Origin of the sequence: Xenorhabdus bakwenae, from assembly GCF_030272115.1 — a bacterium.
In the GTDB taxonomy this organism is placed as follows: Bacteria; Pseudomonadota; Gammaproteobacteria; order Enterobacterales; family Enterobacteriaceae; genus Xenorhabdus; species Xenorhabdus bakwenae.
On sequence record NZ_CP119194.1, the window covers coordinates 3,861,019 to 3,976,361 of the forward strand.

The 115,343-nt window shown below is 47.1% G+C and carries 97 protein-coding genes and 12 pseudogenes (1 of these 109 running past the window's edge); 42 read left to right on the forward strand and 67 right to left on the reverse strand.

Annotated elements, in window-relative coordinates:
- Positions 1–92 carry the final stretch of a PAAR domain-containing protein gene (locus PXH59_RS19110; RefSeq protein WP_285809744.1) on the forward strand. Its footprint begins 172 nt before the window's first position, so 92 of the gene's 264 nt are visible here — the last part of the coding sequence; its start codon lies beyond the left edge, outside the window; the stop codon is at positions 90–92.
- Between the two features lie 333 nt (positions 93–425).
- Here PXH59_RS19110 and PXH59_RS19115 read toward each other — a convergent pair whose 3' ends face one another.
- From PXH59_RS19115 to PXH59_RS19125, 3 genes are all read right to left on the reverse strand, one after another.
- Positions 426–2,534, reverse strand: coding sequence for an AAA family ATPase (locus PXH59_RS19115; RefSeq protein ID WP_285809746.1), 2,109 nt, complete (start codon positions 2,532–2,534; stop codon positions 426–428).
- A 110-nt stretch (positions 2,535–2,644) separates the two neighbouring features.
- A complete protein-coding gene (locus PXH59_RS19120) occupies positions 2,645–2,851 on the reverse strand; it encodes a helix-turn-helix transcriptional regulator (protein ID WP_285809747.1) in 207 nt (68 codons plus the stop codon).
- A 138-nt stretch (positions 2,852–2,989) separates the two neighbouring features.
- Complete coding sequence (locus PXH59_RS19125; RefSeq protein ID WP_285809749.1) at positions 2,990–4,261, reverse strand: tyrosine-type recombinase/integrase; 1,272 nt, start codon at positions 4,259–4,261, stop codon at positions 2,990–2,992.
- A gap of 223 nt (positions 4,262–4,484) precedes the next feature.
- Between PXH59_RS19125 and tssI the strand changes: the two genes are divergently transcribed.
- The 6 genes from tssI (at position 4,485) to PXH59_RS19155 (ending at position 10,296) form a co-directional block, all read left to right on the forward strand.
- Complete coding sequence (gene tssI / locus PXH59_RS19130; RefSeq protein WP_352232144.1) at positions 4,485–6,077, forward strand: type VI secretion system tip protein TssI/VgrG; 1,593 nt, start codon at positions 4,485–4,487, stop codon at positions 6,075–6,077.
- A gap of 11 nt (positions 6,078–6,088) precedes the next feature.
- The gene (locus tag PXH59_RS19135; protein ID WP_285809751.1) at positions 6,089–7,324 is read left to right on the forward strand and encodes a DUF2169 family type VI secretion system accessory protein; all 1,236 of its coding nucleotides are present in this window, start codon (positions 6,089–6,091) and stop codon (positions 7,322–7,324) included.
- Complete coding sequence (locus PXH59_RS19140) at positions 7,317–7,679, forward strand: DUF4150 domain-containing protein (RefSeq protein ID WP_285809752.1); 363 nt, start codon at positions 7,317–7,319, stop codon at positions 7,677–7,679. Before PXH59_RS19135 ends, PXH59_RS19140 begins: the two co-directional genes overlap by 8 nt.
- Before the next feature lie 4 nt (positions 7,680–7,683).
- Positions 7,684–8,970, forward strand: coding sequence for a polymorphic toxin type 15 domain-containing protein (locus PXH59_RS19145; protein WP_285809753.1), 1,287 nt, complete (start codon positions 7,684–7,686; stop codon positions 8,968–8,970).
- Complete coding sequence (locus tag PXH59_RS19150; protein WP_285809754.1) at positions 8,960–9,595, forward strand: GAD-like domain-containing protein; 636 nt, start codon at positions 8,960–8,962, stop codon at positions 9,593–9,595. Before PXH59_RS19145 ends, PXH59_RS19150 begins: the two co-directional genes overlap by 11 nt.
- Before the next feature lie 65 nt (positions 9,596–9,660).
- Complete coding sequence (locus PXH59_RS19155; protein ID WP_285809755.1) at positions 9,661–10,296, forward strand: GAD-like domain-containing protein; 636 nt, start codon at positions 9,661–9,663, stop codon at positions 10,294–10,296.
- Positions 10,297–10,538: 242 nt separating this feature from the next.
- On the opposite strand, the gene PXH59_RS19160 is transcribed toward PXH59_RS19155, so the two are convergent.
- A complete protein-coding gene (locus PXH59_RS19160; RefSeq protein ID WP_285809757.1) occupies positions 10,539–13,784 on the reverse strand; it encodes an Ig-like domain-containing protein in 3,246 nt (1,081 codons plus the stop codon).
- 146 nt (positions 13,785–13,930) lie between these two features.
- Here PXH59_RS19160 and PXH59_RS19165 point away from each other — a divergent pair, with 146 nt between their 5' ends.
- Positions 13,931–14,296, forward strand: coding sequence for a hypothetical protein (locus tag PXH59_RS19165; protein WP_285809758.1), 366 nt, complete (start codon positions 13,931–13,933; stop codon positions 14,294–14,296).
- A 72-nt stretch (positions 14,297–14,368) separates the two neighbouring features.
- Here the strand turns inward: PXH59_RS19165 and PXH59_RS19170 are convergent.
- The 5 genes and pseudogenes from PXH59_RS19170 to PXH59_RS19190 all read right to left on the reverse strand — a co-directional run.
- Positions 14,369–17,114, reverse strand: a pseudogene (locus PXH59_RS19170) (conjugative transfer ATPase).
- Positions 17,114–17,515: a TIGR03751 family conjugal transfer lipoprotein gene (locus PXH59_RS19175; protein WP_285809759.1), complete on the reverse strand. Its 402-nt coding sequence runs from the start codon at positions 17,513–17,515 to the stop codon at positions 17,114–17,116. Before PXH59_RS19175 ends, PXH59_RS19170 begins: the two are co-directional and overlap by 1 nt.
- Positions 17,503–17,859 (reverse strand): hypothetical protein, encoded by a 357-nt coding sequence (locus PXH59_RS19180; RefSeq protein WP_285809760.1) that lies wholly within the window; start codon positions 17,857–17,859, stop codon positions 17,503–17,505. Before PXH59_RS19180 ends, PXH59_RS19175 begins: the two co-directional genes overlap by 13 nt.
- Positions 17,859–19,257: pseudogene (locus PXH59_RS19185) on the reverse strand (TIGR03752 family integrating conjugative element protein). The gene PXH59_RS19180 and the pseudogene PXH59_RS19185 overlap by 1 nt, the downstream one beginning before the upstream one ends.
- A pseudogene (locus PXH59_RS19190) lies at positions 19,247–19,810 on the reverse strand (TIGR03749 family integrating conjugative element protein); the annotation flags it as partial. The pseudogenes PXH59_RS19185 and PXH59_RS19190, both read right to left, overlap by 11 nt.
- Before the next feature lie 187 nt (positions 19,811–19,997).
- Here PXH59_RS19190 and PXH59_RS19195 point away from each other — a divergent pair.
- The 6 genes from PXH59_RS19195 (at position 19,998) to PXH59_RS19220 (ending at position 25,054) form a co-directional block, all read left to right on the forward strand.
- On the forward strand, positions 19,998–21,269 hold the full coding sequence (locus PXH59_RS19195) for a tyrosine-type recombinase/integrase (protein WP_285809762.1): 1,272 nt from the start codon (positions 19,998–20,000) through the stop codon (positions 21,267–21,269).
- Positions 21,270–21,407: 138 nt separating this feature from the next.
- Positions 21,408–21,614 carry a helix-turn-helix transcriptional regulator gene (locus tag PXH59_RS19200; RefSeq protein WP_047770844.1) on the forward strand — a complete coding sequence of 69 codons (207 nt, stop codon included), beginning with the start codon at positions 21,408–21,410 and terminating at the stop codon, positions 21,612–21,614.
- 109 nt (positions 21,615–21,723) lie between these two features.
- Entirely contained in the window at positions 21,724–21,909 is a 186-nt protein-coding gene (locus tag PXH59_RS19205) for a hypothetical protein (RefSeq protein WP_047770843.1), read from the forward strand.
- Entirely contained in the window at positions 21,902–22,312 is a 411-nt protein-coding gene (locus tag PXH59_RS19210) for a hypothetical protein (RefSeq protein WP_083446759.1), read from the forward strand. The genes PXH59_RS19205 and PXH59_RS19210 overlap by 8 nt, the downstream gene beginning before the upstream one ends.
- Positions 22,313–22,314: 2 nt before the next feature.
- The gene (locus PXH59_RS19215) at positions 22,315–24,330 is read left to right on the forward strand and encodes a DUF927 domain-containing protein (protein ID WP_285809765.1); all 2,016 of its coding nucleotides are present in this window, start codon (positions 22,315–22,317) and stop codon (positions 24,328–24,330) included.
- On the forward strand, positions 24,221–25,054 hold the full coding sequence (locus PXH59_RS19220) for a hypothetical protein (RefSeq protein ID WP_285809766.1): 834 nt from the start codon (positions 24,221–24,223) through the stop codon (positions 25,052–25,054). The genes PXH59_RS19215 and PXH59_RS19220 overlap by 110 nt, the downstream gene beginning before the upstream one ends.
- 543 nt (positions 25,055–25,597) lie before the next feature.
- Here the strand turns inward: PXH59_RS19220 and PXH59_RS19225 are convergent.
- The 6 genes from PXH59_RS19225 to PXH59_RS19250 all read right to left on the reverse strand — a co-directional run bounded on the left by PXH59_RS19225 (position 25,598) and on the right by PXH59_RS19250 (position 33,248).
- Positions 25,598–25,984, reverse strand: coding sequence for a hypothetical protein (locus PXH59_RS19225; protein WP_285809768.1), 387 nt, complete (start codon positions 25,982–25,984; stop codon positions 25,598–25,600).
- Positions 25,985–26,000: 16 nt separating this feature from the next.
- Complete coding sequence (locus PXH59_RS19230) at positions 26,001–27,824, reverse strand: S-type pyocin domain-containing protein (protein ID WP_285809769.1); 1,824 nt, start codon at positions 27,822–27,824, stop codon at positions 26,001–26,003.
- A 20-nt stretch (positions 27,825–27,844) separates the two neighbouring features.
- Complete coding sequence (locus PXH59_RS19235; protein WP_285809772.1) at positions 27,845–28,615, reverse strand: DUF4123 domain-containing protein; 771 nt, start codon at positions 28,613–28,615, stop codon at positions 27,845–27,847.
- Complete coding sequence (locus PXH59_RS19240; protein ID WP_285809774.1) at positions 28,612–30,621, reverse strand: type VI secretion system Vgr family protein; 2,010 nt, start codon at positions 30,619–30,621, stop codon at positions 28,612–28,614. Before PXH59_RS19240 ends, PXH59_RS19235 begins: the two co-directional genes overlap by 4 nt.
- A gap of 32 nt (positions 30,622–30,653) precedes the next feature.
- Positions 30,654–32,441, reverse strand: a complete 1,788-nt coding sequence (locus PXH59_RS19245) for a type VI secretion system baseplate subunit TssF (RefSeq protein WP_285809775.1) — start codon at positions 32,439–32,441, stop codon at positions 30,654–30,656.
- Between the two features lie 600 nt (positions 32,442–33,041).
- Positions 33,042–33,248 carry a hypothetical protein gene (locus PXH59_RS19250; protein WP_285809777.1) on the reverse strand — a complete coding sequence of 69 codons (207 nt, stop codon included), beginning with the start codon at positions 33,246–33,248 and terminating at the stop codon, positions 33,042–33,044.
- Between the two features lie 239 nt (positions 33,249–33,487).
- Between PXH59_RS19250 and PXH59_RS19255 the strand changes: the two genes are divergently transcribed.
- Positions 33,488–34,357 carry an integrase domain-containing protein gene (locus PXH59_RS19255; protein WP_285809778.1) on the forward strand — a complete coding sequence of 290 codons (870 nt, stop codon included), beginning with the start codon at positions 33,488–33,490 and terminating at the stop codon, positions 34,355–34,357.
- Positions 34,358–34,618: 261 nt separating this feature from the next.
- The gene (locus PXH59_RS19260) at positions 34,619–34,891 is read left to right on the forward strand and encodes a helix-turn-helix domain-containing protein (RefSeq protein ID WP_047770835.1); all 273 of its coding nucleotides are present in this window, start codon (positions 34,619–34,621) and stop codon (positions 34,889–34,891) included.
- Between the two features lie 252 nt (positions 34,892–35,143).
- On the opposite strand, the pseudogene PXH59_RS19265 reads toward PXH59_RS19260, so the two are convergent.
- The 6 genes and pseudogenes from PXH59_RS19265 to PXH59_RS19290 form a co-directional block, all read right to left on the reverse strand.
- Positions 35,144–35,353: pseudogene (locus PXH59_RS19265) on the reverse strand (DUF3438 family protein); the annotation flags it as partial.
- A 77-nt stretch (positions 35,354–35,430) separates the two neighbouring features.
- Positions 35,431–36,087, reverse strand: a complete 657-nt coding sequence (locus PXH59_RS19270) for a PFL_4703 family integrating conjugative element protein (RefSeq protein WP_285809779.1) — start codon at positions 36,085–36,087, stop codon at positions 35,431–35,433.
- Entirely contained in the window at positions 36,084–36,440 is a 357-nt protein-coding gene (locus tag PXH59_RS19275) for a TIGR03750 family conjugal transfer protein (protein ID WP_285809780.1), read from the reverse strand. The genes PXH59_RS19270 and PXH59_RS19275 overlap by 4 nt, the downstream gene beginning before the upstream one ends.
- Positions 36,441–36,449: 9 nt before the next feature.
- Positions 36,450–36,710: pseudogene (locus tag PXH59_RS19280) on the reverse strand (TIGR03745 family integrating conjugative element membrane protein); the annotation flags it as partial.
- 9 nt (positions 36,711–36,719) lie between these two features.
- The gene (locus tag PXH59_RS19285; RefSeq protein ID WP_285811610.1) at positions 36,720–37,268 is read right to left on the reverse strand and encodes an IS630 family transposase; all 549 of its coding nucleotides are present in this window, start codon (positions 37,266–37,268) and stop codon (positions 36,720–36,722) included.
- Positions 37,237–37,560, reverse strand: coding sequence for an IS630 transposase-related protein (locus PXH59_RS19290; RefSeq protein WP_285808283.1), 324 nt, complete (start codon positions 37,558–37,560; stop codon positions 37,237–37,239). The genes PXH59_RS19285 and PXH59_RS19290 overlap by 32 nt, the downstream gene beginning before the upstream one ends.
- 55 nt (positions 37,561–37,615) lie before the next feature.
- On the opposite strand from PXH59_RS19290, the pseudogene PXH59_RS20145 reads away from it, so the two are divergent.
- The 4 genes and pseudogenes from PXH59_RS20145 to PXH59_RS19305 form a co-directional block, all read left to right on the forward strand.
- Positions 37,616–37,708: pseudogene (locus PXH59_RS20145) on the forward strand (TIGR03747 family integrating conjugative element membrane protein); the annotation flags it as partial.
- A 189-nt stretch (positions 37,709–37,897) separates the two neighbouring features.
- Positions 37,898–39,328, forward strand: a complete 1,431-nt coding sequence (locus PXH59_RS19295) for a DNA cytosine methyltransferase (protein ID WP_047771927.1) — start codon at positions 37,898–37,900, stop codon at positions 39,326–39,328.
- A 9-nt stretch (positions 39,329–39,337) separates the two neighbouring features.
- Positions 39,338–39,811 carry a very short patch repair endonuclease gene (locus PXH59_RS19300; RefSeq protein ID WP_047771929.1) on the forward strand — a complete coding sequence of 158 codons (474 nt, stop codon included), beginning with the start codon at positions 39,338–39,340 and terminating at the stop codon, positions 39,809–39,811.
- Positions 39,804–41,048: a type II restriction endonuclease gene (locus PXH59_RS19305; protein WP_047771930.1), complete on the forward strand. Its 1,245-nt coding sequence runs from the start codon at positions 39,804–39,806 to the stop codon at positions 41,046–41,048. Before PXH59_RS19300 ends, PXH59_RS19305 begins: the two co-directional genes overlap by 8 nt.
- Positions 41,049–41,187: 139 nt before the next feature.
- On the opposite strand, the gene PXH59_RS19310 is transcribed toward PXH59_RS19305, so the two are convergent.
- Positions 41,188–41,892, reverse strand: a complete 705-nt coding sequence (locus PXH59_RS19310) for a DUF5710 domain-containing protein (RefSeq protein WP_285809783.1) — start codon at positions 41,890–41,892, stop codon at positions 41,188–41,190.
- An 87-nt stretch (positions 41,893–41,979) separates the two neighbouring features.
- A protein-coding gene (locus PXH59_RS19315; protein WP_285808308.1) for an IS1 family transposase occupies positions 41,980–42,686 on the reverse strand; the annotation gives its coding sequence in 2 pieces (ribosomal slippage) (positions 41,980–42,437 and positions 42,437–42,686; 708 coding nt in all).
- Positions 42,687–42,841: 155 nt separating this feature from the next.
- On the opposite strand from PXH59_RS19315, the gene PXH59_RS19320 reads away from it, so the two are divergent.
- The 4 genes from PXH59_RS19320 to PXH59_RS19335 all read left to right on the forward strand — a co-directional run bounded on the left by PXH59_RS19320 (position 42,842) and on the right by PXH59_RS19335 (position 44,458).
- Positions 42,842–43,171 carry an integrative conjugative element protein, RAQPRD family gene (locus PXH59_RS19320; protein WP_285809785.1) on the forward strand — a complete coding sequence of 110 codons (330 nt, stop codon included), beginning with the start codon at positions 42,842–42,844 and terminating at the stop codon, positions 43,169–43,171.
- A complete protein-coding gene (locus PXH59_RS19325; protein WP_285809786.1) occupies positions 43,168–43,404 on the forward strand; it encodes a TIGR03758 family integrating conjugative element protein in 237 nt (78 codons plus the stop codon). Before PXH59_RS19320 ends, PXH59_RS19325 begins: the two co-directional genes overlap by 4 nt.
- Before the next feature lie 213 nt (positions 43,405–43,617).
- Complete coding sequence (locus PXH59_RS19330; RefSeq protein WP_285808283.1) at positions 43,618–43,941, forward strand: IS630 transposase-related protein; 324 nt, start codon at positions 43,618–43,620, stop codon at positions 43,939–43,941.
- Entirely contained in the window at positions 43,910–44,458 is a 549-nt protein-coding gene (locus PXH59_RS19335) for an IS630 family transposase (RefSeq protein ID WP_285811610.1), read from the forward strand. The genes PXH59_RS19330 and PXH59_RS19335 overlap by 32 nt, the downstream gene beginning before the upstream one ends.
- Here the strand turns inward: PXH59_RS19335 and PXH59_RS19340 are convergent.
- From PXH59_RS19340 to PXH59_RS19365, 6 genes are all read right to left on the reverse strand, one after another.
- Complete coding sequence (locus PXH59_RS19340) at positions 44,445–45,140, reverse strand: TIGR03747 family integrating conjugative element membrane protein (RefSeq protein WP_285809787.1); 696 nt, start codon at positions 45,138–45,140, stop codon at positions 44,445–44,447. The genes PXH59_RS19335 and PXH59_RS19340 overlap by 14 nt on opposite strands.
- On the reverse strand, positions 45,140–47,203 hold the full coding sequence (traD, locus tag PXH59_RS19345) for a type IV conjugative transfer system coupling protein TraD (RefSeq protein WP_285809788.1): 2,064 nt from the start codon (positions 47,201–47,203) through the stop codon (positions 45,140–45,142). The genes PXH59_RS19340 and traD overlap by 1 nt, the downstream gene beginning before the upstream one ends.
- Positions 47,200–47,739, reverse strand: coding sequence for an integrating conjugative element protein (locus PXH59_RS19350; RefSeq protein WP_285809789.1), 540 nt, complete (start codon positions 47,737–47,739; stop codon positions 47,200–47,202). The genes traD and PXH59_RS19350 overlap by 4 nt, the downstream gene beginning before the upstream one ends.
- Positions 47,715–48,413, reverse strand: coding sequence for a TIGR03759 family integrating conjugative element protein (locus PXH59_RS19355; protein ID WP_285809791.1), 699 nt, complete (start codon positions 48,411–48,413; stop codon positions 47,715–47,717). The genes PXH59_RS19350 and PXH59_RS19355 overlap by 25 nt, the downstream gene beginning before the upstream one ends.
- Positions 48,413–48,955, reverse strand: a complete 543-nt coding sequence (pilL2, locus tag PXH59_RS19360) for a PFGI-1 class ICE element type IV pilus protein PilL2 (RefSeq protein WP_285809793.1) — start codon at positions 48,953–48,955, stop codon at positions 48,413–48,415. Before pilL2 ends, PXH59_RS19355 begins: the two co-directional genes overlap by 1 nt.
- A gap of 175 nt (positions 48,956–49,130) precedes the next feature.
- A complete protein-coding gene (locus tag PXH59_RS19365) occupies positions 49,131–49,394 on the reverse strand; it encodes a helix-turn-helix domain-containing protein (RefSeq protein WP_047768405.1) in 264 nt (87 codons plus the stop codon).
- 471 nt (positions 49,395–49,865) lie between these two features.
- On the opposite strand from PXH59_RS19365, the gene PXH59_RS19370 reads away from it, so the two are divergent.
- Positions 49,866–50,972: an AAA family ATPase gene (locus PXH59_RS19370; protein ID WP_285809419.1), complete on the forward strand. Its 1,107-nt coding sequence runs from the start codon at positions 49,866–49,868 to the stop codon at positions 50,970–50,972.
- Positions 50,965–51,645: a DUF4276 family protein gene (locus PXH59_RS19375; RefSeq protein ID WP_285809418.1), complete on the forward strand. Its 681-nt coding sequence runs from the start codon at positions 50,965–50,967 to the stop codon at positions 51,643–51,645. The genes PXH59_RS19370 and PXH59_RS19375 overlap by 8 nt, the downstream gene beginning before the upstream one ends.
- Positions 51,646–51,716: 71 nt before the next feature.
- Here the strand turns inward: PXH59_RS19375 and ssb are convergent, their stop codons facing one another.
- The 5 genes and pseudogenes from ssb to PXH59_RS19400 form a co-directional block, all read right to left on the reverse strand.
- Positions 51,717–52,229, reverse strand: a complete 513-nt coding sequence (gene ssb / locus PXH59_RS19380) for a single-stranded DNA-binding protein (protein WP_285809417.1) — start codon at positions 52,227–52,229, stop codon at positions 51,717–51,719.
- Between the two features lie 16 nt (positions 52,230–52,245).
- A complete protein-coding gene (locus PXH59_RS19385) occupies positions 52,246–52,455 on the reverse strand; it encodes a hypothetical protein (RefSeq protein WP_285809416.1) in 210 nt (69 codons plus the stop codon).
- A gap of 76 nt (positions 52,456–52,531) precedes the next feature.
- A complete protein-coding gene (locus PXH59_RS19390; RefSeq protein WP_285811820.1) occupies positions 52,532–52,996 on the reverse strand; it encodes an STY4534 family ICE replication protein in 465 nt (154 codons plus the stop codon).
- 315 nt (positions 52,997–53,311) lie between these two features.
- On the reverse strand, positions 53,312–55,318 hold the full coding sequence (locus tag PXH59_RS19395; protein WP_285809796.1) for a DNA topoisomerase III: 2,007 nt from the start codon (positions 55,316–55,318) through the stop codon (positions 53,312–53,314).
- A 13-nt stretch (positions 55,319–55,331) separates the two neighbouring features.
- Positions 55,332–56,030: pseudogene (locus PXH59_RS19400) on the reverse strand (PFL_4669 family integrating conjugative element protein); the annotation flags it as partial.
- A gap of 529 nt (positions 56,031–56,559) precedes the next feature.
- Here PXH59_RS19400 and PXH59_RS19405 point away from each other — a divergent pair.
- From PXH59_RS19405 to PXH59_RS19415, 3 genes and pseudogenes are all read left to right on the forward strand, one after another.
- Complete coding sequence (locus PXH59_RS19405) at positions 56,560–58,236, forward strand: TnsB C-terminal domain-containing protein (protein WP_285809798.1); 1,677 nt, start codon at positions 56,560–56,562, stop codon at positions 58,234–58,236.
- Positions 58,237–58,238: 2 nt separating this feature from the next.
- A pseudogene (locus tag PXH59_RS19410) lies at positions 58,239–59,147 on the forward strand (TniB family NTP-binding protein).
- Positions 59,144–60,337: a TniQ family protein gene (locus tag PXH59_RS19415; RefSeq protein WP_285809800.1), complete on the forward strand. Its 1,194-nt coding sequence runs from the start codon at positions 59,144–59,146 to the stop codon at positions 60,335–60,337. The pseudogene PXH59_RS19410 and the gene PXH59_RS19415 overlap by 4 nt, the downstream one beginning before the upstream one ends.
- Positions 60,338–60,943: 606 nt before the next feature.
- Here PXH59_RS19415 and PXH59_RS20150 read toward each other — a convergent pair.
- The 4 genes from PXH59_RS20150 to PXH59_RS19430 form a co-directional block, all read right to left on the reverse strand.
- Positions 60,944–61,090, reverse strand: a complete 147-nt coding sequence (locus PXH59_RS20150) for a hypothetical protein (protein ID WP_434223332.1) — start codon at positions 61,088–61,090, stop codon at positions 60,944–60,946.
- 458 nt (positions 61,091–61,548) lie between these two features.
- Positions 61,549–62,166 (reverse strand): hypothetical protein, encoded by a 618-nt coding sequence (locus tag PXH59_RS19420; RefSeq protein WP_285809802.1) that lies wholly within the window; start codon positions 62,164–62,166, stop codon positions 61,549–61,551.
- Between the two features lie 120 nt (positions 62,167–62,286).
- Positions 62,287–63,075: a hypothetical protein gene (locus PXH59_RS19425; protein ID WP_047768385.1), complete on the reverse strand. Its 789-nt coding sequence runs from the start codon at positions 63,073–63,075 to the stop codon at positions 62,287–62,289.
- Positions 63,076–63,485: 410 nt separating this feature from the next.
- Entirely contained in the window at positions 63,486–63,662 is a 177-nt protein-coding gene (locus tag PXH59_RS19430; protein WP_434223389.1) for a tail fiber assembly protein, read from the reverse strand.
- Between the two features lie 364 nt (positions 63,663–64,026).
- Between PXH59_RS19430 and PXH59_RS19435 the strand changes: the two are divergent.
- Positions 64,027–64,383, forward strand: a pseudogene (locus PXH59_RS19435) (recombinase family protein); the annotation flags it as partial.
- A gap of 102 nt (positions 64,384–64,485) precedes the next feature.
- Here the strand turns inward: PXH59_RS19435 and PXH59_RS19440 are convergent.
- Complete coding sequence (locus tag PXH59_RS19440; RefSeq protein WP_047768381.1) at positions 64,486–65,163, reverse strand: FMN-dependent NADH-azoreductase; 678 nt, start codon at positions 65,161–65,163, stop codon at positions 64,486–64,488.
- Positions 65,164–65,277: 114 nt separating this feature from the next.
- Between PXH59_RS19440 and PXH59_RS19445 the strand changes: the two genes are divergently transcribed.
- Both PXH59_RS19445 and PXH59_RS19450 read left to right on the forward strand, forming a co-directional pair.
- Positions 65,278–66,174: a LysR substrate-binding domain-containing protein gene (locus PXH59_RS19445; RefSeq protein ID WP_285809806.1), complete on the forward strand. Its 897-nt coding sequence runs from the start codon at positions 65,278–65,280 to the stop codon at positions 66,172–66,174.
- Between the two features lie 180 nt (positions 66,175–66,354).
- A complete protein-coding gene (locus PXH59_RS19450; protein WP_047768377.1) occupies positions 66,355–66,834 on the forward strand; it encodes a hypothetical protein in 480 nt (159 codons plus the stop codon).
- Positions 66,835–67,302: 468 nt separating this feature from the next.
- Here PXH59_RS19450 and PXH59_RS19455 read toward each other — a convergent pair whose 3' ends face one another.
- The 17 genes and pseudogenes from PXH59_RS19455 to xseB all read right to left on the reverse strand — a co-directional run bounded on the left by PXH59_RS19455 (position 67,303) and on the right by xseB (position 91,698).
- On the reverse strand, positions 67,303–67,758 hold the full coding sequence (locus tag PXH59_RS19455; RefSeq protein ID WP_235428312.1) for a hypothetical protein: 456 nt from the start codon (positions 67,756–67,758) through the stop codon (positions 67,303–67,305).
- 88 nt (positions 67,759–67,846) lie between these two features.
- Positions 67,847–68,239 (reverse strand): hypothetical protein, encoded by a 393-nt coding sequence (locus PXH59_RS19460; RefSeq protein ID WP_047768375.1) that lies wholly within the window; start codon positions 68,237–68,239, stop codon positions 67,847–67,849.
- A gap of 282 nt (positions 68,240–68,521) precedes the next feature.
- Positions 68,522–69,994 carry a zinc metalloprotease gene (locus PXH59_RS19465; RefSeq protein ID WP_285809809.1) on the reverse strand — a complete coding sequence of 491 codons (1,473 nt, stop codon included), beginning with the start codon at positions 69,992–69,994 and terminating at the stop codon, positions 68,522–68,524.
- Between the two features lie 20 nt (positions 69,995–70,014).
- Complete coding sequence (locus PXH59_RS19470) at positions 70,015–70,446, reverse strand: hypothetical protein (RefSeq protein ID WP_285809811.1); 432 nt, start codon at positions 70,444–70,446, stop codon at positions 70,015–70,017.
- Positions 70,447–70,966: 520 nt separating this feature from the next.
- Positions 70,967–71,368 (reverse strand): annotated as a pseudogene (locus tag PXH59_RS19475) (IS110 family transposase); the annotation flags it as partial.
- A gap of 176 nt (positions 71,369–71,544) precedes the next feature.
- Positions 71,545–72,438 (reverse strand): 2OG-Fe(II)-dependent halogenase WelO5 family protein, encoded by an 894-nt coding sequence (locus PXH59_RS19480; RefSeq protein ID WP_285809812.1) that lies wholly within the window; start codon positions 72,436–72,438, stop codon positions 71,545–71,547.
- Positions 72,439–72,517: 79 nt separating this feature from the next.
- Complete coding sequence (locus tag PXH59_RS19485) at positions 72,518–73,216, reverse strand: Fe2+-dependent dioxygenase (protein WP_285809813.1); 699 nt, start codon at positions 73,214–73,216, stop codon at positions 72,518–72,520.
- Between the two features lie 107 nt (positions 73,217–73,323).
- Positions 73,324–78,324, reverse strand: a complete 5,001-nt coding sequence (locus tag PXH59_RS19490) for a non-ribosomal peptide synthetase (RefSeq protein ID WP_285809814.1) — start codon at positions 78,322–78,324, stop codon at positions 73,324–73,326.
- Positions 78,317–82,651 carry an amino acid adenylation domain-containing protein gene (locus tag PXH59_RS19495; protein ID WP_285811829.1) on the reverse strand — a complete coding sequence of 1,445 codons (4,335 nt, stop codon included), beginning with the start codon at positions 82,649–82,651 and terminating at the stop codon, positions 78,317–78,319. The genes PXH59_RS19490 and PXH59_RS19495 overlap by 8 nt, the downstream gene beginning before the upstream one ends.
- Complete coding sequence (locus PXH59_RS19500) at positions 82,596–82,775, reverse strand: hypothetical protein (protein ID WP_285811861.1); 180 nt, start codon at positions 82,773–82,775, stop codon at positions 82,596–82,598. The genes PXH59_RS19495 and PXH59_RS19500 overlap by 56 nt, the downstream gene beginning before the upstream one ends.
- 2 nt (positions 82,776–82,777) lie before the next feature.
- A complete protein-coding gene (locus tag PXH59_RS19505; RefSeq protein ID WP_352232145.1) occupies positions 82,778–86,392 on the reverse strand; it encodes an amino acid adenylation domain-containing protein in 3,615 nt (1,204 codons plus the stop codon).
- The gene (locus tag PXH59_RS19510) at positions 86,361–87,014 is read right to left on the reverse strand and encodes a condensation domain-containing protein (protein ID WP_285809815.1); all 654 of its coding nucleotides are present in this window, start codon (positions 87,012–87,014) and stop codon (positions 86,361–86,363) included. Before PXH59_RS19510 ends, PXH59_RS19505 begins: the two co-directional genes overlap by 32 nt.
- Before the next feature lie 11 nt (positions 87,015–87,025).
- A protein-coding gene (locus PXH59_RS19515) for an IS1 family transposase (RefSeq protein WP_285808308.1) occupies positions 87,026–87,732 on the reverse strand; the annotation gives its coding sequence in 2 pieces (ribosomal slippage) (positions 87,026–87,483 and positions 87,483–87,732; 708 coding nt in all).
- A gap of 209 nt (positions 87,733–87,941) precedes the next feature.
- Positions 87,942–88,292 carry a phage protein Gp27 family protein gene (locus PXH59_RS19520; RefSeq protein WP_285809816.1) on the reverse strand — a complete coding sequence of 117 codons (351 nt, stop codon included), beginning with the start codon at positions 88,290–88,292 and terminating at the stop codon, positions 87,942–87,944.
- Between the two features lie 252 nt (positions 88,293–88,544).
- Complete coding sequence (dxs, locus tag PXH59_RS19525; protein WP_285809817.1) at positions 88,545–90,410, reverse strand: 1-deoxy-D-xylulose-5-phosphate synthase; 1,866 nt, start codon at positions 90,408–90,410, stop codon at positions 88,545–88,547.
- Positions 90,411–90,518: 108 nt separating this feature from the next.
- A complete protein-coding gene (ispA, locus tag PXH59_RS19530) occupies positions 90,519–91,436 on the reverse strand; it encodes a (2E,6E)-farnesyl diphosphate synthase (RefSeq protein WP_047766848.1) in 918 nt (305 codons plus the stop codon).
- Positions 91,437–91,440: 4 nt separating this feature from the next.
- Positions 91,441–91,698: an exodeoxyribonuclease VII small subunit gene (gene xseB / locus PXH59_RS19535; RefSeq protein WP_285809818.1), complete on the reverse strand. Its 258-nt coding sequence runs from the start codon at positions 91,696–91,698 to the stop codon at positions 91,441–91,443.
- Between the two features lie 252 nt (positions 91,699–91,950).
- Here xseB and thiI point away from each other — a divergent pair, with 252 nt between their 5' ends.
- The gene (gene thiI, locus PXH59_RS19540; RefSeq protein WP_047766846.1) at positions 91,951–93,399 is read left to right on the forward strand and encodes a tRNA uracil 4-sulfurtransferase ThiI; all 1,449 of its coding nucleotides are present in this window, start codon (positions 91,951–91,953) and stop codon (positions 93,397–93,399) included.
- Between the two features lie 83 nt (positions 93,400–93,482).
- On the opposite strand, the pseudogene PXH59_RS19545 reads toward thiI, so the two are convergent.
- Positions 93,483–93,584, reverse strand: a pseudogene (locus PXH59_RS19545) (DJ-1 family protein); the annotation flags it as partial.
- Entirely contained in the window at positions 93,535–94,476 is a 942-nt protein-coding gene (gene panE / locus PXH59_RS19550) for a 2-dehydropantoate 2-reductase (protein ID WP_285809820.1), read from the reverse strand. The pseudogene PXH59_RS19545 and the gene panE, both read right to left, overlap by 50 nt.
- Positions 94,477–94,602: 126 nt before the next feature.
- Between panE and PXH59_RS19555 the strand changes: the two genes are divergently transcribed.
- A complete protein-coding gene (locus PXH59_RS19555) occupies positions 94,603–95,094 on the forward strand; it encodes a YajQ family cyclic di-GMP-binding protein (RefSeq protein WP_047766842.1) in 492 nt (163 codons plus the stop codon).
- Positions 95,095–95,173: 79 nt separating this feature from the next.
- Here PXH59_RS19555 and PXH59_RS19560 read toward each other — a convergent pair whose 3' ends face one another.
- The 9 genes from PXH59_RS19560 to PXH59_RS19600 all read right to left on the reverse strand — a co-directional run bounded on the left by PXH59_RS19560 (position 95,174) and on the right by PXH59_RS19600 (position 105,031).
- Positions 95,174–96,541 carry an MFS transporter gene (locus PXH59_RS19560; RefSeq protein ID WP_285809821.1) on the reverse strand — a complete coding sequence of 456 codons (1,368 nt, stop codon included), beginning with the start codon at positions 96,539–96,541 and terminating at the stop codon, positions 95,174–95,176.
- Positions 96,542–96,684: 143 nt separating this feature from the next.
- Positions 96,685–97,569 carry a heme o synthase gene (gene cyoE, locus PXH59_RS19565; RefSeq protein ID WP_285809823.1) on the reverse strand — a complete coding sequence of 295 codons (885 nt, stop codon included), beginning with the start codon at positions 97,567–97,569 and terminating at the stop codon, positions 96,685–96,687.
- 12 nt (positions 97,570–97,581) lie between these two features.
- Complete coding sequence (locus PXH59_RS19570; RefSeq protein ID WP_285809825.1) at positions 97,582–97,914, reverse strand: cytochrome o ubiquinol oxidase subunit IV; 333 nt, start codon at positions 97,912–97,914, stop codon at positions 97,582–97,584.
- Positions 97,914–98,525 carry a cytochrome o ubiquinol oxidase subunit III gene (locus PXH59_RS19575; protein ID WP_047766834.1) on the reverse strand — a complete coding sequence of 204 codons (612 nt, stop codon included), beginning with the start codon at positions 98,523–98,525 and terminating at the stop codon, positions 97,914–97,916. Before PXH59_RS19575 ends, PXH59_RS19570 begins: the two co-directional genes overlap by 1 nt.
- Positions 98,525–100,507: a cytochrome o ubiquinol oxidase subunit I gene (gene cyoB / locus PXH59_RS19580; RefSeq protein ID WP_047766832.1), complete on the reverse strand. Its 1,983-nt coding sequence runs from the start codon at positions 100,505–100,507 to the stop codon at positions 98,525–98,527. Before cyoB ends, PXH59_RS19575 begins: the two co-directional genes overlap by 1 nt.
- A gap of 4 nt (positions 100,508–100,511) precedes the next feature.
- Positions 100,512–101,477, reverse strand: a complete 966-nt coding sequence (gene cyoA / locus PXH59_RS19585) for a cytochrome o ubiquinol oxidase subunit II (protein ID WP_047766830.1) — start codon at positions 101,475–101,477, stop codon at positions 100,512–100,514.
- A 350-nt stretch (positions 101,478–101,827) separates the two neighbouring features.
- Positions 101,828–102,595, reverse strand: a complete 768-nt coding sequence (locus PXH59_RS19590; RefSeq protein WP_285809829.1) for a nucleoside-specific channel-forming Tsx family protein — start codon at positions 102,593–102,595, stop codon at positions 101,828–101,830.
- Between the two features lie 256 nt (positions 102,596–102,851).
- The gene (gene ampG / locus PXH59_RS19595; protein WP_285809830.1) at positions 102,852–104,381 is read right to left on the reverse strand and encodes a muropeptide MFS transporter AmpG; all 1,530 of its coding nucleotides are present in this window, start codon (positions 104,379–104,381) and stop codon (positions 102,852–102,854) included.
- A gap of 71 nt (positions 104,382–104,452) precedes the next feature.
- Entirely contained in the window at positions 104,453–105,031 is a 579-nt protein-coding gene (locus PXH59_RS19600) for a lipoprotein (RefSeq protein ID WP_285809831.1), read from the reverse strand.
- A 249-nt stretch (positions 105,032–105,280) separates the two neighbouring features.
- Here PXH59_RS19600 and bolA point away from each other — a divergent pair, with 249 nt between their 5' ends.
- The 8 genes and pseudogenes from bolA to PXH59_RS19640 all read left to right on the forward strand — a co-directional run bounded on the left by bolA (position 105,281) and on the right by PXH59_RS19640 (position 115,287).
- Positions 105,281–105,604, forward strand: coding sequence for a transcriptional regulator BolA (gene bolA / locus PXH59_RS19605; protein WP_285809832.1), 324 nt, complete (start codon positions 105,281–105,283; stop codon positions 105,602–105,604).
- A 391-nt stretch (positions 105,605–105,995) separates the two neighbouring features.
- Positions 105,996–107,300 carry a trigger factor gene (gene tig, locus PXH59_RS19610; protein WP_047766821.1) on the forward strand — a complete coding sequence of 435 codons (1,305 nt, stop codon included), beginning with the start codon at positions 105,996–105,998 and terminating at the stop codon, positions 107,298–107,300.
- 271 nt (positions 107,301–107,571) lie between these two features.
- Complete coding sequence (gene clpP, locus PXH59_RS19615) at positions 107,572–108,195, forward strand: ATP-dependent Clp endopeptidase proteolytic subunit ClpP (RefSeq protein ID WP_047766819.1); 624 nt, start codon at positions 107,572–107,574, stop codon at positions 108,193–108,195.
- A 140-nt stretch (positions 108,196–108,335) separates the two neighbouring features.
- Complete coding sequence (clpX, locus tag PXH59_RS19620) at positions 108,336–109,607, forward strand: ATP-dependent protease ATP-binding subunit ClpX (RefSeq protein WP_047766817.1); 1,272 nt, start codon at positions 108,336–108,338, stop codon at positions 109,605–109,607.
- A 210-nt stretch (positions 109,608–109,817) separates the two neighbouring features.
- Positions 109,818–112,172 (forward strand): annotated as a pseudogene (lon, locus tag PXH59_RS19625) (endopeptidase La).
- Between the two features lie 243 nt (positions 112,173–112,415).
- Positions 112,416–112,691 (forward strand): nucleoid-associated protein HU-beta, encoded by a 276-nt coding sequence (gene hupB / locus PXH59_RS19630; protein ID WP_167400581.1) that lies wholly within the window; start codon positions 112,416–112,418, stop codon positions 112,689–112,691.
- Between the two features lie 174 nt (positions 112,692–112,865).
- The gene (gene ppiD / locus PXH59_RS19635; RefSeq protein ID WP_285809833.1) at positions 112,866–114,746 is read left to right on the forward strand and encodes a peptidylprolyl isomerase; all 1,881 of its coding nucleotides are present in this window, start codon (positions 112,866–112,868) and stop codon (positions 114,744–114,746) included.
- A gap of 148 nt (positions 114,747–114,894) precedes the next feature.
- On the forward strand, positions 114,895–115,287 hold the full coding sequence (locus tag PXH59_RS19640; protein ID WP_285811833.1) for a ComEA family DNA-binding protein: 393 nt from the start codon (positions 114,895–114,897) through the stop codon (positions 115,285–115,287).
- Positions 115,288–115,343: the final 56 nt, after the last annotated feature.

Consider the following 115,343-nt stretch of genomic DNA (forward strand, 5'->3'; position numbering starts at 1 on the left):
TAAAGCATCAAGGAAAACCCATTGCATTAGACGGTATGCATACAGCATGTGGCGCAAAACTGATTGCCAGCCAGAAAGAATTTCTCGCTTAATGAGGTGACAATTATTTTAGCGGATTTAGGGGGGGCAACACTGACGCGCGGCGCTTGTCTTCTCTGATTTATCTGGCTAATACATTAGCCAGATAAATCAGAGATCCTAAAAAACACTTGCCAGAAAAGATTTTCCCTCACCCATTCCTCATTTTTCTCCTCACTTTTTATTTTCCTCACTGCAAAAACAGGTGAGGAATTGATATTTTTTTATCCTTAAAAATCAATATGTTTTATGCTCCTCACTTTTTCCGTATATATGCGAAAAAAGTGAGGAATTTGGTGAGGCACAAATTTCCTTTCCTCACCGCTCCTCACTTTTTTACTCACTTTTTAATCTTCATTGTTCTGGTTAATGATGGTGAGTTCCTGCCCGTTACGGGCAATCAGTCCGTCTTGCTCTAACTTGGTTAACCAACGGCTGAAATTCTTCACATTCACCCCCATCGCCTTTAAATCATCACGGACAAGGGCAATACTGCAAGGTTCTTTCAAAGCAGTGCGCGACCGAATACACTGCCACAATGCTGTATGGTTATCGGTCTTATTGGAGACATGTCCGATGTCCTCCTCTTCAACCGGATCACGCGGCCTGTCAACCAGAACCAGTGATGTAATATCCTCACCGTCTTTATCGGTAAAGAGTTCAACCACACGCATGTCATAGGCTTTGGTTTCCGGCTCTTCAGCATCTTTCATTTTGGTGCAGGTGATAACCAGCGCACCGCCTTTTTTCCCTTCCCGGCTGATCCGGTATTCAACATCCAGCGCGGCACGAAAGGCACTGGAACCCCTTGCACCCTTGCTTTCATCTTTGCCGGAATGGTGAACAACAAGAATGCTTGCCCCTGTCTTGGCTTTCAGTTCGTCACAGCCCCGAACGAACGCGCCCATATCTTTTGAGTCATTCTCATCCGCACCGCCAAAACAGCGGGCGAGGGTATCCAGAATAATCAGGCGGACAGGCTGGCTTGTTTCAGACTCAACCTGTTGGGCGGCAATAACCAGTTCATGTACTTCGGCAGACGAGGCCGGAAATACCGGCGTATTAATCAGATACATATTTTCAACCGTCTGGCCATTGACGATTTCCCATGCTTTGATGCGCCGTGGTACGCCGATCCCGCCTTCACCGACAACGTACAGCACAGAACCCTGAGCAACCTGTTTTCCCGCCCATGCCTTACCTGTAGCAATATGACAGCCCCATGCTCCTGCCAGAAAACTCTTATATGACCCGCTCGCCCCATAAATGCTGCACAGGGAATGTGCCGGAATAATGCCTTTAACTACATAATCCAATTGAGCATCAAAGCCTTCTGAGCCAACGGATAGGGGTAATTTTGTCTTACGCTTTAGATAAAGCGTTTCTACATTATTGTCATAATTGCGGTTTTCTGTTGCGTGACTGTTCATTGATTTCCCCACTTGATACAAACCCTCACTGAATGCTTGTTTTGCTGCCTCGATACCGTGATTCTGGCGATAATCATCCCAATCGGCTTTGACAGCATCCGGTGGTAACGTGATCCAACCATTAACCGCAAGGGCTGCTTTTTCTGCTGAGATCTTGCCGACATTTATTTTGGGTTTCCCGTTCTTATCCAGCTCGTCGGGGCGATGCCAGTCATTATCTGCTGCAATAATGATTTTTATGTCCGGCCACCGCTCCCGAACGGCTTTGGCGACAGAGAACAAATTACCTGCATCCAGCGCCGCCAGAACAGTGCCTTTATAGAGCTGGTTAACAGTGAGTGCTGTGGCGTAACCTTCGGTAATAATGACCATATCCGGGTGCGCTTCCAGTTCTGACACAGGAATAAATGCGCCTTTCTTCTGGCTGCCGGACAGGAGTTTTTTCTCACCATTGGGTTTGATGATCTGCGCCCCGGTGACTTTTTTATCCAGGGCTGTCAGTGTCAGCACGGTCGAATTATCGAACAGTAGTCGCTGATCAAGGTGTTGCAGACCTTTTGCCGCCAGATAAGGCGATTGCCCGACGACAGTTTGCGCCATCAGTGCCGCCACTCTTTCGGCAATCGACTGTGTGGGATAATGGGTTTCTTTGGCTGGCTTGGGTTCGGGCAAAGGCAATGCTAGTACATTAGCGACCACTTTTGCCGCCTCAGTAACAGAGATCCCTTTGGTTTTTGCCACTAAATCCAGCCCATCACCATAGTTCGGGACGTCACACTGGCGGCAATGCCAGTTGCCATGATGGTGATCATCGATAAAATGGAAACGGTCAGTACCACCGCAAACAGGGCAAGCGCCATGTTTGCCCTTTGCGGGAACATCAATACCACAAGCTGGCAGTAGGTTTTGCCAGGAATACATGGCAGAGGTTTTCACTGTCTGGATCAAGTCAATTGGTTTTTGAGTGCCAGCTGTTTTTTGAACTGTAAATTTAGGGTGAGTTTGGGTATGCTGTGTATCAGCCATCATGTCTACCTTTCCAAATGGTTGTTGGTTAAACGCCTCGCAGTGTTGGTCGCACTTCGGGGCGTTGTGTTTTATAGTTCGTTTCTTTTTATGTCATGTTCTCTTATTCGTTATGCCGCTCGTGATTCTGCAATCCGCTGTGCAATCCAGTTATCAATTTCTGCTTCAATAAAAGCGATGGAGCGCGGGCCAATTTTAACTTGCTGTGGAAATGCGCCGTCACTCATCAGTTTGTAGATCCACGCTTTGCTGTAACCCGTTCTGCGTTGCACTTCCGGCAGACGGATCAGGCTGGTTTTCAATGCTGCCATTGTCATGTTTTATTCTCCTGTTACCGAGTCCCTGAGCGCTCACCGTGGACGTTGTTGGATGACAGGCGGATTATTGAAAAAAATAAGACATAATGAACAGCGTTAACTCTTTTTCTCCCGATGAGAATTAATTGTTAGGTCGCATTATCGGTTTTTCTGGTCGCGTAGCGGTTTGGCGAAGTCATAGGGCGTGATGAATTTTTCCCGGTTTGCGTCCAGATAATCCGCCCACCACTGCATCATCAGTCGCCGTTCATCCAGATGTTTAGACGTGTGGATATACGCTGCCCTGACGCCGTTTCGTTCGATATGGCTGAGCTGGCGCTCGATAGCGTCATCACTCCAAAGGCCTGATTCCCCCATTGCCCCGCGTGCCATTGTGCGGAATCCGTGTCCACATATCTCGATTTTAGTGTCGTAGCCTATGCTGCGTAAAATTCTGTTAACCGTTGCTGCATCTATAACTTTCGTGGAATGGTGAGCGCTGGGGAACATCACATCACCGTTACCGCTCAGTTTGTGCAGGGTTTTGATAAGCCGAACCGTCTGATGGCTTAACGGCACGATGTGATCAGTTTTCATTTTCATGCCGCGCTCTGAGAATCGAACGCCTTTGATGGGTTTTCGTGTGGCAGGAATTTTCCAGACCGCGTTGTCAAGGTCTATTTCCTGCCAGCGGGCAAATCGCAGCTCGCTGGAGCGAACAAATGTTAACAGTGTCAGCTCGACGGCTATCTTGAATATTAAGTGTCCACGGTAGGCGGATAAGCGTCTCAGGAAATCAGGTAAATCTTCGTGGGGCAGAGCCGGGCGATGATGAGATTTTGCAGTAGTCAGTGCTCCAGCCATGTCGTTAGCGGGATTGAATTCCAGAATATCATTCTGGACAGCGTAGCGCATAATTGCAGTGATACGTTGGCATAAACGTTGAGCGGTCTCATGCTTACCTTGTTCATCAATGGCTTTGACTGGAACTAAAAGTTGGCTAGTGCGTAATGTGGTGATATCACATGTGCCAATGTAGGGGAAAATATATTTTTCAAGGCCACGTAGTATTGTCTGACAGTAATTTTCATCCCAGCGCTTATTACTGGCATGCCAAACACGGGCGACTTGTTCAAAGGTGTTCACTTTAGCCGGAGAAGACGTACTTTTTTTCTCTACTTTAGGGTCAATGCCCTGCGCCATCAGCTTTTTAGCTTCATCGCGTTTAGCACGAGCTTCGGCTAATGACACTGCGGGGTAGACACCAAACGCCATCCGGTCTTCTTTTTTATCGGTGGGGCGATGGTACTTCATACGCCAATATTTTGATCCGCGTGACGTGATCTCCAGATAGAGACCACCGCCATCGGCTAGCTTGTAAGTTTTTTCTTTGGGTTTTGCGGTTTCAACCTGTCGGGCGGTGAGTTTCATGATTAGAGCATCTCTGTAATCGAATAATAGTCATCATCAAATGGTAAGTGCCCCAGATTATGCCCCTCGCTGCATATTGATTGCAACAGACTAAACGAGACGTAAAAATAAGAGATCAAACTGATTTTGTTGTAGTTTATAAAAATTATTTTACTTAGCCAGACTTCACTGGAAGTGGAACTAGTTCCTGATGCAGGAAGCGGTACTGCAAATCTTCCACGGTATGCTGGAGCAACGCAAAATCACCGGGATCATTTCCCATGCTGACTGGTGCGGCACCGATGGTAACAAAATCCTGTATACCTTGACGGTGCGCCCGTCCCTCTGGCGACTGACACTCAATCAGGACAGCCATATTTATCACCGGCAAAGTGTGCCGGATATCCTGAAGCTGTTGCTGAAAAAACACCATGTTCGCGCAGATTCAAAATTGGAAGATGCCCATCAAAGCCGGGAATACATCACCCAGAAGCGGGAATCCGATTATGCTTTTTTTTGCCGGTTAGCCGCTGAAGAGGGGATCAGCTTCTGGTTTGAGGATGAAATTCTGTTTTTCAGTGACAGCCATCTGCCTATGGCGGCAGACCTGACACTGACTTACAACGCCCAGCCGGAAACGGCGCACGGAATTGATACGATTTATCAGGTTCGCCTGGGGGTGGGGATGACGCCTCAACGCACCATCAATAAGGATTTCAATCCCGAACGGCCGTTTTACGCGCTCTCCCATCTGGAAAGCCACCCTGATTATCAGGCCTTCGGCACACTGACGCCGTATACAGTTTACGAGAGTTATGGCCGTTTTCAGAAGGATGCCGAAGCCAGACCGTTCGTTAAGTACCGCCATGAAGCCCTGAAAAACCAGATGCAGAGTGGCAACGGGCAAAGTAACTGCATCAAACTGATGCCGGGGCAAATTTTCAACATTGCCGCCCATCCCCATGCCCCGCTGAATACCTGCTGGCAGATTGTCGGGATCAGCCATCAGGGGCGCTGCCCGCAGGCACTGGGGGACAATAGCGGCGAGGGCACCACACTCAGCAATGATTTCAGTTTTATCGATGGCTATGCTGACTGGCGACCGCCGTTTCATTATAAACCCCTGGCAGACGGGGATGAGAGTGCCATCGTGGTCGGGCCGGAAGGGGAAGAAATCTTCGTCAACAAAGACGGCGCGATTAAAGTCCATTTTCACTGGAACCGCTACGACAAAGCCGATGACAGCGCGTCCTGCTGGGTGCGGGTGGCCCAGGGCTGGAATGGCAACGGTTTTGGCTTTATGGCCATCCCGCGCATCGGGCAGGAAGTGATTGTTTCTTACCTTAACGGGGATATTGACCGGCCGATAGTGACCGGCAGTGTCTATAACGCCGTCAACCGCCCGCCACTGGATTTACCCGCCGCGAAGACCCGCACCACGTTTAAAACCAAAACCCACAAAGGGGAAGGCTTCAACGAACTGCGCTTTGAAGATGCGAAAGGCAGCGAGGAAGTGTTTATTCATGCCCAAAAAGACATGAAAACCACTGTGCTCAACAACCGCGAAACCCATGTGCTGGCCAGCCACAGTGAAACCGTCGAAAAAAACCAGACCATCAATGTTTTCGAGCACAAGGAAGAGGACGTCGGGATCACTCATACGCACACGGTCGGCGAATCGTTAGCCATTACGGTCGGCGATGTGATTGAACTGCGTTGCGGCAGCAGCTGTCTGCGGATGGACAAGTTCGGCAATGTCACTATCCAGGGCACTAAATTCCTGTTTGACGCTGCTGATGCCATCCAAATCAGTGCGCAGGACATTGACCTGAACTAAGGAGCCAAACAATGGAATTCAGAAACCTGACCCCGTTTTCTGTCATTAATTACAAAATGCTGGATACCGAAGACGAGGAATATCATGTTGTTGCCATGAAAATCGTCTACCAGCTCCAGCCTGTGGGTTCGGGGCATTACCAGCCTGTACTGGCCGCCCCTTATGGCGAACTGACGGTACAGGATAGCTTTTCCGGCGAAATGAACCGGTCATCGGTTTTGCAGGAAAGTGATTTAGCGCCGCTGAAATTCAAATGTGATGTGATTGTCAATGGTGTCGCCTATGCGCCAGCGGGTGAAGCCTGTGAAAAAATACCTGTCCGGTTACAGGTCACCACGCGTGACGGGCAGGCGCTGATCGATAAAACCCTGCATGTCTGGGGAGAGCGGGAGTTTCAGCGTTCTTCACCAGATGAATGGCAACTGACACCGCCCAAAAAATTCACGACGTTACCGGTGGATTACCGCGATGCCTTTGGCGGGGAATGCAAAGTGTACGAAAAGGATGACGCAGCTGCTTCCGTGCCCGAAGAAATTCGTCTGACCGACACCCAGCGGGAACAGCACCCGGAAAAAGACAATGCCCCCCTTGCCCATGCCACATGGGAATACAATCCGCTGGGGACGGGCTTTATCACCCCGTGGTATGCGAAGGCAAAAGATCTTTCCCGCTACCCGGCACCCCGCATTGAACACCCGGATGCCCCGATAACGGCCGCCCACTTTGCGCAGTGGCTGAATTCGCCGCCGTCCATTACGGAAAAGGTGTGCCAGCCTGCGGGACTGGGGATTATCGGACGCGCCTGGCTGCCCCGCCGCACACTGGCAGGCACCTATGATGAGCAGTGGCTGACAGAACGCCACCCTTATCTTCCCGAGGATTTCAGTTTTCGTTACTGGAATAACGCGCCGGACGACCAGCAAATTGACTTTCCTGCTCCTGATATCCGTATCAGTCTGTTCAACCTGACCCGTGACGGAGAACTGCATGTCCAGTTGCCGGGGCACCGGCCGCTGATCCTGTTGAGGATGCTCAGTGGTGAAATGCTCCCGGAACGGATGTACGCCGATACCCTCATTATCGACAGCGAAGCGCTCACGCTTGCCATGACTTACCGTTACCACATTGAAGCAACATCGCCCCTCCGGGTGATGGAAGCCCGTTTTGAAATGGACCCAAATGCACCGCTGATAAAAATGGCATCACCGGATGACAAAGACGAGAGGGAGATCCATATTTATGGCTGATAATTACCTTGCCCGGACAGGCACCCAGTGGATGGTCATCGGCATTTTACCGGATGTCTGCAAAACCCCGATAGGCTCTTCCACGCCCCCCATTCCTTACCCCGTGATGGCCAAACTGGCAGACAGTTCAGTGCCGGTAAAATCCGTGCGCGCCAATGGCAAACCCGTTGTGGTTTTTGCGCAGTCGTTTGTTCCCCAGACACTGGGCGATGAACCCGGTGTGGCAAATGGCATCAAAAGCGGCACAGTGGGGGGCAAATGCCACCCCAAAGAACAGGAGCATTCAAAAAGTGTGCGGGTCGGCAATAAATTGCTGTTACGTCACGGTGACAAATTCTGGATGAACGGAGCATAAGGACATGGCAAAAATCAAGAAAACCCCGCCTAAACCGGCGAGAGATGAAGCATTATGGAAAAAACGGGCGCATGACGATGCCCCGACCGGTGAGGGTAATACGTTAGGGGAAATTACCGGGCAACCGCCGAAATCGACTGAGGTGCCTAAAGAAGCTAATCCCGTTATCAGGCCGAATACTCAGGGTGAAGAAGGGTTCTGGGGAAAAGTCGGCGATGTGGTAGCCGATGTGGGAACCGGTATCCTGAAAAATCTGGGAAATACGGCCATTGATATTGCTGAAGTTGTGTATAAAGGCCATCAGGCTGATGCTGCGGTGGAGATGAGACTGGAAGCATTAGCACATAAAGCCGCGGGGAATGAAGCAGAAGCGGATCGGTTAACGAATAAGGCTGATGCGCTCATGGAAAACGCGGATCTGGATGAGTACCGATTTAAGCCAGAAGGCGCGGCAGAAGAATTGGGGGATACCCTCGCTGACTTAAACCCCAAAGGGGTATTCAAGCAAGCGGTGAAAGGTATCGCTAAAGGCGGTTCAAAGGCAATGTCGATCATCACTGGCAAGGAAAAGGGAGTTGCACGAAAAAACTCCAGAGCTAAACGACAAGAAACCCGGGCGGCTGAAAGAGACAAAACAACACCTTCCAAAGACCCAGACGAGCTTAAAAAGGAACTGAAAGAAAAACAGCAAAATAAAGGGGGTAAAGTCAAAGGGGTTAAGAAGACTAAGGTGCCGTGTTTTAATCCTTATGACAGCAAGCGATATAAGAGGTTAAAAACGGATAAAGAGCGAAAAGCATTTTTAGATGAGTATTCCGAGCAATTAAGAAGACAGCAGGATGCTATTAATAGCATGTCACCTGAAGAATTCAAAATTGCAAGGGATTCTTATAAGAAAAATAAGCGGAATAGCCAAGCAGCCGGTGCTCAAGAAAACTTTAGAGTAAGTTTAGAAAATGATATATCCGATAATGTCTCTAGGAATTTAGTAAGGAAAGGAATGTCACCTCAAAAAGCTGATGAAATAGCAAAAGAAAAAGCTAAAAACGCTCTTCAAGGATTAGCCGCATTACATGAACCCGATATGGTGGCTGGAGGCTATGGACAATATGCACCTAAAAAAATGGGAGATTCAGGAATTAACAGTGCAATTGGTGGTAGCTGGAAAGGCGGGCGAATAAAATCTCTTGATAATGCAGCGAAAGAGGCAGTTGACAGTGGATTGGGTGACGCTAAGATGAACATTCAACTAGAATTATGCCGAGGTAAGGGGAAAAATAATGCGCGATGATTTCTTTGAATATTTTATTCAAAAATTTGGAGAAGCAACCCAACATAGAGCAGTTCCTGCTGAAGCCATAGAGAAATGGCGAGGAAAGTTACCTGATAGGTTATTACATTATTGGTCAACAGAAGGTTGGAATAGTTATCGAGATGGATTGTTTAGTATAGTCAATCCTGATGATTATGAAGATATTGTTGATATGTGGTTAGAAGATACGCCATTTGAGGAAATGGACTCTTATCATGTTATTGCCAGAAATGCATTTGGAAAACTTCATCTTTGCGGTCAAAAAACAGGCAGGAATTTATCAATATCTAGTATTTTTAATACGATCGTCTATTCTAAAAATGAATTCTACCAAAAAAATAGCCAAGATTTAGATATTGATATTGGGGTTTTATTCTCTAATCAAAATGTAAGTTCATGTGATCTGAGAGGAGAAAGAAAAACAGGCATATTTTCCAAAGCGATAGAAAAATATGGTCCTCTAAATGAAAACGAAATCTTTGGTTTTGAACCTGCTATTGTATTGGGCGGTGAAATTAAACTCGAAAATGTAAGAAAACTGGATATGCATATCCATTTGGATATTCTTCGTCAATTTGCAGATCCAGATATTCAAGAGATTTGATTATTTTCTATTGCTAAAGTGACTGTTTTAACAGTCACTTTATGTATTTATTATGAGTATAAATAATGCGTGATGAAGATTTTGAGTGCTTTATTGAAGATTTGGGAGAGGCGACTCAGCATAGAGCTGTTCCTACTGAAGCAATAGAAAAATGGCAAGGTAGGTTACCTGAAAGACTGCTACACTACTGGAAAACAGAAGGCTGGAATAGTTATCAGGATGGATTATTTAGCATTGTAGATCCCGATGATTACGAAGATATTGTCGATATGTGGTTGGAGGATACACCATTTGAATCAATGGATGCTTATCATGTTATTGCAAGAAGTGGTTTTGGCAAACTCTATCTCTGTGGTGAGCAAACAGGAATTAATTTAACAATATCTTGTATTTTTAATACTATCACTTTTTCTAAAAGAAGAGCATACAAAAAAAATCAACAAGACTTGAATGAAGAAATATCCTCTTTCTTTGGGATAAAGTCTGCCGACAATTTTGACTTAAAAGGCAGTGGAAATACAGGAATATTTCCTAGATTAGTTAAAAAATACGGTCCATTAGATGAAAATGAAATTTTCGGTTTTGAGCCTGCCATTGTATTAGGTGGTGAAATTAAACTCGAAAATGTCAGAAAATTGGATATGCACATCCACCTAGATATTCTTCGTCAATTTGCAGATCCAGATATTCAAGAGATTTGATTATTCTCTATTGCTAAAGTGACTGTTTTAACAGTCACTTTATGTATTTATTATGAGTATAAATAATGCGTGATAATTATTTTAACCATCATTCCGCATCTATATCTGTAATATGCTGATTTTTGATTGTTTATATAAAATTTATACCTTTGTTAATTATTAATTAAAACAATGCATTACGAATGCAGGGCGGAATGTCGATTTTAATAGTTTTATTGAAGACTTCGGGTAAGCCAATACAATTAACGACTACACGCAAATCCTGTCATCGGCCAGCCATTTCGCATCCACCGGTCGGTTTCTGCCCAAAATACCCATTTCGCCTGATGCTCTGCAAAACCTGAGCTGGCGGCCAGATAATCCGTGGAGGTCACATAAAATTCCCTTGCCCAACCATCATAAAGATAAAAATTGCCCCATTCCTCATAGAGCTGTTCCAGCGCATATTTGGAGGCAATCCGGCTGCCGAGTGATTTGCAAAGTTGCTTTGCTTCTGAGTAAAACGCTTTCGTCAGGCCGGAGCGCTCAAACCAGGTGTGAACCGTCAAGGTCAGTTCGACCTGTTGCCCTGTCTCATCAGTACCCGTGAGCCTGACTCCATCAGGATTTTGCTGTACCGTCACCACATCACCCGATACCGTGACTGCGGGCGAATTACTCTGCCAGCTTACCCTACCTGTATTGTCTGCCGTGATAAGACGGAATTTCGCACCACGCCAGAGTACGGAAGGCCCCCGGAGACCAAACGATTTCTGGTTGGCATTGCCGCCCTGGCGGTCAACGGCAACGGTATCAACCAGGCGTAATGGCAGGATAAATTCCACAGAGGAGACGACTGGCTGCTCACCAATTTCAGCAGTAACCGAAGCCTGCCCAGCATGACGACTGACAAGGGTTGCTGTTGCATTTCCCTGACTGTCCGTCCAGTCATCCGCAAAAATCATCTCGCCAAGATTGCCAGACCAATCAACCGCTTTATCCGCTATCCCCTGCCCATGAATATCGGTGACGGTGACAGTAAAAGTCACCCGATCTTCGCCATCCGCCGCAGCACGGGTTTTATTGACCCGAATGGTGGATAACAGCACTTCATCAAAGGTGACAATAGGGGCGGCCACTTTATTACCGCCAACCTGGATCTGCACCTGATGTTCCCCTGCAAATGTACTGCTCAGCTTAACCTGTGCTTGTCCCTGATGGTCAGTTTGTGTCCGTTCTGAAGACAACACACCGTGATCCGTTAGCCAACTCACTGACTGATTTTCCACAGATAGCCCCAGTGAGTCTTTCACCGTGGCGGTCAACACCACGGTATCCTGACCATCACCTTTCGCCCGGACTTTATCCACCGTGATAGCCGGTTTCAGCAAACGCTCAAACGTCACCGGAGAGGCACTAAGTGTTTTTCCCGCCACCGCTGCTTTCACCGTTGCCCTCCCTGCGGTGCGACTGACTAACCGGGCTGTCGCTTCTCCCTGACTGTTTGTCTGCTCTTGCCTGTCCAACAGTTGCCCGTTATCCGCTGACCATTGCACTTGGCTGCTGGCAACGGGGCGATCTGCTGCATCGCGCACGTTCACCGTATAAAGGATGCTGTCCTGCCCATCGGCAATAGCCATTTGCTTGTCAGCCTGAAGCGTATGCGTTAACGAGGCGGTAAAGCTAATCGGAGAGGACATCATCGTTTCACTGCCAACCGCCACCGTCACTTCGGCATTTCCTGATACTTTGCTGGTTAAATCAGCCGTGGCCTGCCCTTTTGCATCAGTCATTAATGAAAATTTGGAGAACTGGCCAAGGCTGGTCTGCCAGCCAACAGCCTGATTGGGTACAGGTTCATCGGCTGCGTTTTTGACAGTAACGGTCAGCGTCGCCATGGCTTTTCCATCCGCCTTAACGCTGTGCTTATCAACAGTAATTTCGGGTATCAGCACTGTATCAAACTGTACTGAAGGTGCAATAACAGCCTCTTCATCCACGGAAACACGTACCGCATGCAGCCCCTGCTGACGACTGCGCAGCACGACCGAGGCCTGCCCCTGCGCATCCGTATGTTGTCGGGTTTGGGACAATTCGCCTTTATCACTTGACCAGATAACGGTCTGATCCGGGACGGGAGCGCCTTCCTGATCGGTGACAAGGACGGTATAGATCACACTGTCATGACCATCGGCTTTGGCCTGCGTTTTATTTGCTGTCACCTGTAATTGTTTTTCGGTCGGCAAACTCACCATCATGATTTCTGCCCGGCTGGAGCGATTACCCCGGCTGTCGATGGCGATCCCCGAAAGCCGGACGGGGTTTTTCGTGGTTTTCTGCAACCGTAACGTCACTTTATCTGGTTGCTGATAAAGTATTTTTCCGCCTGCCTGCTGCAATTCAGCCGTATCCAGCTCTAAACGTGCCAGCGGATATTTGGACTGGATAACGGGAACAAAGGTCACTTCCTTGCTTTCATACCCATTAATGGATGCGGGGAAAGCCAGTGTTATCAACGTCTGTTTCTGATAATCCAGCACCATATCGCTGCGCCGGTTCACAAAATCCAGCTGACTGGCTCTCAGGCTGCGCAGTGGCGCGACCGCGTTTGGATCAAGCTGTTGGCTTAATGGAACACCCAACCGATAATTGAGGTTCAGGGTAAAGCGATTCTCGCTGGCACCGTGTTTACCCTGCCGAAAATCGGCACCCAGTGTCACTAACGGCACGGGCGTGTAAGTCAGCCCTGCGGTGACGCTGTACGGGTTTTTCTGGCGTTCGGATTCACCGAATAACGCGACCTGCTGCCCGTCATAGTGCTCAAACTGCAATTGCCCGCCCCAGTGAGGAAACGCAGGTAAATATGCTTCGGCCTGAATATCCCAGCCGTTTGCCGGTCTTGCATCGAAATCTGTAAGCCGGGAGGGCTTCCAATGGGATAAACGCTGATAAAAGTTGGCAGACAATTTGACGTTATCATGCCAGGCTTCTAACCCAAGACTATACCGGTGATGCTGCTCCGGCCACAACGCATCCCAGAAGACATTGGCCCCCCATAACCAGTTATCGGCTAAATAGCGATAGCCAAATCCAAGTGTAGTTGTTGTCTGACCGTGGTGGGTTTTTACCCCGAACTGACTGAATGCCGTACCCGAAGCTACGTTATACCAGGGTAACAGCCAGTCAAATGCAACGTCTTTTAACGAAAAATGGCTGTCGAAAGGGAGTGCGAGGCGGGCATTGCCATATTGGTTCAACCACTGTGTCAGTGTTGATGTGACCGCAGACGATAACTGCTGGGCAGCCATTGTTTTTGCCGCTTCGTTGGGTGACTGCGATTGAGTCAGTTGTCCCCATTGGGTGGTGATTTCGGCCAGGGTGTGCTCATGCTGATCCGAGTTCGGAACTTCCGGCGTGGCCTGACCGAGAAAACTGAGTGACAGGCTTAACAAACCAATAATCGAATATTTTACCCTGCTGAACCGACGGGACTGGATTTTTTGTACCACGGATTGTGACCCTTTTCATTAATGCTGAAAGGGGTAACATGCAGAAAAAGCGCGTTAAATACTGTGGTTAATTCTTTTTCTGATCGAGAAAATTATCTGCTCGTTATAAAATAATTTCACTAAATTATTTATCAGAGATATCGGCAATGTTGTCATCATTCACGAATACGTTAGATCGCATCTTAAATACCCCCATAACTTCAGACGCAGAAGCGGAACAATATACGCCTGAACAACTCCTTTCATGGGCACAAGGCTGTATGCTTGAAGGATTACCTGATGACTTTAATGAAGCATACGTAGAATGCCTGCAACAACAGCATCCTGATGGGAAAAGGGAAGTCAAGATAACACATCAGTTTAAACTTAATGCCGATTCCGCCTATGAAACCTTTACTCCCGCAGATGATCTCTACCCTACACAGTGCATAGAAATGGTTCTGGCAGGAAAGGACTGGAAGAAAGCTAAGCTGACATTTAACCCAAGAAAGGCAACATTTTCCTGGGAATAAGTTTCTCATAGAGCCTGTCGTGTATTTTGTGGAAATACACGACAGGCTCATCCGAGACTTTTAACCACACAATCAAACCCGTAACCCCCGCGCAATATCCATTTTTCTGGCCACCAATATCGCCGCCTCCAGCTCACTGCACTGGTGCTCGCGCATTAACGCCCGTCGTTCCGCTTTTTCTTCTTTTTCCGTCATCCCCAGCGCCAGATACAGGCTCGGTGGCACCACCCGAAACAGCGCTTCGATTTTTTTTCGCCAGCACCACACCTTCGGTATAACAGCGCGGGAGTTTACTGGCAGAGAGTAGTACCGCTTTTTGTTCTTCGTTCAGTTTCTTGAACCGGGCGATTTGCTCGACTTCATCCGGCGGCATGGTCAGGCACAGCCACCATTCCGCCATATTCAGCATCTTTTCAGCCGTGTCTGGGTAGTCGGCGAGGTTTTGCGTTGCGAGCCACAACCAGGCACCCAGTTTACGCCACATTTTCACGACCTTGGTCATATAGGGGGAGAGCAGCGGGTTGGTGGTGGTGATATGCCCTTCGTCTATCACCAGTTGCAGTTCCCTGTCCTGATACTGGTCGCGTTCGGCCAGATTATTCACGGTGTTAATCAGTGACACCATCGCCAGTGCCATTTGTGCCGAATAGTTTTCACGCGCCAGTGTACCCAAATCAATCAAGGTGACATCCACTTCCGGCCACGGCGTGCCGGGACGGTTAAACAGTTCCCCTTCAAAACCCTGGGTAAACATCGACATGGCACCGGCCATTTCATCTGCCCGTGCCCGGCGATGTGCCGTGATCAAGGGCTGGCCATGCTCATCCTGCTGGTGATTGCGGGCGATGGCATACAGGGCATTCTGTAAGTCAGAGGCCAGCATCTGGCGTCCCTCAGCAAAGCTGGTGTGGGCTGCCATCATAATGGCTTCACGAATTAATCCCCGATCCGAACGGGTCAGGCGCTCTTCCTCTTTTTTCTCACCGCCGGTGATCATCAGCCGGGCGGCAATTTCCATCTCGCCCAGAATATCGCGCTGCTCATCACCTTCATCCTGCGATTCATCCGTATCCGGAATATCGGCTTCATGAATACGCCATTGTTGGGGGCTGAGTTGCAGCAACTGATGGGCATCGGCAAACAGCGCCAGACTGACACCACAGCCCGGTTTGATACCGATTTTATTGACGGTCAGCCCCAGGCTGGCATAGTAATCGGCCAGTAAACCAAAGCTGTTCCCCGCTTCGACAATAAACAAACGTGGTCGGTGGATAGCCATCAGTTGCACCAGGGAAGCACACAGGGTGGCGGATTTACCTGCCCCGGTCGGGCCAAACAATAGCAAATGCGCATTTTGGGTGCGATCCTGTTTATTCATCGGATCGAAGGTCAGCGGCGCACCACCGCGATTAAAGAAGCTGAACCCCGGATGCCCGGTGCCGGTTGAACGGCCTGTCACCGGCAATAGTCCCGCCAGATGTTGTACCCAGGTCAGGCGACTATACCAGTGTTTCTTATCCTTCTGCGGGTTAAAACACATTGGCAGGGCGCGTAAATAGGCATTCAGCGGGGACACACTGAATTCCGGTCGCACCGGTTGTAATCCGGTGCTCAGCAGGGTTGACGATAACTGATGCACCCGCTGGTTCAGATCAGTGACATCGTTGCCGCGCACCAGAAAGGCCAGCGCACTGCGATACAGTTTATGCCGCCGTCCCAGTAAGGTTTTGACCTCCTGCACATCCTGCCGGACACGTGCCGATTCGGTATTTTCCCCCACCGCATTTTTTGCCAGCCGGGTAAAGCTCTCTTCCAGTGTATCCTGTGCCTGCGCCACGATGGTCAAAGAAACCACGGTGCCTGCCGGCATCATATCCATCAGCGCATTGATATTATCCCCCCGTTTCACTTCGCCCGTCAGCGTGCCCGGCTCAGGCGGTCGGCGCAGGCGTTCAACCGGCACCGCTTTATGCGGCAGGCCATCAAACCACCAGAGTCCGTTTTCGGGATCAGATACCGGTGGGGTAAACCACAGGCTTTCGGCAAAGTCATTATGGATCGGAAGTTCGAGCTGCATGGGCGTTTCATAACTCACCGTATGGTAAAAATCGGCTTTGGCCATGCTCCAGTCCGGGGCTGGGTTAAAATGACGCAGCAGCCAGTGGTGAATTTGGCTACCATTTTGTCGAACGGTAGCAATGCCCGCCGATGCCAGTGAGGAAACCAGCCGCTCGCAGACCTGATTAAGTGCCGCCACCGGGGATACGGTTTGATGGTGTGTCTGCGATTTGTGAGCCGGCAGCCAGCGGTAAACCACCATGCGGGTCTGGCGCTGCTGCCCCCGCCACGGTTGCCCGGTAATTAAGCTGTCATAAAATATCCCCTCAGGCTGAGCAATGCTGTTCAGATGGCGCTCAGATTCAGCCAGGAAAGCGGCTGTAAAGAGCGTATCTTTTGCCCAGGGTTTTACATAGTCCAGTAACGTATTGAGGTAACCGGATGGATCATCTTCATCCTGACAAAAAAACTGCACCACCCAGGGGGAGATATCGTCTTCTTCCAGACTGTCCTGGATCGCATCCTCCAGTTGGTCCCGAATTTCAATCAACCGTTCACTCGGGCGCCCTTCGGTGGCCACCGGTTCGATGCGATAGACCGCACCCACGGAAACCCCGTCATCCAGCAACAGGCACTGCCCGTCTTCCAGATATTCCACCCAGGGCAGGTAGTCAATGATGGAGGGACTGGCCCGGTAAATTGCGGCTTCATCGGCTTCACGCAGTTGGCCGGGGCGATGCAGTGCCTTGGGATTTTTCATTACAGTACCTCCGTGCGTTCACCCGGCAGGGCGTATTGCACCTGCTGATAAAACGGGAACACGGTGCTGTAGCCGGGTATCGGCGTATTGCCTGCCGCCAGATGTGGGAAGACATACATCACCATATCGGGATTGGGGAGACGGGGAAACTGCTGACTGATTTCCTGCGCAGCCGAACGGCTGTAATGGTAATGCTCTTCCAAAGCCCGGCGGCGTTCGGTTCCGGTCAACATTCTGCGCAATGCGGCTCTGGCCTGCACGGCAGTGTGGCCGGCTTTATTGCCCTGCCACATCGCCAGCACCGTCTGCCCGCCGGCAGGCAGCAGCGTGTCTTTCGAGGTTGAACAACCGGCCATCAGCCCTGACAGACACAGCACGACAACGGCGTTTATTTTTCGCATCGCTGAACCTCCGTAATGCCAATCGCGGTCAAGGTGGCAAACTCAGGATGGACGGCCAGCTCCGATACCGTAAACGGCAGGCGCTCCCACTGTTCAGGCTCAGTCTCGTTGTTGCCTGCCACCATGGATTGCCACTGTTTGTCTGACAGGCGCAAGACCGTAAAATCACCGTCACCCAGCTGTTGACACGCATTGCCGATGGCAAGACAGAGCCGGGACGCTTTTTGATGGACAGGCCGCCAGCAGAGCTGAACCGGTACAGGCTCAGCGTGTGGGGGTCTGCTGACTTGCAGGCAATAGGGCTGGCTGGCACTGAACAGCCATTGAAAGACAGGCTTTTCCATTAATCTAGGGCTTCCTGAGTATCATGTTGAACGGGTTCACTAAAGTCGTAACGCACCTTACGGCCTTTCGTTTCGTAATCCATCGCCAGACTTTGGGTGATATGCACCACAACACCGGCACCGGGCGGCACGTAGACCGCATCAAACGTCTGGCTGTAACGTTGTTTGAGCCATTCGGTGATGTCATTCATGCCACCGGCCATGGCTTTTCCTAATGCAGCCTGTCCGGCGTTGCCCGTTAAAGCGGAAGTGATGCCGCCAGCGCCGTTGGTCTGGGCGGTTCGCTGACTCTCGTTCAGGGCATCGCCGGCCGAATTCATGGCTGACAGGGCAAACAACGTCGGCAGATAGGTGCTGGCGTTGGATTTACGCTCACCGCTGATACAGGGAATGCCGTTTTCATCAGATAACCAGCCGATACCCTGCTGGTTCTGCCCTGTGCCCGGCAGGGTGCGCACGGTGCCATCCTGAAACACAAAGGTGATGGAATTGACCTGCCCGCGTACACAGGAAAGAGTCCAGTCACCACTGGCCGAACCGGACACCACCGCCCCTTCCACCTCCGGCAGTTCGATGCCGTTGGCGGTCAGGTTGTCTTTACCAATCAGAACTTTGAACGGGTAAGGGTCGGTTACGGTGCCATTGACAGGCACCCGGCCTAATAACGCGGTCATCGCCTGACTGCCGACCAGCGTGGCATTTTCCGGCAAGGTATAGACCGGGGTTTCGTTCTTTTCCTTCAGCGCGGACTCATTCTGCACTTTTTGTCCCGCTGTCGGTTGTTCACTTAAAAAAAGAAGTGGGATATTGCGGTGTCGATTGACCATTCCCCATCGCCTGCAACGCTGTCGGTTTTTCATCCGCCGGATTGACCCAGATAAATTCATCCTGCCCACTGACTGGGTGGGCGGCATACGGACTGCTCAATGCGTTTTGGCTTTCCGGTACAGACAAAGGTGCTGAATTTAACCGCTCAGTGAGCAAATCAAGTTGTGCCAGCACACTTTGCTGCTCATCCTGCAACGTGCGCTGACGCTGTTCATCCTCCTGACGGATAGCGGCAACCGCCGCATCGATTTGGCCGGCAACATCCTGATTCTGATTTTTTAACTGACCATTTTCTTTCAAAATATCGGTATTCTGCTGGCTCAGGCGTTTTTGCTCAGCCCGGACATGGTTAAGCGTGCCGATCAGTGTGCGCAATGTGTCTTCCGGTGTATCGCCACCCACCCCCAGCGCCTGTAACTCTTCCGGTGACAGCGTGGCCAGCACATTATTCGCCGTCGTGTTGGGCGCGGCACCTTCCGTTGAGCTGCAACTTTTGATGCCGATAAACCCACCAATAACCAGCACTGTCGGCACCAGTATTTTCACCAGGCTGTTGGATTTAATCTGCATCGCGGCCTCCCGGTTTCACCGATGCCGGCTCAGGGATAAAGGTATTATCCAGCGGTACTTTTGTGACGAGGTACAATACCGTCGTATCTTCCGGCGACCCCGTTTCACCCAGCCAACGATGCTGGAACGTGGCGGCCACAAACTGCCCCTGTAATCTTCGCGGGTCGAGGGTGATAGTGTGTTTGGCCGTATTGCGCAGTTTCAGCGCGATGACCGTGTGAGGGTGTAATCGCCAGCCTGCCAGCGGAGAGATGGCTATCGGCTCTGACGGGTAGAGTGTGGTGATAAACTCAGGTAAATGCAGATTCACCAGCTGGATGCCTGTCACCGGCTCGACGGTACGCAACGGGGCATACAGTTGCTGCGCGGCATAACGGGTTAAGGCGACCGGAACGGGCGCCAATAATTGGGCGTTGGCCTGCTGTTGTGATTTTTCAGTCGGAAGGGGGTGTTTTTCAGCCGGGTAAACAATACGCACGGGTTCCGTTGCGCCCGTTTTACTGGCGGTGATATCCAGTAAAACGATTTCGCCGTTTTCACTGTCCTGCAATTGGAACTAGTTCCACTTCCAGTGAAGTCTGGCTAAGTAAAATAATTTTTATAAACTACAACAAAATCAGTGTGATCTCTTATTTTTACGTCTCGTTTAGTCTGTTGCAATCAATATGCAGCGAGGGGCATAATCTGGGGCACTTACCATTTGATGATGACTATTATTCGATTACAGAGATGCTCTAATCATGAAACTCACCGCCCGACAGGTTGAAACCGCAAAACCCAAAGAAAAAACTTACAAGCTAGCCGATGGCGGTGGTCTCTATCTGGAGATCACGTCACGCGGATCTAAATATTGGCGCATGAAGTACCATCGCCCCACCGATAAAAAAGAAGACCGGATGGCGTTTGGTGTCTACCCTGCCGTGTCATTAGCCGAAGCTCGTGCTAAACGCGATGAAGCTAAAAAGCTGATGGCGCAGGGCATTGACCCTAAAGTAGAGAAAAAAAGTACGTCTTCTCCGGCTAAAGTGAACACCTTTGAACAAGTCGCCCGTGTTTGGCATGCCAGTAATAAGCGCTGGGATGAAAATTACCGTCAGATAATACTACATAACCTTGAAAAATATATTTTCCCCAGCATTGGCTCACGTGACATTACCACATTACGCACCAGCCAACTGTTAGCTCCAGTCAAAGCCATTGATGAACAGGGCAAGCATGATACCGCTCAACGTTTATGCCAACGTATCACTGCAATTATGCGATACGCCGTCCAGAATGATATTCTGGAATTCAATCCCGCTAACGACATGGCTGGCGCACTGACTACCGCAAAATGTCACCACCGCCCGGCGCTGCCCCACGAAGATTTACCTGATTTCCTGAGACGCTTATCCGCCTACCGTGGACGCTTAATATTCAAAATAGCCGTCGGGCTGACACTATTAACATTTGTTCGCATCAGCGAATTAAGATTCGCCCGCTGGCAGGAAATCGATCTTGAAAATGCCGTGTGGAAAATTCCTGCCACAAGAAAAGCCATTGAAGGCGTTAAATTCTCTGAACGGGGCATGAAAATGAAAACTGAGCACATCGTGCCGTTAAGCCATCAGGCGGTTCGGCTTATCAAAACCCTGCACAAACTGAGCGGTAACGGTGATGTGATGTTCCCCAGCGCTCACCATTCCACGAAAGTTATAGATGCAGCAACGGTTAACAGAATTTTACGCAGCATAGGCTACGACACTAAAATCGAGATATGTGGACACGGATTCCGCACAATGGCACGCGGGGCAATGGGGGAATCAGGCCTTTGGAGTGATGACGCTATCGAGCGCCAGCTCAGCCATATCGAACGAAACAGCGTCAGGGCAGCGTATATCCACACGTCTAAACATCTGGATGAACGGCGACTGATGATGCAGTGGTGGGCGGATTATCTGGACGCAAACCGGGAAAAATTCATCACGCCCTATGACTTCGCCAAACCGCTGCGCGACCGAAAAAACCGATAATGCAACCTAACAATTAATTCTCATCGGGAGAAAAAGAGTTAACGCTGTTCATTATGTCTTGTTTTTTTCAATAATCCGCCTGTCATCCAACAACGTCCACGATGAGCGCTCAAGGACTCGGTAACAGGAGAATAAAACATGACAATGGCAGCATTGAAAACCAGCATGATCCGTCTGCCGGAAGTGCAACGCAGAACGGGTTACAGCAAAGCGTGGATCTACAAACTGATTAGCGACGGAACATTTCCACAGCAAGTTAAAATCGGGCCTCGCTCAGTGGCCTTTATCGAAGCAGAAATTGATAACTGGATTGCTCAGCAGATCGCCGAATCACGGGCAGCATAACGAATAAGAGAACATGACATAAGAAGAAACGGACTATAAAACACAACGCCCCGAAGTGCGTCAACACTGCGAGGCGTTTCACCAACAATCATTAAGAAAGGTAAAAATGATGGCTGATACACAGTCTAACCAAACTCGTCCTAAATTTACACACCAAAAAGCATCAGGCAATCAAAAATTGTCTGATATCTCCCCTGCTCTCACTATGTTGGCGAATAGTGAACATGCAACGTCTTTGCTAGCTGGCTGTTCTTCCCTGATAGCTGTTTCTTTTCAGGAGGTGAGCCATGAGTAAGAAACCGATCTCACTAAAACAGGCACTACATCGTGCGAGTTTGGGCGTTTCACTCTTCTTGTTCATTAGCAAAAAAGCCAAAGATGAGCGCTGCGAAATCAACCTAAATAACCTGATTGCGCTGGTGCACAGCATTCATCATGAGGTTCACCGCGCCTTATTGAAACATGCACCGCAGCCGCCGATGAATAAATTATTAAATGGCCTTGTTCACAGAAAATCCGATTCATTGGATCAGGCATCGTTTCGGGCTGGTTTGTGCATGTCTTTATATGAAACCGTGCTTGAACAGGCCAACCAACACTGTTCGGAAGAGTTACGTGATTTGCTGTCGCTGGCCTGTGATATCAATCAGGAAGTCTACTATTCGCTTTATGCGGCAGTTAATGGTGAGGACGAGTGAACATGAGTCAGGGAAATACTAATCAGAAAAGCAGCCCGATTGATGTCATCCGAGCGGTGAAGCAATCCGCCGTCAATCATTGGCAAAACCTGTTACCCGCTTGTGGCGTTGATGTTCCGGTAAAGGGTAAGAATGGCGCTTGCCCGATATGCGGTGGCACTGACCGCTTTCATTTTATCGATGATCACCATCATGGCGACTGGCATTGTCGCCAGTGTGATGAACCGAATCACGGTGATGGGCTGGATTTGGTGGCGAGAACCAAAGGGATCACAATTTTTGAAGCCGCAAAAGTGGTTGCGGATGCTCTGGCGCTACCTTTCACGAAACTCAAGCCCGCCAAAGAAATCACTTATCCAACACAGCCGATTGCCGAAATAGTCGCCGCGTTGATGGCGCAAACTGTTACCGGGCAATCGCCCTATCTGACGACAAAAGGGCTGCAATATCCTAATCAGCGTTTGTTGGAAGACGGTTCATTATTAATCCCATTGATAACGCTGGATAAAAAAGTAACCGGTGCGCAGATCATTAAGCCCAATGGCAAGAAAAAATTACTGTCCGGCAGTCAAAAGAAAGGTGCATTTGTTGCGTTGTCAGCATTGAACGAGAATCCTGACACGCTGGTTATTACCGAGGGCTATGCTACAGCACTTACCGTTTATCAGTTCTATTATGGTGCTGTTCTGGCCGCACTGGATGCAGGTAATTTGCTTTCTGTTGCCAAAGCCGTCCGGGAATGCTGGCCTGATACGAACATCATTATTGCCGCAGATAACGACTGGCATCACCCCGATGAACTGGATAAGAGCGGTAAACCAAAAACAAATATCGGCAAGGTTTCGGCAGAGAAAGCCGCTCTTGCGGTGAATGGCTGGGTGACATTGCCACCTACAGAGCACAAAGCTGATTGGGATGATTACCGTCAGCGATATGGTATTGAGGCTGCGCATCAGGCATTCAGTAACGGGTTGTATCAGGTAGAAGAGAAAGCGTCAGTGGCAAAACCAGCGGTCATTCATTCAGATGAATGCCGGGAGAAAGAATACGATCCGTTAAAGCCTCATATTGATATTCGCAAGAACGGCATTTACTGGGTTGAGCCTAAAGAGCAAGGCGGCGAAATCGTCGAGATTGAAAAATGGCTCAGTGATTACATGGAGGTTGTTGGCATTGGTAATGATGGTAGCGAAGGTTATCTCATCATTAAGCTGCGTCAGGAAGGGACAGGGAAATGTATCGTTGAAGCTCTGCCACGCCGTGAAATCGGGATGCCTATTGGCTGGGCAAGATTACGTTCACGGGGCATGAACATTACCGTAAAAAACAGCCTGCTGCCTGTATTGGCTGAACATTTACAACGCAGCGGTGATCGCCGTGAATGGGTTGTGACACAAAAGGCTGGCTGGCATTGCGGAGCCTATGTGATGCCGGACGGTGAAATCATCGGTCAGCCTTATATGCCTGTCGCGTTCAGCGGTGGCACATCAGCAATTGCCGGTTATGTGGTCAGGGGAAGCACCGAAGAATGGAAAACACACGTTGCCTCATTGCTGCAAGGCAACCGCTCAATGATGCTGGGCGTACTGGTAGGGCTGGCTGCACCGCTTAACTCACTGACAGGCGGTAGTTGCTTTGGTGTGCATTTATTCGCTCAATCCTCAGCAGGCAAAACCACTAGTGTTGAGGCTGCCAGCAGTTTATACGGCGATCCCGAAGAACTGAAATTATCGTGGCACGGCACTAATCACGGTTTAAACAACGAAGCCGCCGCCCGTAATGATGGTTTCATGCCCATTGACGAAATCGGCCAAAGCTCCAACCCGAAAGAGGTTGCTAACAGCGCTTACAGCCTGTTTAACGGTGTCGGCAAAATTCAGGGAAAACGGGAAGGGGGGGAACCGTGCCGTGATCCGCTGGAAAATTGCCGCCCTTTCAACGGGCGAGGAAGATTTAGAAACATTCCTGATCAAAGGCGGGATCACGCCAAAGGCCGGACAGCTCGTCAGGCTGCTTAGTATGCCCTTTATTGATACTGAGTTTTTCAATGGCTATGAAGACGGTGATTCCCATGCAAGGGCAATCAAGCGAGAATCTAAACGCTATTGCGGTGCAGCCGGTCGTGAATGGATTTTATGGTTGTCTGAACATCAGGAGCAGGCCATTGAACTTATTACCCTTAAAGAGAAAGAATGGCTTGATGGCCTGCCAGAAGAAGCCTCAGCCCAAGTCAAGCGTGTGGCCGTGCGTTTCGCGTTACTGGATGCCACCGGAAAGCTGGCAACCCATATCACTGGCTGGAGTAAAGACGCGTGCCATGCTGCGATAAAGCAAAGTTTCGATGACTGGTTAGCGGATTTTGGTATCGGAAACCGGGAAAAGTATCAGGTTATCACGCGAACTCGTGACTTTATCCAGAAATACGGGCTGTCACGCTTTCAGCCTTATACTTACGGCAGGCCAAATGGTGATATTGATACATCACACGCCATGAGAATTAATGATCTTGCCGGGTATCTGGTGAACAACCGCCGTGATGATGGACAGGCGGAATATCATATTATCCCCAGTGTATTTGAAACAGAGATATTGCAGGGATTGCAGAAGAAATCGGGTTTTGAAGCCTTAGAAGAGGCCGGAATGTTGGTTAAAGCTGAAAAAGACCGCTTTATCAGTAAAACCATTTCAGTAAATGGCACTCAAGGGCGGTTTGTCGTACTGGTTTTCAAGGATGAAGATTAGCGTTCACGTAAGGTTAAAAAAACGTTGGGATAACGGGATATCGGGATAATAGAGGTTTATTTTAATAAATATCAGTTAGTTATCTGTATTTAAGTTATCCCGTGTTATCCCGCTCTATCCCGTAACATAGCGTGATTACAAATAAAGTCATATTGTGACAGTAGAGGTTATCCCGAAGAATATTCTTCTCTGGCGGGTTGTAATTAATTGAATTTAAATAAATTAAAAGTGATAACGTCCTGTCACGGGATAAGCTGGGATAACCTGGGATAGTTCAACCATATGAAATATATAATAAATATGTCATTTATCCCGTTATCCCGTGAAAATCAGTGTAGTTATATAGAGATAACCAATTGTAGTGGTTATGTTTTTCGGCTCTCCGTATTACCGGGTTAATGTATTAACCCGGTAATACGGAGAAGACAAGCGCAGCGCGTCAGTATCACTCGAAACAGATTCAAAATGATATTGTTGTCCGATTAAACGAAAAATATATCGACTCTATAGCAACTGACCGCCTTTTTTCGGAAGTTGAACTTATCATTCGAGTCCAAGTTTATTTTTTATTTCTCTTACCTTCGGAGTCAATGCAAAACAATCTTCCAATGGTTCTTCATCTAACGACCAATAATCAATAAGTTTCAGATGATATTGATGATTATTTAAAAGTAAATTAAGCACATTAGTAATTGACTCATCATTGCAATTTGCGTTTTGAGTTAAAAAGTCATTTGCAATATCTAACATCAGTTCCATTAAGGTACTTTTTTCCGGCTCAGAATATTTATTGTTTGAATAAGCAATAATATATTTATTCAACCATTCTGTAGTTCGATACTTTTCTGGCAATTCAAGTGCCCAATCCTGGGTAAAGCTATCCCCTTTGGGTAACCCTAAATCGTTGCATATACGTTCTGTTGTGTTCATTTATCGTCCTTTTAATCTAATTCGAATGTGAAGAGCTATATGGAAATGATGTTCTGACAGAACCATCTGATTTTACAATTATTCGTGCCATATCTGGTGTAATTTCTGTTCCATCAGGTAAATAGCCTCTACCTTTTACAGTTGTTGGTAGTGGGACGTCGTGAACCCCCGCCCCTTTTTGTTGAGTTGTTTCTGCAATAAAATCGGCAGCAGCTTGATCATCAAGATATTGACCCACTTGATGACCTTTTGCCCTAGCACGGTCAGCTAGTTGATTTGGTTTTAGCTTTTGCCCATGTTCAGAAAAGGTGTGGCCATATGTGGGCTTACTTTTCGGATTTCCCCATTTAAGTGAAGCACTCAAATAAACATAAACCGCCGGCACGCCTTCAATCGGGAAGACCAGAATATAATCCCGGAAATCACTTTCCTGTACTGGTGTGGTCGTCTTCGTTGGTCCGCGGTCTGTTCCATCCGATATCGGCGTTTCCGTCTTGTTCCCCGCCATTTCATTCGGATCTTGTTGCGGGTTAACCATAATCCCGTCCCGCCACGTTGGCTGTTCCGGGATTTCCAGACCGGGTGTTTGACCGGTCAGGCTCGGATCATCCAGCGGCACGGTGTTGACATTGATTGGCGTGCCACGCTGGTTAAAATATTGAGGCAAGTCCTGCGGTGATAATGCCTGATACATTGATGACGCTGTCGTGTACCAGACCAGTATAGGTGAATCCGCGCCATCCTCCCGAAATTCATAGGTTCCCGGGGCAGTTTGCTTCACATGACGCACTTTAACCGTATCCATACCACTTCCTTCGCGGGTATGGTAGCCAACCACCTTCACGTCTCCGGTCTTCTCATCCTCCACAAAACGATAGCGAACACGGGTTTCTGCACGGCCTTTTTGATCCGCCAGTTGTTTCAGTCTTTCGAGCTGGTGTTGAGCCGTGTCACTGTCAGCACCCAATACCCGTTTCATGGCCCCCCAAGCAGCTTGTGCCCGATCAGCCGGTGTGGAAGAAATGGCGGCCATGAACAGTTTCTCTTTCTCAGAAAGCCGTGGCGGCGCGCTTTGGGTTTCCCATGATCCCTCGTTATCACTGACCGTACCCGCCGCACCCGCAGCAGTGCTCAATGCCATCTGCGTCTCCATTGCCTGATACACCAGCGGATTGGCTTGTGCCGGTGGCACCACCTGATCAAGCAGCCACCCTATCGGCACCATATACCACGGCGGCGTGTTTTTATTCTGCGCCGCCGAAGCCTGCGATGCTGATGCGGGCAGGTAAACCTGCAATTGACCAAAATTGGCGGCGGGCTCGGTTTCTGTACCTGCATCGGTGCAACCCAAAGGTTGCAGGCAGGATTTGGCAAACACCGGTTTGGCAATACGTTCGACTGCAATCACATGCCGACAGTTATGTTCAGGCATGACTGTTATGCCCGAATATTCGGGGTCTGCGTAATATCTTGTTTGCAGGGCGGCGGCTGTCCAGCCTTCGATCGTCGGTAAGCCATCACTGAGTTCGCCCGGCATAATCGCGGGTGAAGAACCCAGCGTTTTTGTGGTTTTCACCGCTTCAGCAGCAGATTGTTCAATCAATTGGTCTGCCAGTTTCTGCGTCTCCACACGCAATGTCATGGGCAGCGATGATAAGTTTTCTTCCCGCAGAATTCCCTGACCATCCGTCACGCCACGGGCATTGATAACACCATCCCGGCTTTTCAGGTGATAGGGAATGCCGGCTAATGGTTTGCCCTGATTGTCCAGTAACTGAAATTCCAGCCAGTGCCTGAATTTATTGCAGGGAACACAATCCAATCTTCCTGTGTCACTCATTCGATTAAATCCTTTATTGATTAAGTCCGTGGCGCACCCATACCGCTGTCTGCCAGAAAGTCATTGAGGGTCAGTGCCTGTAAACGTGCACCCTGTTGGCGGTGCTGGTGCAGCCATTTTTCAAGGCGGCGGAGCAGGGCCCCTTCGGGGGTATCCAGTTTCAGTGCCTGTTCGCCCTGCGCTTCCCACAGTTCATACATCAGCGTTTTTGCGAGCCCTTCCAGCGCAAAATCGGACTGTTCCCACGCGGCTATCAGGTGCGGCTCCAGCACAAAGGGGCGTTCAGTCTGGCTGAACGGGCATTCTGCCGGACGAAGGAAAACCGTCGGCGTTGGCATATCTGCCATCAGTTCAGTGACCGGATTGAGCAGGGATGTCCAGTCCGTCGGTTGCATGGCAGGCATCAGTACCCGCAGGATGCGCGTATCCATCAGCCGGAAGACGACCTGTTCACCCCGCAGGGTCACGAGCTGGTGACGTTGCCAGTGGTCCAGTTGTGTCTGCCAGCCCGCGTCGCTACGGTATGCCCAGCCCCAACTGCCGTCGCTGAATGCGCGGCGGTCAAGCAGACGAGCAAGGGTGGGCAGGCATTCCGCTTTCGGCTGGATAAGCCACGGTCCCTGCTCCATCAGGTGGGCGAGCGGCGTGCCGTTATAGAGGGGAAACGCCTGTCCGACCCAATCATTCGCATACAAGGTGTTGACAGGGCCGGGGGCAGCAAGCGGGTTGACGATAAGGTAAACCGGCGATTTATCGGGTTCGCCAAGCCAGGTTGTCCAGCTTGTTTTCATGATTGGCCTCCCTGCGGCGCTTTAATGACCCAGGCAGCATTTTCCTGTGCCTGCAATGCGCAATATTTTTTGACCGGAAACTTCACCGCCGGCAACGCAGGCACGCCTTCCGGGAGTTGCAGCGTGATGCCCCGCCCGCTGCCGCCGGAGCCTTGTCCGACGTTAATCGCAGAGGACTGGATCCCCGCTGGTGTCACTTTGACAAAGCTACCGCCCACCTTTAAGGTAATTTCGGTTACCGCTTCCAGTATGATTTTGCCGTGACTTTTATGATGGGTTTCCTGCCCGCTTTCGGTGACCAGTGCATCACCGGCCTGAATATGCTGTGAGCCGGCGATACGGTGGGAAACATCCCCTTCGGTGGTGTATTTGCGTCCTCCCTTCACCTGCGAATGTTCATCGACCTGAATATCGCTGTAATGGTTATTGTCAATGCGCAGTTTCTGGTCATGCTTAATATGCCAAAGGACGTCATTTTCAATATGGCCGGTGAAGTCTTTCTGGGCGTGGATATAAACCTCTTCACTGCCTTTGGCGTCTTCAAAGCGCAGTTCGTTAAAACCTTCCCCTTTATGGGTCTGGGTCTTAAACGTGGTACGGGTCTTGGCAGCAGGTAAATCCAATGGTGGTCGGTTGACGGCATTGTAGACGCATCCCGTGACAATGGGCCGGTCAATATCGCCATTGAGGTAAGAGACAATCACCTCCTGCCCGATGCGCGGGATCGCCATAAAGCCAAAGCCACTGCCGTTCCAGCCCTGGGCGACCCGCACCCAACAAGAGGAGCCATCCCCCGGCTCATCATAGCGGTTCCAGTGAAAATGGACTTTTATCGCGCCGTCTTTATTGACGAAAATTTCTTCCTCTTCCGGCCCCACCACCGTTGCGCTTTCATCACCGTCAGCCAGCGGTTTGTAGTGGAAAGGCGGGCGCCAATCCGCCAGGCCATCCATAAAGCCGAATTGGTTGCTCAGCGTGGTGCCTCCGCCGCTGTTGTCTCCCAGCGCCTGCGGGCAGCGTCCGTGGTGGTGGATGGTGATAATCTGCCAGCGCGCATTCAATGGCGCGTGCGGGTGATTGTCGATTTCGAAGATTTTGCCTGGCATCAGTTTGATGCAGTTGCTGCCGCCGCTGCCGTTTTGACGCTGAGTATCAAACGCTTCATGGCGATATTTAACAAACGGGATTGCTGCCGCATCGCGTTGAAAACGGCCATAGCTTTCATAGATGGTATACGGGCTGGTTGCACCAAATTCCCGCAACGCCGGGCTGCTTTCCATATGGGAGAGGGCGTAAAACGGGTGGGCCGGGGTGTAATCTTTGTGGATACTGCGCAGCGGTGCCATGCCGACCCCCAGCCGCACCTGATAAAGGGTGTCGATACCGTGGGCCGTCTCCGGCTGCGGGTTGTATTGCAAAGGCAGGTTGGCCGTCATCCCCAGATGGCTGTCACTGAAAAATAACTTTTCATCCTCAAACCAGAAACTGATGCCTTCTTCCGCGGCCAGCCGGCAGAAAAACGCATAATCGGATTCCCGTTTCTGAGTGGTGTACTCCCTGCTCTGGTGCGCATCTTCCAGTTGCGAATCTGCCCGGACATGGTGCTTTTTCAGCAACAAACTCATGATATCCGGTACACTCTGGTGGTGGTAAATATGGCTGTCCTGATTGAGTGTCAGCCGCCAAAGGGAGGGGCGCACAGTGAAGGTGTACAGCGTTTTGTTACCATCGGTGCCTGCCCAATCTGCCTGGGCGATGATGCCGGTGATTTTGCGTTGCTCTGTTTCATCGTGAAACACCTGCAATACCGCTTGCTGCATCAAAAGTGCCGTTAAATCGATTTCTGGTTTCGGCTTAAAGGGATTGGCTGGTAGAGTCTGAACCAGTGTCAGGTTCAGGGTAAAAAGGTCAGAAAGTCCTTCCTGCAAGGCAAAATCCGCCACGGCAAAGGTATTTTCGGGTAAATTCCCTATCCGGCAAACAAAACGTAATCCACTTTTTGGCATGGTTATCTCCTTATTTTTCTGTTCTTACCGCATTACATTTCACTGCGCAGGCCGAGCTGCTGTTTGAATCCCCATAACACCGTCTGCTCACCCTGCCGATAAATTTCTAACAGGGTGAAATTATTCCGCACGACGAAACACGTCAGCAGCTGGTCAACCATCCGGCAGAACTGATACATGATGCCGTCATTTTCATAACACGCCGGATCAAGGTAAATATGCAAGGTGTTGCCATTAATCACGCGCCCCTGACCTGATTTGGTGTTGTCAAGACGGCTGCCCGGCTGGGCGTCAATATGGACAATGCCGTTAATGTGCTGCTGCATCCGGCGGCTGAGGGCGCGATCATGACTGGCATAACAATCATATAAACGGAGAAAATCTTTCAGTGATTCGGCATGGAAAAGCAAAAATGGCGGGCAGTTTAAGAGGTTGATCAATGACCAGTCTGATTTTCCCATCACCATCGGCGGAAAATCGGGGGAAACCGGCGTGATATTGCTCGCGTATAAATGCGCAGGCACCGATTCTTGTGTCAGCGTAATGTCACCGATACCCAGCTTCATGGCCTGCACATGGTAGCCGATGAAGTGGGCACATACGGACTGGGGTGACAGGTTATTCGCCGCTTTCCCATCTATCCCGAAAAAGTGTATCTGGTTGTAAAGGCGCCCCAGTAAATCGTCGGTTATCAGCGACTGAAAATAGACGTTATCGGGTTCACTGGCATCCAGCAGCCAGTCGTTTTTGACGTGAAACTGGCTAATGGGCAGAAAATGACAGGGCTTGCCACGCGGAGCGTTTCCCTGAGCATTTTTCTCACCCGGTTGTTTCGCGGTTTGGATGTTTTTAACACGAAAAAGCCGCTCCGTTTCGGCCAGCGGCAACGGATAACACGGGTTATCGGGCGTGAGTGAAATAGGCGGGCTGACCATCGACACCAGATGCACCGCCGGGACACAACCCAACTGAAAGGCATCACCCAGCTCATCGATTGGCAGCTCGCCTTGCAGGCGGATAACCAGCTCACAAGAACCATCTGGGTTTAATGCCAAATCGCGTTGCTCATTGATAGCTAACGTCATAAAGTTAAACACATGAGGCAGGCAATAAAACTCAGTCATCTGTTGCAGACGAGCGAACAGCAGGTTTTCCGTGGGCAACAGGGGCTGCCGTAAATTCTCAGCCCAGCCCAGAAACTGACTGTTTCGGAGTCTTTTTTCATCCTCTGTCGTGCGTAGGTAGACCTCATCAATGTGCGCATCCAGCCACAAACTTAGTTGTGCCGCCCGGTGTGGATCGGTGCCCAGAAAGAAATACAGCTTTCCACCTGACCAGGCTGCCGAGGTATTTCCTGTCCGGTGCAGCGTCAGCACAATATCACTGTATTCCCGTGTCTTTTGGATCTGTTTATCCCGCACCACAAACGGCTCGATATGCAAAGGGCGGCAGGTGTGAAACGGTAAATTCTGTTCCTCTTGTACCGCGGTTATTGGTGTGCCCTGTGGAATATTGACCGCGCCCTGATGAATACCCTTATGGGGGCTGAATTGAATGATCGTGGTCGGGGGGACGGGACGCAGGGCATGCGGCCAGATGCGATCCAACATTTCATGGGTAACTTGCGGAAAGTCGTCTTCAACGGTGCTACGTACATTTGAAGACAGGAGAGCAGTACCTTCCAGTAAACGCTGGATATCCGGGTCATTGGGATGATCCAGAAATGGGGCTAAATGCGGGTTTTCGGCGGCGACTAACTTCATCTTTTCGCGCAGGTAGGCCAGCTCTTGTAGGTACAGCGATTCCTTCCGATTTTTCATGTTTTTCTTCCATACAGAGGCATTCAAACTATTCACTTATCGGTATTTAATTGAAAATCTTTATGAATAATAAAGAAAATTTCGTTTCTTTGCTTATCGCGCGAAATTATACGTTAATTTAATTAATAAATTTCGATTTTTGTTTCAAATACAGAGTTTAAGCAACATTTTAAAATATAGGCTCAGCAACCCATTGACCTTATCCGGCTCAGCCGTTAGCATCTTTCCTGTACCTTAATGATCTCATCGCCTGCAAAGATCGCTTTCGGGTGGCGAAATAAAACTCCTGTAGCCTGAAAGGGAGAGCAAACATTGCGGTACATCTGCCCACCTTTGGAAGCAGATATTGTCAGACATAAAACCCTTGTCTGGCGATGAAGGTTTTTTAAACTAAAAAATACACCCAAAAGGTGTTTTTATATTGCCAATCAAGTGTAGTGAACATTAGATCATGCACTTATCTTTTATATCAACATAAAGCCTATTTTCCTTTATCTTCTATCTTCAATGGATAACAGGATGGCTCTCGTGCATCCGATTCATACTTCTCGCTATCTCTGCTTGAATTATTCAGCAGATAAATTTTCTGCACCTAAACGATTAACTCATTGCTCCCGTTTGACACTGAACCTTGCGGCGTTTTGCTGTGCCTGATGGCATTTCAACGTTGCATAACTTTTGCTGACTGTCTACGGAACTTAAAGGCGTCACTTTTTGCCGGTTTACCGCTGAAAGTGACGCCGCAGCCAAAGAACAATCGAACCCTGACAGGCTCACGCCTGCTTCACCACGCAGTGAATCTGACACTGCATTTTTAGATTGAAAAAGGAGAACTTGACGATATCGAGGCTGGCATTTAGCCAGTGGGGATGACCTGCACACGCAGGCGGCAGTACCGCGTACTCAACCGATACCCCGCAATACCTCAACCTGCGTTCACTCTGGCGCACAGATATCGATCAAGGGCAAAGCAGGCATTTTCTGTTTTGTCAGAACGGTCGCGCGCCAGAGATTGTAGGTTGTCAGGTATCAACAAGGGGAAGCTAATGAGCCGATTGATTAAGGAATTAAAATTTTTTGCTCGGAAGGCGGGCGGCAGTCATAAGACCTGTCATGACCGTATTCGGATTGCGGGGCGTTTGGGTGCGTTGTTACTGAGCCTGAATATTCAGGTCAAAAGCCTCAGGAATTTGAAAGCCAAACATGTAGAGCATTACGTTGATGCCCGTTTATCTCAGGGGATTGCTAAGCGCACAGTGCAAAATGAAATGGCTGCGCTGCGTAATATCTTCCGCATGGCAGGCCGGGAAAAACTGGAAACTTCGCCACGCTTGAGTAATCAGGCATTGGGATTAAGCGGCACCAGCCGCTCTGGGACAAAACAGGCGATCCCTGATGCCACGTTTCAGGTTGTTTATCAGAAGGCGCTTGTACGTGATGCCGGATTTGCTGTCACATTGAAACTGGCTCGTTTGCTGGGGTTACGTTCTCAGGAAGCGGTGCAATGCAGTGCGTCACTGAAAAGCTGGCGAAAACAGTTAGACCAACCAGAGCCGAAACTGCATGTTGTTTTTGGTACAAAAGGTGGCCGACCAAGACAAACCCGCGTATTGGATATTGTAGCGGTGAAAGAAGCGGTTGAGCAGGCAATGACTATCGCAGAACAACGTGGCGGCAGGTTGATTGACAGACCAGATCTCAAGCAGGCCATGAACTATTGGCGGACACAGACCACAAGGATTGGTTTAACCGGCTGTCATTCGCCTCATAGTCTGCGCTATGCGTGGGCGCAGGATGTCCTGAGTTTTTACCAACAGAATGGTTTTAGTCGGCAGGAAGCAAGAGCATTGGTATCAATGGATTTAGGGCATGGTGATGGTCGCGGGCGTTACGTTGAACGGGTTTATAGCCGTTAAACTTAGCCGTTCAGTTATTGAGTAAGCTAAAACAATCAGTTAAAGTGTCCCCGCCATTAGCCAAATCTAATGGTCGGGGCTTCGCATCCCTGAAATAGCTACCCACTGGTAGGATTTTTCTACCAGTGCGCCTGTTTACACCCATTCAATGGTGGTTCAGGTAGGGGAGGTTTCGACCTCGCCGGAGGGTAGCTACCGGTAATGCGAACCCTGCCTTGAATCACCACCATCAATATTAATGAATGGAAAGGGGTAACAGGAATGAATAACAATAATATTCAAAATGACTGGCATCAGGCCGACATTATCGCCGCATTGCGCAAACGCGGGACAACCTTAGCAGCGGTTTCTCGTGAGGCAGGACTCAGTTCATCGACACTGGCAAATGCATTCAGCAGACCATGGCCGAAAGGTGAATGGATCATTGCAGATTATCTTGGCATCCATCCCTCAGAGATCTGGCCGAGTCGTTATTTCGATTCTTATACTGGTGAATTATTAGAAAGGAAAGCCCGCTCTAAGCCACAGGAATAATCCACTTCAATTTGTGATCAATGTCGTAAAAATGAATATTTTTTATTTCAAGCCCTGAGCGTAAAATGGCAGCAAAATCTGACCATTTTTAACCCTCAAGGCTTTTTTGTTTTAAAGTGATTGAAAATCACACAATTAATGATATAAATAATAAAAATCAGCCATATATGAAAAAAAAATAAACAAAAAAATCTTGGGGCATTAAAAGGGGCATAAAAGGACATAAATATAATATACCTTTTATATTCAACTAATTATACTTGTTTCTGATTCCTGCAATTGCAGGCGGGTCTGAGGGAAGGTACTGTTGGCTTTCAGGTACACCGCCCCGCCGGCACTTTGTACCCGCAATGTATCACTGAGTGACAGCGGCAAACCGATACGGACATTCCGGTCAGCAAAAATAATGCGTTCCTGACCGACCTTGAGCGCCACCGATAATGGAATACGTTCCCATGTCATCAGCTCATCAGCCTGTGTGCCGACGCTGAACAATAACAAACTGACCCATCCCAGCCAGCGGCCAAATGACACTCTGCTCATTGAAATACGCCCTTTTTCTCTGCCAAAGGTTGCGGCATGGCTTCCAGCCGCTGGGGCATCCCGTCGTAACAATCCAGTGCCAGTCCGAAGGGATTACGCTCGGCATCCCCTTCCCAGCGCACCACTTTCAGCGGATAACGCACCCGTGCCCGTTTAACCGGTTCAGCGTGATAATATTCATCGGCCACCAAATCCAGCCGGACTACCCAGTTATCCCGGTCACGCACCGTCACACTGCGCGTCCCAAAGCCCCGACCGGGAATTTCATACACCACGCGCACCCGGTCGAGCAGCTCACCGCTGTCAGCCCGGGTTCTGGCATCTTCACGCAGAAAATCCTGACAGGCCGGCGTCAGATAAGGGGAAAGCGCATAAATTTTGGCCGGATAGTCCTGTGCCCCGTTTTTCGGCCAGGCATTCAGTTGCTGGAAAATATAAAAGGCAAAGCTGTAGACACTGGGGGCGGGGATTTCCCACCACGGACGGGTGCTGCCGGTGCGTAAGTCCGGCGGGTTATGGATGGTGAGATTGCGTGGTGACGCCATCCAGCCCGTCAGGCTCAACAGCAAGACCAACACTAAAATGCCGCACGCCACTCGCAGGGTCAGAATATGCTGATCCCGGTTTTTCACCGCATGACGAAACCGGCTCATCGCGCTCTCCTGCTTCGGCGCAACGACCAGCCCCGGGCAGCCATAATCAAGGCCGGATCACCGAGACCCTGCCGGCGTTTTTTCTCTTCCAGTTTCAGCCAGAGATAATTTTCCGGCTTGCCACGTTTAACATGCGCAAGCCAGCGCCCGCCAAAGCTCACCAGTAACAGGGGCATCACCAACATGCCGGTCGGGATCATGACCCAACCGGCTAAGGGAAGCAGGAGAAGACTGACGGCCAGTCCGAGCACGATCCCGGCCAGGGCGGTCAGTCCCATCTCCGGCGTGGTAAACCCGCGAAACACCACCGGTTCGGCGTTTAAACGGTCAGGTAAGAAAGCGATCGTCTGCATGGTGACCACCTAAAAGATAATGCTGGCCGACTTCGACAGCAGCCAAATCACGGCCACCAACAACACCACGCCGACCACGACGATGGCGCCAAACTGGGTCCAGGTTGATTTGCCATCCCGCACTTCGGAAAAGGTTTCGACAGCAGCTGAGGCCACTTTAAAAAACGCGACTGCCGAGAGGATCAACCCGCCAATCACAATGCCATCCTGCGCGTACCCTTTCGCCTGTCCCAGCAATCCGCCTCCGCCGCCACTTTTCGGCGGTTCGATATAGCAGAATCAACATAACCTGACACACTCGATGTGCTCGGTGAACACCTCATCAACTGAACATCTTTTTTGTCTTCTTATCGCTTTTGCCCCACCCCATTTGTGTTCTATGGGATTCAAGTCCGGACTATAAGCGGGCAGCCACTCTAATTGATATTGACTCTCTGCTATCGCTTGTATCGTATCAAGTCGTTTATGAAAACGCGCATTATCCATGACTATCACGGCACCGTGTGGGAGTTTGGGCAATAAATCCTGCGTCACCCACGCATGAAAGACATCGGCGTTAATGTTGCCAGTAAATAAGCTTAAGGTGATGAACGTATTTTCGAGAATGGCTCCAATCACGTTAATACGGCCTTTCGCGTGCCAATCCTGTGTACCAAAACAACGCTGCCCTTTCTCTGAATACCCGTATATCCGTGGCATTGACTGCGCGAAACCACTTTCATCCAAATACACAATCGGTTTGCCTTCCTGTTTATAGCCGCTGATGCGCTCGACAAACGCCTGACGAAGCTGAGGATCAGCGCGAGGATGTTTTAAGGTTTTTTTTATGAGTGAGGCGAAGCCGTTTCAACGCGTAATGAATCGCCGATTGTGAGACCCCTAAGCGCTTTGCTCTTTCCCATTGATAGTCATCAGGAAAATTTTGGACATCCGCGATGAGCACCTCATCAGGAATTTTCATGGGAGGCTTATCACGCGTCATGCAAGGTTCTATTTTATGACTCCACCGGAACAGGGTACGAATAGAAATCTCAAAATGGGCACTCGTTTGTTCGAAAGTCAACGAATGCTTATCTTTGTATGCCAGTACTCTTTTTCGAAAATCTAGACTGTAACCCATTTCACTTTATGCCTTGTCATTTTGGATTTGGATATTATGACATATTAGTATGATTTTGCTATATCCGACGGTGATATTGTTGCCGGCGGCAATAGTGCTGGGTATAGCGGTGGTGATCACCACCTCGATGTTTAAGAAGTATATATAGCGCTGCACGATGGAATGCAAAACGGTTTTTTGTTTTGTATTCCATCGTCAGCAGACAAGCCGCACGGCGGCGCGTCAGTGATTGTTATACGTATCTGAGACTTCTTTTTTTTGTCAGGTTAACTTTATACTGTGTTATTTGGGTGATATTATTACACTAAGATATCCCATTAAATAAATGGTTTTTAATATGAAAGAGTTAGAGTTAATCGCACAAAAACTGATTGAACAAAACGAAGAAGAACAATGCCGGAAAAAGGAAGAAGACAAAGTATTAATCAGTAAACTCGTTGAAATCTATGACCAAAAATATGTTGCTGAGGCACTTCGGGCTATTAGTCATAGCGACTGGACTCGTGAAACACTTAATCGCTGGTTAAATGGTAAGATGGTGCAAAAGCAATTAACTGAACTGGAAGTACAGATGCTCAATAGTTTGTTGCCATCACCGCCTGAACACCATCCAAATTACACTTTTCGTTTTATTGACCTGTTTGCTGGCATTGGTGGGATCAGAAAAGGATTTGAAGACATTGGCGGGCAATGTGTATTCACCAGCGAATGGAATAAGGATGCCGTTCGTACTTACAAAGCAAACTGGTATTGCGATCCTGAAGAGCATGTCTTTAATTCTGATATCAGGGATATAACTCTGAGTCATGATATTTCTGTCAGTGATCAAGAAGCATACCAAAATATAGATCGTGAAATCCCCAATCATGATGTATTACTGGCAGGTTTCCCTTGTCAGCCTTTTTCTCTTGCAGGAGTATCAAAGAAAAATTCATTAGGCCGTGCTCATGGTTTTGAATGTGAAACGCAGGGAACATTGTTTTTTGATGTAGCCCGGATCATTGCTGCCAAAAAACCGGCCATTTTCTTGCTGGAAAATGTGAAAAACCTGAAAAGCCATGATAAAGGGAAAACTTTTCGGGTTATTGTGCAGGCATTGGATGAATTGGGATATTCAGTTGCAGATGTTGAACATAACGGGAAAGATGATCCAAAGATTATTGATGGTCAAAATTTCCTGCCACAACATCGTGAACGTATTGTTCTGGTTGGATTCAGGCGTGACCTGAATATTCACCAGGGATTTACCCTCAGAAACATGAATCAACTTTTTCCTGCACAAAGACCGACTCTTAAAGAATTACTGGACAGTAATGTTGATAAAAAATATATCCTTACTCCTGCGTTATGGAAATATTTATACAACTACGCGAAAAAACATCAGGCAAAAGGAAATGGTTTTGGTTTTGGTCTGGTTTTCCCTGATAACCCGAATAGTGTTGCCCGCACCTTATCCGCCCGTTACCATAAAGATGGCTCTGAAATACTTATCGACCGGGGTTGGAACAGGGAGCTTGGAGAGAGGGATTTTGACAATGAAGAAAACCAGAAAAACAGACCAAGAAGGCTGACACCTCGCGAGTGTGCACGTTTGATGGGATTTGAATCACCCGGTGGCACAACTTTTCGCATTCCCGTATCGGATACTCAGGCCTATCGGCAATTTGGCAACTCTGTGATTGTTCCTGCTTTTGCTGCTGTAGCTCAGTTACTGGCACCTTATATTGCCAAAGCAATTGCGCTAAAAAACAGCAAAAAAGTGGCATAAGGTCTGATTATGGCTGATGTTCACCCTTCTGCAATTCGTAGCAAGAATATGAAAGCAATACGAAATTGTGACACAGCCATTGAAATAAAGCTGGCAGCGATCCTTGAAGATGCTGGCTTTCAGTTTCGGACACAGGTAAAAGAATTACCGGGAAAACCTGATTTTGTAATCGATGAATACCGAAAAATTATTTTCACTCATGGGTGTTTCTGGCATCACCATGAGTGCTATCTGTTTAAAGTCCCGATGACCAGAACCGAATTTTGGATGAACAAATTTGAGAAGAATGTATTACGGGATAAAGCTATTAATGAGAAGCTCAGGAGTGATGGCTGGCACGTTATGGTTATCTGGGAATGTGCTATAAAAGGCAGATTCAGATTACCCGTTCAGGAATTATCTGAAAGAATAGAAGAGTGGATTTGTGCAGGCAGTGATTCTGTAGAAATTGATACTAAAGGGATACATAATAAAAATGTTTGAGCAGTTATCTGATCATTTCGAAGTCGCAGTTGCAAAATATCTTTCGGCTGTTGATGTTGATCCTAAAAAATCAAATCAACATGAAATTGGTGGATTGGTCAAAGCAGGATTTTCAAGATATCTTCCCGTTCCCGAACGAGGGGAAAAAATATTTTTTAAGGCAACGCTGACTTATATTGCCGGAGAAGATAGCGAGCCGGTCATCTGTGAAGATCAATTAACGTGGTACGATACTCGTTATAACCAGCCAAACAGATCAGCTGAATATCGTATGTATTATAAAACGAATCCTGTTTCATCTTTGATGAATGAAGGTGATTTTTTTCTAATTATCAAACGTAATAATGGCGATTTGCTGCTTATTATAACTCCCCCGGGATCTTCAGTTGAATTGCAGCTGAATACTTTATTTGGGTTGGGTAATATTGGTCATCATTTTTCCCGATCTTCGATTGAGGAAAAATCACTTATCCTTCCGGTCAGGATGTTATTTGAAGACCTGGGAATAGAACTTGAAGAACCTGAATGTAAAAATGAAAATTTACTGGAAACATTATTAAGGCATTTTCCGGCTGGTTTTCCTAAGTCAAAAGAATTTTCTTTACTGGCAAGGGAAATGGCCTCAGGTGAACCAATAAATGAACCCGATAATACACTGATGCTATGGATGGAACAGGAAGAAAAATTATTTAAAACATATGAACGTTATCAGGTAGCGAAAAAATTATCGCAGGGATTTGGAGAGAATGGGAATGATGTTGATGAATTTATTCATTTCTCATTGAGTGTTCAGAACAGGCGAAAATCCCGTGCTGGTTTTGCCTTTGAAAATCACCTGGATCATCTTTTCTCATTGCATAATCTGCAATTTCAACAGGGTTCTGCCAAAAATATAACAGAGAATAAGTCTAAACCCGATTTTCTTTTTCCATGTTTTTCTGCTTATCATGATAAATTTTTTCCTCAGGAAAAGTTGCGATTGCTTGGCGCAAAAACGACATGTAAAGATCGCTGGAGACAAGTATTGGCTGAAGGAGACCGAGTGGCACGTAAGCATCTGATAACGATGCAGCCAGGGATAAGTGAACAACAGCTGACAGAAATGAAGAGTAAATCGCTACAGTTAGTGGTGCCTGAATCTGTTAAGTCATTCTATCCAACATCCTGTGCCAATGATTTACAGAATATTATGGAGTTCATTACTGAGATCAAGGAAATCCAAAGATTAACTCAATGACTTTGCAAACAGAACACTGTACTGCATTTATGTAAGTACCTTTTCTCTGAGGTGACCATTCAGGTGGTCACCATGCTCCGCACCTGTCATTCCACAAGGTGCTATATGTCATATTTTCTTTTGTCACTCATTCTGCAGCCTATTGAAGATACTTTGACGGCACATTCACCACCTGTGTCATCCATTCAAACCAGTCACAGGCTTTACAGGCTTGGGTATCCAGCTTCGGATCGAAATGATAGTGATGATGCGAGATATCTTCACAATATCCCACAAAAGGCTGATCAATACGGTGAAGCTGAATAGCCGCCGCTTGCTCTTTCGAATCAGGAAAAAATGCCCCACCGATTTCCGCAAACATGTCGGTATCATCCTGCTGTGCGTCACAGTGTTCGCAATGGTTTATCCAGTGTTGCCTGCGCAGCCGTTGGCTGACCGCTTTGCGCAGCGTGTGATGAAAACCGGGCAGCACGCTACGCACCATAGTGGGAATGTCGGCGACATAAAACAGAAACGCCGGGCTGTCCTGCTCTGAGTAGTCAACTTCAGTGTGGGTTTCGTCGTCATCGTCATCGTCATCATCCGCTTCCAGCATGTTATGCCCGGCAGGCAACATAAACGCGGTGACGGTGGTGTGTTCCTGGCAGTGTGGGCACGGTGTCCGGGTCTGGGCGAGATACCAGAAAGCCGCATGCACATTGTAGAACGGCAACCAGTTCATAAATGGAGTCGGGTCAAAACTATCGTCGATATACCAGATTTGAGCGGCTGCATCCCAGTGTGCACCCAGTTTGCGGGCCTTCTCGTGTTCTTCATCGGGGACATTTAAATCAATCCGCAGCATATTACTTCCTTTATTCTTCATGGTTAAGGTTTGGCTGAATACGTTAGTCAGACTATTTAGCTAATTTTCAGGTCATGCACCCAATAGTTAGATAACCTTTGGAAGATAGTATTCACGCTCAATGAAAGTGCCTATCACTTTGTCATGCATTTCTTCGGATTTGGAATAACAGATCGTTTTCCGATTCAGTCTCTTGATGCGAGTACGTAAGGTCAGATTGGTTCTTTCGATACGTTGAGTAAATTTCTTCCCTCTAAAGTGTTTTTCCTCAGAAAGGCAATCGTAAACGGCATAATTATCGGTACAGAAAAATTGAATTTCGAAAGGAGCCAGAAGTGCCAGCAATTTGCTCAGTGTTTTCCTGCTGCGATCCCCCAATACGTGCGCGATTATTTGCTTTTGCTCCGGTTCCCAGGCATACCAAAGCCAGCGCTGATTCTTCTTGTTACCGACAAAAGACCATTGTTCATCAATTTCGCAGATAATATGAATATTATTTGCGGCCAGCGGCAGTGTAGTTACCTGTCTGGGTTCGAGTTTTTTAGGGTACGAAGAACGGTGTTGATACCCACCTTCAGGACACGAGCGGTGTCTCTGATACCGCCATTATTCGCAGCCATATCCACAATCTGATCTTTCATTCCGGGTTTGCAGGCTTGGTAGGTGTAATTCAGTTGAAAGGTTTTACGGCAGGCATAACAGTGATAACGCTGATGTCCGCTGCTTCCTTTTCCATGCCCTTTGACCTCTTCCGCTTTGTGACAGTAACGACAAACCACATCAACTTTAGCCATATCTCACCAGTAATAAAAAGTGGGGAGTTTACTACAACAATCTAATGATTGGGAGCATGACCAATTTTCACCAAAGCATAAAGAGTTTATTGCTGACCGCCGCTAAAAAACGCCGCATCCTTGGCATTTTGGAACCCATCATAAGGTGAGTGTTTATGCGCGGTGGCTTTTCGATATCCTGTTCTGCCTGCCTGCTGGGGCTGGCTGTGTTGTGTCTGCCGCTGGCGCAAGCGGCCGAAAAAGACGAACTGGCGAATGCAAAACGTCTGATTGAGCAGGTGCAGATAGCACTGGAACGCGCCAGCATCGCAGAAAATCAGTCTGATACAGCAAAATACCCGCGTTATGACTTTGACTATCAGCGTATCAAAACCGACCTCAACACCCTCAAAGCGGGCATTGATCACTACCTCATGCCTTCCCGCGACCAGCCCCAGGGATCCGGCACATTATCCGGCCATTACCGTCAGGAAAATTCGCAATGACCCCGGCACAACGTAATGCCTTTGAAGTGGCCTCCGGCCATTTTGATATCACTTTTCTGTATCTGGTGTGCGTCGGGTTTTTCCTGGCCACCTTGTTTTTCTGGGCGGCCTGGGCGGCGATGGATGTCTGGCAAGGCTGGGCGAATGAAAAAGTGCGTAATGAGACCCTCAGCCAGTTTGCCCTTCGAACTGCGGTATTGCTGGTCGTGGCTGTCTGGATGTTTGCCAGTTAATACAGCGAGCATAATGAAAAGGAACAGAGTCAATATGAAGCCCATTTTTACCGTCTGCCGGCGTATCAGCACGAGCCTGATGACCAGAATAAACGCCTTTCTTTTATTGTGCTGCTTTTCCTGTCGATCCGCCTGGGCGGATTTGCCCGCTATAGCAAAATCATACTAATATGTCATAATATCCAAATCCAAAATGACAAGGCATAAAGTGAAATGGGTTACAGTCTAGATTTTCGAAAAAGAGTACTGGCATACAAAGATAAGCATTCGTTGACTTTCGAACAAACGAGTGCCCATTTTGAGATTTCTATTCGTACCCTGTTCCGGTGGAGTCATAAAATAGAACCTTGCATGACGCGTGATAAGCCTCCCATGAAAATTCCTGATGAGGTGCTCATCGCGGATGTCCAAAATTTTCCTGATGACTATCAATGGGAAAGAGCAAAGCGCTTAGGGGTCTCACAATCGGCGATTCATTACGCGTTGAAACGGCTTCGCCTCACTCATAAAAAAAACCTTAAAACATCCTCGCGCTGATCCTCAGCTTCGTCAGGCGTTTGTCGAGCGCATCAGCGGCTATAAACAGGAAGGCAAACCGATTGTGTATTTGGATGAAAGTGGTTTCGCGCAGTCAATGCCACGGATATACGGGTATTCAGAGAAAGGGCAGCGTTGTTTTGGTACACAGGATTGGCACGCGAAAGGCCGTATTAACGTGATTGGAGCCATTCTCGAAAATACGTTCATCACCTTAAGCTTATTTACTGGCAACATTAACGCCGATGTCTTTCATGCGTGGGTGACGCAGGATTTATTGCCCAAACTCCCACACGGTGCCGTGATAGTCATGGATAATGCGCGTTTTCATAAACGACTTGATACGATACAAGCGATAGCAGAGAGTCAATATCAATTAGAGTGGCTGCCCGCTTATAGTCCGGACTTGAATCCCATAGAACACAAATGGGGTGGGGCAAAAGCGATAAGAAGACAAAAAAGATGTTCAGTTGATGAGGTGTTCACCGAGCACATCGAGTGTGTCAGGTTATGTTGATTCTGCTATACACCACACTTGGCCACGATAAATACAGCACACAGGGAATAGTGCAGGCCGGTTTAATTCCCCGCCTGGCATGATGATAGACAAAACTCGACTCATATCCTGCGCCATAACGACGTAAATCCCGCCGTCCCAGCCCGTCAACCCCTGCCACCAAAACTACCATCACAAACAGCGGAACGGATAACAGCAGGATCGCCAGCCGGATCAGCGTCACCATCGTGATAAACACCGTGGCCAGCCCGTATTCCTGTAAATAGCCCGATACCTCCTGTAATACGGCATTGAATTCACGCCTAAAATCATGGCTGTGATTGAGTGGATATTGCCGCGGCCCCTGTATCCAGCGCATAAAACCACTGTCCACAAACAGCCATTGATACGCCTGTGCCAGCCAGTCAGAGACCGTTGGGGAGGGTTCGGATAACAGCAGGCTCCGGGTAAATTCCGTGGATAAAAATTGCAACTCCGTTTTCATCATCGTCTGGCTGTGAGAAGCGCCCTCATCCTGCCAGAAAAAAGTCATCCCGAGATATTCCAGCAACAGGCTGAATAGCCAGGACATCACAATAAAACCGATGAGTTGCCACGGCCATTCCCATAGCACACGATACAGCAGGCCATGCTTGCGCGGGGGTTGAGTAGATTGACGGGAAGCCGGTTCTGACTGTGCCATTATGCTTTTTCTTCCCACCAGGCTTCACGGGGGCGGTAATGTCGCCTCATCTGTTCGGCGATTTTCTGCAAACTCGCGGGCATCAGGGCATCATCGTCATCCCCGGTAGGTAAGGGCATGCGAATTTTCCACAACTGACCGCCCTCCAGCAAGGCAAACGCCTGCCCTTTCGGCAGGTTAATCATCTCAGCAGGCGTCACCAGCGGGGTTTTGACTGTACCTACCCGGTCCTGCGTGGAGGAGGTAAAATCCTGCCCTTGTTCAGCATCCGCAATATCCGCATGCCCCGAGACCAGCGTCTTGCTATAAATTTCCACTTCGGGCAACTGACTGGTGAGTAACTCTGCCGTCCGGTTATCCCGCACCCGCAACATAATCAGGGTGTTGAAATTGCCGATGACTTGTGCCGTCTTAGCCGGGCTGCCGATACGGGCTTCGATATCCGAGGAAATCTGGGTATAGGCCGTGACCTGCATACCCGCGCCGCCGCCTTTATTGATCAACGGGATAAACTCATCCCCCATCAGCTCATTGAATTCGTCACAATGCAGGTTAATCGCCAGCTTGCCGTCATGGCGCACCGGCAATCCTGCATTCATGCCGTATTTGTAGATTTGCCCCGCGACACTGACCAAATCGGCAAACATGCTGTTACCCACTGCCGAAGCCACATCACTGTCAGACAGCGCATCCAGCCCGATATAGACAATACCGTTCTTGCGGATCACCTGTTCCCAGTCGAAAATGGGGCGCAAATCCGCCATATTGAAATAATCCGGCGAGAGCAGTTCTGAAATTTTGCCGGTGGTCAGCTTTTCCAGCAGGGGTAATAAAGAGGCAACAATTTTGTCAAAATAGGTGCGGTCATAACGTACAGCAGAGCGTAACCCGTCCAGGATCGGATCGTAGAGCTGCTTACCGGCTGCTGAACTCAGTGTCACTTCCATCGCCCAGAGTCTCAGCGCATCCGGCTGCCCCTGCATATTGCGCGGGATATCTTTTTCTTTCAGCTTGCTGAGAGACTGGTTGATTTGTTCCAGCAGTGCGGGCTGCCTGTCTGCCATCATTTTAGTGGCATAGAGTTGATACAATTCGCTGATATTATTGACGTAACGCGTGATCAAGGTGTAATCCGGCCGGTGTCCCAAAGCGACTAACGCGCGGGCCACAATATTAACAAACCGCCAGGCAAATTCACGGAAAGCCGCACTGTTGCCTTCCCCACTGAGCTGCCCCGCCAGACGGTAAGCCACTTCCGATACCCGGCCAAACCGCCCGACTGCATTATAACGTGCCGAGATTTCCGGCCAGCCCAGATGAAAGAAGGAAAGTTCATTGCCGCGCCCAGAGCGGTGTGCTTCCGCCCAAATGCGCCTTAACAGGTCAGCGTCGCCTTTCGGATCAAAGACAATCACTACCTCACCCCGCCGGATATCCTGCGTTATCAACAATTCGGCCAGCCGGGTTTTTCCCACACGGGTCGTGCCCATCACCAGGGTATGCCCGACGCGCTCACGCAGATCCATAAACACGTCCATTTCCTGTGGTTCAATGCCGTGGATCATCGGATTGCCGCCCACCGGTGGTAAAGGCCGCACCGGATTGAACGGGGAGTCGTTGCGTAACAGGGCCGACAATTCCGGCCAACGGTATTCCGTTCGGTGCTCCAGTGCACGGGCAAGCTGATAAACCTTAGACGGTTGCACAAAGCGTTCGACCTCCGGTCGCCGCGTATCCTGCAAACGCTGGGTATGCTTCTGCTGCCAGCGAAATCCCCTGCCCAGAAACAGACGCTGATGGCTGACGGGGATCTGTTTTGTGCTCATCAGGTAGCGCGGCAAGCGGCGCAGGTTTCGGCGATAGCGGAGTACCTGAATGCCCTGCCACGTGCGTATCATCGCTAATACCGCAAAACCGCCGGCCATCACATAGCTGACTGACGGTGCCAGTGCAATCGCCCAGGGTGCCCGGATGCAGACAAACGCGGCAACGGCGAAAACCACCGCGGTATTCAGCTCGACGGCAGGACGTAACAGGGCTTCAACAACGTAACGGCGGCTCATAGTGAGGGCTGCTGAGTCAGAGCGGTTTCAGTGATCAGTACGGGATAATGCTGTAACTGCAAACGGCGGGCCAGTTCTGTGCCGGAAGCCGGTGATAGCAGCAAATCCGGTACTAATGCCCGCAGTGACTGTAACGCCGCCATTTCACTGACATTGACGACCAATCCCACCGCATGCAATTGCTTAAGTCGTACAGCATTCTGGCTTAACCACTGGCGCGAATCAGCGTCATCACCCATCAGAAATAGTGCGCCAATGCCCGGCAGTTGCAGTGGCCGGCTTGCCACTTTTCCCGGCGTGAGTTCCGGTGTTTTCACCGGCAACATCGCCGCTTCACCGGCCTGCTCGGGTGAAAAATGCGGTGGCGGCAAAGTGATATCATCTGACTGAGCATGAATACCTGCATAAAAGGGCGCAGCCTCCTGGCCGCCTAAATCGGCAATCACGTTCAGTTCAGCCTGGCAGGTATTAACCCATAACAGACCGATAATGGGGAATACGCTCAGCCGTTTCATGGTAATGACGTAATGTGCCATCCCTGCTCTCCCTGTCGCAACACTACCGGCATCCGCCCCCTGCCAAACCGGAACCAGTACCCCGCATCATGATTCAGCGTGATTTGCCGGTGACGTACCCGCTCAACCGGGATATGATGGTTTTTGGCCCACTGGCGTAATGTGTCGTCATTACCCTGACTGTCAACCAGATAGATATCCACCGGTTGCTTTGCCGCCAGGACTTCGGCCAAACGGGTGTCACAGGGCGGGCAATCGTTGACTCTGACAAACAGCGCCAGCCGTCCATTTGTCTCCCGTGATGTTGTCATATTGACCGGCAACACATCCGGAAACAGCCGCTGCCAGGCGGCATCCACTTCCCGCTGGAAACGCAGCTCTTTCTCTGTGCGGGCAAACTCCGCCCTGACCCACTGTTCAGCATAACGGCGGCGTTCGGCATCACTGTCGGCTTCAATACCTAATGTGGTCAGCGGATCAAGCCCCGGGGACTGGATACCCCGGGGCCCACTCATCAGTTGCTGATAACGCCGGTATTCATCCGCACTTAACGTCCACTGTTCAGCCTGATTTTTCAGAAATTGCGGCTGGCTTGCTGTCGATGGTGTCTGCTGCGAGGCTAACGGTGTCGGTGTGGCTGCCCAGACCGGATTGTTCAGCAACCAGATCAATAAACCGAAACGATGCCATTTCATCAATGCCCTCCCTGCTGCGTTTGTTTAGCCGGAGTCGGTAACTGATAGCCCGGGCGTAAATGGTGACACACCACTCGCTGCACTTCATCCACGTTCAGTTGCCAGGCCGGGCCTGCCATCACCTGCAACGCGGTACGCAACCGGACAGGGCCTAACTGTGTGTGCACCGACGGCAAGGGCTGACGATATAAGATGTTATTGGTTTTTTCCGGCGCACATAATGTGTAGCCCGATTGACGCAAAACATAACGCATCGCATCAGCCACGGTGGGTTTCTGAGAGGCGGGGAGCTGACTATCAACCAGCTGGGAAAGCGGGTCACGCTGGGCCGCTGTCGGGTCGGTACTGACCAGCAAATAGCGGCCATAACGGACCACTTCTGTTTTTTGCCCATAAATATCCGGTGAAACCGGCTGAACGTTACGGGTCAGCGTAACGGAAGGAAAGGTATCTTTGGAAAGCTGAGGTGGCGGTTGTTTTACGGGAGCTGTGCATCCCGTCAGTATTACCGCCATTAAGCCGGTTAACACAGTTATTTTCATGCCAAATAGGTTCCTGCTCAGTCGTAAAATAATCCTGACTATGCAGGGAACCCTGTGATGTATTCAATGAACAACTCAACTGTGTTTGCTGAAAATAAAAATGCCGCAACAGGAAGTAACGGATAACCCCTGAACCGGTATTATCGTATTACGTGGCATGAGTGATAACAGGGCATTATTCAGCAACCGATTTACGCGCTTTTCGCTCAAGCAAATTACCATTACGATCAAAATAGCGGCTGGGCCAGATTTCAGCAGGCTCCATTTCCAAACAGGTAGCAATGATAAACTCCCCTTTAGGCCACGGGCGGGATAAGGTATTTGCCAGTGTAGAAGAGCTGAGTCCCGATTCACGGGATAAAGCGGCGAGTGTCGTACCACGCTTGCGTAATGCACAAATAATTTCGGCTGGGTGCCAGTCTTGTCGAGTGTGAGTCATAACCTGCTTCCCCTTCTGTTGATTATTGATGGTGGCGATTCAAGGCAGGGATTCTCAGGTACCGGAGATCAACCAATCCGGCGAGGCCGAAGCCTCCCCTGCCTGAACCGCCATAGAAGGTGCGATAGCAGGCGCACTGGTAGAAATATCCTACCAGTGGGTTGATCTTACGAGGCCTGAGATTCCTCACTATCGGATTTTGCCGATAGCTTTTTTACTTTAACTGATTGAGTTATCTAATTCAATAATCGAATGTGTAAGTATAATCAGTAAAATTAAGTAATTAGTTACCCATTAGTTCAGCATCATCTCTAACAATAAGTATAACCACCGAAAGATACACTTCAGAGAATAGTGCGTCAGCTATCAGCGGGTTATGTTAACATTGGAGACAACTTTGTTGATGAATGATTGAATCGATAGTTACCCCCCTTGTCTGATACTGAAGTAAAGCATTTCAAAGGAGGCGATATGACTACGTCTTTAGACAAGCTCACGATTAAAGGATTTAAATCAATCCATGAACTCAATGAGTTTGAACTTAAAAATTTAAACGTGATTGTTGGCGCTAACGGCGCAGGTAAAAGTAATTTGATCTCCTTTTTTAAAATGCTGCGGGCATTAATAGACGGCACATTAAATCGCTATGTACGCGATAGTGGGGGAGCAAGCGATTTACTCTTTAATGGTAATAAGGTCACCCCGAAAATGGAGTTTGAAACACGCTTCGGGGAACGTGGGTTTCGCTTTAAATTGGTGCCCACGCCAGCAGACAGTTGTGCCATTGAAGATGAAGCCCGCTATTACGCAAAAAGTGCTACCGGATGGTGGTTATTGGGGGATAGCGACGATGGCAGATCCAGAATGGTTGCTGAAATTGAGAACGATTCCTCTGACGCACCGTATTCAAAACCCGTCTATGAGGCCATCGCTTCCTGGCAGATTTATCATTTTCACGATACCAGCGCTACGGCTGGCATGCGAAAATATGAAATCATTCAGGATAACAAAACATTACGCACAGATGCTTCTAACATTGGCGCGTTCTTATTAAAACTCAAAAATGATGCTCCAAATGAATACAAATCGATTGTGAATGCCATCAGGTTAGTCACCCCTTTCTTTGATAACTTCATTTTGGAACCTCGTCAAAGCGGCCAGAAAGAAGAAGTTAACATGAGCTGGACGCAAAAAGGCTCAGACTATCCAATGCAGCCTTATCATTTATCAGATGGTTCAATACGCTTTATTTGCCTGGCAACCGCATTATTACAACCCAACCCGCCATCAACCATTATTATTGATGAACCTGAACTGGGCCTACACCCTGCGGCCATTGTGATCCTTGCAGAGTTAATTCAACAAGCTGCTCAACGTACCCAAGTTATTATTGCCACTCAATCCCCTATTTTAATCGATCAATTCTCTACCGAAGATATTATCATCGTGAATCGTAAACAGGGAGCTTCAAGCTTTGAACGTTTAAATGAGGAAAATTTTTCTCAATGGCTCGAAAACTATTCTCTCGGTGAATTATGGGCTAAAAACGTCATCGCCGGAGGGCCAACTTATGAGTAATTACATCGAAGTCATGGCCATCGTTGAAGGTAAAACAGAACAAATATTTATTGAAAAAATGCTTCAACCTTATCTGGCTGAGAAAATGATTTTTATCTCTGCAACCCAAGTTTCCAAACCCGGCCAAAAAGGCGGCGATGTACGTTTTTCGAGAGTTAAGAAAGACATTGAGATACACTTGAAACAACGTCCAGATACCTATGTAACAACGTTTATTGATTATTATGGCACCCATGAATGGCCGGGGTTAGAGACGTTAAATAGACATTGGGAACCGAGACAAATCGCTGAGCATCTGCATCTGTCAACACAGAATGAAATCCGTCAATGCCTATTAGCACAGAGAGCTGATGAACGTTTTATCCCGTACATCGTTATGCATGAATTTGAAGCTTTACTTTTTAGTGACAAAGACATACTTGCCAATGAATTAAATATTCATGTACAAGAAGTAGAGCAAGTCCTTCGAGAATGCAGGGAACCGGAATCAATTAACAATAGCCCACAAACGGCGCCTTCAAAGAGATTGGAAAAATGGTCAGCAAATGGAACCTTTGCCAAGACTACAACAGGGATAGCTATTGCTGAGAAAATAGGCATTCCTAAAATGAGAGAAAAATGTCCCTTATTCAACGAATGGCTATGTCAGCTTGAGCGATTGATAACAGCTTAAATATGCAGATGCATTTTGAATCGATTTAATACGAATAAGCCCTGTGATAACAGGGCAATAGGTTAAACAGCTCAGAACGGGATCTCCGAATCCCAATCCATTTCCTCCTCTTCCGGTAACGCAGCAGGTTGTACTGCTGTGGTAGCCTTTCTCTCCTTATTTACTGGCTTAGAAGGCTGTGGCTTCGGTGCGGGCTTATGCCCCACCTGCTGAGCAGCCGCCTGTTTTGCATCGCCACGGCTTCCCAGCATCTGCATCGTGCCACTGACACTCACCACCACTTCGGTTGAATAGCGATCCTGCCCCTGTTGGTCCTGCCACTTGCGCGTTTGCAAAGAACCTTCGATATAGACCTGAGCGCCTTTTTGCAGGTATTCCGCCGCAATTTCTGCTAACTTGCCGAAGATCACCACCCGGTGCCATTCGGTTTTCTCCCGCAGCTCGCCGGTTTGTTTATCCCGCCAGTTTTCTGAGGTGGCCAGTGACAGTGTTGCCACTGTACCGCCGGTTGGCAGGTAACGGATTTCCGGATCTTGTCCCAGATTTCCGACTAAAATCACCTTGTTAATTCCACGTGAAGACATATCCATTTCCTCCTGGTTACACTGACTGACGCTGCGTCCAGCACCCTTGCTTCAGGGCAAATTCCGCCTGCTCACGGCGGGCAAAATATTCCACCGATTCACGGGAACACGGTTCCCCCTCATCCAGTGTGCCGATATAAAAGCCTGCACAGCTTCGCAACACGGTTAACGGTAACTGCTTATGGCAGTATTGCAGTGCCAGAACACCAATCGGTGCGATATTCATCTCTGTATCCTGTTGTCTTTGATAATAAAAAGACTGCCCTGAAACCTCAGGGCAAGTCGGTGGGATAAAAGGAATATCAGAATGAGTTTTCTGCATATTCGGTTTGTGCAGCACCGTTCTGCGGGGGTGTCGAGTCGGACTGTTCGGCCTGATACACTTTCTCCTGACCGATTTTAATCCAGTCCACCTTGATCAGACGGGCTTTCAGGCTGACGCGCTGTTCACCGGCATGATCCCCGCGTTTCAGGGTAAAAATATCGGTGGAGGGATGACTTAAGGTAAAGCCCAGCAACACTTTTTTGTCCTCATCCACCGATTTCTGGCAACGACCCACCAGACTGGTTGCCTCCTTACCGACCACGGTAATATCAAAACGCACATAGACCGGATTATCACTCGGGCCATTTAACGCATTGATCACGCAGCTCAGGAACGTCCCGTTGGCGGTGCTGACATGGCGGATATTATTCAGATAGCCCAGGCCTTTAATATTCAGGTTGAAATAGTCGTTTTTGGTTAACGATGTGGTGTTCTCAGACATACGATGTTCTCCATGGAGGTCAAAAAATAAGGAATGACGGAGAAAACCCCATCCCTGACGGGAAAGATTTTCCCCGCCGGGCGTCAGACGTATACGTTGCTGACGTTCTGATAAAGCATAATGAACCTTCATTGCCATTGGGTTGGCAATATCTGCTTCCAAAGGTGGGCAGATGTACCACACAGTGTGTACTCCCTTGCAGGCTACGGAAGTTTTACAGCCACCCGGAGGCGATCGTTACAGGCTCTCCGATCATTTAAGAAACAGGTTGATTCTTAAAGCATCCCGTCAGGACGTCAATCAACAATCAGATCTTCAGACTTTCTGATTTGCCCGCCTGGCTTTGCGCGATTGCGTGACCGCTTTGTCATTCAGCATGCCTTTACAGGCCGGATAGTTCACACAGCCCCAGAACGGCGCGGTTTTTCCCTGCCGTTGCCGCATCCGGCCGCCACAGTTCGGGCATTCGGGAGTTCTCGGCAACGTCAGATGTAGCGGCTGTGCCTTACCCCGTTCGACCAAATGCTGAAGCCATTGCGCCTGTTTTTGCATAAAAACCGCCAGCGATGCTTTGCCCTGCGCAATATCCTCCAGCGACTGCTCCCATAACGCGGTCATGCCCGGATCTGTCAGCACCGCCGGCAGCCCGGCAATCAGCTCCTGCGCCAAAGGCGTCGCGTGGATCGCTTTCTTTTTCCGCTCAATCAGCTGGCGTTTAAACAAGGTATCCAGAATGCCGGCACGGGTCGCTTCCGTGCCTAGCCCGGCACTTTCTCGCAAGATTTGTTTCAGTTGCGGATCACTGACCAGACCGGCGGCATTTTTCATCGCGGCAATCAGCGTACCTTCAGTAAACGGTGCCGGCGGTTTGGTATGCAGGGACTGAATGTTCGCCTCAATCACCTGACAGCGATCACCCTGATTAAGGGCCGGTAGCGGTAAATCGGTTTCCTTTTCTTCCCCCTTTCCATGCTCTTCCGCTTCATCGGTAAACAGCGCTTTCCAGCCCGTGATCACATTAATCCGACCTTTTACCCGGAATAATGGCCCGCCGATATCCAGCGTCACTTCGGTCACATCCGTTTCCTGTGCTGGCAGAAACTGCGCCAGATAATGCTGACGGATAAGCTGATAAACCTTTAACTCATCGGTCGTTAACCGGCTGATATCAAAAGCATGACGCGTGGGAATAATGGCATGGTGCGCCGTGATTTTTGTGTCATTCCAGACCCGGGATACGAGTTGTCTATCCAGTTGGCTGATAACAGCGGTCATCGCCGGATCGGTTCGCACCAGCGCGGTCAACACCACCGGAATATCGGCCTGCATGGACATGGGCAGATAGCCGCAATCCGTGCGCGGGTAAGTCGTGGCTTTATGGGTTTCATACAGGGACTGGGCAATCGCCAGCACCTGACTCGCGCCCATAGCCCACAAACGGGAAGCAGCCTGCTGGAGTGTGCCTAAATCAAAACAAAGCGGCGGCGGGGTTTTCTCCCGCTTTTTGCTGACGTCCATCACAGTGGCGTGTGCTGCCTGCTGGCAACGTTTCTGCACAGCCTGCGCCACGGCCTCCCGGATACAGCGTTTTTCTTCATCGCCATCATCCGCTGTGGGCAGCCATTTCGCTGGAAAGCGGACAGTATCTTTTTCCAGCTTCACCATCACCTGCCAGTACGGTTTTGGCACAAACTGACTGATATCCTTATCCCGGTTCACCACCAGTGCCAGTGTCGGGGTCTGCACCCGGCCAATGGACAACACCTCCCCAAAACCCAGTGCCTGAGCTTTCAGGGTATACAGGCGGGTCAGATTGATCCCCGTCAGCCAGTCGGCCCGTGCCCGCCCCAGTCCGGCCTGATAGAGTGCTGCCGTCTGCTCACCCGGTAATATGGCCGCCAGTGCCTGCCGGATGCTGGTTTCATCCAGTGCCGACAACCACAGCCGCCTGACCGGACCGGTGAAATGGCAATACTCCAGCAACTCACGCGCAATCACTTCGCCTTCACGGTCGGCATCGGTGGCAATAATCACCTCATCCGCCTGTTTCAATAGCTGCTGAACCACTGCAAACTGCCCGGCGGTCTCTTTTTTTACCGACCATTGCCATTGAACGGGCAGCACCGGCAGCACCTCCATGCGCCACGGCGGGCCAAATTGCTCGCCATAGTGTTCGGGGGCAGCCACCTCCAGCAAATGCCCGATGGCCCAGGTGACGGTGAGACTGGCGCTAAAAAGAAATCCCTGCCCGCGCTGTTTCACCCCCAGCACGTTGGCAATGTCTTTGGCCTGAGCGGGTTTTTCACACAAATAAAGCTGCATTGCATCCCCTCCATTAATGGGGTTCAACCGAACGTAAAGGTGGGGAGAAAACCGAACGCCACTTACCTGACAAAATATCGGGATGCGGTTCACCCAGCAGTTTAATGGCCTCAAGTCCCGCTGGGGTTTTCTCTGCAATATCCTGGCGAGTGACAACCAGTGAACGGTAAGAGCGTACAATGCCGTAAATCTGGCGAATGGCCCGGCTGCCATTGTGCAGAAAGGCATCCCGCTCTGCCCGTGAAATCAGCCCGTAATGGAAAGCCTGAAACGTTTTCATGGCGAGCTGGTCATAGCCGACCAGCAGCCAGACACCGCGATAGCCTAATGGCGAATGACTGTAAACCCCGATATTCAACGGCTCGACAGAGGAAACAGCGGATAAGGTGATCTGCTGTGGTACGGCATTCAGGGTATCCTGCAAAGTGGCAATACTCTGCTGGAGATTGACGGAAGCCGTATCCAGTGCGTGTTCCAGTTTCACCAGCCAGGTATCGGCATAAGGATTATCGGCGGCGGAATCCACACTGATATTACCGGCACGCTTAATGATCTGTGGCATTCCGAGGATCTCCGTAACCTGATGTGTCTTGCTGATGTCTTCCCGTCGGCGTCCCGCCCAGAGCCGGATCGCATAGTGGGTATGTAATTCAATCGTTAACGAGGATGTTAAGACACCGGCGCGTAAACGCGGCTGAGATGCGGTTTTTTTTCTGCATCAGACATGCACAAAAACTCCTGTTTGACCTTGATAAGTCAGTCAAACTATTAAGGCAAAGGAGGCGGTGACTCAATGGATAACCAGTTATGAAAAAAGAGAAAAATGATGGGTTTTATTCACTGTCAAAAAAGATGATTTTTTAGCCACTGTTGGCAGTGCCAACAGTGTGTATTTTTTAATCTTTGTTGGCACTGTCATTTTCAGAAGACGACTGCACCAATTAATAGGGCTTAAAGCTGAGTGTGCATATGACTTCTGATAAAATAATTTCAGAAGTCGACTGCACTAAACGTAATTATGCTCAGTACTCGTATGCACCGAAATATGTAATTTGAAATAGTCAACTGCACGAAATATCAAAAAACGGAGTTCTAGCGTTGGAGGCGACAGCGTTAACACTCTTATCTTGTTTTCGAACACACGCCATTTTTTTGCTTGTTATTTAGCCTATTTCAGAAGACGTCTGCATTAAACACGATTATATACTCGGTACTCGTATGCACTAATGTGAGGTGTGAGCATGTTAGACACACCACAAATTACCGAGCGAGGCGTGATGACCTTACCTGATAAGGTATGGCAAGAGACCCGGCGCAGAAATGAAATCATTGAACCCCTGGCAGCGCTTAATACGGTCGGTCATCAAGCCGCTGATGATGCTGCTCAGACATTGGGTTTATCCCGGCGGCAGGTATATGCTCTGATTAGCCAAGCCCGGCAAGGTTCTGGCCTTGTGACAGATCTGGCTCCGGGTCAATCTAACGGCGGCAAAGGTAAAAAACGCCTGCCGGAGCCAGTCGAAAGTATTATTCATAATTTACTGAAAAAGCGATTTTTGACTAAGCAAAAGTGCAGTCAGGCAGCACTTTGTCGAGAGATTGCACAGGCCTGTAAAAAGCAAAATTTGCCCGCCCCAACGCGCAATACAGTGGCACTGCGGGTAGCTGACCTTGATCCAATCAAAACAATACATTACCGAGAAGGCCAAGATGCAGCACGGGATCGACAAGGTGCCGGAGGTTTACCTCCCGCCGTAACTGCACCACTGGAACAGGTACAAATTGACCACACAGTCATTGACTTAATCGTTGTTGATACTTGTGATCGGCAACCGATTGGCCGCCCATATCTTACCATCGCTATTGATGTATTCACGCGTTGCGTGCTTGGTATGGTGATCACCATGGAAGCGCCGTCTGCTGTTGCTGTCGGACTTTGTCTCGCCCACATCGTTTGTGATAAGCGCCCCTGGCTGGAAAGGCTGGATATAGAAATGGATTGGCCGATGAGTGGCAAACCCAAGCAACTCTATCTCGACAACGCCGCTGAATTTAAAAGCGAAGCTCTGCGCCGTGGCTGCGAACAACACGGCATCCGATTGGATTATCGTCCTCTCGGGCAACCGCACTACGGCGGCATCGTAGAACGGATCATCGGTACAACAATGCAAATGATCCACGATGAATTGCCGGGAACCACCTTCTCCAACCCCAAACAACGTGGGGAATATGCTTCCGATAAGTTAGCCTCTCTGACATTGTCTGAACTGGAGCGCTGGTTTACTCTGGCGATCGGCGCTTATCACGGTTCGATACACAGTGGTCTACTCCAACCTCCGGCAGCATGCTGGGCTGAAGCCGTGGAACGAATAGGCATCCCCGCTGTTGTCACGCACACTACTGCCTTTCTGGCTGATTTTCTCCCCGTGTTCCGCCGCATTCTGACACGTACCGGCTTTGTTATTGACCACATTCATTACTACGCCGACGCACTCAAGCCCTGGATTGCCCGACGTGAAAATTTTCCCGCATTTCTGATCCGGCGTGACCCACGCGATATCAGCCGTATTTGGGTATTGGAACCCGAGGGACAGCATTATCTGGAAATCCCCTACCGTGCCTTATCCCACCCGGCCATTACCCTATGGGAGCAGCGGCAGGCATTGACAAGTCTCCGCCAACTCGGGCGGAAACAGGTGGATGAATCGATGTTATTTCGCATGATTAAGCAAATGCGTGAAATTGTTACTACAGCACATAAAGCGACACGCAAAACACGCCGTGATACAGAACGACGCCAGCATCTCAAGGCACCACTGCCACCCAATGAACCCGTTTTACCCAAAATAGAGATGACTGACCAACAGGCAGAAAATCAGCCTCTGGCCAAGCCATTCGATCAAATAGAGGAGTGGTAGCTGTGGACGAATATCCCATCATCGATTTATCCCATCTGCTGCCAGCGGTACAAGGATTGGCTCAATTGCCAGCAACTGAGCGTATTCAGCGTATCCGCACTGATCGCTGGATAGGCTATCCACGAGCGCTTGACGCATTGAACCAATTAGAAACCCTGTACACTTGGCCTAATAAGCAACGCATGCCTAATTTGTTACTGGTTGGCCCAACCAACAACGGTAAGTCTATGATCATCGAAAAGTTCCGGCGTGCACATCCAGCCAGTTATGACAACAATCAAGAGTAAATTCCAGTACTGGTTGTGCAGATGCCGTCTGAACCCTCGGTGATCCGCTTTTACGTCGCGCTGCTCGCGGCAATGGGTGCACCATTACGACCGCGTCCCCGACTACCCGAAATGGAGCAACTGGCACTGACATTGCTACGTAAGGTCGGCGTTCGATTATTAGTGATAGACGAACTGCACAACGTTCTGGCAGGTAACAGCGTCAATCGGCGAGAATTTCTCAATTTATTACGCTTTCTTGGTAACGAACTCCGTATTCCGCTGGTTGGTGTTGGGACACACGATGCCTATTTAGCAATCCGTTCAGACGATCAATTGGAAAATCGATTCGAGCCGATGATGTTACCTCTGTGGGAGGTCAACGATGACTGTTGTTCATTACTGGCTAGTTTTGCCGCTACGTCTCCGCTGAAGCGACAATCACCGATTGCTACACCAAACATGGCACGTTATCTGCTTACCCGATGCGAGGGCACTATCGGTGAACTGGCACACTTGCTGATGTCGGCGGCTATCGCGGCGGTAGAAATTGGTGAAGAAGCTATCAATCATCGTACACTCAGTATGGCAGATTATAATGGCCCCAGCGAGCGACGACGCCAATTTGAGCGGGAATTGATGTGAAACCAGCACCACGCTGGCCATTGCATCCAGCGCTAGTAGAAGGTGAATCTTTATTATCTTCGTGGCTTCATCGGGTTGCTACCTGTTACCAGATGAGCGTTCATGAACTGCTGGAACACGACCTTGGACACGATCAAGTCGATGATCTCGATATAGCGCCACCACGTTCGCTATTAACAGCGCTCTCACTTCGAAGTGGTGTCGAGTTAGAGCGACTGCACTCTATGAATTTTGCCGGTTGGGTACCGTGGTTGTTGGATAGCCTCGACGATTTAATTCCTTCAGCGTTGGAAGCTTACGTATTTCAGTTTTCGGTATTATTGCCGGAATATCGCCGCAAAATAAGGTTAATTGCAAGCTGGCGAGCTTGGTTGCCCAGCCAGCCCATCTATCGGGCTTGCCCACATTGTCTGAACAATTCAACGGTGAAACCTATATTACTCATATGGAAATTGCCTCTTATGCTGAGTTGTCCGTTGCATGGTTGTTGGCTGGAATTCTATCAGGGGCTTTCAGGGCATTTTTTCGGCTGGGAAAATACAGATATGTTGCCACGTACAGCCAGCAATGCTATTGCGGTGATGGATAAGCGTACCTGGCAGGCATTGGCTACAGGGTATGTGGATCTACCACAACGCCGAGTCCATGCCGGTTTATGGTTTAGATTGCTACGTACCTTGCTGGATGAACTCAATACACCCATTTCACAATGTGGAACCTACGCTGGTAATCTCCGTTATGTTTGGGAACGTTGTGGTTATCCGTTTCGCGCAGGGCAAAGTTTATGGAAACCCTATGAGATTTTGAATCCGGCAGTACAGTTAAAAATGTTAGAAGCAGCGGCGATGGCAATGAACCTAATCGAATCAGAGATATTGAATCCATATGGTAAACAGGCAGACTTGTTCTTACCCGAACCGCAAAGCGATTTTACCAACGGCCTGCCAACAAATGGAAATAAACGCTCTCTCAATCCCTGGCAAAACCTCACCGATGCGCTTAATGCAGCCGTTGCTGAGGCACGACACAATCCCGATACGGCTCGTTCATTGTGTGACCCTGAGTCTCTGGAAAAACTTCGTACCTTATTTGTTGAGGTAGGTATTCCGTTGGAATTTGTGTCACATTTTAACCCAGATGAACCTTTTACGAGTCTTAGAATAAATGACGGATTAAGTGACAAATCTTGACAGTCCGCGTTTTGGCATTCATGTCATTTTCAGAAGACGATTGCACATTCTGTCAGAACCCGGCTGCACTTATTGCTAGGTTTATATGGCAAATCGTCGAGCCGTAATTCTGATAGGCAATGGTCTGCCACTCCTTGTTGGATGGTCAACACCTACGATTTTGATTTGGCAATCTGTGGTATGTCTGACGCAATGCCCAAACCTCGCATTGGTGCACACGAGTATTGAGTATAATCAAGTTTAGTGCAGTCGTCTTCTGAAGTTACTTTATCAGAAGTCATATGCACACCGGTCGTTATGCCCTGTTAATTGGTGCAATCGCCTTCTGAAAATGACACACGAAAGACATCATTTTGCCAACGTGGCAAGGTCATCCGATGGCCGTAGGACAAAAGTAAAAGGGAGAAAAATTTCCTATAGTTGCCTTATGGGGTTTTCTGACCATAGCCCCGATTTATTCCCTTGCTCCCTCTTAGCCCTTGCTACGTCTGGCTTTCAACGGAAAAATCGATTTTGAATAGCACTTGATAAAACGTGATAACCTGTTGAATATAGTTTTTTTTATTTTTTAAAAAATTCATGTAATCCGTTTGGCTACCTTTGGCATCATTCCTGTTTATTCTTTCTGTCTTGACCTATACGATTCAATGTGTCAATGAGGGTTGTTCTTTTTACACCAAAATTACGGCAAATAGCAGCTTTGGACATACCGTCTTCCAATGCGGTAAGATTGCGCCAGAGCACCAAACACATGAAACAATAATTCACCGGATGGAATGCAACAAAAACAAAAGCATTAATATTCAAAAAGTTATTGAATTACTATTGATGAGTGCAGAAAACGATATTTACCTTGAAAACCTGTCGTAGCAAGGGGAGTGGGGGAACAAATGGGGGCTATGGTCGGAAAACCCCTTAAAGTCAAAACACCCCAAGCAGTAAATAACTGGTTGTCTGATGGAAATCAAAGCAGGCTTGCCAGAAAGTGGCAGCTATCCGCAGAGTAGCAACTGGAAAAGTTTGTCAGCTTACCCCTTGGATAGAAATTTATGCGGTTCAGACGTAGAACCCGTAAATACTTTGTTAAATAGTAAGTGACAAACGTGACAAAATTTTGGACGGTTCCCGCTTATTACCCCGAACTGCGCAGCTGTGACGCTCGCCCTGAAAGGGCGCTACGTTCAACTCCGAGGCTTCTTAAGTTTTTTTAATTAGAAATCGGCCACAAAAGCCTCAGCCAGTATCAATGCATTGCATTTTTGCATTTTCTTATAAAATTTATCTTCTGATTTCAGAATCTCACGTCTACTAACACTTGAATATGACGTGTTATTTGCACATGCATACGTTGTTGAAAATTGAGTATGAGTCCCTGATGGGTACATGTGGGGATATGGGTCAGGGTTTGCTGCTGAAGTTATCTCTTGGTAATGAGCGTTATCTTCAACTCCAGATGGTACAGGTATACCATTTACGATTCGATACAAGGTCGCTCTACGTATCTGTTCCCTTGAGATCCCCCCAAAAGCAACATATTCATGCTGATCGCCGAAATCATCAAGAGCCTCAAGGTAACCAGAGTCCGTTCTCCCCCATTCCCTAAATGAAGTCTCCACGCTATAAAAATTATCAGTCGGTCTTACCTCATAAAGATAAAATTCCGTTCCATCCCCCTCTTCAGCCGCAGAAATATCAACAGCCACATCAGAATCAGTAGATGTTGCTACAAATGCAGAGGTGGGCGCCCCGCCATGCCCACCTAAACTATCAGCTTCAACATGTTCAAGTAAGTTATCATTCTCCCCCCCACGGATGAAACCCCATCTCAAATACCCCACCAGGTCCAGTCGGGGCCCGGCTATCACTTCTGTAAAAAAAAGTCTGCGCCAATAGATTTGGTGAGAAAATAATCAAGAAAAATACTGTTAGTATTTTCATCAAGCCACCAATTAATATAATAAATTTATTTCGCCCAATGCACCATTCCCATCGCACTGAGCTTGTAATCTACTGGAAGTGATATTAGCCAGAGTTGCGTACTTAAAAAATCTCTTTCCGTCTTCTGTATTCAGGCCGTATTCATAAGTGAAATCCCCATAAAATAGTCCCTTCCCTTGAGCAAGGTCAACTCTGTTTACATCTTCACCACCCCAAGTTGGATATATACCAGTCACCTTACTATCGATATAAACTCCATTAGAATTTCTATCCCGACATGATGTCTGGTTAGTAGTAAAGAACGTTATATTAATGGCTCCATGCTCTGGAACGCCGCTTTCTGCTAAATTCAAGCACCCTCGACCATTACAGGTTGCATCAGCTACGAGTATATCTTTCCCACTTGTGCAAGGGGAATTTATTATTGTGAACCATGTTGAACCACTTTTAAAATGCCTAAACTCTACCGTACATGTCTTGGCACGATAATACTTTGCATAGCTAGGTAAGGGATTGGCATGAACGTTCCACGTGACAAACTTGGGGCCACCAACACAAGAAAATATGGTATCTTTATCTTCTATTTGTATTTTTTGAGATGTTTGACTTGGTTGAAGTGTTATTGCTGGATTAGGAACCGCCCAAATATACATGCATTCGGAACCACTCCCTTGTGGGGTATCTATAGTTATGGAGTAAAATTGGTTTGGATTGCTGAAAGTCACATCATACCATTGTGATGCATGAGCTAGTGAAGATAGCAAAAACAAAAGAGAAGCGCAAAACTTTACCTTTCTCATATTTCCCACCATTTAATGGTTAATTTTAACGGAGGCAAACTGATTACCCCCCTGACAATAAATGGTTATTTTATTCCCTGATATATACGCCAGCATAACAATTTTATCTATAGCTTTCCCTGAATCCGTGTTTATAGGGTATGTTTTATTGGTTAGCTGCGGAAAATCGGCCCCGTCATTAGCAGTAAAGTGAATTTGCGTGTATCTCCCGCTACTGTCTAGCCCGTAGCTTTTCACGACACCTGTGGGCGTATTACCAGAATTACATGTGGTGGATGACATTGACTGGCCCGAGAAAAATAGCATTCCGACCATCAATAAACTCAATATATATTTCATAATTACACCATAAATAATAAATATAAGTGCCTTATTGTCACAATAACAACGTGATGAAAACGCCGATGAGATCACACTCTTGGCTTTTCCGGCCACTCCGGTTTCTCAGGCTCTACCCTGTTCACCAGTACGCCGTACTTCTTCCAAGCTTCAAGGCTGGCTTTCTCTTCGCCGGTTGCCATGTTGTGCTTAACGGCGTGTTCCAGTTGGTTGCGGTAGGAATAGGGGTTTGGGGAGTAACGGAACAGTAAACGCCGTTAAGCGGTCATTTTAAATAGCCAAAAATTAACCAGCCAATTTACTGTCATTTTCAGAAGGCGATTGCACCAATTAACAGGGCATAACGACCGGTGTGCATATGACTTCTGATAAAGTAACTTCAGAAGACGACTGCACTAAACTTGATTATACTCAATACTCGTGTGCACCAATGCGAGGTTTGGGCATTGCGTCAGACATACCACAGATTGCCAAATCAAAATCGTAGGTGTTGACCATCCAACAAGGAGTGGCAGACCATTGCCTATCAGAATTACGGCTCGACGATTTGCCATATAAACCTAGCAATAAGTGCAGCCGGGTTCTGACAGAATGTGCAATCGCCTTCTGAAAATGACAGTTGGTCTCAAAGTATTGACTGGACATGGCGCAGCTATCGATACCACAACAGACGCTGGTAAGCTGGTCTTCGGTATTTTCGCAGCGCTAGCTGAATTTGAACGTGAGTTGATCTCTGAACGCACTCTGGCAGGTTTGGCATCAGCACGGGCACGTGGCAGAAAAGGCGGGCGGCCATTCAAGATGACTGCGGCCAAATTACGTTTGGCGATGGCCGCGATGGGGCAACCGGAAACCAAGGTGAGTGAATTGTGCAAGGAACTGGACATTACCCGGCAGACACTGTACCGACATGTATCACCGAAAGGGGAATTACGTCCAGATGGATTGAAATTGCTTTCACACCCATGATATCAGGCTCTTCAATAATCCTCTTTTTCCTCCAGAGAACCCTTCCGCCAACATAAGGCGGAAGGGTTCTCTGGAGGAAAAAGGGTTGATCGCTAACCTAGATTAAGTAGAGCGGTTGACTAACATAGAAACAAGATCATCTACAACCGCCTCCGCCTGTTTGATTGAATGAGCTAATCTATGATCGGCAAACTCGTCGTACTCAATGGCTGCTTCATGAACATCAGTCACACCAATGTATGCAAAAGCGGTGCGAACAGCTCTTTCTACGTGGTTATGACTGCCGAGGCGACTGCCCGGTTGGTACCCGTAATCACCTCGTGAAGATAGGATGATCAAGCGTTTTCCAGCACCTGCCAACAGGGGCCAATAAGGTTCACCATTCCGGCTTCGATCAAATCCGAATGTACGCCCTACCCGCACTATGTTGTCAATATAGGCCTTGAATTGTGCAGGAGGCCCAAAGTTATACATTGGTACGCCAGCTACAATAAGATCAGCGCGTATCACTTCGTCCACCAATATATCACTCATCCTAAGCTCCTCTCTCATCCAATCTTCACGAACATGTTCGGGTGTAAAAGCGGCATGTATCCATTTTCCCGTAACAGGCGGTGGCGCTTCCTGACCTACATCGCGGTAGAGCACTTTTGTTTCGGGGTGCAATGCAATCCACTGTTGTACGAAACGTGAAGTTAACCGACGTGTATGCGAGCCGTGGGAAATTTCGTCAGAACTGCCATAGCGTGCACTGGAATCGATGTGTAATAACGTAGTCATATCAATTGAACCCTCATAGATGAAATATATTCAAGTGCAGTCAGTTTCTACTTAATATTTCTGTCTAACAAACGATATATTTTCAACCAATAGATGAAATGATATCATCCATGTATGGCTATACGACTCCCTTCCTTGACATCACTTCGTGCCTTTGAAGCTGCTGCACGTTTACGCAGTTTTAAGAAGGCTGCAGAAGAATTATCTGTTACCGCAACAGCGATCAGTCACCGTATCCGCGTCTTGGAGGAATATCTCGAACGCCCTCTATTCCTGCGCAAAGTTCGGGCAGTTGAACTGACACAGGATGGGCTGACTCTGTTTTCTGCGGTGTGCAGTAGTTTTGAAACCATTGCTGTTGCCATTGAGCGTATACAGAAACCACGTCGGAAGTCAGTAATGTTATCCACGACTCCTGCATTTGCTGCAAAATGGCTGATACCCAGGTTGGCATCCTTTCAGAAAGCACATTCCGACATCGATCTGCATATTCATGCATCCAACACTCCGGTAAATCTCAATACCGGTACAGTCGATTTAGCGATTAGGTATGGTCTTGGTCATTACCCGGGAGAGGCTGCTACGTTGCTTTTGGAGGATTATTTCGCACCTGTCGCCAGTCCAACTCTCCTGAAGACGATAAATCAGGATGTATCACAATGGCCTTTAATTCATTTCGAATGGTATCATTCTCTGCCTGTCGATTTAACATGGAATACTTGGGCTAAAGTCACCGGACTTAATCCATCAGATTTGTCCACCGGTATTCGGTATTACGAGGAAAGCCATGCTATTCAGGCAGCTATCGCAGGTCAGGGGGTGGCTCTGCTGAGTTTACTATTGATCGAGGAAGAACTACGCCTAGGGTTACTGCAGGTTGTTACCGAAACATCTCTAAAAGGCATGGCTTACCATGTTCTCAAAAGCAATCAGTATCCCGTATCTGAGGCAGCTATCATCGTGGAGAACTGGCTGCTACAAGTTGCTCACCAGAATCCAACGGACATATAAAGATTAATTTTTAGACTACAACTACTAGTAGATACTAATGTGACATTGATTCAGTTATGAGTATAAGCCATCCACTCTAATTAATTGATAAATTGATTATAAAAAAGTAGATTAGCACCATCTGATTTCTTATCTTTTTCTTTCAGTAGGTTACATCGTAGTCGGTAAGCGAGAGACATTATGAGCAAGACACTATGTTTATTAATTATACTTATTTCTTCTTATTCTATGGCAAGTGATAATCTGAATATTCAGGTCATTGATGATTTAAATACCCAATCAATACATGCTGTTGATAACGTATATAAAATATCTAAGTGCATGATAGATTTAGAAATAGCAGGAATGTCTGGAAGCAAGGAATATATAAAACTGTATAATAAGTTTTATGATGAAATCATTCATTATATTAATATATACAGTAAAAACAAAGAAGTATATGAAAATGCATACTTGTCAAACGTCCCGGTGACATGGAGAACAACGATAGATGCTAATAAGTTACCGGTTGATATATTAATAGGTAGACTGTTAGAAATAACTTCTGATATGGAAATGAGATATGTAGGTGATGTTTTCGCTCGGAATAGGACAACCATTCCAGAATCCGCAGGTCTGGACGCCTATAATACTGCACGTTGTTTCTTATTTATTAAGTGAATTATCATATACGGTATCTATATAAAACAGACAGAATCAAACGTTGCTTTAGTTAATCAGTTATACGAAGAGAGAAAAATCGATAAACTTTATTCGCGCTAAAGAAGATTATTCTTCACTCACTGTTGGCAATGCTAACAGTGAGTGAATTTAATACTACAATACACGACCATATCGACTTAATACCAGGGGGAGCTATTGCACTTGTGATTCAACCTTCAAAGAAGAGTGGCATTTATGTTAATTCAAGCAGGACACAAACAGCAGGAGTCGCAATAAAAATAAAAACTAATACTATTCGTTGGTATTTAATGTTAATAGTTTCACCTAACCCTTTTTCTGCACAAAAATCAACTAAACAAAATAAAACCCAATATATAACCAACGTTACAATCATGACTATGATTTCAATACTTATCTTTAATTCCCAATACACAAAAGTAGCGACTAAGGGGCCAGTAAGTATACCTATACAGGCTGACGAGAGTGATCTGCCCGTAGCGCTTTGTCCAGACAACTCAATACGGTCTGCGCCTGTTCAGCGGGCAGCGCCTGCAACTGACTGGTCAGCATCGTTACATCATCCGATTCCAGTTGTCGGCACAGCCCTTCCGGCAGAAAAAACGCGGATTGCGGATCGACGTATGTTTTTTTATTCACACTCTGTGTGAAAGAACGTACATAACAGTTCGGTTTAGCAGAATCACGATAAGGCGTTGATTTCAGACTGAGTTCGGCATCCGAATTCAGTGTATTCTGCCCTTTTGGAAGACTCAGTTCGGTTTCCGAACCCGGCTTAATTTCCCTGAGTTCGGTTTGATGTTTGCCTTGTTGAAGCGACTGACGCATCACGCGTTGCTGCGGTGTTTGCACCGCATTCAGCCTCTCTTCCAGCAAACGGATATGACTGTGGCGATGACGCATCAGCAGGTCTTCTTTGATATCAGTCAGGACATCTAAGTATTCTAATGCCTTATCCTCGAGCTTTCTTCACTAATGCGACAGAACCGAATCACCACGCATCCGGCCCAACCCACAGAGATGTAATATAGTGATTATTATCGCATTCGGCATAAATTTTTTGGCCACTAGAAGCAGCAAAAATTGCCGTTGAAAGCAGGGATTTTCCTGCATCAGTATTGTTTAAATGAGCTGCCCAGAACCAGCTCTGACCACTTTTATTTTTAATTGTAAAGGCCAACCAATTTTTATTTCCCCCATATCCTGTGGAAACGGAAATAATATATCCTGTAATGGATTCATTGCAGTTTATTGCATCATTCTTACCTGTAGAAACGGAGATATTTGGCTTTAATTGGCTGCCAGTTATCTTGTCTCCATTCCCCTCCGCTGATACACTGAAAGCAAAAAAACAAAATAATACGAACAAATAAATTGATTTCATAGCAATTCATTCCTTTTTTAATTAATGTATATTCACATACAGAGAAAGAAATAAGAAATATAAGAGTCTCACTATTATGACAAGCTGTTTAGAACTGTCGCTTCGTCTAACCAACTCTTGATACAAAGTATTCTCGGATCCTGAAAATTTTATTCATAAAGTTTTTACTTCTATAAAAATTTCTAGCTGTAATTATTATGTTCTTGCCAGTTTTAGTTAATTTATTCATATGTAATGTATTCAATTTTCCAGCTTATTACTTTGGGTTGTGATGTACAGGCACTAAAAAAAACCATTATTAGTTTCTACGGTAAACGCACGATCAAGATCTGGTTTAATTTCCATGAAAGAGGGGCCTGTACTATAGTAACAACTTGAATCAACATATGAAATTTTGGCTATGCCACTACCTTTATTTTCAAATTTCATATTATCAGTTGATGAGAAATTTGTTATTCTTAACATTGTGTCGTTTTTTTCTGCACCTCTAGCACTTATGGTGAGCTTCTCGTCATTGATTGATTGGTCATCATGTATGATTAATTGGAATTTATTATGTGACGAATAGTCTCCGCTGGAACAGGCGCTTTCACTTCCATCGCATTTTAAACTCAGATTGACCTGACATTCACCCTTTCGGGTAAAGGTGGTATGCCACTGACTATAAAAGATAAGCTCTATCTCGTCTGTGGTTTTAAGTTCAACTGTACAAATCTTAACTTTTGGTTTTGGCTTAGGCGCGGAATTACTCAGCAATATACTGACAATGGGCACCATTGTTTTTGCTAATGGGTGAACAATATTATAATCACAGTCTGCATTATTTGAACGATCAAAAAATCTAGAAACTTGATTGAAACGATCACAAAAACTAGAAACCTGATTGAATAACAATCTTCTTTCATGTTCTGATATAGCAATATTATTAATATTTAATGGCCTATCAAGCTGTTGATGCAAAGTTAGTAAAAAATAAATTGGATATTCAAGCATTACTGGTGCTTGTGGAACACTACTCTCTAAATCTCTGTATACAGCAAAATTATTTAACCTACTAAACATCGGGTGAACATCTGTACTCGTAAGGTTTACCCCCCGGAGTACATCATCAGGATGACCCAACCCTAAAGCATGACCCATCTCATGAAGTACAAGCGCATATGTAAAAATTTCTGCATACCTACTTAAATCAAGATCACTCCCCATTGTGGTTTCCCAAGTGTCGTAAAGCCTGTCAGATACAGCAATGGTAGGCACAAAATATATTCCTGGTGACGTAATGCCATAATTAAATCTCATCTCATCATATTCATAGTAAATAGGCATAGCAGTTATTGCGTCTAAATATCCAAGATAGTAATCAGGCCTGGTTCTATCTAGCATAGTAGGCAACATAGTTTGTAGAATAAAATTAGGTTGTTCCCCCTGTTGAAATTCCCTGATAGTAAAATAAGAATTCAGCACATTATTCCAATATGCTGCAGCACGGCGCATAAGTGGTGCGATCCGAATATCAGCTCGGAAATCGTCATATGTATATTGTATCGATAAATTTGGGTCGGGCAGACTATATCTTATTGTATTTCCGTAAACCATTATGGGATTATAAACATTACCTTCTGTATCAAAAAAGAAACCGACAACCGAACGCCTTGGATCACCTTCGGGTAATGGCTGGCCAAATGCCATGAAAATAGATGGTAAAAATGATAACATTGCAATTATGGCAATAAATATTTTCTTTATTAAATTCATAATATTCTCCCATTATCCTTTTACCAAGCATCTGGCCCAACCCATAAGGAGTTAATATTTTGGTGATCTCCGACCGCCTCGCACTCAGCAAGAATTTTTTGCCCACTAGCGGCAGCATATGACGCCAGTGCTTGTATGGATTTACCTGCATCTGTATTGGCATCATACTGTGACCAGTACCATTCGGGATTTTTTCTATTTTTATCAACCACGGTAATAGCGATATAATTTTTTATCTTCGGGCCTTTGTTATAACCTCCATACCCAATAGCAACAGAGACAACATAACCGAGGTAGGAAGACTGAGCGGTACATTTTTTTCCTTGCGCAAGTTGAGACGATTTTTCGTTGGTGTTAGGTTTTATTTTATAAATTTGGGTAGATGCTGCTGAAAAAAAACTTAGGGTGAATAAAATAAAAACTCCTGACAATATTTTTTTCATGATATTCATAAATAAGTCTCCGTTTTAATTTTATTAAAAATTTGTTTTATTGGCTTCACCTCATGGTCTTTGTAAAAACGGGAACGGAGCAAGTAACAAGTGGCAAGTGAAATACGAGTGTTATCGTCTTTTGTACGTTCAATATAATTGAGTAAGCACCGAAGATAATTCGGGCTATGCTGGTGTGAACTGCCAAGGTGAGACAAAAGTGTCGAACAAGCCTGTAATTCGTGTAATTCCTGCATCCAGGTGTGAACCGATAGTTGCATTTGACACCTCTTCTTATGTTGAGGAAGAGAAGAAACCTATCATAACACACAAACACAGCTAAATAATGAATGTTTTTTAATGGATTTATAATGAAGAGTGAGTCACTAAACTGGCTCAATTTTTCCATTGTGTTTAAAAACAGGTTCTGTTGCATTAAAACAATTATCTGAAGTGGTCAGTTGAAAGTGGTCACTACATTCACGTTTTTCTAGAATCATTATAACGCTCGCTTCACGCCCTGAGACATTCGACAAGCTTTTTATTCTTTAAGTAAAGGCGAATTTCGATCTTTGAGTGCCAATAAGTATTTTGCTTCGTCGTAATAGGTTCTGGTTTTCCAACAGTGGTAAATTATCCTTATCCATTTAAACGCCAGTACTCGGATTGCGGATTGATGAGACTTTCCTTTTTCACGTTGCCCCTGATAATACAGTTTGGCCCAGTATGATGATTTAACTGTCTTGGCAGCCCATTCAACAAACGTCTGCCTGACGAACTTGGCACATTGCCATCGCCAGTGTACCCACGATTTCTGACCACTTCGCTCGGTTACCAGCGCGATGCCTGCGTAGTTTTGAATTTCTTCTGCACTGTTAAAGCGGTTACGGTTATCGCCCAATGCCGCAAGCATTCGTGGGCCCATGCAGGACCCCATACCGGGTGCCCCGCAAGGAGAAACCTTGTCGGCTGACTCTGATTTATTCAACAAAGCCCCCTCAACCCCCTTCACTACATGGCAAAGACTAAACGCCCGATAAATTTCATGGGGCGTTTAGTCTGAAAAGTATTAACCTATTTCAGAACTCATCAATTTAATGGCATAGCCCACAGTTCTTATTAAGTCCAATACACAATTTTATGGTCACCAATATGGCCAATAAATCTACCTGCACTAAATCTTCTTCCTTCGGAGACGCTAGTCACGCCATGCAAGTAGCTCGCATTTAAAAAATACACATCTCCCTGGTTAAGCTTGACTTCTAATGCCTCGATATTTTCAAGCAGCTCCAGAGGATAAGGGTAGCCTTTTCCCTCTACACCAAGTCGACGTCGAGTAGTTTCATTCGGTTTATAATTCCAAACCTTTAACATGCCTCCGCCTTTAGCCGCTTCCACGCAAGCATTAAACGACACAACGTCCCGGCGCGTTTTAGCAATCTCAAAATTATCTTGCATGGCGGTAGACAGCTGAGCGTAATCGTCGTGCGGCCAAAGAGACATCTCCCCATTATCCAACCAGCGGCGTAAAGAAATAAAAGAACCATACCCTCCCTTTAATCTGGCAGGACCAAAGTGGATTCCTTTCTGAATGAAAACCTGCTCCAAAAAGCTGGTCAAAAAAATAGACTCAACTTCCTCATCCCGCAACGAATTCACAACAGGAACAAGATTTAAGTTGTTTTCAGTTACACCTTTTACATACTCTTCGCCTTTTAACAAAAATTGCGTCGCACCAATTTGAGCGGCGTTCACATAACCATCATAAGGTCGGTTCCCGCCTTGAGTTTCGTCTAGTTTTGCATCAAATGAATCAACTAATGATTGAGCAACATCAGGTGTAAAAGCGTTGCGTATCACATAGAGCACACTGCCATTGCGCTCCCCATTAAGAATAAGGTCGGATATAATATCCCCATCAATATCTTTTCTATCCACCTCTATATAAGAAAAGTTATCTGCTATCTTTTCGTTTTCGTCTCTCATATCGATAAAAGTGTTTTGTTTCATCATCCAAATCCCTTGATAACGTTTGTTAAATAAAAAGCATTAAGCACCAAACCCCTTCACAAGAAGCGGTCAAAAATCATTATCAAATCACGGCCAAATACCGTATTAGATTATTACGGACTGCGGAGGCTTGATCCGCAAGATCGTGAGTCCCTTGTTGCTGAAGTTCTCTCTCTAAGCAGTATTGCTGCCAATGCAGATTGCGGACCTGAGCGTTTTGGAACATTGACTGGAACCAGCATACGGCTGCAACACGTGAACCAGAAAGTACGGGTTGCACCGCATGATAAACCCCTGTCGAGTAAAAAACGGCACTCCCCGCAGGCAGTTTGATCAGTTTTAGCTCATCGGCGATCTCCAAAGCCAACTCCCCGCCTTCATAACTTTCGGGGTGGCTGAGAAAAAGTGTCATTGAGTAATCCGTGCGAAGAAAGTTTTGCCCGTAACGACCAGGGGCTCTCCCCATCTGGGTACTCCCTCCTTGAATAGGAAGATCAACATGATTGTGATAATACATTCCTTCGTCGTAACGATTCACAATAGGGTTGGTTCTTGCTCTGGGAACAACGCGCATATTCACTTCAGTCGAATTTTCTAACGCTGTGCTCACTAAATTTACAACGGACAAATAATCCTTATCCACCTTCATTTCCAAATTGTTTTTCACACTATATCCAACATCCGCTGTCGCACGCCCATCCAAAAAATTCGCTGCGTTTAATAACCTTTGGGCTTCAAAAATCTCTTCAGGCATTAAAATATTTTCGATAATAAAAAACATGATTAAACTCTTATTTAAAAATTACCAATTCGTTATATGGATTGCGTTTGCCTAAGCTATTTAGCTCGTCTGCCTATCAAGTCACATGATGAAACTCATCAGCATGCTCACTCCTTCTTTGCTACGTTTTTCTGCCACCAGCGTGCCAATTCAGGCCCATTAATTTCAGATAACATACTGTAATGATTGCCATTTATTCTATCCAACTGAATACCCTCAATTTCTTTCTGCCAGGCCAAACCGAGATCGACTGGCTTTTTATCTGTTTTCAAGACACGTGGTGAAGTCTCGCTAGCTAAGACGATATGCAGGTTTTGTGGGTATACCGGTGGTGAGGTATAAGTCCAACGGCGAGCCGCGAGATAGGTATGGAAAGTGCCGGTCAAAAGGTCCACCGTGCTATTCTTTGGCACTTGCCCATGTGCTTCGAGCAATTGGTGCAGGGAAGTTAATACCGTCAGAACATCACCATGTTGAATCTGCCAGAAGATGTTTTTAGGTCGAATATTCAACGTGTTGAATATTGCCTCAACAAAATCATCCATGGCCTGTTGATTCGTGAGTTTCCAGGCATCATCCAGTAAGCGAGGTGTTTGGCTGTCAATCAAGGTAATGGAGGCGACTTTACGCCCCTGAAGGTTTAATTGGTGAGCCATTTCCAACGCCACTAAACCACCATGAGAATGCCCCACTAAATGAATGGACCCACTTTCCGTAATACGCGCGATTGCCTTCAGGTTGTCAGCTGCGGCAGTTTGAAATGATGAATGAGGTGGCATAGAAAGCTCAATGCCGCGAGGTTGCAGGCCATACACGGAACGACCAGGCTCCAGTGCGCTAATAAAGTGCCTCAAGCTGGTGATACTGTTCCCTGCGCCCGGCAGACAGATTAAAGGCACCACACTGTCAGAATAAGTGACAAAAGGAATCAAAGGATCGAATTCGGTTTTGCTTTTTCCCTGTAAGCCGCTATTACCAAGCGTTTGCGAAATCATGTCACCTAGTACCTGCCGATTTTCCTGATTAGTGACTATCGACTGATGATCGCCCGGCACTTTATGGATATGAATACGACTGCGAGAAAAAGCCTGCTCCCATCCTAAGTATTTTCCAATTCGCTTTTTCCACGACTTATCAGAAAATATTGATTTGGATTTGCAGTCTATTTCTACCAGTCTCTCGGTAATATCTTCGATCGCATTAAATTGATAAACATCTATATCCAGTGGTTCGGCGTAGTAATCATCGACCATACGAGCATAATTGACCTGCTGGTGTAAGATTTTTCGATGTCTCTCAAGGTCAACCTCTTCGGGAATCAATTTCCATTGTTTCCCTAACCGCATCAATTCTTCTACTGATAGTTTTTCTTCAAGTGAACGTAATTCATCATAGCGCTCAATATCTAACTCTATACGTTCGGCTTGGGACTCTATTTGGCTAAATAAATAACGTTTTTCGTTCAATCCATAGCCATGCGCTTTAATCCAGAGCGCATCGATAAGCCCGATATACCCCACTTTTTCATTCTGTCCTATCAGCTGTTTCGCCAACGCGTGAATGACAACAGAACCTGAGCAATAACCAATAAAATGATAAGGGCCTTCTGGCTGGATTTGCTTAATCATCTTTAGGAAACGGTGGCTCATCGCTTCCAGAGTCGGCTCCTGCTCAGCATGCTCAGGTAGCCAGGGCAATCCATATATCGGATAGTCAGGATCGATAGTCGCAGCTAACTCATAAAAATATTCAATATTCCCGGTGCCAGCGGGGAAGAAGAATATCGGCGGCTTATAGCCGGTTTTCCGTGCTGGTAATGCCTCATCAACAGAGAATGCGCTTGCTAGATCATCCTGAGCCATCTTATGCAGTATCGGGCTACGGATAATCTTTAACACCGATAAATCGATACCCGCTTGCCTCGCCTCATAACTCAACTGTGTTACCAGCAATGAGTTACCGCCCAGCGCATAAAAGTTGTCATAACGGCTGATTTTTTCTATTCCTAACAACTTCTGCCAGAGTTTCATCAGCGTGATTTCAGCAGGCCCTTTAGGCGCCTCGTAAATTTCACGGGCATAGTCTCCCTGACTTGGCAACGGCAACGCTTTGCGATCGAGTTTGCCGTTACTGTTTGTTGGTAAAACATCCAGCTGCACAAAGGCGGTAGGTATCATATAAGCGGGTAATCTTTCGGAAAGATAGTCGCGTAAGAGCTGACTTGAAATCCTTTCTTCTTGCTCATTGGTTGTAAAATAGGCCAATAAATGTTTCTCTTTCCCTTTTGGTTCCGCCGCAATAATGACGCATCGTGAAACCTGCGGATATTGACGTAGTTGACTCTCAATTTCCCCCAGTTCTATGCGGAACCCGCGGATTTTCACTTGGTTATCATTTCTGCCGCAATAGACTATCTCGCCATTATTCAAGTGATAACCAAGATCGCCGGTGCGATAAATCTGCTTATCCGCCTGAGATTTGATAAAAGGATCGGGCAAAAATGCTATTTGATTTAAGTCTTCGCGCTTAAAATATCCTCGTGCGACAACTTCTCCACCGATATATATTTCGCCAATCATACCACGTGGTACAGGCTGCCGATGCTGATCAAGCACGTACAGTTGGCTATTGACCAGCGGGTTGCCTAAGCTGACCAGTCCTTCGATAGCCTCTGAGTGATATAACCAGCTACTCGCCAATACAGTACATTCCGTCGGCCCGTACTCATTGATAACCCGATTATGTTCTGCCAATTGCCGTATCAGATATGCTGGAACCTCTTCACCCACCAAGGAAATAGTGACGCCCTTAATAACCTGAATAAACCTTGAGTTTTTGATGATAGCCAGCACGACAGAGGGCACTAAAAATAGATGCGTTATTTTATTTTCTAGGAGAAAGTCGACAAAGATATCGCTGAAAACACGTTGTTCTGGCGTCAGTAGATAAAGCGCAGCCCCCTGCGTCAGCCCGAGCGTTAACTCAACAATGCTCGCATCAAAACTAAAAGAGGCGAATTGCAAAATTCGGTGCTCAACGTTTGCACCATACCGCAGCTCATGTTGCATGAAGAAGTTGGTTAAACTGCGATGCTCAATCATTACCCCTTTAGGTTTGCCAGTCGAACCGGAGGTGTAGATGATATAGGCTAAATTCTCTGGATGCAGCGTATCTAGCTGTGGATTATCTCGGCTCTCACTCCCGAATGCCCAGTTCGTTAAATCCAGTGTCCACACCTTGTTTTCCGCCAACAGCTCAGCATTAAGTGCCTGTTTACCTGCGGCATCTGCCAACACAAGATAGGGCTCAACATTTTCCAGAATGCTTTTTAAACGCTCAGAGGGATAAGACGCATCCATAGGGACATAAACCCCTCCTGCTTTTAATATTCCCAAAAGCCCAACGACAACCGCCGCATTATGCTCAATACAGAGCGCGACTCGCGCTTCAGGGCCGACACCATGGCGTATCAGCGCATGGGCTAGCTGATTTGCAGCGTCATTTAGCTCGCGATAACTGAAGCGAAGATTGCCATACACCAGGGCTAAAGCGTCTGGGTATGTCGCCGCAATTTCCTCAAAGCGCTGAGATAAGAAGCAATTTCGATCAAAGGGTTGAGAGGTCTCATTGATCTCATATAGCAGCCAATTGCGTTCTTTTTCTGATATCAGCGTAATTTCAGAAAGTAATTGTTCCGGGCGCGAAATAATGCCGCGTAGTAGCTCAATAAAATACGATTGATAGCGTTCAATCGTCGCTTCATCAAATAGGGAGAGGGCATAGCTTATCACCCCCGTTATCCCGGAACTGCTATCGGTACAATGCAGCTCGATGTCCGCTTTCAGATAGCTTTTACTTACCGATAAGTTTTCAATGGTTAACCCAGGGAGTGCCAGTTTGCTATCACCATCACTATTTGTTCGTAAGCTAAAAATAGTCTGATAGAGTGGGAGGTGACCCAGACTACGCTCCACCCCGATGGCCTCAACCACTTTTTCAAATGGCAAGTCCTGATGATCGTAAGCATGTAGAATATTGTCTCGAGCTTCTTTCAGCAGACTTTGCGCCGTTATCCCCGTAGGTGCATCGATACGAATCGCCAACATATTCATAAACAAGCCGATCAGTGGCTCAAGTTCTGGCCGTACTCGCCCTGCGGTTGGGGTACCAATAACCACGCTCGACTGGCCGGATAGTCTCGACAAAAGTGCGCCCCATGCGGCAATGAACAGCATGAACAACGTGCACCCTTGTTGCTGGCAATATGCCCGTAGTCCTGCTGCCAGCTCGCTATCCAGGGTAAAGCTGACATAACCGGCATGAAAGTCCTGTAGTTTTGGTCTAGGGCGATCCCAAGGTAATGACAGCAAAACCGGAATATCGTCTAAGTAGTCCGCCCAGAATTTTTGCTGTTTCACCACGAGATCCCCTTGCAGCATCTCTTTTTGCCACTGCGCAAAATCGGCGTATTGCACTGCTAAATCAGGGGGTGTTTCACCACTATTTGCCAAATAACCTTGATACAGCGCATTTAATTCTTGTGTAAAAATACTCAGTGACCAACCATCACAAATAATGTGGTGCACCGTGAGTAAGAAGACGTGCTGATGCTTGTCCATGCGGATAAGGTGGCAGCGAATTAATGGGCCCTGGTCAAGGTGAAAAGCTTGCAGCTCATTATCAGCAATAATCTCAGACAGCGCTTGCTGTGCATCCGTCCGTTCACTCAGATCGAAAAACTGCATGGGCATAGAGGTTCCCACATCCAATGCCTGAGCCTGCAATTGACCTTTGCGCTGAATAAACACGGTGCGTAGGCTTTCATGTCGTGCCAGGATCTGATCTAGAGAACGTTGCCAGACCTTACTATTCAGGTCACCGTTAATACGCGAAGCCAGAATAATATTAGAACCGCTGCCAATATCAGGTGCTTGATCAACAAACCATTGGCTTTTTTGTGCAAACGAAACGGGGAGTTCACCTGTTCTGTTAACTTTAGTCAGCCGATCTTTTTTATTGATATTCTGTTTGAGGCCTTTGCTTTTTGCTCGCGCTCGTAGCTGCTCAAGCTCTTCAATACTCAGCTTATCAATATCTAGATTACTCATTATTCTCACCTCTCGTCGATACAAGCTCATTCAGCTCATCTGAATTGAATTCATTCGTCAGCACCGCAAGTAGCACCTGACGGGAAAAATCGGTTAGCGTGCTATGCCTGAATAAGCGGGACAGCTCGATGTGTACAGCAAAGTGCTGTTGCACGAGATTGATCAGGCGTATCGCCCGTAAAGAGTGCCCTCCCAGTGCAAAGAAGTCGTCATGGCGGCCCACCTGTCCGATGCCCAGTAGCGCCGACCAGAGCGCCGCCATCTGCTCTTCAACCTCGCCTTCCGGCGCAACATAGCTTTCACGCGCGAAAGACGTTTCCTGCGGAACCGGCAACGCCTGTTTGTCTAACTTGCCGTGGACCGTTAACGGCAGTTTATCCAGCAGTACAAAAGCCGAAGGCACCATGTAATCCGGCAGCTGGCGTAATAACGCCTGCCGCAATTCACCGGTCAGAGACGACGCTTCAGTCTCGCCCTTCTCAGCCACCACATAGGCCACCAGACTGGCTTCATCTCCCTGCGCCGCCCGCAGCAACACAATGCCCTGCGCCACCGCCGGGTGCTGCTCCAGAGCCGCGGTTATTTCGCCCAGCTCAATACGGAAACCACGTAATTTCACCTGCTGGTCATTACGGCCAATAAACTCCAGTTCACCGTCTTCCCGGTAGCGGGCCAGATCCCCGGTGCGGTACATCCGCTCGCCGCTGGTTGGGCTAAACGGATCCGCCAGAAAACGCTCAGCGGTCAGTTCCGGGCGGTTCAGATACCCGCGCGCCAGCCCTGCGCCCGCAACATACAACTCCCCCACCACTCCGTCCGGCACCGGTTGTTGCTGCGCATCCAGCAGATACAGTTTTAAATCAGGAATACGCTGCCCGACCGGGCTTTGGCTTCGCTGGCTGTCCTCACGGCTCAAAGGCCGGTAAGTCACATGCACCGTGGTTTCTGTTAGCCCGTACATATTGACCAGCTGGGGCTGCGACTCGCCTGTCGACTCATACCACCCGGACAGCAGCGCCGTATCAAGCGCCTCACCACCAAAGATGACATAACGCAGTGCCAGCGCTAACGGGCGCTGCCGTTGCTCCGCTATCAGTGAGCGGAAAGCGCTGGGGGTCTGGTTCAGGACAGTGATGCCCTCACGGCTGAGCAACTGATAGAAGGCCGCGGTATCACGCGTCTGCTCTGGCGGCACCAGCACCAGGCGGCCCCCATGCAGTAGGGCACCCCAGATTTCCCATACCGAGAAGTCGAAGGCGAACGAATGGAACAGGCACCAGACATCCTGTTGACTGAAACCAAACCAGGGCTGTACGGCGCTGAACAGACGGCTAACCTGACGATGCTCAATCATCACCCCTTTCGGCGTCCCCGTGGAGCCTGAGGTGTAGATTATGTAGGCCAGATGCTGCGGAGCCGCCCGGCCCTGCGGGTTATCCTGTGGCTGCAGGTCATACACCGCTGGGTCGTGCAGCAACCACGGCGCCTGATACCCCTGCTGTTGCAGGGTGCGCTCACCGGTCGCGTCACACAGCACCAGAGCGGGCTGAGCATCATCCAGAATCAGGCGAATACGCGCTACCGCATAAGCCGGGTCAATCGGCAGATAGGCGGCACCGGACTTGAGAATAGCCAGCAACCCCACCATCATCTCCAGCCCGGGAACGGCACAGAGCGCGACGGGAGTGTCGGCGTGTACGCCTTGTTGGATCAGTGCATGGGCCAGTTGGTTGGCACGCTGGTTTAGCTGTTCGTAGCTGAGCGACTGGTCGCCATAAGTCAGCGCTATCGCCTGCGGATACAGCGCGGCCTGCTGCTCAAATTGCTGATGCACACACAGCTCGACAGGCGCGACCCACAGCGGCAGGTTGCGTTGTTCAGTCAGGGCGTGAAGCGCGGTAGCAGGTAAAACGGGGAGTTGTTGCAGGCTATAGTGTTCCTGCTGATCCAAAGTATTCGCGATCCCTTCGAACACGCGCTGCATATAAAGGCATATTGTGTGCGGCTCGATAGGCATAACACCTTGAATCGTTAGCGCCATGGCCTGACCAAAATCTTCAACTGACACAACCAAAGGATAGTTCGTCCGCTCTTCAGACTTCAGCCAGGTAATATCGAACAATGGCTCCGGCACATTCTCAGCGTTGGTTGTGAGAGGCGAGTGTCGGTAGTTAAGCAATGAACTAAATAGTGGGGCAGGGGCGGCAACACCACTACAACGCTGGGCCAGAGCCAAAGAGGCATACTCATAGCCCAGCAATTCAGCCAAGTCTTGCTGTGTTTCCTTAACCGCTTGTTCTACCGATCTATCATTCACATCGACCCTGAAAGGGAGAGTGTTGATAAACATCCCCATGGCTTTAGACATCCCTTCAGTCCCCTGCAAACGGCCAAAGAGTACGGTGCCAAAGACCACGCTAGAACGCCCACTGATTGCCATTAACACGCGGCCCCAGGCAAGATGACATAGACTGGCAAGGCTAACTTCCAGTCGCCGTGCATGGTGGCGCAGACGATCATTCAAAGAAGCAGGCAAGTCCAAACGATGCTCCTGTACCGCACGATTATCGATCTCGCTCAAGCCATAAGGTAACGTTGGTTCATCAATGTCGGCCAAACGGCTGCGGAAGTAAGCCTCATGCTTGCTTTGCTGCTCGGAAAGATAGGTTTGAGCCACCAAATTACGGTATTGCTTAGGCTCATCCAGGCTAGCGGCACGGCCACGCATGATTGACTCAACTTCATGGTAGAGACGCTCAAGCGTGGTATGGTCACCGATTAAATGGTGCATCAGCATAACCATGACCCAACGCTGATTATCCTTATCTTCGGTGATAACAAACTGCAGTAAAGGTGCTTGCTGAATATCCAGACGGTAGTCTTCCGCGTTATACCTTGCGCTAAGCTGTTCAACGACCGGGCCATTCTGGCGGTCTAGCGTTAACTCATGGATCTTCAGGGAGGCTTCACGATAAACCACCTGCGCGGGCATGCTCACACCACGAGCAATAATTGCCGTTCTGAGGATGTCGTGCCGGTTAACGACCTGCTGCATCGCGTTGAGAAATTCGTCCACTAATGCGCGTGTGCCGAAAGCAATCTGGCTAATAAACAGGTAGGGATCGCCACGCTCTTGCAACAGATGGTGAAATAAGATGCCATCTTGCAAAGGGGCTAGCGCATAAATATCCTGAATATTCGCGACGCCTCCCGGTGTCTGCTGTATCACATAATCAATATCATCTTGAGTTAATTCGATCAGTGGTAACATCGACGGTGTAATCGTTTGGCCGTCAAATGTTGATACCTGAGAGACAATATTTGCTGCGGCTTCAGGCTCGATGACCGAGACTTTGAGCGCCAGCTCTTTGAGAGAGGGGGCCACAAACAGATCGCTAATTTCCGCTTTTAATCCCCGCTGGCGTAGCTGCTCCATTAAGAAGATAACCAGTAGCGAATGCCCCCCCAGCGCAAAGAAGTTGTCATCACGACTGACTCGCTCCACCCCAAGCAGTTCCACCCACAACTCCGCCAGCACCGCTTCCAGCTCGCCTTCCGGCGCAACATAGCGGGTCGTGCTCAAGCGCTCTGGCTCCGGCAAATCCCGACGGCTTAGTTTGCCGTTAGGCAGGCGGGGCAGCGAGGGCAGTGTCATAAAGACGCCCGGCAGCATGTAGTCCGGCAGCTTAGCCTGTAACCCTGTCCGTAACGCCGTGACTTCCAGCGCAACACCCTGCTCTGCCACCAGATAAGCCACCAGGTGCTGCCCGGACACATCCTCCTGAGCCACCACAACCGCTTCCTTCACGCCCGGTTGCAACCGCAGCTGGTGCTCTATTTCTCCCAGCTCTATACGGTAACCACGCACCTTCACCTGCTCATCCGCGCGCCCAAGGAACTGCAAGACCCCACCGGACAGCTGCCTGACCCTGTCACCCGTCCGGTAAAGCCGCTCTGTCACCGTACCGAAAACGCATTCCACAAAACGTTCCGCGGTCAGTTCCGCACGGCCGTGATACCCCTCACTGACCCCCTCGCCGGCAATATAAAGTTCGCCCACCGCCCCTTCCGGCACCCACTGCTGCTGTTCATCCAGGACATACAACCGCGTATTGGCTATCGCGCGGCCAATAGGCTGGTAGCCCTCGTCCACCGCCTCGCGCATCACATGGTAGGTCGCATCTATCGTGGTTTCTGTTGGGCCATAAAGATTGACAACCGCCTCACTCACCAGCGGCAGTAAGCGGTTGACCAGACTGCCCGACAGCGGCTCACCGCCGCTGAACAGGTAGCGCAGGGAACTGCCCCCCCGCCTGAGACAGGTCAGCGAGGTTAGTGAGCATCGAAGGCACCACCTGCAGGACAGTGATTTGCTCGGCTGCCAGTAATGCAGGCAGGGCTGACAGGTCTCGTTGCACCTCACCCGGCAGGACATACAGGGAAGCCCCCAACGTCAGGGGGTCCAGAGCTCCCAGACGGAGGCATCAAAACTGATGGACGTGCGCTGGAGAAAACGGTCATCGGCCGTCAGAGCAAACGCCCCATGCTGCCAGCGCGTGTGATTGAGTAAACCACGATGAAGCACCCTGACCCCTTTCGGTTTCCCGGTTGAGCCAGAGGTGTAAATCATATAGGCAAGGTTATCGGCACCCACCGTCGCAACCGGATTGCTCCTGGCCGCATCGTGCCAGGCCGGTTCGTCGGCATCTAACCGTAAACGTCTCATCTCAGGGAGGGCCTCTGCCTGACTTAACGCCCGGTGACCATCGCTGTCTTCAATCAGAAGAAGGGGGGCGGCATCCGCCAGAATATAGCCCAGGCGCTCTACCGGATAATCGGCATCCAGCGGAACATAAGCCCCGCCGGCTTTGAATATCGCCAGCAGCGCGACAACCATCGGCAGGCCCCGCGCCACACAAATCGCCACCCGGCTGTTGGCCTCCACGCCGAGGGTTTGCAGGTGGTGTGCCAGCTGGTTGGCTTGCTCATTCAGGTCGCGATAATTTAGGGTGCCCTGCGGGGAGTGCAGGGCAATGGCATCTGGCGTACTGGCGGCCCGTGACTCGAACTGTGACACGATGGAAGGGGTAGTAGGATCTATAGCGATGGCATCCGTTTTGAAGGATTGTCGCCACGCCTGAGCTTGCTGCTCCGTATACAGGCTAATACGGTTAACAATGGCATCACGCTCTGCAACCATCCCTGTTAATAGCTGCGTATAGTATTGTGACCAACGCGCGAGCGTTGCTGGGTCGAACAAAGCCGTTGCATAGTTGAAACTCCCACGGATCTGTCCTTCGTTCTCGAAAAGGTTCAGTTCAAGGTCAACCTTAATCCGGTTGCTACTACTTTGATAATGCTGAACATTCACTCCAGGTAGCGTCAGTTGTTGCCCTGCACCTTGCTGCCAGTTGAAGATAACCTGAAAAATTGGTGTGTAGGCAATATTACGCTCAGGGTTCACGACCTCGACCAGCTTATCGAACGGCAATTCCTGATGTTCCTGAGCCTCCAGTAGCAATTGATGATTACGCCTCAGCAACTCATGCACTGAAAGAGGTTCTGTAATATCAAAACGTAACACTAGCGTGTTGATAAAAAGACCGATGATGCATTCTAATTCTGCCTGATTACGACCGGCCGCAGGCGTCCCGATCAAAATGTCGCCATGTCCGGACAAGCGCGACAGCAAAACGGCCCACGCACTGATCAGGAAAGTAAAAGCCGTTACACCATGACGTTTACTGCACTGCATGACCTGTTGGCTAAGTTCTTTATCTAACGCAAAGTGATAGACATTACCGCTAAAATCCTGCTGCTTAGGGCGAGGACGATCGGTGGGTAATAACAGCAGTTCAGGTATGCCGGCAAGTTTCCGCTGCCAATAGCTAAGTTGTGTATTGAGCTTATCTCCGACCAGAGATTCACGCTGCCAATGCGCAAAATCAGGGTATTGAATTTCTAATGGTGGAAGTTGCTGCACATCATTTTGTATTTGCGCTTGATACGCCGCACTCAACTCACGGGCGATAATATCCAACGACCAACCATCAGAAATCGTGTGATGTTGATTTAAGACAAACAACCAACGTTCATCCGACAATCGGACCAACAGAGCACGGATCAATGGCCCATTGGAAAGAGAGAAGGGTTGCGAGAGTTCGGTCTGTAAATAGTCGCTTGCCAGCGCATCGGGATCCGCTTCTTGCCGCAGATCATATTGTTGCAACGGCATACCTTGCTCCGCAGGTAACAACCGAATAAGAAGTTGCCCTTCCTCTTCACGGAAGTACGTGCGTAGACTCTCATGGCGAGCAAAAAGCAAATTTAGGCTGGTCGCCAATGCTTCACTGTTTAAAGCACCCGTTAAGGTCATGACCACCGGCATGTTATAGGCCAAATTACCCTGCTCGGTTTGTGACAAAAACCAGAGTCGCTGTTGAGCAAGCGAAGGCAGTATTTTTCCCTGACGGGAAACAGGCAATAATGCGAGTTCATCAGAAGCGTTTACAGACGAAGAAAGGCACTGGGCAGCCTGATCAGCCAGTGTGCTATGGAGCAAGAGCGTCGTCAGTGCCAGCTTTAGCCCCAGTTTTTCTTGTATTTGCGTCCGTAAACGAACCATCAGCAGTGAATGACCGCCCAACGCAAAAAAATCATCGTGCCGCCCAATCTTGTCAACAGCCAGCAGTTGCTGCCAAATCTGCGCCAACTCTTGCTCTATACCGTCACGTGGCGGTTTCTGCTCCGCACGCAAGTAGGCTGTCTCATTGGGTACAGGCAACGCCTTACGCTCAAGCTTGCCATTATTGCTCAGTGGGAAGGCAGGAAGTACGACAAATGCCGATGGCAGCATATATTCTGGCAAGCTAAGTGCCAGTGCCTCACGGAGATGGGCAATATTCAACTCTGCCTCCGCTTCTTCTGTTACCAGATAAGCCGCCAGGCGAATATCACCGGGAATATCTTCACGAGCGATCACGGCAGCCTCTTTGATCTCAGGCAAGCGGTTCAAGCTGGCTTCAATTTCGCCCAGCTCAATGCGTAAACCGCGTAGCTTCACCTGATTGTCATTACGGCCGAGGTAATGCAAGGTACCATCTGATTGAAAACGCCCAAAATCCCCCGTCCGGTAAAGCCGTGCTTCTGGGTTTTCGCTGAAAGGATCGGGAATAAAACGCTGCTGATTCAACTCTGCTCGGTTGAGATAACCGCGCGCCACCCCCACACCACCGATATAGATCTCTCCAGCGGTTCCGAGCGGTACGGGTTGCAAATGAGGATCTAATAGATAAATTTGCGTATTCGCGATAGGTTTCCCTATCGGGACCTGGCTTTCCTGCCAGGCTGGCGGAGCAGTCCAGAAAGTGACATCAATGGCGGCCTCAGTAGGCCCATACAGATTGTGAACTTGAGTATGAGGTAACAAGGTTTGGCACTTTTTGAGTAAGGCAGCCGGTAAGGCTTCTCCGCTACAACAGATCTGCTTCAAACTGGTGCAGTGACTGACCTGAGGGTGCTCTAACAATAAGCTCAGCATGGAAGGCACAAAATGCAATGTCGTCAGCTGCTGTGCCGTGATTTGCGCCACCAGATAGTCAGGATCTTTATGTCCCTCTGGCTCTGCAATCGATAGACAGGCACCCGTTAATAACGGCCAGAAGAACTCCCACACGGAAACATCAAAACTAAACGGTGTTTTCTGCAAGACAATATCGTCAGATGAGAGCGGCAATGCCTGCTGCATCCAGTGAATGCGGTTCACCAGAGCTCCATGCTGATTTAACACGCCTTTAGGTTTGCCGGTCGATCCCGATGTATAGATGATATAAGCCAGGTTTGACGGCGTTAATCCATTAATTTGGGGGCGACAATCGTCTTCATCTTGCCAGACAGCTGGAGTCTCTAAATCGACCAGCATCACCCCATTCGTAGCGAGTGAACGTAACACCTCACTTCCCGCTCTATCCATCAACACTACAGAGGGCGCAGCATCCTCAAGCATCCAACCCAGGCGTTCCTGCGGGTAGTCAGGATCAAAGGGAACATAAGCCCCCCCCAGCTTTATTAATCGCGAGGATCGAGGCCACCATCATCAGGCTACGATCGGCACAAAGCGCAACCGGGGTATCAGGTTTAACCCCGTGCCGGATAAGATAATGTGCCAGTTGATTGGATTGTCTCTCTAGCTCTTGATAGCTCAGGCTGAGGTCATGATAACGGAGCGCAATGGCCTCGGGCGTCTTACTAACCTGCTGCTCAAAAAGCTGATGGATACAGACATTTTCAGGGTAAGGCTGTCTGGTATCATTGAAATCGTAAAGCTGTTGCCGGGTTTCCTCGGCCGTCAATAGCGCGCAGGTCGAAAGTGGTTGCTTCGGCGCGGCCAATGCAGTTTCCAGCAAGCGCAGAAAATACCCCATATAACGCTCGATGGTGGCACGTTCAAATAGCGCCGTTGAATATCTCACACCTCCGGTGATACCTGTCTCGCTCTCGCTGAGCTGTAGCTCTAGATCAAATTTACTGTAGGCATTGTCGAGCGGATAGTGCTGTAACCTGACATCAGGCCACTGCAGTTGCTGCTCATTATTTTTCGCCTGCCAGCTAAACATCACCTGAAACAGCGGTGTATGGCGAGTACTGCGCTCAGGATTAATCAGCTCTACGACTTTCTCAAAAGGGGTCATGCACCCAATAGTTAGATAACCTTTGGAAGATAGTATTCACGCTCAATGAAAGTGCCTATCACTTTGTCATGCATTTCTTCGGATTTGGAATAACAGATCGTTTTCCGATTCAGTCTCTTGATGCGAGTACGTAAGGTCAGATTGGTTCTTTCGATACGTTGAGTAAATTTCTTCCCTCTAAAGTGTTTTTCCTCAGAAAGGCAATCGTAAACGGCATAATTATCGGTACAGAAAAATTGAATTTCGAAAGGAGCCAGAAGTGCCAGCAATTTGCTCAGTGTTTTCCTGCTGCGATCCCCCAATACGTGCGCGATTATTTGCTTTTGCTCCGGTTCCCAGGCATACCAAAGCCAGCGCTGATTCTTCTTGTTACCGACAAAAGACCATTGTTCATCAATTTCGCAGATAATATGAATATTATTTGCGGCCAGCGGCAGTGTAGTTACCTGTCTGGGTTCGAGTTTTTTAGGGTACGAAGAACGGTGTTGATACCCACCTTCAGGACACGAGCGGTGTCTCTGATACCGCCATTATTCGCAGCCATATCCACAATCTGATCTTTCATTCCGGGTTTGCAGGCTTGGTAGGTGTAATTCAGTTGAAAGGTTTTACGGCAGGCATAACAGTGATAACGCTGATGTCCGCTGCTTCCTTTTCCATGCCCTTTGACCTCTTCCGCTTTGTGACAGTAACGACAAACCACATCAACTTTAGCCATATCTCACCAGTAATAAAAAGTGGGGAGTTTACTACAACAATCTAATGATTGGAAGCATGACCGGCCCATTAGCTAAAAGGTATTTAAAGATGATTTAAACAGATGATCGTGCACGCCCTACATTTACCAAAATATGTGAATCAAAAACGTCTAATTCAAAATTTTTCTCATTTTGGTTAATAATCCCTTGGCTAACATTAAAAAAGCAATTAATAAATTTTCGATTCCGTTATTTCCCGAATCCGTTCAATTAATAATGCTCTTCGATATTCAAGCTCCCCCAGCTCTTGATATAAGGCCACAAGATTATGATCTCTCGTAGGTGCGTCGTTTAAAGCAGCCTCTAAGACAAATGAACCCGCAGAGCCTTGATACCCGTCTTTACGTTTCAATTGTGTAGTATAGCGGTGCATGCCAGAGCGCGAAGCTGAGTAACCTAATGACTTCAACCAACTAACTAGAGATTCATGCTCGCCATAGCGGGCAGCTCTAATACGCTGGTGTAGTTCTGCAATAATTTCGGAAGGAAGTTGCGATGCAAATGATTTTCTACCAGACATAACCGAATCCTTTAATTTCACATTTTTCCGCATTATCCCGATTTAATTTAAAATTGCAATACCCACTTATTACAATAAATTTCCGCCAATTCCTTATAATCTTTGTTTCTCATTCTTTGTGGTTCATAACATCGGGACTTTTATCGAAAGGGAATATTATATTTAAAACAAATCAATATTTCGAATACGTGTCCCAAAATAGGCAGCAAAATAGATGGGAGTTTTTATTGAACCCCCATCCATGATGAGAGGTTATTTAGCCAGATATTTCTCGATATTATTTTGAATACCCGCCGCATCCAGCCCTAAATCAGCGTGCAGCTCTTGTTGTGTTCCTTGCGGTATAAAGTCATCGGGTAAACCCAGATTCAATACGGGAACTGACCTCTTTTCCTGCATCAGCAATTCGTTAATCCCACTGCCTGCACCACCCATGATGGCGTTTTCTTCCAAGGTTACCAGCAGTTCGTGGCTGGCTGTCATTTCCAGCACCAGATCTTTGTCCAGCGGTTTGACAAAACGCATATCCACAACGGTTGCATTCAGGGCTTCAGCCGCTTGCAGCGCATAGGTTAATAATGTGCCAAAGTTAAGGATCGCAATGCGCTCTCCCTGACGGCGGATTACGCCCTTGCCGATTGGCAGTGTTTCCAGCGGTTGGAGTTCAGCGCCTGTCCCTGTGCCGCGAGGATAACGAACAGCAGCAGGACCTGCTTGATAATGATATCCGGTATGCAGCATCTGGCGGCATTCGTTTTCATCGCTGGGAGCCATAATCACCATATTCGGGATACAGCGCAGGAAAGAAAGATCAAAAGCCCCTTGATGGGTTTGACCATCTGCACCGACAATGCCGCCACGGTCGATGGCAAATAAGACAGGCAGGTTTTGGATGGCGACATCGTGGATCACCTGATCATAAGCGCGTTGCAGGAAGGTGGAATAAATGGCGACGATAGGCTTGTAGCCGCCGATAGCCAGACCCGCAGCAAAGGTGACAGAATGCTGCTCGGCAATTGCGACATCAAAATATTGTTCAGGATATTCGCGGGAGAAGCGCACCATACCGGAACCTTCGCGCATGGCTGGGGTGATCGCCATCAGTTTTTTATCATGAGCGGCTTGTTCACACAGCCAGTCACCGAAGATCTTGGAAAATGTCGGGCGAGTCTCTGTGCTTTTGGGCAAAGAACCCGTTGAGGGATCAAATTTGGGGACGGCATGCCAACTGATAGGATCTTTTTCCGCTGGGGCATAACCACGACCTTTTTTTGTCATGATATGCAGGAATTGTGGCCCTTTCAGTTCGCGCATGTTTTTCAAAGTCTGGGTTAGCGCCAGTACGTCATGACCATCAACCGGCCCGATATAGTTGAACCCAAGTTCTTCAAACAGCGTTCCGGGAACCACCATGCCTTTCAGATGTTCTTCCGTTTTTTTCAATAATTCTTTGATTGGAGGCAGGTTGGAAAACACTTTTTTGCCACTTTCACGCAGGGTGGTATACAGTTTGCCTGACAGAATCTGTGCCAGATGGTTATTCAATGCCCCCACGTTTTCAGAGATAGACATTTCATTGTCATTGAGAATAACCAGCATGTCGGGATCGATATCGCCAGCATGGTTCATCGCTTCGAAAGCCATGCCCGCCGTAATGGCACCATCCCCAATAACACATACTGTCTTGCGGCCTTTGCCCTCGTGTTTGGCAGCCGTCGCCATACCTAAGCCAGCGCTGATTGAGGTGGATGAGTGACCGACACACAAGGTGTCATATTCACTTTCTTCCCGCCACGGGAAGGGATGAAGGCCATTTTTTTGCCGAATGGTATCAATGCGATCACGGCGTCCAGTCAAAATTTTGTGCGGGTAGGCTTGGTGACCAACATCCCAGACTAAATTGTCAAAGGGGGTTTTATAAACATAGTGGAGTGCGACGGTTAATTCGATAGCGCCAAGGCCGGAAGCAAAGTGACCACTGGAGCGACTGACACTGTTCAGCAAAAATTGACGCAGTTCATCGCATAACTTTGGCAAGGTTTCTTTGGGTAGCAGGCGAAGCTCTTCTGGAGTCTCAGCCAATGTCAATGTTGGATATTTCGCTATATCAATGCTCATGCTATGCCTGTGTAAAATGCTATATCCGTAAAAGTTAAATAGTAAGAACCTTGTTATTATCCGTGTGTAATTTCTAGGTTCACCCCGTAAGACGCTTTACCGGTTTCTTTAGCTGTTTCTCTCAATGATAAAACCAGCCAGTTGCTTTAAGGTTGCGGTGTCATATGACCGTTTTTCCAGTTCTGTAAGGGCGTCGAGCGCTTCTTCATACAGATCTCTGGCTTTTTGTTGGGCTTGTGCTAAACCCAATAATACAGGGTAAGTATTTTTGCCGAGTTGCTGATCGTTGCCCTGACGCTTGCCAATAATTTCAGTATTGCCAATGACATCCAAAATATCGTCATGTACCTGAAATGCCAGGCCGATGGCTTGGGCATATTGCTCCAGTAACGGCAGAACTTCACGGCCACGTTGTCCCGCACTATAAGCGCCTAATCGGACGGCTGAACGTATTAATGCACCGGTTTTATGTTGGTGGATCTGTTCCAGTGAAGCAAGATCGATCTGTTTACCTTCTGCCGCCAAATCCAGCGACTGCCCACCACACATGCCGGCAAAGCCACTGGCACTTGCCAGTTCAGCGATCATCGCAAGGCGATCGGATAGGGACACACTGGGCATATCCTGTTTTGCCAGAATTTCAAAGGCCAGTGATTGTAATGCATCACCCGCTAAAATCGCCTGACTTTCACCAAATTTGAGATGACAGGTAGGTTGCCCACGGCGTAAATCGTCGTTATCCATTGCGGGTAAATCATCATGGATCAATGAATAGGCATGAATGCACTCTATCGAGAGGGCGGCGGCATCCAGACTCTTTTTAGGGAGACCAAACATTTCTCCCACGCTGTAAATTAAAAATGGCCGTAGCCGTTTTCCACCCAGTACTGCACCATATTGCATTGCTGTACCTAATGGGCTGTTTAAAAAGGGCAATGAAGAAAATATTGCCATCAATTTGTCATTAATATGTTGCTGACAAGTGCGCAATCTTTCTTCAAAAGGAACATTATATTGTTCAGACATAAATTTACTCAGCATCGGACGAAAATTCATCAAGAGGCGACTGTGCATCATGGTTCAGTAAAATTTGCACTCGTTGTTCTGCCTGTTGAAGCGTTTTCTGTCCTTGTCTTGCAAGTTGAATACCACGTTCAAATTCATTCAACGCATCTTCTAATGGGAGTTCCCCGGATTCCAGCCGAATAACAATGTCCTCCAGCTCTTTAAGAGAGGTCTCGAATGTTGGCATGTGTTCGGTTGTTGATGTTTGATTTGCTTTAGACATAATGACTTAACATATGGTTATTTAACGAATTAGCAAAGCGAGTTCGTTACAGAATTGCAGAGTACCCTACTACACCAAGAAAAATAAATCATGTGTTACCACTATTTTTTTATAGTCGGTTTTTGCAGTCGATTTTTTACAGGTGATAAGCCAGATGGTGTTATACTCTGCGCCCTATCCAACTGAACACTTAAGAACAATCATTGCTATTGTTGATGATAGTTCAACATTGAATGACTACTATATCTTACTATGAAGTTTATCATTAAATTATTCCCAGAAATTACGATTAAGAGCCAGACTGTCCGGTTGCGCTTTATTAAAATTCTTGCCAGCAATATCCGCAATGTGCTGAAAACCTTCGGAGAAGGCATTGCTGTGGTTCGCCATTGGGATAATATCGAAGTTCGGGTTAAGGATGATAACCTCGGTGCGGAAATTTGTGATGCACTGACACGCATTCCAGGCATTCACCATATCCTGCAAGTAGAAGAGCGGGATTTTCGTGATCTGCATCATATCTTTGAACAAACCTACGAAACTTACGGGCATTTACTGAATGGTAAAACATTTTGTGTTCGCGTAAAGCGCCGTGGTAAACACAGTTTTACTTCCAATGAAGTTGAGCGCTATGTTGGTGGCGGCTTGAACCAGCATATTGAATCAGCCAAGGTGAAACTGACCAAGCCTGATGTCACCGTGAATCTGGAAATTGATCAGGATAAGCTGATTCTGGTGAAAGCCCGTCATGAAGGGATTGGTGGATTTCCTATCGGTACGCAGGAAGATGTACTGTCATTGATTTCCGGTGGATTTGATTCCGGCGTTTCCAGCTATATGTTGATGCGTCGTGGCTGCCGTGTGCATTACTGTTTCTTTAATCTTGGTGGCGCAGCCCATGAAATTGGCGTAAAGCAGGTTGCCCATTATTTGTGGAACCGGTTTGGCAGCTCACATAAGGTCCGTTTCGTTGCTGTGAATTTTGAACCTGTCGTGGCTGAAATTCTGGAAAAAGTTGATGACGGGCAGATGGGGGTTGTGCTGAAAAGAATGATGGTCAGAGCGGCTTCTAAAGTTGCAGAACGCTACGGTGTGCAGGCAATTGTAACCGGTGAAGCACTGGGGCAGGTATCCAGCCAGACTTTGACGAATTTAAGATTGATTGACAATGTTTCAGATACGTTGATCCTCCGTCCCCTGATTTCCCATGATAAAGAGCACATTATTAAGCTGGCTCGTGAGATTGGCACCGAAGATTTTGCCCGTACGATGCCGGAATTTTGTGGGGTTATCTCGAAAAGCCCGACAGTGAAAGCCGTTAAAGCCAAAATTGAAGCAGAAGAAAACAATTTTGACTTTGACATCTTAGAACGCGTGGTGAGTGAAGCCCAGAATCTGGATATCCGCCAGATTGCAGAGCAATCCAGTGAGCAAGTGGTGGAAGTGGAAATGGTATCTGCACTTTCCCCTAATGATGTGTTATTGGATATCCGTTCTCCCGATGAACAGGATAATCGTCCGTTAAATATAGAAGGTATTGAAATTCAGTCATTGCCTTTCTATAAACTGGGCACCCAGTTTGGTGATTTGCCGAAAGAAAAAACTTATCTGCTGTATTGTGAGCGTGGTGTGATGAGCCGTTTACAGGCACTTTATCTGCGTGAACAAGGCTTCGGCAATGTTAAGGTGTATCGACCTTAATTTGCCTTTAAGGCCCAAGGCTGCTTACGGAATCGATCCGATAAGCAGCCTATGTCGTATCTTCTTTCCCTTTCAACAATTCAATCAGTTTCTGCACTGGCTACGGTAACATGAATTCCCGCCCGAACGAGTAAATCAATCGTCGTAACAGCTTCGATCTCTTCGCTGCCGTGAGCGAGACAAATAAGGGCTGAGGTGTTCATATTCTTCCTCCTTGCGCTTAATATAATGATAAACAGTGGTATTTTCGGTGACAGACAAACCATGAGTGCGGGCTTGACGTATTAAATAACCGGTGATGTAGTCTATTTCTGTATGTCGCTGTGCCCGTATATCTTGCAGCATGGATGAGTAATTTTCAGCGGTTTGCTCGATTACGTTCATGACGTAATCGAGCAGGGTTTGTTTGGTGGTATGAATATTGTCATGTTTCATAACCTGATAAATTTCGTCACATAATGCCTGTATTTGTGCCCGGTGATGCTGTAAGTCACCATTTTTACAGTCATAGATGACGGTGAGAGGATTAATGACACAGTTGACGGCAAGTTTCATCCAACTGATAGCCTGTATTTCATTGTGCCATGCTACATCGGGCAGGGCGCTGTGTAAAATATCGGCCAGAGCGCTAAGTTTGGTGGTATTGGCTGTGATGGCACCAATATGAGTCATCCCATGTGACTTATAGTACACGATGTTATTTTTTCGATAGGCTCCATGTGTCGTTACGCCAAGTAAAATGGGGTTGGGCAGAGGTGTAAATTCTTCCTGGGTTCCCATGCCATTATGCAATAACAGGATTGGGCAATGGGGAGACAGTTTGTCAGCAAGGTGATTGACTGCGTCAGAGACTTGCCACGCTTTTAAACAAACGAGAAGTAGTTTGCTTTCAGCAAGGTGTTTCTCGTCATTGGCAGGAAACTGTTGATTAAAAGCCTGACCATTAAAGTTTTCGATCTGGACGGAAATAACAGGCTGTGGGACCCTTAGCCATCCCTGAACACTATGGTTCTGTTGGGATAAGGCGGCAAGCCAAAGTTTACCTATAGCACCACAGCCAAGAACAGTTATTTTCATATTTCTTCCTGATCTGAACATAGGATAATCGCAAAAAGATCGTTGAGCTTCCCGAGTATAGAGCTTTTGCCAATAATGGAAAGCGGTTATCATGCCGATTTATTGATTAGCCGGAGGTGACGGGTAATGCCATCATTTGATATTGTTTCTGAAGTTGATATGCAAGAAGTGCGTAATGCAGTAGAAAACGCACAGCGTGAGTTAAGCAATCGTTGGGATTTTCGTAACGTCCCCGCGAGTTTTGAATTAAACGAAAAGAATGAATCGATCAAAATTGCCAGTGAGTCTGATTTTCAGGTGAACCAACTCGTTGATATTCTGCGTGAAAAGTTTGCTAAACGCGGAATTGATGGTTCTGTCATCAATATTCCTGAAAATATGGTTCATAGCGGCAAAACGTACAGTGTAGAAGCGACCTTACAGCAAGGTATTGATACGCCGTTAGCGAAAAAGATTGTGAAGATGATTAAAGACAGTAAGTTGAAGGTACAGGCCCAAATTCAGGGTGAGCAAGTGCGGGTAACAGGTAAGGCTCGTGATGATTTGCAAAGTGTCATGGCATTGGTTCGTGGTGCAGAATTGGGGCAGCCTTTCCAGTTTACTAATTTCCGCGATTAGTTTCCGTCATTATCCTAATCGTGAACAATTAATCATAGTACGGTGTTTGGCAACACCGTACTTGGTATAAATATCCCAGCTATTGATGGGATAATACAAGTTGTTCTAACTGGTTGCGATTGGTTAGTTTAGTATCGACTTTGATATACGCACTGTGTTCTTCTGGTGCGATGACAATCTCTTTTACACCCGCTTGCGCCAATATCTTTTTCTCCAAAACCCCTGGGTTGCTGAGTTGTTCTGGCAAAATGAGCCTGATGCTGCTGACATAGGGGGGTTGCTGTAAAGTCAGGCTGATAATAAACCAGAGTGCGGTCAGCGCGATGCCTCCCATAAAGACGAGTGATGCACCTTGCCATTCGTAAAGTATTCCTCCAAGGAAACCGCCCAAAGCCACGCCAAGGAATTGACTGGTCGAGTAAACGCCCATGGCCGTGCCTTTGTAACCCGCAGGGGCTTCTTTGCTGATGAGTGAAGGCAAGATAGCTTCCATGATATTAAATGCAAGGAAGAAAATTTGAATGCCTGCAAAGATCCCCCAAAGATGCGATCCCTGAAACCATAAAACAGCTTCAGCGATGAATAACATAGCGATACACAGCAAAAATACCTGCTTCATGCGACGTTTTGTTTCTGCGTAAATAATGAAAGGTAAAACGGCGACAAAAGAGATAAGTGTAGTAATTAAATAGACTTTCCAGTGTTGTTGTGGCGGAAAACCTACTTTTTCCATAATAAGGGGAAGAGCAACAAAGCTCGACATCAATAAGGTATGCAGGCAGAGAATACCAAAATTGAGTTTGATGAGTTGGGGATCGAAAAGTACACGTTTGAAGCTGCCGCGAGCGATACCTGACTCACGATTTAATAAATGCTTATGTGTATTTGGTACAGCAAATAGTGTGATAAGTATCCCGCAGCAAGCCAAGATTGCAATTGCTCCAAAGAGACCATTTAAACCGATTTGGTGGGTGATAATAGGGCCGACGACAATGGCAAAAGCGAATGTAATGCCAAAGCTAATGCCGATAAATGCCATTGCTTTTGTTCTGTTCTGCTCACGAGTCAGGTCTGAAATTAATGCCATGATAGCAGCAGAGATTGCTCCCGTACCTTGTAAAGCTCGCCCGATAATAATTCCCCAAATAGAGTCGCTTAAAGCGGCAATAACACTGCCTAATGCGAAGATAAGAAGTCCACCGATGATTAAAGGTTTTCTGCCAATTTTGTCTGAAAGAAGCCCGAATGGGATCTGAAATATTGCCTGTGTTAAGCCGTAGATGCCAATGGCAATTCCAATAAGCGCTTCAGTCGCATCACGTAACGCTAAACCATAGGTCGTCAGAACAGGCAGAACCATGAACATGCCTAACATGCGCAGGGAGAAAACAGAACCTAAGCCCCATGTTGCCCGAAGTTCAAGCGGAGTCATTTTATTATCGTTCATGGATACCTCAAAAAAATCTGGTATGACATTTCAATTAGGTGAGAGCAAACGAAAAAAAAAGCGTTTGTCACCGAATAAGTTGTCATTGAATAGAGATAAAAGAAAGGAAAAAGATGGCAGGGCTTACCCTGCCATCTTAAATATTACCAGACGTAAGTCAGTAGGTTTTCTGGAGATGCTGTTGAATCTACAGACATCATGACGCTTAATGACATGATAGCGACGATAGAAAACAGAAATAACTTACGGGCCCAAATACGGTCATTAGAGGTTTTATACCCTGATAATGCCATACCCAACCACCAGATGCTCACTGCGGCAGCGACGATAAGGTATTTATAACCCGCATAACCACTGATGGTCAGCATCAAAGTGGCAACCATAAAGGCCAGAATATACAGCGTGATGTGGTTTTTCGCGACGGAAATCCCTTTAATCACGGGTAATACTGGAATGTTGGCCGCCTGATAATCTTTGAACCGAAAAATAGCAATGGCATAAGAGTGGGGCATTTGCCACAGGCTGAAGATCAGCAATAAGATCAACGCGCCTGTATCAAAATGCCCTGTTACTGCACAGTAACCAATCACGGGAGGTGCTGCGCCTGACAAGCTACCAACCAGCGTGCCATAAACAGATTTTCTCTTCATGTAGAGGCTATAAATCCCAACATAAACGATAAACCCGATGAGAGCTAACTGCATTGCTAAGACATTGGTTGCTACATAAAGCAGCACTATGCCAACAATACCTAACACTGAGGCGTAAATCAGGCTGATTTTCGGATCGATAAGCCCTTTCACAAGGACTCTTTCTTTCGTTCTTTCCATGATACGGTCAATATCGCGGTCGATATAGTTGTTGAATACACAACCTGATGCTACCACCAGCGATACCCCGACCATCGTTGCAAAGAACAAGGGGTAATCTATTACGCCCTTGGAAGCGAGTAGAAAACCACCAATCGCAGAAATTAGATTTCCGAAAATAATTCCTGGTTTGGTCACTTGCAGGTATTGCTTAATCATTCAAATCAACCCTTAATCAACCATCATATTGATGTTCAGGTTGTACATAATCCACAGGGAGCCAACAACAACGATAGCGATGACCAGTAATGTGAATATTAAGGCAACGAGGTTCCAACGCTCTTCAGATGATGTATTCATGTGCAGGAAGCAGATGAAATGAACAAAAATCTGAATAACAGCCATAGCGACTACTGTCACCAGAATTGTGCTGTGTGAAGTAGTGCCATCCATTACCATCCAGAATGGGATCACGGTCAGTATGACTGACAGAACAAAACCCATTAGATAGGTTTTGAAGCTACCGAGGCTTGCGCCGGAATGAGAAGTATTTGGATGACTCATTACATAGCTCCCATCAGATAAACGACAGTGAATACACAAATCCAGACAACGTCAAGGAAGTGCCAGAACAGACTCAGGCAGTTCAGACGCACACGGTTCACATCAGTCAGGCCGCGGCGTGAAACTTGAACCATCATGATAACGATCCAAATCAGACCGATGGTCACGTGCAGACCGTGAGTGGCAACCAGTGCGAAGAAGGCAGACAGGAACGCACTACGATCAGGGCCAAAGCCTTCTGTGATCAGTTTATGGAATTCATAAACTTCCATTGAAACGAAGCCAAGGCCAAACAGGAAGGTAATGAATAGCCACAAATTAGCCTGACCCGCTTTACCTTTGTTCACGCCCAGCATGGCGAAACCATAAGTGATACTACTAAATAGCAGCAAGAAGGTTTCTACCAGTACAAATGGCAGTTCAAAAATATCTTTACCAGATGGGCCACCCGCAGTGCCGTTAACTAACACGGCATAGGTAGCGAACAGACTTGCAAACAGAATCAAGTCACTCATCAGGTAGACCCAGAAGCCAAATATTTTGTTGGCTCCTGTATCGTGGTGCCCATGAGTATCATGGGCGGCTGTGTTGTTAAGGGTTTGAGTCGACATTATTTCACACCTGCCTTTCTCAGATCTTCATAACGCTGATTTTCAACTTTTTCGATTTCAGCTACAGGAACGTAATAATCAACGTCTTCGTCAAAGCTTTTCACGATGCAACTGATGATGATGCCCGCGAAACTTGCAATAGCCATCCACCAGATATGCCAGATCAAAGCAAAGCCTAAGGTCAGACAGAAAGCACTGATGATCACACCTGCACCGGTATTTTTAGGCATATGAATTTCTTCATATTTAGCAGGACGCTTATATTCAGTTCCTTTTTCTTTCATATCCCACCACGCATCACGAGTCTGGATGTGTGGAACTTCCGCAAAGTTATAGAACGGCGGCGGAGATGAAGTTGACCATTCCAGGGTACGAGCACCCCATGGATCACCGGTCAGATCACGGTTCTGCTCACGGTCACGGATACTGACGTAGAACTGGATAACCTGACACAGAATACCAAGAGCGATAAGAACAACACCGCCTGCTGCAACCACCAGCAAAGGATGGAATTCTGGGTTGATATCTTGGCTCAGGCGACGGGTCATGCCCATGAAGCCCAGTGCATACAGAGGCATAAAGGCAACGAAGAAACCCGTGATCCAGAACCAGAATGCACGGACACCCCATTTTTCATTCAGCGTGAAACCAAATGCTTTCGGGAACCAGTAAGTTGTACCGGCGAAGCAGCCGAATACCACACCACCGATGATAACGTTATGGAAGTGAGCGATTAGGAACAGGCTGTTATGCAGTACGAAGTTTGCACCAGGTACGGCCAGCAGAACACCTGTCATACCACCAATAGAGAAGGTGACCAGGAAGCCAACAGTCCACAGCATTGGGGTTTTGAATTCAATACGACCACGGTACATAGTGAACAGCCAGTTGAAGATCTTAACCCCGGTTGGGATGGAGATAATCATTGTGGCGATACCAAAGAAGGCGTTAACGTTCGCGCCGGAACCCATGGTAAAGAAGTGGTGCAACCATACGATGAACGACAGGATGGTAATAACGATTGTTGCCCACACCAGTGAGGTATAACCAAACAGGCGTTTTTTCGAGAAGGTTGCAGTGACTTCGGAGAAAATACCGAAGACAGGTAGAACCAGTATGTAAACTTCAGGATGGCCCCAAGCCCAGATCAGGTTGATGTACATCATCATGTTGCCGCCCATATCGTTGGTAAAGAAATGGGTGCCCAGATAACGATCCAGGGTTAGCAACGCGATGGTGACTGTCAGGATTGGGAACGCAGCAATAATCAAGATGTTGGTGCACAGTGAAGCCCAAGTGAAGACGGGCATTTTCATCATGGACATACCTGGTGCACGCATACGCAGGATGGTCACAAAGAAGTTGACACCGGTCAGCAATGTACCGACACCAGAGAGCTGAAGGCTCCATATCCAGTAATCAACACCGACTCCCGGGTTGTACTCCAGACCAGATAGAGGCGGGTATGCCAACCAACCGGTTTGTGCAAACTCGCCGACTCCCAGAGAGAGGTTGATCAATACGACACCGACAACAAATAACCAGAAGCTCAAAGAGTTCAAGAATGGGAATGCAACGTCGCGTGCGCCGATTTGCAGAGGAACAACAATGTTCATCAGACCGACAACGAAAGGCATCGCCATAAAGAAGATCATGATAACGCCGTGAGCGGTGAAGATCTGATCATAATGGTGCGGGGGCAGGAAACCGGCTTCACCAGCGGAAGCTAAGGCTTGCTGTCCACGCATCATGATGGCGTCAGCGAAACCACGGAGCATCATCACCATGGCAACGACGATGTACATGACACCAATTTTTTTATGGTCAACGCTGGTTAACCATTCACTCCAAAGCCATTTCCATTTACGGAAATAAGTCAAGGAACCAACAACTGCCAGTCCCCCAAGCAAGATCCCAAGTAATGTCACCACAATAATGGGTTCATGTAATGGGACCGCATCCAGTGTTAATTTTCCCCACATGCTTTTATTCCTCAACACCTGAATGAGCCGGCTGACTCATATTCATATTATGACCCGCAGCTTCACCATGTTCTGTTTTGCCGTGAGCAGCCATACCATGCATGCCACCATGACCCATGTCACCCATGAATTTGGCGATAGTCTCTTGGAACAGTTTTGGTTTCACGCTTGAGAAGTATTCAACGGGATTGTTTTGGCTAGGTTTAGCCAACTCATTGAACGCTTGTACGGTATCCAGGGTTTTCGGTGATGCTTTCACTTTCTGTACCCACTCTTCAAAACCTGCACGATCATCAGTCGCGGTTGCAGTGAATTTCATGCCTGAGAAGCCATGACCACTGTAACTTGCTGAGAATCCATCGTATTTACCCGCTGAGTTAGCAATCAGGTGCAATTTTGTCTGCATGCCCGCCATTGCATAAATCTGCCCACCTAACTGTGGGATGAAGAAAGAGTTCATCACAGAGTCTGAGGTGATTTTGAAGTTAACTGGAACATCTTTAGGGAATACGATTTCGTTTACAGTTGCGATACCCTGATCTGGGTAGATGAACAGCCATTTCCAGTCAAGGGAAATAACTTCAATCGTCACCGGTTTGACATCACTGTCCAATGGCTTATAGGGATCGAGTTCATGTGTTGTTTTCCATGTAATCGTCGCCAGAGTGATGATAATCAGGATAGGCACAGTCCAAACGACAAGCTCAATTTTATTTGAGTGTGCCCAGTTTGGACGATAAGTTGCAGATTTATTGGCTTCCCGGTAACGTAAGGCAAAAATAATTGCCATTACAATAGCCGGTATAACAACGATCAGCATCAAACCAAACGCTGTTAGTATCAGCGTTTTTTGTTCGACGCCGATCGCCCCTTTGGGATTCATCAATACCATATCACAACCACTTAGCATTAAGGTGGCTGCGAGTAATGACGATAACCCAATAGTTTTTTTGTATTTCATAAGTCTCATTGATCGACCCCAGATAACAAAAGCTTTATTGTCGTTTCATCAGTGCGGGCATTCTACGGTAAGGTTACCGGAGTGTAAACAATTGTAATAGAAGCAGGTTGGCTTGTAGGCTTTTTATGTTAGAGGGATCACATGTGATTCTAAATTTAACAAAACGTTAATTTCGGTTAGTTATCTTAATTAAGAAATCAAAATAGACAATTAATTTCAAATAACTCTCTATTTTAAAAGGAAAAGCCGTGATAAAAACCAAAGAAAAAATTCGGAAATATGCCTTGTTATCGGAGAGATAACTATGATTTATTGATTTCGATGAGCAACACCAAGCTGCTCATCGATTTAACTAATTATTAGAAGTTATATTTCACACTATAAACAATACCATCCTGCAAGAAATCTTCCCCCAGTTTGTTATCCGCATAGCGATATTGAACTCCAGTTGTAAAAGAAGGATGTGGAGTCCACCATAACGCAACAGCGCCATTGATACCCTCGCGTCCGCCGTTACCGTAGCGTTCATTGCGGTTCAATTCAATTTCATTCCAGTTTGTCACGCTGAATTTTTGTTCCCAAAGGTTGAAATCGTATCCTGCAACCCAGCCCACAACATAACCGTTATTGCCTGAATAGAAAGTTTGGTCAACATAGTGCAGTGCCACAAAAGGTTTGAACCATAGGCCAGCAATGTTAGCATTATAGCCTAATCCATAGAGGGTATTAACTTCATGGAAGTTTCCACCGTTCGCTTTACCTGGTAAAGAATAGGTTCCATACACATGACCATAAAGGTTGAAACCCGTATCGCCTAGATAGAAACGACCCGTTGTCTTGAAAGTGTAACGTTGGTTATCACCTGGTTGGGCTGTTTTACTGTTGAAAGGATTTTCTAAATCAGTGAAACCATAGAGTTCGCCCCAGCTAAATCCTGCTCCACCTTCCAGTTCTAAATAAGCAAAATCATCCTTATGCGAGGTTTGTCCGGTTTTATGAGTAGTATGTTTGCTCCAGTCAAGGTAGTTCATGCTGACATTGCCAAACCCCCACTGGTATTCCGCGCAGGCTGAAGCAGAAACTAAGGTTGCGGCAATTGCGGTGAGTGTCAAAATACGTCTTTTCATAAATTCCCTTTATATGGTTTTAAGATGGTGAACGATATTTCGAATAGTTCGAAATAATATGCGCCCAAATAATAATATTTGTTAGTTCAAATATAAATAATTTCACCCTGAAAAAGATGTTGTTCAGGCCACATAATTGTGAGTTTTTACTCGTCTTGTGAAGTTTGTCACTATGTAAACCAGCAACAGCCGGCTGAATTTTGTCAATCTGCCGTTGCTGGTAGATGTAAAAAAGGTATTAAGTGGTGACAGTAGATTAGGTGAGCTTACTTTTCTTTAATGCCAAATAATCCAATATTCCTCCTGAAAGAAGGCCTAAAATTCCTATGATTATGCTCCAGGATAACAGTGGGGATATCCACTCACTGATTTTATGCAGATATAGAATATATTCCGGCGATATAGTGTATATCAGAGACACTAAATGAATGATGATAAACAGTATGCTGCTGATAATTAACCAAGTTACAAATATCAGAGCAGATAATGCCATGATAATAAAAGTAAATTTATAAGTATTCTTGAATAGTGTTCGGGGAATAAAACTATCATTTTTCTCAGAATAAGCCAGTGTCTTACGACAAGCGAACAACAACACAAGCCCCGGTAACCCGATAACAACAGAAAATAAGTAGAACGTTGACCAGCCATAGGCTTCGGCAAACCATCCCGCTACAGGGCCAACATAAACGCGGCCAACTGCTGATAATGCAGAAAGTAACGCGAACTGTGTTGCCGAAAATGATTTGTTACACAAGGTCATTAGCAGGGCAACAAAAGCGGCTGTTCCCATGCCACCACAGATATTTTCCAGAAAAATCGCCGCTCCCATTACATAGATGTCTTTAGGTGTAACAGCAAGTATCCAATAACCCAAATTTGAAATGGTTTGAAGAATGCCAAAGATCATCAGGGCACGGAACAGGCTCATCCTATGCATCAAATAACCACCGTACAATGCGCCAATAATGGTTGCGGTGAGTCCGAGAGTTTTATTGATCATGCCGACTTCGACTGGATTGAAACCAACACCCCGAATCAGGAAAGGAGTGCTGAGTGAGAGAGCAAAAGCATCTGTCAGTTTGTACAGTACAATCAGCAGCAGGATAATCCAGGCATTGTTGCGGCCGAAAAAGTCAAACAAGGGTTCGAGTACTGCCTGACGTAATGTTTTTGGCGGTGCTGTATTAATTTCCGGTTCTTTGGCGGTAAACGTGGCATAAACACCAATCAGCATCAGGCCTGCCATAACCCAATACATATTTTGCCAGCCGATATAGGTGGCAAGCAGTAAGGCAAATCCACCAGAAGCCAGCATAGCCAACCGATAACCCAGTACGGAAACGGCGGCACCTGATCCGCGTTCTTCTTGTGACAATAAGTCGGTTTTATAGGCGTCAAAAATAGTATCTTGGGAAGCGGAGAAGAATGCGACAGCAACAGCTAATGCAGCAAGCCACCATAAGTGTTGGGAAGGTTGAAGAAATCCCATTGCGGCAATACTGACTATTAATAAAAGTTGAGTTGTGAGCATCCACCCCCGTCGGCGTCCTAAAAAGGACGGGGTATACCGATCCATTGCGGGTGCCCAGAGAAACTTAAAAACATAGGCTTGACCAACCAAAGTGAAAAAACCGATAGTTCGGATATCGACATTTTCGACAGTCATCCATGCTTGTAACGTTCCAGCCGTGAGCGCAAGAGGCAGACCTGAGGCAAAGCCCAGTAACAGAAGGGTTCGATAGTTGCGTAACGCAGATAGGTTTAAATAACGGTGGTTAGTCATGGGCCTCCCAAAACTTTCCGCATACAATCTAATTTTGTCAGAATTAGGCAGAAAGTTTGTTTATTATCCTGTTAGTGGACGTTTTGTTTGATAAAAGTGCTGATTGACGCATCCTGAGCCATGTCTGCGATCACATCAGATAAGACAGTATTGACGGCATCAGCAAGTTTTGTGTTTGTTGCTGCCAATGGTCCCTGAGCATGGTAGCTGGTACGATAGTTTTTGATTTGTTGACTACCGTCTTGAGCATAAGCAATGATAGAAATTTCAGCTTTGGCTGAAATATCATGACGAAGACTGCCTTCTTTCACATTGGCGTAGAGTTGATTGACTACGACCTGCAAATTGGCATTAGCGGGAGAGCCAATCATATAGCCGCGAGCCACCATTTGTTTTTCCAGCGCTTCTTGTAGTAAGAAGCGTACATCACGGGAAGGAACCAAGGTAACTAATCGCGCATTACGATTAATTTGGGCCAGGGCTTGAGATTGACGATGGTCGACCCCACTAATACTGACGGTAATCGCTTTCATGGTTGGATCTGCTGGTGGCAGAGTAATTTTAGGTTGAATGGCTAATGTGTTGCCTGAGTCTGCACAGCCAGATAAAAAGAAAAGCGTAATCAATGGAATAAATATTTTCTTTAGCATGTGGGTTTTCTCAATTCAAGATTCGGATATTCAATATTAATACTGATAGTTTAAACCGCTGTAATCATAGCATCACCATGGGTAGCGGCATATCCCTGATGATTGAAACATGGTTTGAAATATCGTGAGAAATACCTGACGTAAATTCTGTTAAGGAGATTTGATTACCCCGATGTTATAAATCACGGGAAATAATCTAAAATCAATAATATGGTTGATAAATAACCTTTGGTGATTTAGGAGAATGGGATGGTTCGTCAAAAAATAGAAACAAAGTTACAGGCGGCATTTCAGCCTTCTCATCTGGAAGTGACCGATGAAAGTTATCGTCACAATGTGCCAGCGGGCTCTGAAAGCCATTTTAAAATTATTATCATAAGCAATGAATTTGTTGAACAAAGAATGTTGAGTCGCCACCGCTCAATATATAGCGTCTTGGCTAAAGAATTAGAGGAAGGTGTACATGCTTTGGCACTTCATACTTATACGGAAAAGGAGTGGGCAGAACTAGCAGACACTGTTCTGGCTTCTCCGGCATGTCGCGGTGGAAGTACGACGACATCAAGCTTGTGATTTTTCGAGTTAATTTCATAGCTTGTTTGTCTCTATTTTATTCATCTCGCTTTAATTTTAGCTAGCAGCCTTCGGGCTGTATTTTTTTATATGCATATTGCATAACAGTCTCATCATAAACAATATTATGACGTAGCCATTGAGCAACGCTTATCACATAAGTTAACGAATCATGCATGCTTTTGTCTGCAATTCTCGACTCATACTGTCTGCGCCGCTATAATGCTGCGTCTAAATTTTTAGAATGGTTTCGGGACGCTTCTGATCACAGGGATACTCGGTTTTTAAATGCGACCGCCCCGGTTCTTAAAGAGTACTGCAATCCGCTTGTTTTAAGCCTTGCAGCCATTCTGAAGTTGACCGAGCACTATGATTTTTTTGAGGTAACAAGATGCAAGTTTCTGTTGAAACCACTCAAGGCCTTGGGCGTCGTGTGTCAATCACCGTTCCTGCTGCCGATATCGAAAAAGCAGTTGACAGTGAACTGGTTAATGTAGCAAAGAAAGTCCGTATCGATGGCTTTCGTAAGGGCAAAGTGCCAATGAAGATCGTTAAGCAGCGTTATGGCGCTTCTGTTCTTCAGGATGTTCTGGGTGATCTGATGCAGCGCAATTTCATCAATGCGATCATTGAGCAGAAAATCACTCCGGCAGGCGCACCAAGCTACAAACCTGAACAGTTTAAAGAAGGTGAAGACTTCACTTACGCAGTTGAATTTGAAGTTTATCCAGAAATTGAACTGAAAGGTTTAGAAGAAATTGAAGTTGAAAAACCTGTTGTTGAAGTAAAAGATGCAGACGTTGACAACATGCTGGACACGCTGCGTAAACAGCAGGCAGATTGGAAAGAAACCGATGAAGCAGCGGCTGCGGAAGATCGTGTCACTGTTGATTTCACTGGCTCCGTTGAGGGTGAAGAATTCGAAGGCGGTAAATCAACTGATTTCGTTCTGGCAATGGGCCAGGGCCGTATGATCCCAGGTTTTGAAGAGGGTATCGTTGGGCACAAAGCAGGCGAAGAATTTACTATCGATGTGACTTTCCCAGAAGATTACCATGCAGAAAATCTGAAAGGTAAAGCTGCAAAGTTCGTGATCAACTTGAAAAAAGTTGAACAGCGTGAACTGCCAGAGCTGACTGAAGAGTTCATCAAGCGTTTTGGTATTGCTGATAGTACTGTTGACGGTTTGCGTGCCGAAGTTCGCAAGAACATGGAACGTGAACTGAAAAATGCTGTTCGTAACAACATCAAAACTCAGATTCTGGACGGTTTGGTTAAGGCTAACGACATTGAAGTTCCTGCGGCGGTTGTTGATGGTGAAATTGATGTACTGCGTCGTCAGGCTGCTCAACGTTTTGGCGGTAGCGAAACACAAGCTCTGGAACTGCCACGTGAACTGTTCGAAGAGCAGGCTAAACGCCGTGTTGTTGTTGGCTTGCTGTTAGGCGAAGTTATCAGCAGCAATGAGCTGAAAGTCGAAGAAGATCGCGTTACTGCGTTGATCGAAGAGATGGCAGCCGCTTATGAAGATCCAAAAGAAGTTGTAGAATACTACAGCAAAAATAACGAAATGATGAACAACATTCGCAACATTGCTCTGGAAGAGCAGGCTGTTGAATTTGTTCTGAGCAAAGCGAAAGTTTCTGAAAAAGAAGCTGGCTTCAATGAACTGATGAATCAAAATCAATTGGCATAAGTTTCATTTATTGAATGCCTGAGATGATGAAACCTCACTCTCAATGAAGTGAATCGAAGTAAACCCGCAGGCTATGCTTGCGGGTTTTTTTATTGTTCTTGAAAAAAACAGATTTAACCTCATATCCTTTCTTACTATTATGTAAGAGCTTACTACTTTTTAGAAGGGGAAAAGCCCCTTGTTAGGTAACTTTGGATCATGGTCATCATCGCTTATCTCAAGTAGAATCAGTTATGAATGGCACCCGCGTGAGTTCTATTAGGAGACGGAAATGTCATACAGTGGCAAGCAAGATCAATATGCACCTAACATGTCTTTGGTGCCGATGGTGGTTGAACAAACAGCACGTGGCGAGCGTGCATTTGATATCTTCTCCCGCTTATTAAAGGATCGTATTATTTTTCTGACTGGGCCTGTTGAAGATCATATGGCGAACTTGATCGTTGCCCAAATGCTATTCTTGGAAGCAGAAAATCCAGAAAAAGATATTCATTTATATATTAATTCACCAGGTGGGGTTATTACGGCAGGCATGTCTATTTATGACACGATGCAGTTTATCAAACCCGATGTGAGTACTATTTGTATGGGGCAGGCCTGTTCAATGGGAGCATTCCTGCTGACCGCTGGAGCAGAAGGGAAGCGTTTCTGTCTGCCAAATTCCAGAGTTATGATTCACCAGCCATTAGGTGGTTTCCAGGGACAGGCGACTGATATTGAGATCCATGCGCAGGAAATCATCAAGGTGAAAGCGCGGATGAACGAATTGATGGCGAAACATACCGGACAGCCACTTGAGAAGATCGTTAAGGATACAGAACGCGATCGTTTCTTGTCAGCCGAAGAGTCCGTAGAATACGGGTTGGTTGATAGTATATTCACCCAGCGCAGCTAATTATTAATTAATTTATTACTCCGATGCTAGCCTTTTCTATAAGCGTTTCTTGATGTTGACGCCAAACTAGCCGGAGTAATAGCGTTTTTTCTGTTATGCCAGACAAACTGGGATAACAGTTCATAAAGTGAGGTTGACTGATGACAGATAAGCGCAAAGACGGTTCAGGAAAGCTGCTGTATTGCTCTTTCTGCGGGAAAAGCCAACATGAAGTACGGAAATTAATAGCTGGCCCGTCAGTGTATATCTGCGATGAATGTGTCGATTTATGTAACGATATCATTCGCGAAGAAATTAAAGAGCTAATACCACATCGTGAGCGTAGTGCATTGCCGACTCCTCATGAAATTCGCCAACATCTGGATGATTATGTTATCGGCCAAGAAACAGCGAAAAAAGTGTTAGCAGTTGCGGTCTATAACCATTACAAGAGATTGCGTAATGGTGACGCCACGAACGGTGTGGAACTCGGCAAAAGTAATATTCTGTTGATTGGCCCGACAGGTAGTGGTAAGACGTTGTTAGCTGAGACATTAGCTCGCTATTTAGACGTTCCGTTTACTATGGCTGATGCCACGACATTAACCGAAGCGGGTTATGTCGGGGAAGATGTAGAAAATATTATCCAGAAACTGCTGCAAAAATGTGATTACGATGTGCAGAAAGCACAGCGTGGTATCGTGTATATTGATGAAATTGATAAAATTTCCCGTAAATCTGATAACCCATCAATTACTCGAGATGTGTCAGGAGAAGGGGTTCAGCAGGCCCTGTTGAAACTGATTGAAGGCACTGTAGCAGCGGTTCCTCCTCAAGGTGGTCGTAAGCATCCACAGCAGGAATTCTTGCAAGTTGATACGTCCAAAATTCTGTTTATCTGCGGCGGTGCGTTTGCCGGCTTGGATAAAGTTGTCAGCCAGCGTTTGAATGTCAGTTCAGGTATTGGTTTTAGTGCTACAGTTAGGGGTGAATCAGAGAAAGCCACAGAAGGTGAATTGCTGTCTGAGGTTGAACCGGAAGATTTGATTAAATTTGGGTTAATTCCTGAATTCATTGGTCGTCTGCCTGTTGTGGCAACGCTGACCGAACTTAACGAAGAAGCACTGATCCAGATCCTACAGGAACCGAAAAACGCGCTGACCAAACAGTATCAGGCCCTGTTTAACCTTGAGGGTGTTGAACTGGAGTTCAGAAAAGAAGCATTGACTGCCATAGCGAAAAAAGCAATGGCACGTAAAACGGGGGCTCGTGGTCTTCGTTCAATTGTTGAGGATGTTTTATTGGATACAATGTACGATCTGCCATCAATGGAACATGTAGAGAAAGTTGTCGTTGATGAAACGGTTGTTGAAGATAACTCCGCACCATTATTGATATATAGCAAGCCGGATGCCCAAGTTTCTGGTGAGTGAAGAAATGGGGTATAGGAAGCAAACCGATTATCAATACGCATTGAAAAAAACAAATGAGGGATTCTCCCTCATTTTGTTTTTTGCCGATATAGGCTATTGAATGTAAGATTCTTGTCCCCATATATTTTATATTCTTTGAAGTGAAACTCGTGAAAACCGTGTTTCACGAGATTCCTAAAACTGGCGAAAGCTAAACGAAGAGAGAGCTCTATGAATCCTGAGCGTTCTGAACGCATAGAAATCCCTGTATTGCCTTTGCGCGATGTCGTGGTTTATCCACATATGGTGATCCCTCTGTTTGTTGGGCGTGAGAAGTCGATTCATTGCCTGGAAGCAGCAATGGAGCATGACAAACAAGTCATGTTGGTCGCGCAAAAAGAAGCATCTACTGATGAGCCGGGAGTCAATGATCTTTTCTCCGTAGGTACAGTGGCTTCTGTTTTACAGATGTTAAAGTTACCAGATGGCACAGTAAAAGTTCTGGTTGAAGGCTTGCAGCGTGCTCGCATTACCACGTTGACGGATAATGGCGAATATTTCTATGCACAAGTTGAATACTCTGAATCCCCTGACGTTGATGAACGTGAGCAAGAAGTTCTGGTAAGAACGGTTATTAACCAGTTTGAAGGTTACGTCAAACTGAATAAAAAGATCCCACCAGAAGTATTGACTTCGTTGCACAGTATTGAAGATGCGGCAAAATTAGCAGATACCATCGCAGCACATATGCCTTTGAAAATCAACGATAAGCAGACAGTTTTAGAAATGTCTAATGTTGTTGAGCGCATTGAATATCTGATAGCAATGATGGAATCAGAAATCGATCTGTTACAGGTAGAAAAACGTATCCGTAATCGCGTTAAAAAACAGATGGAAAAAAGCCAGCGCGAGTACTACCTGAATGAGCAAATGAAAGCTATTCAGAAAGAGTTGGGTGAGATGGATGATGCGCCTGATGAATATGAGACGCTGAAACGTAAGATCGAAGACGCGAAAATGCCGAAAGAGGCTCGCGAAAAAGCCGAAGCTGAATTGCAGAAATTAAAAATGATGTCTCCGATGTCGGCTGAAGCCACGGTTGTTCGTAGTTACATTGATTGGATGGTGCAAGTTCCTTGGGTTTCACGTAGCAAGGTAAAAAAAAGATTTAATAAAAGCTCAGGAAGTGCTGGATACAGACCATTATGGTTTGGAGCGTGTCAAAGAGCGTATTCTTGAATATCTTGCGGTACAGAGCCGCGTTAGCAAGCTGAAGGGACCAATACTTTGTTTGGTAGGGCCTCCTGGTGTGGGAAAAACCTCATTGGGCCGTTCTATCGCACGCGCAACTGGGCGTAAATATGTGCGTATGGCATTGGGGGGGTACGTGATGAAGCGGAGATCCGTGGACATCGTCGTACTTATATTGGCTCAATGCCGGGCAAATTAATCCAGAAAATGTCCAAAGTAGGGGTTAAAAATCCACTGTTCTTGCTAGATGAAATCGATAAAATGTCATCCGACATGCGTGGCGACCCAGCTTCAGCATTGTTAGAAGTACTTGATCCTGAACAAAACGTAGCATTTAACGATCACTACCTTGAAGTTGATTACGATCTCTCCGATGTTATGTTCGTGGCAACCTCTAACTCCATGAATATTCCTGCTCCATTGCTGGATCGTATGGAGGTCATTCGTCTATCGGGCTATACCGAAGATGAAAAACTGAATATTGCCAAACGTCATCTGCTGCCAAAACAGATCGAGCGTAACGCTCTGAAGAAAGACGAATTGACTATCGATGATGGTGCAATTATTGGCATTATCCGTTACTACACTCGTGAGGCTGGTGTTCGTAGTTTAGAACGTGAAATCTCTAAATTGTGTCGTAAAGCGGTTAAAGCATTACTGATGGATAAGAAACTTAAGCACATCGAAATTAATGCGGATAACTTGAAAGATTATCTGGGTGTGCAAAAAGTGGATTATGGTCGTGCTGATACAGAAAATCGAGTTGGTCAGGTAACTGGCCTGGCATGGACAGAAGTTGGTGGTGATTTGCTGACGATTGAAACCGCCAGTGTGCCAGGTAAAGGTAAATTGACTTATACCGGTTCATTGGGTGAAGTGATGCAGGAATCCATCCAGGCGGCATTGACAGTCGTTCGTGCTCGTGCTGATAAGTTGGGTATCAGCTCTGATTTCCATGAGAAACGTGATATTCATGTTCATGTACCGGAAGGAGCGACCCCAAAAGATGGTCCCAGTGCGGGGATTGCAATGTGTACAGCGTTGGTCTCTTGCCTGACGGGTAATCCAGTTCGTGCTGACGTTGCCATGACCGGGGAAATTACGCTGCGTGGTTTAGTACTGCCAATCGGGGGCTTGAAAGAGAAACTGCTGGCAGCACATCGTGGGGGAATTAAAACGGTTTTGATCCCAGATGACAATAAACGAGATCTGGAAGAGATCCCACAGAATGTGATCCAAGATCTGGAGATCCACCCCGTTAAACGTATAGAAGATGTATTATCTATCGCTTTGCAGGAACCCACATTTGGCGCAGAAGTTGTATCACTAAAATAGTACAAAAATAGTGAGCTAACTCAAGAACTGTGTATAAAATTCAGGTTGGTGAGAACATTCAGGCTTGCCAGCCTTTTTTTGTGTCATTAAGTTAGATTAGTCTAATTATCTGATTAAAAATTTTGCTGTTCCATGATTTCTTGCTAATACTGGAAAAGGATTGATATGACGGTATAACTGTCGTGTTATCTGTTGTAAATCGGTTTCCGTTACGAGAGTAATACTAAAATGGGGATGATAAGAGTGAATAAGTCACAACTGATCGACAAAATTGCTGCTGATGCCAATATTTCTAAGGCAGCAGCCGGACGTGTAGTAGATGCATTCATTTCTTCCGTATCTGGTGCATTGAAAAACGGTGATGATGTCGCTTTAGTGGGGTTCGGTACGTTTATTGTACGTGAGCGTGCTGCGCGTACAGGCCGCAACCCTCAGACAGGCAAGGAAATCAAGATCGCAGCAGCAAAAGTACCTGCTTTCCGAGCTGGAAAGGGATTAAAAGATGCTGTTAATGGCTAATGAGTAGGAAACAGGCTCTGGTTTTTGTTATTGAAATAAACTTCAACTGACTAGGCCGTGTTGATAGGCTAGAATATAAGCGCATCAATTGATTGGTGCGCTTTTTTTCTCTTAGCGTTTGAATTGTCGTAATATGACAGTTTCTTTTTCACTAAAGCGGAGTTTTACGTCTTTATGATGGATAACCTACGCACGGCGGCGAACGGTCCTGTGCTCAAAATTGTGTTGGCTCTAATTATCCTGACTTTCCTGGTGACGGGGGTAACTGGTTACCTATCAAGCGAAAGTGGTAATTATGCAGCCAAAGTGAATGGCCAAACCATTAGTCGTGCTCAGCTAGAGCAGGCATTTTTGCAAGAAAAAAATGTTCAGCAGGAGAAGCTGGGAGATGAATTCTCAACTTTGTTAAGCGATGAACAGATGCTACAGCAGCTTCGGCGCCAATCATTGGAGAGACTTATCAATGCCACTTTGATTGAACAGTATGCCCGTAAGCTGGGTTTATCAGCAAGCGACAATCAGGTTGCACAGGAGATACGTAACCTACCGTTTCTCCAGGTTGACGGCCAGTTTGATAACAACAAATATCAGGAGTATTTAAACTGGCTTGCTCATTCAAACATCAGCCCTGACAATTTCGCGGAACAGGTTCGTCAGGAATTGATTAATCGTCAATTGAGGCAAGCTGTTATAGGCGCGGAAATTGCGTTACCGACCGAAGTAAAACAGGAAGCAGCATTATTTCTGCAAGAAAGGACAGTACGTTTTGCGACTCTTGAATTAAAATCAATTGAGGAGAAACAAACAGTTACCGATGAAGAACTGAAAAAATACTATGACGCTAATAGTCAGCATTTTACTGTGCCAGAAAAAGTGAAAGTCAGTTATATCAAAATGGATGCTGCCGATGAACTGAAAGATGTCACTGTATCAGATGCTGATATCGAAAAATTTTATAAAAACAACCTGGCAAAATACACCAAACCTGAACAGAAAAAGTATAGCTTTATTCAACTGGATTCAGACTCTGTCGCCAAATCGGTTTTGGATGAGTTAAAAAAAGGAGCTGATTTTAGTCAATTGGCGTCAGAAAAATCGACTGACAAATTTTCTGCTCAAAAAGGTGGTGATTTAGGCTGGATGGAAGAACGCTCTCTGCCTAATGAGATTAAGTCAGCGAATTTGACGCAGAAAGGGCAGCTTTCAGATGTGGTCAAATTATCTAATGGATATGCCATTTTTCGTTTAGATGATATTAAATATCAGGAAGTCAAACCGTTGGCGGATGTGCGTTCGGAAATAGAAAAAATTGTTAAGCAGGAAAAAGCCGTTGATGCTTTTTATGCATTACAGCGGAAAGTGAGTGATGCCGCAGCGAATGATAATGAGTCTTTGGTAGCAGCAGAGAAAGCGGCGGGTTATCAAGCTGTGACCACGGACTGGTTTGATCGCGATCATGTTCCCACTGATATTAATTTCAACCAAGTTGTTCAGGCTGTCTTCTCTGGCAATTTGATTGATGATAAAGGTGCGACAGGAATTAACTCTGATGTTATTTCGGTTGAAGGCGATAGAGCTTTTATTCTGCGTGTTGACAATGTTAGGCCTGAAACAGTCCAGTCGTTTGAACAGGCCAAACCTGAAGTTACTGAATTGGTAAAACGTCAGAAAGCAGAAAAACAACTTCAGATTGAAAGTGAAAAACTCCTGGCCGCCCTGAAAGAAGGTAAAGGTGAGCAAGTATTGAAAACCGCAGGAATTCAGTTCGAGCAGCCTACCGTGATAAAACATCTGCCACAAACCAATCAGGCTACCGATGTGGCATTCACTTTACCTCATCCTAAAGCGGGTAAGCCTGTATATGGATTAGCTCAAGATGAACTGGGTAACGCTGTACTTATCCAGTTGGATAAAGTTGTTCCGGGATCTGTCACAGATGATCTGTTTAAACAGTATATGGTGGGTTATCAGTATCAGACCGGTAATATCACGCTCGAGTCACTAATCATGAATTTACGTGATGGTGCGGATATTAAGATCGGTCAACTGGAATAAAATTGCGAAGTTACTCGCATCTGCTTTTGCAAAATAGTAATTGAAAAAGGCCACTTTCGTGGCCTTTCGCATATATGAACTTTGCCTGTTGCCCGGAAATATTGTTGTGGCAATCTTTCTTTCACCAATAAAACATGGAGAGATTTATATGAAATATTTAAGGATAGTATTTAACTCACTCATGATGGCATTGTGCATCAGTATGCCGTTGTCTCATGCAGCTACCGTTAATGAATCCACTGACAAGTTGGTGAAACAACCTGTTGACCAACATAAAACTACCATTGAAAACAGTAAGGTGAAAGAGGGGGAAGAGCAAGTCCCAGGCCAGCAGATACAAGAAAAAGGCGTTGTTAATATTAATACTGCGAATGCTGAAGAGTTAGCGAAAGAACTCAATGGGGTAGGCGCTAAAAAAGCACAGGCAATTGTTGAATATCGTGAAAAATATGGTTCTTTTACAGCAATAGAACAATTGCAAGAAGTACAAGGTATTGGTCCGATTTTCATAGAGAAAAATCGAGATAAATTAACTTACTAAGTATTAAGGCCCTCTTGTGCATTTATCAGTAATTTGTTCAAGAGGGCTGTGATATC

Excerpts from the sequence above, each read along its gene's own strand:
- PXH59_RS19340 (WP_285809787.1), bottom strand. The coding sequence starts at position 45,140 with ATGGCACAGTCAGAACCGGCTTCCCGTCAATCTACTCAACCCCCGCGC.
- PXH59_RS19255 (WP_285809778.1), top strand. The coding sequence starts at position 33,488 with ATGAGCCGATTGATTAAGGAATTAAAATTTTTTGCTCGGAAGGCGGGC.
- PXH59_RS19600 (WP_285809831.1), bottom strand. The coding sequence starts at position 105,031 with ATGCTAAAGAAAATATTTATTCCATTGATTACGCTTTTCTTTTTATCT.
- PXH59_RS19395 (WP_285809796.1), bottom strand. The coding sequence starts at position 55,318 with ATGCAGCTTTATTTGTGTGAAAAACCCGCTCAGGCCAAAGACATTGCC.
- PXH59_RS19295 (WP_047771927.1), top strand. The coding sequence starts at position 37,898 with ATGAAAGAGTTAGAGTTAATCGCACAAAAACTGATTGAACAAAACGAA.
- PXH59_RS19180 (WP_285809760.1), bottom strand. The coding sequence starts at position 17,859 with ATGGAAAAGCCTGTCTTTCAATGGCTGTTCAGTGCCAGCCAGCCCTAT.
- PXH59_RS19155 (WP_285809755.1), top strand. The coding sequence starts at position 9,661 with ATGCGTGATGAAGATTTTGAGTGCTTTATTGAAGATTTGGGAGAGGCG.
- xseB (WP_285809818.1), bottom strand. The coding sequence starts at position 91,698 with ATGTCTAAAGCAAATCAAACATCAACAACCGAACACATGCCAACATTC.
- PXH59_RS19135 (WP_285809751.1), top strand. The coding sequence starts at position 6,089 with ATGGAATTCAGAAACCTGACCCCGTTTTCTGTCATTAATTACAAAATG.
- PXH59_RS19325 (WP_285809786.1), top strand. The coding sequence starts at position 43,168 with ATGACCCCGGCACAACGTAATGCCTTTGAAGTGGCCTCCGGCCATTTT.
- PXH59_RS19375 (WP_285809418.1), top strand. The coding sequence starts at position 50,965 with ATGAGTAATTACATCGAAGTCATGGCCATCGTTGAAGGTAAAACAGAA.
- PXH59_RS19485 (WP_285809813.1), bottom strand. The coding sequence starts at position 73,216 with ATGTTTTTTATTATCGAAAATATTTTAATGCCTGAAGAGATTTTTGAA.
- PXH59_RS19230 (WP_285809769.1), bottom strand. The coding sequence starts at position 27,824 with ATGAGTGACACAGGAAGATTGGATTGTGTTCCCTGCAATAAATTCAGG.
- PXH59_RS19260 (WP_047770835.1), top strand. The coding sequence starts at position 34,619 with ATGAATAACAATAATATTCAAAATGACTGGCATCAGGCCGACATTATC.
- PXH59_RS19450 (WP_047768377.1), top strand. The coding sequence starts at position 66,355 with ATGAGCAAGACACTATGTTTATTAATTATACTTATTTCTTCTTATTCT.
- panE (WP_285809820.1), bottom strand. The coding sequence starts at position 94,476 with ATGAAAATAACTGTTCTTGGCTGTGGTGCTATAGGTAAACTTTGGCTT.
- dxs (WP_285809817.1), bottom strand. The coding sequence starts at position 90,410 with ATGAGCATTGATATAGCGAAATATCCAACATTGACATTGGCTGAGACT.
- PXH59_RS19510 (WP_285809815.1), bottom strand. The coding sequence starts at position 87,014 with ATGACCCCTTTTGAGAAAGTCGTAGAGCTGATTAATCCTGAGCGCAGT.
- PXH59_RS19145 (WP_285809753.1), top strand. The coding sequence starts at position 7,684 with ATGGCAAAAATCAAGAAAACCCCGCCTAAACCGGCGAGAGATGAAGCA.
- PXH59_RS19520 (WP_285809816.1), bottom strand. The coding sequence starts at position 88,292 with ATGTCTGGTAGAAAATCATTTGCATCGCAACTTCCTTCCGAAATTATT.
- PXH59_RS19445 (WP_285809806.1), top strand. The coding sequence starts at position 65,278 with ATGGCTATACGACTCCCTTCCTTGACATCACTTCGTGCCTTTGAAGCT.
- PXH59_RS19555 (WP_047766842.1), top strand. The coding sequence starts at position 94,603 with ATGCCATCATTTGATATTGTTTCTGAAGTTGATATGCAAGAAGTGCGT.
- PXH59_RS19480 (WP_285809812.1), bottom strand. The coding sequence starts at position 72,438 with ATGATGAAACAAAACACTTTTATCGATATGAGAGACGAAAACGAAAAG.
- PXH59_RS19275 (WP_285809780.1), bottom strand. The coding sequence starts at position 36,440 with ATGCAGACGATCGCTTTCTTACCTGACCGTTTAAACGCCGAACCGGTG.
- tig (WP_047766821.1), top strand. The coding sequence starts at position 105,996 with ATGCAAGTTTCTGTTGAAACCACTCAAGGCCTTGGGCGTCGTGTGTCA.
- PXH59_RS19355 (WP_285809791.1), bottom strand. The coding sequence starts at position 48,413 with ATGAAATGGCATCGTTTCGGTTTATTGATCTGGTTGCTGAACAATCCG.
- cyoA (WP_047766830.1), bottom strand. The coding sequence starts at position 101,477 with ATGAGACTTATGAAATACAAAAAAACTATTGGGTTATCGTCATTACTC.
- PXH59_RS19560 (WP_285809821.1), bottom strand. The coding sequence starts at position 96,541 with ATGAACGATAATAAAATGACTCCGCTTGAACTTCGGGCAACATGGGGC.
- PXH59_RS19640 (WP_285811833.1), top strand. The coding sequence starts at position 114,895 with ATGAAATATTTAAGGATAGTATTTAACTCACTCATGATGGCATTGTGC.
- PXH59_RS19200 (WP_047770844.1), top strand. The coding sequence starts at position 21,408 with ATGACAATGGCAGCATTGAAAACCAGCATGATCCGTCTGCCGGAAGTG.
- PXH59_RS19215 (WP_285809765.1), top strand. The coding sequence starts at position 22,315 with ATGAGTCAGGGAAATACTAATCAGAAAAGCAGCCCGATTGATGTCATC.
- tssI (WP_352232144.1), top strand. The coding sequence starts at position 4,485 with ATGCTGGAGCAACGCAAAATCACCGGGATCATTTCCCATGCTGACTGG.
- ampG (WP_285809830.1), bottom strand. The coding sequence starts at position 104,381 with ATGACTAACCACCGTTATTTAAACCTATCTGCGTTACGCAACTATCGA.
- PXH59_RS19310 (WP_285809783.1), bottom strand. The coding sequence starts at position 41,892 with ATGCTGCGGATTGATTTAAATGTCCCCGATGAAGAACACGAGAAGGCC.
- PXH59_RS20150 (WP_434223332.1), bottom strand. The coding sequence starts at position 61,090 with ATGTGTTTGGTGCTCTGGCGCAATCTTACCGCATTGGAAGACGGTATG.
- ssb (WP_285809417.1), bottom strand. The coding sequence starts at position 52,229 with ATGTCTTCACGTGGAATTAACAAGGTGATTTTAGTCGGAAATCTGGGA.
- PXH59_RS19225 (WP_285809768.1), bottom strand. The coding sequence starts at position 25,984 with ATGAACACAACAGAACGTATATGCAACGATTTAGGGTTACCCAAAGGG.
- PXH59_RS19140 (WP_285809752.1), top strand. The coding sequence starts at position 7,317 with ATGGCTGATAATTACCTTGCCCGGACAGGCACCCAGTGGATGGTCATC.
- PXH59_RS19440 (WP_047768381.1), bottom strand. The coding sequence starts at position 65,163 with ATGACTACGTTATTACACATCGATTCCAGTGCACGCTATGGCAGTTCT.
- cyoB (WP_047766832.1), bottom strand. The coding sequence starts at position 100,507 with ATGTGGGGAAAATTAACACTGGATGCGGTCCCATTACATGAACCCATT.
- pilL2 (WP_285809793.1), bottom strand. The coding sequence starts at position 48,955 with ATGAAAATAACTGTGTTAACCGGCTTAATGGCGGTAATACTGACGGGA.
- ispA (WP_047766848.1), bottom strand. The coding sequence starts at position 91,436 with ATGTCTGAACAATATAATGTTCCTTTTGAAGAAAGATTGCGCACTTGT.
- traD (WP_285809788.1), bottom strand. The coding sequence starts at position 47,203 with ATGAGCCGCCGTTACGTTGTTGAAGCCCTGTTACGTCCTGCCGTCGAG.
- PXH59_RS19175 (WP_285809759.1), bottom strand. The coding sequence starts at position 17,515 with ATGCGAAAAATAAACGCCGTTGTCGTGCTGTGTCTGTCAGGGCTGATG.
- PXH59_RS19235 (WP_285809772.1), bottom strand. The coding sequence starts at position 28,615 with ATGAAAACAAGCTGGACAACCTGGCTTGGCGAACCCGATAAATCGCCG.
- PXH59_RS19300 (WP_047771929.1), top strand. The coding sequence starts at position 39,338 with ATGGCTGATGTTCACCCTTCTGCAATTCGTAGCAAGAATATGAAAGCA.
- ppiD (WP_285809833.1), top strand. The coding sequence starts at position 112,866 with ATGATGGATAACCTACGCACGGCGGCGAACGGTCCTGTGCTCAAAATT.
- PXH59_RS19240 (WP_285809774.1), bottom strand. The coding sequence starts at position 30,621 with ATGCCAAAAAGTGGATTACGTTTTGTTTGCCGGATAGGGAATTTACCC.
- PXH59_RS19390 (WP_285811820.1), bottom strand. The coding sequence starts at position 52,996 with ATGTCTGAGAACACCACATCGTTAACCAAAAACGACTATTTCAACCTG.
- PXH59_RS19245 (WP_285809775.1), bottom strand. The coding sequence starts at position 32,441 with ATGAAAAATCGGAAGGAATCGCTGTACCTACAAGAGCTGGCCTACCTG.
- PXH59_RS19270 (WP_285809779.1), bottom strand. The coding sequence starts at position 36,087 with ATGAGCCGGTTTCGTCATGCGGTGAAAAACCGGGATCAGCATATTCTG.
- bolA (WP_285809832.1), top strand. The coding sequence starts at position 105,281 with ATGGTTCGTCAAAAAATAGAAACAAAGTTACAGGCGGCATTTCAGCCT.
- PXH59_RS19470 (WP_285809811.1), bottom strand. The coding sequence starts at position 70,446 with ATGAATATCATGAAAAAAATATTGTCAGGAGTTTTTATTTTATTCACC.
- PXH59_RS19115 (WP_285809746.1), bottom strand. The coding sequence starts at position 2,534 with ATGGCTGATACACAGCATACCCAAACTCACCCTAAATTTACAGTTCAA.
- PXH59_RS19365 (WP_047768405.1), bottom strand. The coding sequence starts at position 49,394 with ATGACTCACACTCGACAAGACTGGCACCCAGCCGAAATTATTTGTGCA.
- PXH59_RS19490 (WP_285809814.1), bottom strand. The coding sequence starts at position 78,324 with ATGAGTAATCTAGATATTGATAAGCTGAGTATTGAAGAGCTTGAGCAG.
- PXH59_RS19290 (WP_285808283.1), bottom strand. The coding sequence starts at position 37,560 with ATGGGTTACAGTCTAGATTTTCGAAAAAGAGTACTGGCATACAAAGAT.
- PXH59_RS19465 (WP_285809809.1), bottom strand. The coding sequence starts at position 69,994 with ATGAATTTAATAAAGAAAATATTTATTGCCATAATTGCAATGTTATCA.
- PXH59_RS19330 (WP_285808283.1), top strand. The coding sequence starts at position 43,618 with ATGGGTTACAGTCTAGATTTTCGAAAAAGAGTACTGGCATACAAAGAT.
- cyoE (WP_285809823.1), bottom strand. The coding sequence starts at position 97,569 with ATGATTAAGCAATACCTGCAAGTGACCAAACCAGGAATTATTTTCGGA.
- PXH59_RS19405 (WP_285809798.1), top strand. The coding sequence starts at position 56,560 with ATGTTAGACACACCACAAATTACCGAGCGAGGCGTGATGACCTTACCT.
- PXH59_RS19460 (WP_047768375.1), bottom strand. The coding sequence starts at position 68,239 with ATGAAATCAATTTATTTGTTCGTATTATTTTGTTTTTTTGCTTTCAGT.
- PXH59_RS19570 (WP_285809825.1), bottom strand. The coding sequence starts at position 97,914 with ATGAGTCATCCAAATACTTCTCATTCCGGCGCAAGCCTCGGTAGCTTC.
- PXH59_RS19575 (WP_047766834.1), bottom strand. The coding sequence starts at position 98,525 with ATGTCGACTCAAACCCTTAACAACACAGCCGCCCATGATACTCATGGG.
- clpX (WP_047766817.1), top strand. The coding sequence starts at position 108,336 with ATGACAGATAAGCGCAAAGACGGTTCAGGAAAGCTGCTGTATTGCTCT.
- PXH59_RS19125 (WP_285809749.1), bottom strand. The coding sequence starts at position 4,261 with ATGAAACTCACCGCCCGACAGGTTGAAACCGCAAAACCCAAAGAAAAA.
- PXH59_RS19590 (WP_285809829.1), bottom strand. The coding sequence starts at position 102,595 with ATGAAAAGACGTATTTTGACACTCACCGCAATTGCCGCAACCTTAGTT.
- PXH59_RS19120 (WP_285809747.1), bottom strand. The coding sequence starts at position 2,851 with ATGACAATGGCAGCATTGAAAACCAGCCTGATCCGTCTGCCGGAAGTG.
- PXH59_RS19455 (WP_235428312.1), bottom strand. The coding sequence starts at position 67,758 with ATGCGTCATCGCCACAGTCATATCCGTTTGCTGGAAGAGAGGCTGAAT.
- PXH59_RS19370 (WP_285809419.1), top strand. The coding sequence starts at position 49,866 with ATGACTACGTCTTTAGACAAGCTCACGATTAAAGGATTTAAATCAATC.
- thiI (WP_047766846.1), top strand. The coding sequence starts at position 91,951 with ATGAAGTTTATCATTAAATTATTCCCAGAAATTACGATTAAGAGCCAG.
- PXH59_RS19165 (WP_285809758.1), top strand. The coding sequence starts at position 13,931 with ATGTTGTCATCATTCACGAATACGTTAGATCGCATCTTAAATACCCCC.
- clpP (WP_047766819.1), top strand. The coding sequence starts at position 107,572 with ATGTCATACAGTGGCAAGCAAGATCAATATGCACCTAACATGTCTTTG.
- PXH59_RS19150 (WP_285809754.1), top strand. The coding sequence starts at position 8,960 with ATGCGCGATGATTTCTTTGAATATTTTATTCAAAAATTTGGAGAAGCA.
- PXH59_RS19385 (WP_285809416.1), bottom strand. The coding sequence starts at position 52,455 with ATGAATATCGCACCGATTGGTGTTCTGGCACTGCAATACTGCCATAAG.
- PXH59_RS19320 (WP_285809785.1), top strand. The coding sequence starts at position 42,842 with ATGCGCGGTGGCTTTTCGATATCCTGTTCTGCCTGCCTGCTGGGGCTG.
- PXH59_RS19210 (WP_083446759.1), top strand. The coding sequence starts at position 21,902 with ATGAGTAAGAAACCGATCTCACTAAAACAGGCACTACATCGTGCGAGT.
- PXH59_RS19305 (WP_047771930.1), top strand. The coding sequence starts at position 39,804 with ATGTTTGAGCAGTTATCTGATCATTTCGAAGTCGCAGTTGCAAAATAT.
- PXH59_RS19195 (WP_285809762.1), top strand. The coding sequence starts at position 19,998 with ATGAAACTCACCGCCCGACAGGTTGAAACCGCAAAACCCAAAGAAAAA.
- PXH59_RS19205 (WP_047770843.1), top strand. The coding sequence starts at position 21,724 with ATGGCTGATACACAGTCTAACCAAACTCGTCCTAAATTTACACACCAA.
- PXH59_RS19425 (WP_047768385.1), bottom strand. The coding sequence starts at position 63,075 with ATGAGAAAGGTAAAGTTTTGCGCTTCTCTTTTGTTTTTGCTATCTTCA.
- PXH59_RS19350 (WP_285809789.1), bottom strand. The coding sequence starts at position 47,739 with ATGGCACATTACGTCATTACCATGAAACGGCTGAGCGTATTCCCCATT.